The organism is Streptomyces blastmyceticus (assembly GCF_039521185.1).
Classification (GTDB): Bacteria; Actinomycetota; Actinomycetes; order Streptomycetales; family Streptomycetaceae; genus Streptomyces; species Streptomyces blastmyceticus.
The window spans coordinates 1-104609 of record NZ_BAAABW010000038.1; the positions used below are offsets into that span (position 1 = coordinate 1).

General features: G+C 71.9%; 90 protein-coding genes and 2 pseudogenes. 39 read left to right on the plus strand and 53 right to left on the minus strand.

Annotated elements, in window-relative coordinates; genetic code table 11:
- The first annotated feature begins 7 nt into the window (after positions 1 to 7).
- From ABD269_RS31615 to ABD269_RS31625, 3 genes are all read left to right on the plus strand, one after another.
- The gene (locus ABD269_RS31615) at positions 8 to 730 is read left to right on the plus strand and encodes a transglycosylase SLT domain-containing protein (protein ID WP_344123651.1); all 723 of its coding nucleotides are present in this window, start codon (positions 8 to 10) and stop codon (positions 728 to 730) included.
- A gap of 195 nt (positions 731 to 925) precedes the next feature.
- Positions 926 to 1978 (plus strand): chitinase, encoded by a 1053-nt coding sequence (locus ABD269_RS31620; protein WP_344123486.1) that lies wholly within the window; start codon positions 926 to 928, stop codon positions 1976 to 1978.
- 185 nt (positions 1979 to 2163) lie between these two features.
- A complete protein-coding gene (locus tag ABD269_RS31625) occupies positions 2164 to 3252 on the plus strand; it encodes an amidase domain-containing protein (RefSeq protein WP_344123488.1) in 1089 nt (362 codons plus the stop codon).
- Positions 3253 to 3300: 48 nt separating this feature from the next.
- On the opposite strand, the gene ABD269_RS31630 is transcribed toward ABD269_RS31625, so the two are convergent.
- The 3 genes from ABD269_RS31630 to ABD269_RS31640 form a co-directional block, all read right to left on the minus strand.
- Positions 3301 to 4302 (minus strand): aldo/keto reductase, encoded by a 1002-nt coding sequence (locus ABD269_RS31630; protein ID WP_344123490.1) that lies wholly within the window; start codon positions 4300 to 4302, stop codon positions 3301 to 3303.
- Positions 4303 to 4372: 70 nt separating this feature from the next.
- Entirely contained in the window at positions 4373 to 5368 is a 996-nt protein-coding gene (locus ABD269_RS31635) for an SDR family NAD(P)-dependent oxidoreductase (RefSeq protein WP_344123492.1), read from the minus strand.
- A gap of 47 nt (positions 5369 to 5415) precedes the next feature.
- Positions 5416 to 5994, minus strand: a complete 579-nt coding sequence (locus tag ABD269_RS31640) for a hypothetical protein (RefSeq protein WP_344123494.1) — start codon at positions 5992 to 5994, stop codon at positions 5416 to 5418.
- Between the two features lie 249 nt (positions 5995 to 6243).
- On the opposite strand from ABD269_RS31640, the gene ABD269_RS31645 reads away from it, so the two are divergent.
- On the plus strand, positions 6244 to 7617 hold the full coding sequence (locus ABD269_RS31645) for a cryptochrome/photolyase family protein (protein WP_344123496.1): 1374 nt from the start codon (positions 6244 to 6246) through the stop codon (positions 7615 to 7617).
- 94 nt (positions 7618 to 7711) lie between these two features.
- The gene (locus ABD269_RS31650) at positions 7712 to 9226 is read left to right on the plus strand and encodes an SDR family oxidoreductase (protein ID WP_344123498.1); all 1515 of its coding nucleotides are present in this window, start codon (positions 7712 to 7714) and stop codon (positions 9224 to 9226) included.
- A 139-nt stretch (positions 9227 to 9365) separates the two neighbouring features.
- On the opposite strand, the gene ABD269_RS31655 is transcribed toward ABD269_RS31650, so the two are convergent.
- The 5 genes and pseudogenes from ABD269_RS31655 to ABD269_RS31675 all read right to left on the minus strand — a co-directional run bounded on the left by ABD269_RS31655 (position 9366) and on the right by ABD269_RS31675 (position 11263).
- Positions 9366 to 9791 (minus strand): hypothetical protein, encoded by a 426-nt coding sequence (locus ABD269_RS31655; protein WP_344123500.1) that lies wholly within the window; start codon positions 9789 to 9791, stop codon positions 9366 to 9368.
- A 39-nt stretch (positions 9792 to 9830) separates the two neighbouring features.
- Positions 9831 to 10157: an SMI1/KNR4 family protein gene (locus tag ABD269_RS31660; RefSeq protein ID WP_344123502.1), complete on the minus strand. Its 327-nt coding sequence runs from the start codon at positions 10155 to 10157 to the stop codon at positions 9831 to 9833.
- Between the two features lie 35 nt (positions 10158 to 10192).
- A pseudogene (locus tag ABD269_RS31665) lies at positions 10193 to 10306 on the minus strand (DUF6191 domain-containing protein); the annotation flags it as partial.
- Positions 10307 to 10456: 150 nt separating this feature from the next.
- Positions 10457 to 10972 (minus strand): DUF6928 family protein, encoded by a 516-nt coding sequence (locus ABD269_RS31670; protein ID WP_425573024.1) that lies wholly within the window; start codon positions 10970 to 10972, stop codon positions 10457 to 10459.
- A 39-nt stretch (positions 10973 to 11011) separates the two neighbouring features.
- Positions 11012 to 11263 carry a DUF7660 family protein gene (locus ABD269_RS31675; protein WP_344123506.1) on the minus strand — a complete coding sequence of 84 codons (252 nt, stop codon included), beginning with the start codon at positions 11261 to 11263 and terminating at the stop codon, positions 11012 to 11014.
- Positions 11264 to 11367: 104 nt separating this feature from the next.
- Here ABD269_RS31675 and ABD269_RS31680 point away from each other — a divergent pair, with 104 nt between their 5' ends.
- Positions 11368 to 12216: an immunity 49 family protein gene (locus tag ABD269_RS31680; RefSeq protein WP_344123508.1), complete on the plus strand. Its 849-nt coding sequence runs from the start codon at positions 11368 to 11370 to the stop codon at positions 12214 to 12216.
- A gap of 31 nt (positions 12217 to 12247) precedes the next feature.
- Here ABD269_RS31680 and ABD269_RS31685 read toward each other — a convergent pair whose 3' ends face one another.
- Positions 12248 to 12967, minus strand: a complete 720-nt coding sequence (locus ABD269_RS31685; protein ID WP_344123510.1) for an MBL fold metallo-hydrolase — start codon at positions 12965 to 12967, stop codon at positions 12248 to 12250.
- Between the two features lie 193 nt (positions 12968 to 13160).
- Here ABD269_RS31685 and ABD269_RS31690 point away from each other — a divergent pair, with 193 nt between their 5' ends.
- Positions 13161 to 14684, plus strand: coding sequence for an alpha/beta hydrolase family protein (locus tag ABD269_RS31690; RefSeq protein ID WP_344123512.1), 1524 nt, complete (start codon positions 13161 to 13163; stop codon positions 14682 to 14684).
- 49 nt (positions 14685 to 14733) lie between these two features.
- On the opposite strand, the gene ABD269_RS31695 is transcribed toward ABD269_RS31690, so the two are convergent.
- A complete protein-coding gene (locus tag ABD269_RS31695; protein WP_344123514.1) occupies positions 14734 to 15333 on the minus strand; it encodes a TetR/AcrR family transcriptional regulator in 600 nt (199 codons plus the stop codon).
- A gap of 72 nt (positions 15334 to 15405) precedes the next feature.
- Here ABD269_RS31695 and ABD269_RS31700 point away from each other — a divergent pair, with 72 nt between their 5' ends.
- From ABD269_RS31700 to ABD269_RS31710, 3 genes are all read left to right on the plus strand, one after another.
- Complete coding sequence (locus tag ABD269_RS31700; protein ID WP_344123516.1) at positions 15406 to 16233, plus strand: class I SAM-dependent methyltransferase; 828 nt, start codon at positions 15406 to 15408, stop codon at positions 16231 to 16233.
- A gap of 41 nt (positions 16234 to 16274) precedes the next feature.
- Positions 16275 to 16934 (plus strand): hypothetical protein, encoded by a 660-nt coding sequence (locus tag ABD269_RS31705; RefSeq protein ID WP_344123518.1) that lies wholly within the window; start codon positions 16275 to 16277, stop codon positions 16932 to 16934.
- A gap of 174 nt (positions 16935 to 17108) precedes the next feature.
- Complete coding sequence (locus tag ABD269_RS31710; protein WP_344123520.1) at positions 17109 to 17582, plus strand: VOC family protein; 474 nt, start codon at positions 17109 to 17111, stop codon at positions 17580 to 17582.
- Positions 17583 to 17648: 66 nt separating this feature from the next.
- On the opposite strand, the gene ABD269_RS31715 is transcribed toward ABD269_RS31710, so the two are convergent.
- The 12 genes from ABD269_RS31715 to ABD269_RS31770 form a co-directional block, all read right to left on the minus strand.
- A complete protein-coding gene (locus ABD269_RS31715) occupies positions 17649 to 18821 on the minus strand; it encodes a methyltransferase domain-containing protein (protein ID WP_344123522.1) in 1173 nt (390 codons plus the stop codon).
- A gap of 6 nt (positions 18822 to 18827) precedes the next feature.
- Positions 18828 to 18974 carry a hypothetical protein gene (locus ABD269_RS31720; RefSeq protein ID WP_344123524.1) on the minus strand — a complete coding sequence of 49 codons (147 nt, stop codon included), beginning with the start codon at positions 18972 to 18974 and terminating at the stop codon, positions 18828 to 18830.
- A 91-nt stretch (positions 18975 to 19065) separates the two neighbouring features.
- Entirely contained in the window at positions 19066 to 19365 is a 300-nt protein-coding gene (locus ABD269_RS31725; RefSeq protein ID WP_344123526.1) for a DUF7848 domain-containing protein, read from the minus strand.
- Complete coding sequence (locus ABD269_RS31730; RefSeq protein WP_344123528.1) at positions 19362 to 19622, minus strand: hypothetical protein; 261 nt, start codon at positions 19620 to 19622, stop codon at positions 19362 to 19364. The genes ABD269_RS31725 and ABD269_RS31730 overlap by 4 nt, the downstream gene beginning before the upstream one ends.
- A complete protein-coding gene (locus ABD269_RS31735; RefSeq protein ID WP_344123530.1) occupies positions 19619 to 19897 on the minus strand; it encodes a hypothetical protein in 279 nt (92 codons plus the stop codon). The genes ABD269_RS31730 and ABD269_RS31735 overlap by 4 nt, the downstream gene beginning before the upstream one ends.
- Positions 19898 to 20104: 207 nt before the next feature.
- Positions 20105 to 21352: a helix-turn-helix domain-containing protein gene (locus ABD269_RS31740; RefSeq protein WP_344123532.1), complete on the minus strand. Its 1248-nt coding sequence runs from the start codon at positions 21350 to 21352 to the stop codon at positions 20105 to 20107.
- Between the two features lie 361 nt (positions 21353 to 21713).
- Positions 21714 to 21899, minus strand: a complete 186-nt coding sequence (locus ABD269_RS31745) for a hypothetical protein (protein WP_344123534.1) — start codon at positions 21897 to 21899, stop codon at positions 21714 to 21716.
- On the minus strand, positions 21892 to 22353 hold the full coding sequence (locus ABD269_RS31750; protein ID WP_344123536.1) for a hypothetical protein: 462 nt from the start codon (positions 22351 to 22353) through the stop codon (positions 21892 to 21894). Before ABD269_RS31750 ends, ABD269_RS31745 begins: the two co-directional genes overlap by 8 nt.
- A 9-nt stretch (positions 22354 to 22362) precedes the next feature.
- The gene (locus ABD269_RS31755; protein ID WP_344123538.1) at positions 22363 to 23463 is read right to left on the minus strand and encodes a major capsid protein; all 1101 of its coding nucleotides are present in this window, start codon (positions 23461 to 23463) and stop codon (positions 22363 to 22365) included.
- Positions 23464 to 24128: 665 nt separating this feature from the next.
- Positions 24129 to 25850 (minus strand): recombinase family protein, encoded by a 1722-nt coding sequence (locus tag ABD269_RS31760; protein ID WP_344123540.1) that lies wholly within the window; start codon positions 25848 to 25850, stop codon positions 24129 to 24131.
- Between the two features lie 89 nt (positions 25851 to 25939).
- Positions 25940 to 26227, minus strand: coding sequence for a hypothetical protein (locus ABD269_RS31765; RefSeq protein ID WP_344123542.1), 288 nt, complete (start codon positions 26225 to 26227; stop codon positions 25940 to 25942).
- A 126-nt stretch (positions 26228 to 26353) separates the two neighbouring features.
- Positions 26354 to 27172 (minus strand): NAD(P)H-binding protein, encoded by an 819-nt coding sequence (locus tag ABD269_RS31770; protein WP_344123544.1) that lies wholly within the window; start codon positions 27170 to 27172, stop codon positions 26354 to 26356.
- Between the two features lie 70 nt (positions 27173 to 27242).
- Here ABD269_RS31770 and ABD269_RS31775 point away from each other — a divergent pair, with 70 nt between their 5' ends.
- Positions 27243 to 27659 carry a winged helix-turn-helix transcriptional regulator gene (locus tag ABD269_RS31775; RefSeq protein WP_344123546.1) on the plus strand — a complete coding sequence of 139 codons (417 nt, stop codon included), beginning with the start codon at positions 27243 to 27245 and terminating at the stop codon, positions 27657 to 27659.
- Positions 27660 to 27712: 53 nt separating this feature from the next.
- On the plus strand, positions 27713 to 28441 hold the full coding sequence (locus ABD269_RS31780) for a tyrosine-protein phosphatase (protein ID WP_344123548.1): 729 nt from the start codon (positions 27713 to 27715) through the stop codon (positions 28439 to 28441).
- On the opposite strand, the gene ABD269_RS31785 is transcribed toward ABD269_RS31780, so the two are convergent.
- Complete coding sequence (locus tag ABD269_RS31785) at positions 28427 to 29725, minus strand: MFS transporter (protein WP_344123550.1); 1299 nt, start codon at positions 29723 to 29725, stop codon at positions 28427 to 28429. The two genes, ABD269_RS31780 and ABD269_RS31785, sit on opposite strands and share 15 nt — an antisense overlap.
- The gene (locus ABD269_RS31790) at positions 29725 to 30327 is read right to left on the minus strand and encodes a helix-turn-helix domain-containing protein (protein ID WP_301889825.1); all 603 of its coding nucleotides are present in this window, start codon (positions 30325 to 30327) and stop codon (positions 29725 to 29727) included. The genes ABD269_RS31785 and ABD269_RS31790 overlap by 1 nt, the downstream gene beginning before the upstream one ends.
- 84 nt (positions 30328 to 30411) lie before the next feature.
- Between ABD269_RS31790 and ABD269_RS31795 the strand changes: the two genes are divergently transcribed.
- Positions 30412 to 30729 carry a hypothetical protein gene (locus ABD269_RS31795; RefSeq protein WP_344123553.1) on the plus strand — a complete coding sequence of 106 codons (318 nt, stop codon included), beginning with the start codon at positions 30412 to 30414 and terminating at the stop codon, positions 30727 to 30729.
- A gap of 124 nt (positions 30730 to 30853) precedes the next feature.
- Positions 30854 to 31588 (plus strand): GbsR/MarR family transcriptional regulator, encoded by a 735-nt coding sequence (locus ABD269_RS35470; protein WP_425573026.1) that lies wholly within the window; start codon positions 30854 to 30856, stop codon positions 31586 to 31588.
- Positions 31589 to 31638: 50 nt separating this feature from the next.
- Here the strand turns inward: ABD269_RS35470 and ABD269_RS31810 are convergent, their stop codons facing one another.
- Positions 31639 to 31995 carry a zinc ribbon domain-containing protein YjdM gene (locus ABD269_RS31810; RefSeq protein ID WP_344123555.1) on the minus strand — a complete coding sequence of 119 codons (357 nt, stop codon included), beginning with the start codon at positions 31993 to 31995 and terminating at the stop codon, positions 31639 to 31641.
- A 116-nt stretch (positions 31996 to 32111) separates the two neighbouring features.
- Between ABD269_RS31810 and ABD269_RS31815 the strand changes: the two genes are divergently transcribed.
- From ABD269_RS31815 to ABD269_RS31825, 3 genes are all read left to right on the plus strand, one after another.
- The gene (locus ABD269_RS31815; protein WP_344123557.1) at positions 32112 to 32360 is read left to right on the plus strand and encodes a cupredoxin domain-containing protein; all 249 of its coding nucleotides are present in this window, start codon (positions 32112 to 32114) and stop codon (positions 32358 to 32360) included.
- Between the two features lie 36 nt (positions 32361 to 32396).
- Complete coding sequence (locus ABD269_RS31820; RefSeq protein WP_344123559.1) at positions 32397 to 33347, plus strand: NAD-dependent epimerase/dehydratase family protein; 951 nt, start codon at positions 32397 to 32399, stop codon at positions 33345 to 33347.
- Between the two features lie 132 nt (positions 33348 to 33479).
- Positions 33480 to 33983: an LURP-one-related/scramblase family protein gene (locus ABD269_RS31825; RefSeq protein ID WP_301889835.1), complete on the plus strand. Its 504-nt coding sequence runs from the start codon at positions 33480 to 33482 to the stop codon at positions 33981 to 33983.
- 22 nt (positions 33984 to 34005) lie between these two features.
- Here ABD269_RS31825 and ABD269_RS31830 read toward each other — a convergent pair whose 3' ends face one another.
- A complete protein-coding gene (locus ABD269_RS31830) occupies positions 34006 to 34674 on the minus strand; it encodes a TetR/AcrR family transcriptional regulator (RefSeq protein WP_344123563.1) in 669 nt (222 codons plus the stop codon).
- Between the two features lie 111 nt (positions 34675 to 34785).
- Between ABD269_RS31830 and ABD269_RS31835 the strand changes: the two genes are divergently transcribed.
- Together ABD269_RS31835 and ABD269_RS31840 are read left to right on the plus strand one after the other, a co-directional pair.
- On the plus strand, positions 34786 to 36006 hold the full coding sequence (locus ABD269_RS31835; RefSeq protein WP_344123565.1) for a cytochrome P450: 1221 nt from the start codon (positions 34786 to 34788) through the stop codon (positions 36004 to 36006).
- A gap of 20 nt (positions 36007 to 36026) precedes the next feature.
- On the plus strand, positions 36027 to 36218 hold the full coding sequence (locus tag ABD269_RS31840) for a ferredoxin (RefSeq protein WP_344123567.1): 192 nt from the start codon (positions 36027 to 36029) through the stop codon (positions 36216 to 36218).
- Positions 36219 to 36257: 39 nt separating this feature from the next.
- Here the strand turns inward: ABD269_RS31840 and ABD269_RS31845 are convergent, their stop codons facing one another.
- Positions 36258 to 36722 carry a DUF6314 family protein gene (locus ABD269_RS31845; protein WP_344123569.1) on the minus strand — a complete coding sequence of 155 codons (465 nt, stop codon included), beginning with the start codon at positions 36720 to 36722 and terminating at the stop codon, positions 36258 to 36260.
- 211 nt (positions 36723 to 36933) lie between these two features.
- On the opposite strand from ABD269_RS31845, the gene ABD269_RS31850 reads away from it, so the two are divergent.
- Complete coding sequence (locus ABD269_RS31850) at positions 36934 to 38628, plus strand: enoyl-CoA hydratase-related protein (RefSeq protein ID WP_344123571.1); 1695 nt, start codon at positions 36934 to 36936, stop codon at positions 38626 to 38628.
- Positions 38629 to 38644: 16 nt separating this feature from the next.
- Here ABD269_RS31850 and ABD269_RS31855 read toward each other — a convergent pair whose 3' ends face one another.
- The 7 genes from ABD269_RS31855 to ABD269_RS31885 form a co-directional block, all read right to left on the minus strand.
- Positions 38645 to 39289 carry a DUF4360 domain-containing protein gene (locus ABD269_RS31855; RefSeq protein ID WP_301894587.1) on the minus strand — a complete coding sequence of 215 codons (645 nt, stop codon included), beginning with the start codon at positions 39287 to 39289 and terminating at the stop codon, positions 38645 to 38647.
- A 155-nt stretch (positions 39290 to 39444) separates the two neighbouring features.
- A complete protein-coding gene (locus tag ABD269_RS31860) occupies positions 39445 to 40086 on the minus strand; it encodes a DUF4360 domain-containing protein (RefSeq protein WP_301894588.1) in 642 nt (213 codons plus the stop codon).
- A gap of 189 nt (positions 40087 to 40275) precedes the next feature.
- A complete protein-coding gene (locus tag ABD269_RS31865; RefSeq protein ID WP_344123573.1) occupies positions 40276 to 41895 on the minus strand; it encodes a dynamin family protein in 1620 nt (539 codons plus the stop codon).
- A gap of 2 nt (positions 41896 to 41897) precedes the next feature.
- Positions 41898 to 43499 (minus strand): hypothetical protein, encoded by a 1602-nt coding sequence (locus tag ABD269_RS31870; RefSeq protein WP_344123575.1) that lies wholly within the window; start codon positions 43497 to 43499, stop codon positions 41898 to 41900.
- Positions 43500 to 43688: 189 nt separating this feature from the next.
- Positions 43689 to 44144, minus strand: coding sequence for a 6TM ABC transporter family protein (locus tag ABD269_RS31875; protein WP_344123577.1), 456 nt, complete (start codon positions 44142 to 44144; stop codon positions 43689 to 43691).
- Positions 44144 to 44614: a hypothetical protein gene (locus ABD269_RS31880; RefSeq protein ID WP_344123579.1), complete on the minus strand. Its 471-nt coding sequence runs from the start codon at positions 44612 to 44614 to the stop codon at positions 44144 to 44146. Before ABD269_RS31880 ends, ABD269_RS31875 begins: the two co-directional genes overlap by 1 nt.
- A gap of 491 nt (positions 44615 to 45105) precedes the next feature.
- Entirely contained in the window at positions 45106 to 46389 is a 1284-nt protein-coding gene (locus tag ABD269_RS31885) for a CAP domain-containing protein (RefSeq protein ID WP_344123582.1), read from the minus strand.
- 140 nt (positions 46390 to 46529) lie between these two features.
- Between ABD269_RS31885 and ABD269_RS31890 the strand changes: the two genes are divergently transcribed.
- On the plus strand, positions 46530 to 47357 hold the full coding sequence (locus ABD269_RS31890; RefSeq protein ID WP_344123583.1) for a class I SAM-dependent methyltransferase: 828 nt from the start codon (positions 46530 to 46532) through the stop codon (positions 47355 to 47357).
- Between the two features lie 30 nt (positions 47358 to 47387).
- Here ABD269_RS31890 and ABD269_RS31895 read toward each other — a convergent pair whose 3' ends face one another.
- The 3 genes from ABD269_RS31895 to ABD269_RS31905 all read right to left on the minus strand — a co-directional run bounded on the left by ABD269_RS31895 (position 47388) and on the right by ABD269_RS31905 (position 55148).
- A complete protein-coding gene (locus ABD269_RS31895; RefSeq protein WP_344123585.1) occupies positions 47388 to 52235 on the minus strand; it encodes a DNA repair ATPase in 4848 nt (1615 codons plus the stop codon).
- Positions 52236 to 52386: 151 nt separating this feature from the next.
- On the minus strand, positions 52387 to 54417 hold the full coding sequence (locus ABD269_RS31900; protein ID WP_344123587.1) for a flotillin family protein: 2031 nt from the start codon (positions 54415 to 54417) through the stop codon (positions 52387 to 52389).
- Between the two features lie 59 nt (positions 54418 to 54476).
- Positions 54477 to 55148, minus strand: coding sequence for a hypothetical protein (locus tag ABD269_RS31905; RefSeq protein ID WP_344123589.1), 672 nt, complete (start codon positions 55146 to 55148; stop codon positions 54477 to 54479).
- Positions 55149 to 55407: 259 nt separating this feature from the next.
- On the opposite strand from ABD269_RS31905, the gene ABD269_RS31910 reads away from it, so the two are divergent.
- Positions 55408 to 56502 carry a PucR family transcriptional regulator gene (locus ABD269_RS31910; RefSeq protein ID WP_344123591.1) on the plus strand — a complete coding sequence of 365 codons (1095 nt, stop codon included), beginning with the start codon at positions 55408 to 55410 and terminating at the stop codon, positions 56500 to 56502.
- A gap of 87 nt (positions 56503 to 56589) precedes the next feature.
- Here ABD269_RS31910 and aceE read toward each other — a convergent pair whose 3' ends face one another.
- The 3 genes from aceE to ABD269_RS31925 form a co-directional block, all read right to left on the minus strand.
- Positions 56590 to 59253, minus strand: coding sequence for a pyruvate dehydrogenase (acetyl-transferring), homodimeric type (gene aceE, locus ABD269_RS31915; RefSeq protein WP_301889855.1), 2664 nt, complete (start codon positions 59251 to 59253; stop codon positions 56590 to 56592).
- Between the two features lie 282 nt (positions 59254 to 59535).
- On the minus strand, positions 59536 to 60237 hold the full coding sequence (locus tag ABD269_RS31920) for a DsbA family oxidoreductase (RefSeq protein WP_344123594.1): 702 nt from the start codon (positions 60235 to 60237) through the stop codon (positions 59536 to 59538).
- The gene (locus ABD269_RS31925; RefSeq protein WP_425573027.1) at positions 60234 to 60869 is read right to left on the minus strand and encodes a GntR family transcriptional regulator; all 636 of its coding nucleotides are present in this window, start codon (positions 60867 to 60869) and stop codon (positions 60234 to 60236) included. Before ABD269_RS31925 ends, ABD269_RS31920 begins: the two co-directional genes overlap by 4 nt.
- Before the next feature lie 374 nt (positions 60870 to 61243).
- Here ABD269_RS31925 and ABD269_RS31930 point away from each other — a divergent pair, with 374 nt between their 5' ends.
- From ABD269_RS31930 to ABD269_RS31950, 5 genes are all read left to right on the plus strand, one after another.
- Positions 61244 to 62398 carry an aminotransferase class I/II-fold pyridoxal phosphate-dependent enzyme gene (locus ABD269_RS31930; RefSeq protein ID WP_344123598.1) on the plus strand — a complete coding sequence of 385 codons (1155 nt, stop codon included), beginning with the start codon at positions 61244 to 61246 and terminating at the stop codon, positions 62396 to 62398.
- On the plus strand, positions 62388 to 62891 hold the full coding sequence (locus ABD269_RS31935) for a DUF6190 family protein (RefSeq protein WP_344123600.1): 504 nt from the start codon (positions 62388 to 62390) through the stop codon (positions 62889 to 62891). The genes ABD269_RS31930 and ABD269_RS31935 overlap by 11 nt, the downstream gene beginning before the upstream one ends.
- Positions 62878 to 63702 (plus strand): dihydrodipicolinate synthase family protein, encoded by an 825-nt coding sequence (locus ABD269_RS31940; protein ID WP_344123602.1) that lies wholly within the window; start codon positions 62878 to 62880, stop codon positions 63700 to 63702. The genes ABD269_RS31935 and ABD269_RS31940 overlap by 14 nt, the downstream gene beginning before the upstream one ends.
- Before the next feature lie 97 nt (positions 63703 to 63799).
- Complete coding sequence (locus ABD269_RS31945; protein ID WP_344123604.1) at positions 63800 to 64630, plus strand: iron-containing redox enzyme family protein; 831 nt, start codon at positions 63800 to 63802, stop codon at positions 64628 to 64630.
- The gene (locus ABD269_RS31950) at positions 64631 to 64906 is read left to right on the plus strand and encodes a Rieske (2Fe-2S) protein (RefSeq protein WP_344123606.1); all 276 of its coding nucleotides are present in this window, start codon (positions 64631 to 64633) and stop codon (positions 64904 to 64906) included.
- Between the two features lie 65 nt (positions 64907 to 64971).
- Here the strand turns inward: ABD269_RS31950 and ABD269_RS31955 are convergent, their stop codons facing one another.
- The 3 genes and pseudogenes from ABD269_RS31955 to ABD269_RS31965 form a co-directional block, all read right to left on the minus strand.
- Complete coding sequence (locus tag ABD269_RS31955) at positions 64972 to 65244, minus strand: DUF1876 domain-containing protein (protein ID WP_344123608.1); 273 nt, start codon at positions 65242 to 65244, stop codon at positions 64972 to 64974.
- Positions 65245 to 65274: 30 nt separating this feature from the next.
- Positions 65275 to 65928 (minus strand): annotated as a pseudogene (locus ABD269_RS31960) (phosphoribosyltransferase); the annotation flags it as partial.
- A 70-nt stretch (positions 65929 to 65998) separates the two neighbouring features.
- Positions 65999 to 66409 (minus strand): HIT family protein, encoded by a 411-nt coding sequence (locus tag ABD269_RS31965; protein WP_301889867.1) that lies wholly within the window; start codon positions 66407 to 66409, stop codon positions 65999 to 66001.
- 54 nt (positions 66410 to 66463) lie between these two features.
- Between ABD269_RS31965 and ABD269_RS31970 the strand changes: the two genes are divergently transcribed.
- From ABD269_RS31970 to ABD269_RS31985, 4 genes are all read left to right on the plus strand, one after another.
- Positions 66464 to 67228 (plus strand): DUF72 domain-containing protein, encoded by a 765-nt coding sequence (locus ABD269_RS31970; RefSeq protein WP_344123611.1) that lies wholly within the window; start codon positions 66464 to 66466, stop codon positions 67226 to 67228.
- A gap of 118 nt (positions 67229 to 67346) precedes the next feature.
- Positions 67347 to 68720, plus strand: coding sequence for a serine/threonine-protein kinase (locus ABD269_RS31975; protein ID WP_344123613.1), 1374 nt, complete (start codon positions 67347 to 67349; stop codon positions 68718 to 68720).
- Between the two features lie 73 nt (positions 68721 to 68793).
- Positions 68794 to 70266 (plus strand): DUF6777 domain-containing protein, encoded by a 1473-nt coding sequence (locus ABD269_RS31980; protein ID WP_344123615.1) that lies wholly within the window; start codon positions 68794 to 68796, stop codon positions 70264 to 70266.
- Positions 70267 to 70336: 70 nt separating this feature from the next.
- On the plus strand, positions 70337 to 71638 hold the full coding sequence (locus tag ABD269_RS31985) for a TerD family protein (RefSeq protein WP_344123617.1): 1302 nt from the start codon (positions 70337 to 70339) through the stop codon (positions 71636 to 71638).
- Positions 71639 to 71651: 13 nt separating this feature from the next.
- Here the strand turns inward: ABD269_RS31985 and ABD269_RS31990 are convergent, their stop codons facing one another.
- On the minus strand, positions 71652 to 72821 hold the full coding sequence (locus tag ABD269_RS31990; protein ID WP_344123619.1) for a glycosyltransferase: 1170 nt from the start codon (positions 72819 to 72821) through the stop codon (positions 71652 to 71654).
- Positions 72822 to 72970: 149 nt separating this feature from the next.
- On the opposite strand from ABD269_RS31990, the gene ABD269_RS31995 reads away from it, so the two are divergent.
- The 3 genes from ABD269_RS31995 to ABD269_RS32005 all read left to right on the plus strand — a co-directional run bounded on the left by ABD269_RS31995 (position 72971) and on the right by ABD269_RS32005 (position 75000).
- Positions 72971 to 73768, plus strand: a complete 798-nt coding sequence (locus ABD269_RS31995) for a glutamate racemase (protein ID WP_344123621.1) — start codon at positions 72971 to 72973, stop codon at positions 73766 to 73768.
- A gap of 79 nt (positions 73769 to 73847) precedes the next feature.
- Positions 73848 to 74453, plus strand: a complete 606-nt coding sequence (locus ABD269_RS32000; RefSeq protein WP_344123623.1) for a hypothetical protein — start codon at positions 73848 to 73850, stop codon at positions 74451 to 74453.
- 52 nt (positions 74454 to 74505) lie between these two features.
- Positions 74506 to 75000: an NUDIX hydrolase gene (locus tag ABD269_RS32005; protein WP_301889880.1), complete on the plus strand. Its 495-nt coding sequence runs from the start codon at positions 74506 to 74508 to the stop codon at positions 74998 to 75000.
- Positions 75001 to 75136: 136 nt separating this feature from the next.
- On the opposite strand, the gene ABD269_RS32010 is transcribed toward ABD269_RS32005, so the two are convergent.
- Positions 75137 to 77881 carry an AfsR/SARP family transcriptional regulator gene (locus ABD269_RS32010; protein ID WP_344123626.1) on the minus strand — a complete coding sequence of 915 codons (2745 nt, stop codon included), beginning with the start codon at positions 77879 to 77881 and terminating at the stop codon, positions 75137 to 75139.
- 85 nt (positions 77882 to 77966) lie between these two features.
- Complete coding sequence (locus ABD269_RS32015) at positions 77967 to 78533, minus strand: helix-turn-helix domain-containing protein (RefSeq protein ID WP_344123628.1); 567 nt, start codon at positions 78531 to 78533, stop codon at positions 77967 to 77969.
- A gap of 115 nt (positions 78534 to 78648) precedes the next feature.
- Between ABD269_RS32015 and ABD269_RS32020 the strand changes: the two genes are divergently transcribed.
- Positions 78649 to 79482: a class I SAM-dependent methyltransferase gene (locus ABD269_RS32020; protein ID WP_344123630.1), complete on the plus strand. Its 834-nt coding sequence runs from the start codon at positions 78649 to 78651 to the stop codon at positions 79480 to 79482.
- A gap of 26 nt (positions 79483 to 79508) precedes the next feature.
- Here ABD269_RS32020 and ABD269_RS32025 read toward each other — a convergent pair whose 3' ends face one another.
- Entirely contained in the window at positions 79509 to 80474 is a 966-nt protein-coding gene (locus ABD269_RS32025; RefSeq protein WP_344123632.1) for a TIGR03557 family F420-dependent LLM class oxidoreductase, read from the minus strand.
- Positions 80475 to 80502: 28 nt separating this feature from the next.
- Positions 80503 to 81537 carry an AI-2E family transporter gene (locus ABD269_RS32030; RefSeq protein WP_344123634.1) on the minus strand — a complete coding sequence of 345 codons (1035 nt, stop codon included), beginning with the start codon at positions 81535 to 81537 and terminating at the stop codon, positions 80503 to 80505.
- Between the two features lie 257 nt (positions 81538 to 81794).
- On the opposite strand from ABD269_RS32030, the gene ABD269_RS32035 reads away from it, so the two are divergent.
- Both ABD269_RS32035 and qcrB read left to right on the plus strand, forming a co-directional pair.
- Positions 81795 to 82877 carry a carboxylate-amine ligase gene (locus tag ABD269_RS32035; protein ID WP_344123636.1) on the plus strand — a complete coding sequence of 361 codons (1083 nt, stop codon included), beginning with the start codon at positions 81795 to 81797 and terminating at the stop codon, positions 82875 to 82877.
- 66 nt (positions 82878 to 82943) lie between these two features.
- Positions 82944 to 84572 carry a cytochrome bc1 complex cytochrome b subunit gene (gene qcrB / locus ABD269_RS32040; protein WP_344123638.1) on the plus strand — a complete coding sequence of 543 codons (1629 nt, stop codon included), beginning with the start codon at positions 82944 to 82946 and terminating at the stop codon, positions 84570 to 84572.
- Between the two features lie 16 nt (positions 84573 to 84588).
- Here qcrB and ABD269_RS32045 read toward each other — a convergent pair whose 3' ends face one another.
- The 3 genes from ABD269_RS32045 to ABD269_RS32055 form a co-directional block, all read right to left on the minus strand.
- Positions 84589 to 84978, minus strand: a complete 390-nt coding sequence (locus tag ABD269_RS32045) for a cytochrome c oxidase subunit 4 (RefSeq protein WP_301889892.1) — start codon at positions 84976 to 84978, stop codon at positions 84589 to 84591.
- Positions 84975 to 86720, minus strand: coding sequence for an aa3-type cytochrome oxidase subunit I (gene ctaD, locus ABD269_RS32050; protein WP_344123641.1), 1746 nt, complete (start codon positions 86718 to 86720; stop codon positions 84975 to 84977). The genes ABD269_RS32045 and ctaD overlap by 4 nt, the downstream gene beginning before the upstream one ends.
- A 130-nt stretch (positions 86721 to 86850) precedes the next feature.
- Positions 86851 to 89385, minus strand: a complete 2535-nt coding sequence (locus ABD269_RS32055; RefSeq protein ID WP_344123643.1) for an ATP-binding protein — start codon at positions 89383 to 89385, stop codon at positions 86851 to 86853.
- Positions 89386 to 89598: 213 nt separating this feature from the next.
- On the opposite strand from ABD269_RS32055, the gene ABD269_RS32060 reads away from it, so the two are divergent.
- Positions 89599 to 92349: a SpoIIE family protein phosphatase gene (locus tag ABD269_RS32060; RefSeq protein WP_425573025.1), complete on the plus strand. Its 2751-nt coding sequence runs from the start codon at positions 89599 to 89601 to the stop codon at positions 92347 to 92349.
- Positions 92350 to 92379: 30 nt separating this feature from the next.
- Here ABD269_RS32060 and ABD269_RS32065 read toward each other — a convergent pair whose 3' ends face one another.
- Together ABD269_RS32065 and ABD269_RS32070 are read right to left on the minus strand one after the other, a co-directional pair.
- Positions 92380 to 92832: a nuclear transport factor 2 family protein gene (locus ABD269_RS32065; protein ID WP_344123645.1), complete on the minus strand. Its 453-nt coding sequence runs from the start codon at positions 92830 to 92832 to the stop codon at positions 92380 to 92382.
- 55 nt (positions 92833 to 92887) lie between these two features.
- The gene (locus ABD269_RS32070; RefSeq protein ID WP_344123647.1) at positions 92888 to 94078 is read right to left on the minus strand and encodes a cytochrome P450; all 1191 of its coding nucleotides are present in this window, start codon (positions 94076 to 94078) and stop codon (positions 92888 to 92890) included.
- A 331-nt stretch (positions 94079 to 94409) separates the two neighbouring features.
- On the opposite strand from ABD269_RS32070, the gene ABD269_RS32075 reads away from it, so the two are divergent.
- Positions 94410 to 104609, plus strand: a 10200-nt coding sequence (locus ABD269_RS32075; RefSeq protein ID WP_344123649.1) for a type I polyketide synthase, incomplete at its 3' end; no start/stop codon positions are given.

The following is a 104609-nucleotide window of genomic DNA, read 5'->3' on the forward strand; positions in this document are numbered from 1 at the left end:
CCACCGCCTGACCGCCGCCCACAAGCTCTCCGCCGCCGGCCTGACCGCCGCGGGCCTCACCGCCCTCGCGCTTGCCGCGATCCCCGGCCAGGCCACCGCCGCGCAGTCCATCGACGTCAAGCCCGTCGCCTGGACCACCCACGACGCCGGCACCAGCGACCAGGAGCAGCAGGAGCGCCTCACCCAGGTCACCGGCCAGGCAGCCGGCCAGGCGAAGACCGAAGCCGCAGCGCAGCACAAGACCGCCACCGACGCCGCCGCCAAGACCGCCGCCCAGGCGAAGGCGAAGGCCGAGCAGGACCGCGCCGCCAAGGAAACCGCCAGCCGCTCCCAGGACCGCAAGCCGGTCGAGCAGACGGCCCCCGCCCAGGAGGCCCCCGCCCCGGCCCCGGCTCCTGCGAAGGTCTACGGCGACAACCTCGACGGCTGGATCAACCAGGCCCTGGACATCATGCACACCAAGGGCATCCCCGGCACCTACGACGGCCTCAAGCGCAACATCATGCGCGAGTCCACCGGCAACCCCCAGGCCATCAACAACTGGGACTCCAACGCCGTCGCCGGCATCCCCTCCAAGGGCCTGCTGCAGATCATCGACCCGACGTTCAAGGCGTTCCACGTCGAGGGCACGTCCTGGGACATCTACGACCCGGTCGCCAACATCGTCGCCTCCTGCAACTACGCCGCCAAGACCTACGGCTCCATGGACAACGTCAACTCCGCATACTGACGCACAGCAAGAACCCCACACGCCCCAAGGGCGGCAGTACCACACGGTGCCGCCGCCCTTCGGCGTATCCGGAGTCAATTCCATTCTGGTCCAGACTTATTGACGGTTCATCAGCTGCGCCCTACCTTCCCGGTGAGCCGAGCCGCGGGCGTGACGTGCGGTCGTCCGTGGCCGGTCCCGGGAAGGGAGTGCCGTATGAGCCGTCGAATGCCGCGCCTGCTGGGTGTCGCCCTGGCCGTCGCCTTCGTGGCGCAGGTTCCGGTCGCCGGTGCGGTGGGCGCGCCGCGCGACGACACCTGCGCCGTCAAGCCGAGACCGGCGGGCAAGGTCCTCCAGGGGTACTGGGAGAACTGGGACGGCGCGGCGAACGGCGTCCACCCGCCGCTCGGCTGGATCCCGGTCACCGACACCCGCATCGGCGACCACGGCTACAACGTCGTCAACGCGGCGTTCCCGGTCATCCGCTCCGACGGGACCGCGCTGTGGGAGGACGGGATGGACGCGACGGTGAAGGTCGCGACTCCTGCCGAGATGTGTCAGGCCAAGGCTGCGGGTGCCACGATCCTGATGTCCATCGGCGGTGCGGCCGCCGGGATCGACCTCGGCTCCAGCGCCGTCGCCGACCGGTTCGTCGAGACGGTGGTGCCGATCCTGAAGGCGTACAACTTCGACGGCATCGACATCGACATCGAGACCGGCCTCACGGGCGGCGGTGACATCACCAAGCCGTCTGTGTCCCAGGCCAATCTGATGCGCATCATCGACGGCGTCCTCGACCGGATGCCTGCGGGCTTCGGGCTGACGATGGCGCCCGAGACGGCCTATGTCACCGGGGGAAGCGTGACATACGGCTCGATCTGGGGCGCATACCTGCCGATCGTGAAGAAATACGCGGACAACGGCCGGCTCTGGTGGCTGAACATGCAGTACTACAACGGGAACATGTACGGCTGCTCCGGGGACTCCTACTCCGCCGGGACCGTCGAGGGATTCATGGCGCAGACGGACTGCCTGGACAAGGGGCTCGTCGTCCAGGGCACCACCATCAGAGTTCCCTATGACAAGCAGGTCCCCGGATTGCCCGCGCAACCGGGCGCCGGGGGCGGCTATATGGACCCGAATTCGGTCGCCCAGGTCTGGACCAATTACCGCGGTGGGCTGAAAGGTCTGATGACCTGGTCCCTCAATTGGGACGGTTCACGAGGGTGGACGTTCGGCGACAACGTGAAGGGTCTGGAAGGGCGCTGAAGCGGTCCGGAGCGAGCGTCGTACGGACAAGTTGTTGCGTTGTCCTATCCGTGATCCGATCATGCGTCCACGGCGGCGGAAATTTGTGCGAAGATCCCTTTTCCCCGGTCCGCCCGGACCGGGGAAACAAGGGGAAGCACGTGAAAGCAACGACGTTGAGAACCGCCGTCGGGGCGGTATTGGCAGTGACCGTGACGACCGTGCTGCTGCCCTCGGGCGCGAGCGCGTCGCAGACGAAGCAGCCGAAGCAGGCGGACGGCAAGACGGTCGAGTCCTTCGGCCGCGTCGCCGACGCCGTACTGAAAGACCGTACGGCCGCACTCCTGGACACCAAGCCCGCGCGGCGAATAGCCCCGCCGCTCCGCGACGGGAACGTGAGCGTCTCGTCGAGCCTGGCGCGGACGGAGGACGGCGCGCTGTCCTCGCTCCGCACCCGCAAGGCGCGCCTCGCCTCCCTGGGCGAGGCGTACACCGCCGCCGACACCCAGGTGTCCGTGGACAGGACCCAGGTCAAGAACGGGCGGGCCACGGTCGAGGTCACCGAGACCACGACGCTCGCCTACAAGAAGATCCGTGGCGACGAGCCCACGACGACGGGCTTCAAGGCCCACCACGAGCTCAGCTTCTCCAGCACGTCGAAGGGGAAGTGGGAGCTGACGGGCATCAGGCCCACGGACGCGGGCCCCCGGGCGGTCAACGAGCCCCGCACCGCGGTCGCGGCCACCCCCGAGGTGGCCCCCAACGGCACCCCCGCCGACATCTCGTGGCCCGCCCCGGCGAAGCCCAAGAAGTTCACCGGCACCGCCTACAACTACAAGGCCATGGCGGCCTATGCGGAGAAGTACTGGCGGAACTACAACCCGGACTACCGCCAGTTCAACGACGCGGGCGGCGACTGCACCAACTTCATCAGCCAGTCCCTCAAGGCGGGCGGCTGGAAGACGGTACCCGGCGCGTATTCCGACTACCACAATTGGTCGTACGGCTCCTCCGGGCAGACGGATTCCTGGGTGGGTGCCAACGAGTGGGCGTGGTTCACGCTGTCCTCGAAGCGTGCGACCAACCTGGCCAACGTCTATCAGCTGGACGTCGGCGACATCCTGCAGATGGACTTCGAGGGCGACGGGTCCAAGGACCACTCGATGATCGTCACTTACCGGAGCCGGATCGGCGTCCCGTATCTGACGTACCACTCCACAAACACTCACCGGAAGTCGGTGGCGAGCATCATCGCCTCCAACCCGGACGCGGTCTACTACGCCTACCGCACCTGACAGCCCGTGTTGGGCCCCGCCCGGCCGGGGCCCAACACCCCGGGGACTTCAGTGCCCCAGACGCGCCAGCGCCTGCTCCGGATAGCGCGTTCCCGACACGGAACCGTTGGGCACCGCTCGCCGCAGCGAATCGAGCTGCTCGGCGCTCAGGACGATATCGGCCGCCGACACGTTCTCGGCGAGATAGCGGCGCTTCTTCGTACCGGGAATCGGGACGATGCCGTCGCCCTGCGCGAGAATCCACGCCAGCGCCGCCTGGGCGGGGGAGCAGCCCGACTGCGCTGCCACATCCCGCACGGCGGCCACGAGCGTCAGATTGTGTCCGAGATTCTCCTCGGCGAAACGAGGCCAGCGCCTTCGGTTGTCCCCCTCGGCCAGGTCGTCGCGCGAAGTGACGGAGCCGGTCAGCATGGCGCGCCCCAGAGGCGAGTACGCCACGACGGCGATTCCCAGCTCCCGGCACACCTCGAGCATTTCCCCCTCCACGACGTCGCGTGTGAAGAGCGAATACTCCAACTGGACCGCGCTGATGGGATGTACGGCGTGAGCGCGGCGGAGCGTCCCGGGGCCGACCTCGCTGAGCCCGAGGAAGCGGACGTCCCCCGCTTCGACCAGGGCGGCCATCGCGCCGACGGTCTCCTCGATCGGGACGTCGGGGTTGCGGCGGTGGGCGTAGTACAGATCGATGTGGTCGGTACCGAGCCGGCGCAATGAGGCCTGACACGCGGGCCGGACGTACTCCGCCGAGGTGTCGACATCGCCCACCCGGCCCGTCGCCGCGTCGTGCCGCAGGCCGAACTTCGTGGCGAGCACCAGCCCTTCGCGACGGCTCGACCGCCGGCTGAGCCAGCTCCCCAGCAACTCCTCGTTCGCACCCCGTCCGTAGGCGTCCGCGGTGTCCAGCAGGGTGACTCCGAGGTCGGCCGCGAGATCGAGGGTGCGCAGTGACTCGGCGTCGTCCGGGACCCCGTAGGCGACCGACATCCCCATGCAGCCGAGACCGATGGACGATACCTCCGGACCGTGGCTTCCCAGGGTGCGACGTTCCATCTGCTGTTCTCCTCGGAACTCGGCTGCCGTTGCCGTCCGAAGCCTGACGCCTTGACGGCCGTGCCGCAACCTACCTCTGATCTTGCCGCTGGGGTGAGCGGGCCGGCTTCGCCGGGAACGCGTTCAAACCGGTGAGCTCGCCGGAGAGTTCCCACAGGCGGGCCGCCGCGGCGGGGTCGGTGGCCCAGGGTTTGACGCCGCCGACGAGCATGTCGTCGGTGGTGGCCGGGGCGGCGATGTCGCAGTCCTGGCAGTACGCGCCTCCGCGGTCGTCGAGCAGCGGCGACGTGGCCGCCCACACCGCCGTCGCCGCGCCTTGCTCCGGGGTCTTGAAGCCGGCCGCCGGAGTCTCGTCCTCGGTCACCCAGCCGAGCGCGTGCCACTCCTCGCGGGGGATGTGCCGTTGCAGCGGTGTGAGGATGCTGCCCGGGTGCACGGCGAAGGCGCGCAGCCCACTGTCCGCGCCGAGGGTGTCGAGGTGCACGGCGAAGAGCGAGTTGGCCGTCTTGGACTGGGCGTAGGCCGCCCAACGGTCGTAGCCGGTGCGGAAGTGGAGGTCGTCCCAGCGGATGTCCGACAGGAAGTGCCCGGACGAGGCCACGGACACCACCCGGGCCCCGCCGGGCGCGAAGGCCGGGCGGAGGCGGTTGACGAGCGCGAAGTGGCCGAGGTGGTTGATCGCGAAGTGCGCTTCCCAGCCGGGCCCGACACGGGTCTCCGGGCAGGCCATCACGCCGGCGCCGTTGATCAGGACGTCGATGGTGCGGCCCGTTTCGAGGAAGCGGTCGGCGAAGACCCGGACGCTCTCCAGGTCCGCCAGATCGAGCGCGTGCACCTCCGTCCCGGGCATGCCGCGCAGGGCGGCCTCGGCGGTGTCGGGCCGCCGGGCGGGGACCACGACCCGGGCCCCGGCCCGGGCGAGCGCGCGGGTGGTCTCCAGGCCGAGCCCGGAGTAGCCGCCGGTGACCAGCGCCGTGCCGCCCGACAGGTCGATCCCGGCGAGCACCTCGTCGGCCGTGCTGTGGGCACCGAATCCGGTGCCGATCCTCTGCTGCTTTGTGATCATGAATCCGACGCTAGGACCTGGAGTGCACGCGAGGTCAAGCGCGTGCGTCAACGCCCCGTGGGCGCGGGGAAGTCCCGGACCTTGAGCTTGGCCATCCGGCCGTCGGGGTGGTGCCAGACGACGCCCTCGTGGCCGGTCAGGGCGAGGGGCCCGGTGAAGAACTCCCGCAGCTCCTCCCATGTGAGCACCGGCGGAAGGCCGGTGACGACCGCGGCGCGGGCGTGCCGGACCAGCTCGTGGTGGCCGGTGCCCTCCGGATTCCTGTTGATCTTCGGGCCGATGAGCTCGTACGTCCCGGGCCCGGCCCCGCCCGGCGGCAAACAGTCGACGGCCTCGGCGTGGAACCTCACGAACCCGGACCCCTCGATCGGCTCCCACCCCGTGGTCCTGCCCGTGACCGGGTCGGAGTCCACCGGGACATAGCCGGCCGGCGGCACCTTGTCGCGCTTCACCTCGCGCCGCGCCCACCACGCACCGGACGCGTCGAGCATCACGCACGTCCCGTCGTACTTCCGCGTGGGCGTGCCCTCACCGGCGAGCACCCACTCGCAACCAGGGGTGAGCCCGGGGAGGACGTACCGGCGGTCGTCGGGGTCGCGGCGGAACAGGGTCGGGATCTTCTGCATCGGGTCAGCCTTCGGTGGGAGCGGATCGGCTGAGATCGTCGCAGGTCCCGCCGGGGCGGCGCCGCTCCTTTTCCGGTGCTGCTCAGGGGCGTGGGTGCGCCCCCGCTCCCTTCCTGAGGAGTGCCGCGGTGACCTGACGTGACCTGGCCTGACGTGACCGATCGGCCGCGCCGGGCCCGCGCGGGCACGCGGCGGACCGTACGGTGGCCGTACGCGCCAGCACACCCGGTTCACGAAGAAAGCGCTGTCATGACGGTTTCCGTCGTCCTGTTCACCTCGGACCTCCGGCTGCACGACCACCCACCACTGCGCGCGGCCTTGCGGAGCGCGGACGAAGTGGTGCCGCTGTTCGTCCACGACGACGCCCTCGCCGCGACCGGCTTCGCCGCACCCAACCGGCGGGCCTTTCTGGCCGATTGCCTGGCCGACCTCGACGCCGGGCTGCGGGCACGCGGCGGCCGCCTGGTGGTGCGCTCGGGCGACGTGGCCGACCGGGTTCGCGAGATCGCCGCCGAGGCGGGCGCCGGAGAAGTGCACATGGCTGCCGGAGTCAGCGGCTTCGCCCAGCGGAGGGAACGGCGCCTGCGCGACGCCCTGCGGGCGGACGGACGCCACCTGTGCGTCCACGACGCGGTGGTCACCGTGCTCGCGCCCGGCGCCGTGACACCGGCGGGCTCGGACCACTACGCGGTGTTCACCCCGTACTTCCGCCGCTGGTCGCGGGAGCGGCTGCGCGACGTGATGGGCGCCCCGCGCGCCGTACGCGTCCCGGACGGCATCGGCTCCGGACCGGTCCCCGCGCGCGAGCGCGTCGACGGGGTGTCGCAGGGCCTCGCCACCGGCGGGGAGAGCGAGGGCCGCAGACGCTGGACGGCCTGGCGGCGCCGGGGGCTCGCCGCCTACGAGGACCGCCATGACGACCTGCCGGGGGACGCCACATCACGGCTCTCCCCGCACCTGCACTTCGGCACGCTCTCCCCCGTCGAACTCGCCCACCGCGCACGGGCGTCGGACGGACCGGGCGCCGCGGCGTTCGTCCGGCAGCTGTGCTGGCGCGACTTCCACCACCAGGTCCTCGCCGCCCGCCCCGACGCGGCCGTCGCCGACTACCGCCCCCGGCACGACCGATGGCGCACCGGAACCACCGCCCGGGAAGAGATCACGGCGTGGAAGGAGGGACGCACCGGCTATCCCGTCGTCGACGCCGCGATGCGCCAGCTCCTCCACGAGGGCTGGATGCACAACCGCGGCCGCCTGCTGGCCGCGAGCTTCCTCACCAAGACGCTGTACGTCGACTGGCGTGTCGGCGCCCGCCACTTCCTGGACTGGCTGGTGGACGGCGACGTGGCCGACAACCAGCTCAACTGGCAGTGGGTGGCCGGCACCGGAACCGACACCCGCCCCAACCGGGTCCTCAACCCCGTCGTCCAGGGCAGACGCTTCGACCCGGACGGCGCGTACGTACGCCGCTGGGTGCCCGAACTCGCCGGGATCGACGGGCCCGCCGTGCACGAGCCGTGGAAGCTGCGCAAGGCGGAGCGGGCCCGCTACGCCTACCCCGAACCGCTCGTCGACCTGTCCGACGCCCTGACCCGCTTCCGACGGGCCCGCGGGCGGGAGTGAGGACGCCGCACGGCCGCACCCGCCGGATCTCTCCGTGCGGCACCCGGCAACCGGTGCGAGGGTGGGGGGAACGACGAGGAAAGGCGCCCGGCCCATGCCCCCACCATCGGCGGGATCAGGTCAGTCGTGCCTGGTCACAGGGGTGACCGGGTACATCGGCGGACGGCTGGTGCCGGAACTGCTGCGCGCCGGCCACCGCGTGCGGTGCCTGGTCCGCGATCCCCGGCGGGTCCGCGACCAGCCCTGGGCCGCCGACGTGGAAGTGGTCCCGGCGGATGTGACACGCCCCGACACCCTGCCGGCCGCCTTCGAGGGCGTCGAGGTCGCCTACTACCTGGTGCACGCGCTCGGCACCGGCCGGGACTTCGAGGCCACCGACCGGCACGCCGCACACGCCTTCGCCGACGCGGCCAGGGCCGCGGGCGCCCGCCGCATCGTCTACCTCGGCGGCCTGGCCCCGGCGGGAGTCCCCGAGGAGGAGCTCTCGCCGCACCTGCGCTCCCGCGCCGAGGTCGGTCGCATCCTGTTGTCCAGCGGCGTGCCGACCGCCCACCTGCGCGCCGCGATGATCATCGGCTCCGGCTCGGCCTCCTTCGAGATGCTGCGGTACCTCACCGAGCGCCTGCCCGTCATGGTCACCCCCCGCTGGGTGCGCACTCGCATCCAGCCGATCGCCGTCCGCGACGTCCTGCACTATCTCGTGGGCGCGGCCGCCCTGCCGCCGGACGTCAACCGCAGCTTCGGCATCGGCGGCCCCGACGTGCTGACCTACCGGCAGATGATGCGGCGCTACGCCGCCGTCGCGCGGCTGCCGCACCGGGCCGTCATCCCCGTACCCGTGCTCTCCCCGGCCCTGTCCAGCCTCTGGGTGGGGCTGGTCACCCCCGTGCCCCACACCATCGCCCGCCCGCTGGTGGAATCCCTGCGGTACGAAGTGGTCTGCGGCGAGCACGACATCGCCGCGTACGTCCCCGACCCACCCGAGGGTCCGACCGGCTTCGACGGAGCCGTACGCCTCGCCCTCCAGCGCATCAAGGACGCGGACGTGACCACCAGATGGTCCTCCGCGACCCTGCCGGGTGCGCCCAGCGACCCGCTGCCCTCCGATCCCGACTGGTCGGGCGGCAGCCTCTACGAGGACCGGCGCAGCGTGCGCGTCGCCGCGGACGCCGCCACGCTGTGGGACGTGGTCGAGGGCATCGGCGGGGACAACGGCTGGTACTCCTTCCCCCTCGCCTGGGCCGCTCGGGGCTGGGCGGACCGCCTCCTGGGCGGGGTCGGCCTCCGCCGGGGCCGCCGCGACCCACGGCGGCTGCGGGTCGGTGACGCACTGGATTTCTGGCGGGTCGAGGACATCGTTCCGGGGAGGCTGCTGAGACTACGGGCCGAGATGCTGCTGCCCGGCCGCGCCTGGCTGGAACTCACCGCCACCCCCGACGGCCCTCACCACACCCGCTACGAACAGCGCGCCCTCTTCCACCCCCACGGCCTGGCGGGTCACGCCTACTGGTACTCCATCGCACCCTTCCACGCCCTCGTCTTCGGAGGCATGGCCCGCAACATCGCCCACCACGCGGAGTCCAGGGCGAGCGGGCCCGAGGCCGGCTGACCTGCCGTGGACCGCCGGTGGCCGCGCGACGCTCGAAGAAACGGCACCCTGCTGGCGCTCCTCGTCGAGTGGTTGTCGCCTCTTGGCCCGCCGGGGCAGGAGTCCACCCCGACGCGATCGCAGAGTCTGTATCCGCGACTCAGAAGGGCAACACCATGTCGCACTCGTCCGTTGTACGGTCGGGCTGGGCGGGGTTCGCCGCGGGCCAGTCGCCGGGGACCGTCCTGACGACCTCCAGCAGGTCGGCCTTTTCGCGGCCGACGACGACCAGGTTCTGGCCGGTTCCGGCGGGCTCCAGGCACAGCAGCCTTCCTGGGGCGGAGAACCAGCGCACCGGCGCTCCCGTCGGCTGGTACCAGGTCGGATGGAGAGGCAGCGCGACCGGCTCGTACGCCGTTTCGACCCAGGCGATGAGCTCCGGGGTCGCCCGGCACTCACGGCCCTGCGGGCCGTACCGTCTGGCCATCACCGCTTCGCTGAGGACGGCCTCGACACAGGCCAGCGACAAGCGATCCAGGAACGGCCGCCAGCTGAACCGGGGCAGGTGGTCGGAGAACAGAGCCACGGACGGGTCGTCAGCGGACAGCTCGGTGAGGGGAACACCTCAGCCCGCACAGCCCTGGTTCTCGCTGCGGAACACCAACAGCCGCCCGGAAGGATCGAGCAGCAGTTCATCCGGGCCCAGCAGCGGGTTCTGCCCGGCGATGAGGTCGCTCCGGCGGCCGAACAGCAGGTAGGCCTCGCGCAACGCCGCCGGAAGGCCAAGACCGAGCCGCTCCTCCGCACTCCGGATCTCGGCCGGCGTGAAACCGTCGCCAGGCGACAGAGGCGTCTCCCACGAAGCCGAGAACGCCTTGACGAACCCCCACACTCCCGCCCGGTCCACCGCGCCGTCACCGAGCGCCTGGGCCACGTCGAATCTTTCAGCCATGCCCCGACCCTACGTGCCGCAGGGGATGGCGCCGGTCAGGGATGCCTGCGACGGGGCTCCGGACGAGTCACCGCTGTGCCGGACCGCAGATCCATGGAGCTACGCGGCGGCGCACCGGAATCCACGTCGTCACGTAGGACAAGCCGACGCTCCTTCTGCTCCCCTTGTGGGAACTGTAGGAGAGTCGGCCTCCGACAGAACTTTGGGCGGCCGGCGCACTGCTTTCGTCCGGCCTTCGCCGCCGGATCCGGCGCACGACTTCACATACCTGCTCGTCGGCCAACAGCCAGTACCGATGCTTACGAAATACGGATCATGCGCCGGGCCGCGGCCTGCAACTGCGCTGACCGAGCTGTGTGATCAGGCAGTCGGAGGGCCGCCAGCGTGACCACTTCCGGATCGAAGCAGCCCGCGTCGGTGGGCCCCTCGCGGACGAACCCGAAGAAGACGCGCAGCACCTCGTTGCCGAGATCTGCCGGGTGGAAGGGCAGTGGACAATCCGGCGCGTGCGCCAGTGGGTGCCGCCCCGCCCAGAAGTCCTTTTCCAGAGGGAGCGGCTCGCCGATGTTCTCGATGATTCCCGTGCCGGGGGAGAGGCTCAGGCTCCTTACCAGCGTGCCGTTTTCCCAGAGGGCGAAGCCGAGCCGGTCGACGCTGCTGTCCATGAATACCGCGTAGGCCCGCGGATGGGCCGAGCGCGCGATGTTTGCGGACAGCTCGCTGGGGCGTTCCCGGAGCAGGTCCCCGGAAGTGATGACGTCGACCCCGGGGAATCGGCCGACGCATCCCGTCGCGATGGGTGGCCAGACCGCCACGTCAGCGAATTGCTCCAGAGCTCCGATCGACCGGCGCGATCATTCGTAGACAGTGGCCGCTTGCAAGGCCCGTGCCAGGAAGGTCCAGTCGCCGCCTGCCGGGAGCTCTTTGCCGAAGTTCTGGTACCAGCCGTCGGAGTCCTTTGTCCATGCGGCGAGAGCCTCGAGGAATCGGTCGAGAGTCCCGTTCTCCCATTCGTGGCCGCGTCGCAGGTACTCCTGATGGAGGTCGCTGAGGAAGGCGGCGAGTTCCTCGCGGCTGCGGATTTCATCGTCGGGAGTAAGCGGCATGACAGGAACGTACCGTGCGGGCGGACGGTGAGACGCTGATATTTTCCCGGGGTTGAGCCGTGGCTGTCCACGGCAGTCGCAAGGATCATGGGAGGACGGAAGCCGTGCAGGAAGTGACGTGCCACAAGGTCGGTGAGCAGCGGATCGCGCAGGCGCTCGGTGATATTGAAGGGCGGGCGTTCAGCCGGTGGCACAGGTTGCGTTACGACACGCTGTCCCTGGCGGGGCTGCAGGAGATGTGCGACGAACTCCTCGACCACGTCGCCGCCCGCGCCCTGGAGGACCCCGCGCTCACCGACCCCGCGCGCATGGTCCTGCGGACCGCGGCGGAGTGCGCTTATGGAGTGCTGGACCTCGGCGTGTTCCCGCACGGCGACTTCGAGGTCGTCCTTCCTCTCGTCGACATGACGCTCAGCAGCGAGGATTTCGACTTCGGCGATGCCGTGGACCGGATACCCACCACGAGGACCTGGGTCGACGCGTTCGCGATGTGCTTGGTCGGCGGTCTGTTCCGGGAACCGTCGCGAGTCATCGCCGAGATGCTCAGGAAGGACCATGCACCCGAACTGCGCACCGCGGGAGCGGAGTCGGCCGGTCTCGCCGAGATGGACGCGTTGTGCGGCTATCTCGGCACCGATCCCCGGCCCCTGCGCAAGCCGGACGCCGAGGAGCGCGATCTCGCCGCGCGGCGGCTGGACGCGGCCGGTGCGCTGACCCCGGACCAGCGGTTGCTGCGCGTGCTGCTGGGCGACGACCAGCCGGCCTTCGAGCAGGCTCTGGCGGACCGGCTCGTCCAGCACCGCGAGAGCGTGGGAGCCGACCCGCAGCCCAGGAGCCTGCTGCCGGTCGGGGCCATCGCCCTGGCTTCCCTGGCGGTCTCGGCGCACGGCTGGCAGCTGGGCATCCGCTCCGGCTACATACCCTGCGGACTGCTGCGCGGCCCGCACCAGTAACTGATCCCGCGTCAGTACGACGATCCCCGTCTCACACCCAGTCATCCTCCGGAGCGGCCGACCGGAGCGCCGTGCCGCCGTCTTTCACCAGAGGCAGGCCGTGCGGCACGCACACGGTCTCCACTTCGAGCGCGGCCAGCCGTCGGAAGGAGGCGATGGCCTCCTTTCTGTCCACATTGAACGGACCGAGGATCGCCCGGCCCTCCGCGGTGGCGACGATGTCACCCGGGAACAGCACGCCGCTGGACGGGAGATGGAGCGCGATGCCTCCCGGAGTGTGGCCCGGCACGTGCAGGACGCGGACGGGCTCGGCCCAGCCGTCGAGACTGTCGCCGTCGTGCAGTTCGACGTCCACCGGCACATGTTTCACAGGGGGCATGTTCGCGTCGGCGAATCCAGCGCTGATCTGCTCATGGAGGGTGCGCTCCGGAGCAGTGAACACCGGCTCGGGTTCGGGAGCGGTGCCGCGGATGAACGGCGCGTCCAGCGCACCGGCCAGGACACGGGCGCCGGTGGCCGCGACGAGATCTGCGGCCGAGCCCATGTGGTCGAGGTGAGAGTGGGTCACAACGATCTGCCGCACGTCCCGAGGGCGGCCGCCGAGCCGGTCCAGGGCGTCCAGAATCGCCGGGGCGGACCCCGGCACACCGGTGTCGATCAGGGTGTATCCGTCCGGCAGGCGCACGAGGTGGACGTGCCCGACCGGGAACGGCAACTGCCAGACGGCGGGGGTGATCTGGATGAGTTCCATGGTGTGACGCTAACCGGCGGGCGAGGCACGGACGACTGCTTTGCGCTGCGGGCGAATGATGGCCGCACTGGTGCTGACCCCATGGCCGGCTTTGGTGCTGCCTCGATCGTCGGGCGCGAGAACAGTCCGTAGCGTTGCCGGCATGAAACCTTGCCGTCCGGCATCGAGCGGCGCCCTGGCAGACGGTCACCGTGTGATCGGTGCCAAGCGGCGTGTCCACGCAGTTCTTCTCCTCGCAGTTGTCGTTCTGGCAGGCGCGTTCACGGACGCGGCGACGGCGGCGCCATCGATACCGGCACCGGCAGCGGCGTCGATATCGGCCCGGGAAACGGAACCGGCAGGCGCGCCCGCGGCGGATCCGGTCCGCGAAGAGGTCTCCTTCCGCAGCCACGGCCTGACCCTGCACGCCACCGTGGTCGCGCCCGCCACCACCGCGGGGCGCGGAACCGCAACGGCGGGGCGTCACCCGGGAGTCGTGCTCGTGCACGGGTCGGGCCCCGGTCCTCGCGAGGAGTACATGCCGGAGGCCGAGGCCTTCGCCCGCGCGGGGATCGCAGCCCTCGTCTACGACAAGCGGACGGTCGGCTACTCCCAGCTCCACCGCGACTTCTCACTTCTCGCCGACGACGCCCGCGCGGGAATGGAGACCCTGCGCGCCCGCAGCGACATCGACCCGGCGAAGGTCGGGCTGTGGGGGTTCAGCGAGGGCGGCTGGGTGGCACCTCTGGCAGCAACGGAGGCCCCCGACACGGCCTTCCTGATCACGATCGGCGGACCGGGCGTCACGCCGCTGCGCGCACAGACCTGGAACCTCGGCAATCAGCTGCGCCACGGCCATGTCTCCGGATCGATACGCGACGCGGTCACCGTGCCCGCGGCCCATCTCCTGGACGGTGCGGGCCTGTTCCCCGCGGCCGACTACGACCCGGTGCCGGTCCTGGAGCACGTACGTCCTGCCGTGCTGGCCCTCTGGGGCGAGTACGACACCCAGGTGCCGCCCCGGGAGAGCGCCCAGATCTTCCGGCAGGCCCTCGCCCGTGCCGGGAACCGGCATGTGACGATCCGTTTCGTCCCCGGCGCCGGCCACAACGGACACCGCACGAAGGACGGATTCGACAAGCTCGGCGGCCCGGTCGTCGACGGCAAACGCCTCGGCGCCCTCGGCCCCGGCTACGCGGACGTCATGACCTCATGGGTCCGGGCCGTGGCCGCCGGGCAGCCCCCGGCCTCCAGTACCGCCTCGCCCCCGCGCCAGGAGTTCGACAGCCGCGCGGCGACAACCGGTGCCTGGTACGAGTCGATTGCCCTCCAATACGCGGTCCTCGCGCTCTTCCTCGTCGCGTTCGCCGGGTACCCGGTGATCGCGGGAGTGCGCCGGATCACCGGACACCGCGGGCGCCCCGCCGTCTCCCGTCCGGCGCGCTGGCTGGCCGCCACCGGCGCCGCGGCGGTGGCGGGCACGTTGACGTTCATGACGTCGATCTTCGCCCTCGGCGGCAAGGGCGTGACGCCCTTTCTCTTCGGCCGGCCCCTGCCCTGGATCGTGCTCCAGGCCCTCGCCCTCGCCGTCGTCGCAGCGACCGCGGCCACCGGCCTGTCCTGGTGGCGCGCCCGGCACGAGGTGAACGGAACGACCCGTATCCGCCTCACGTTCCTGCTCGCCGCCGGGACGGTGTTCGTCCCCTGGGCCCTTTACTGGCGTCTGCTCCTCCCGTAGGCCGCAGGCGGTACGGGCTGTCGTACGGGCGCGCTCGCCGTCGGGTCGTTCATCGCAGCGGTTCTCGCGCGACGCCGGCGATGACCGCGGTCACGGCCCTGCGGACGGCTCCGGTCTCCGGTGGGGTGCCCTTTCGGTCGGCGAAGAGCATATGGCCCGTCCCGACCAGTGTGGGAGCGAGCGTGTCGACGTCGGCGTGTGCCGCGATGCGGCCCAGTTCGCGCTCGACGGTGAGGTAGGAGGCGATCGCGGCCGTGGCCTCCGTCAGCACCGGGATGCCGGTCGGCGTGGTCCGGCGGAGCCGGGTGCGCAGGTCGTCCCGTGAGGTGACGAGGCCGACGATCGCCACGGCGACCGACGCAAACAGGTCCGTCAGCGCGTCGGCGAGGTTGTCGGCGACGGTGCCGGTCCCGGCGGAGTCGCGCAGGGCGGCGGCCCGGCCGTCGATCCGGGCGATGCGGTCCAGTACGAGCTCGGCGAGGAAGGCGTCGAAGTCGGCGAAGTGCCGGTGCAGGACGCCCTTCGCGCAGCCCGCCTCGGTGGTGACCGCCCGGCTGGTCAGCGCGCTCGGCCCGTCCCGGAGCAGGACGCGCTCGGCGGCGTCGAACAGCTGCTCGCGCGCGTCCCGGATGGCCACTCCCGTCGGCACCGTGCGTCTCCTTCTTCTCTCGTCCGGCCCGCACGATTGACGGGTGGGCGTACGCCCACTCATAGTGGGCAAGTGCCCACTGTACCGCCGGAGCAAGAGCGGCCTTCCGAGCGCGAGCCCCATCAACACCGGGAGGTGGCCGAGTCGTTCGGTACGGACGCCGAACGCTACGACCGGTCCCGGCCCCGCTACCCGCAAGCCTTGGTGGACCGAATCGTCGCCGCCTGCCCCGGTCTTGACGTTCTCGACGTCGGCTGCGGCACCGGCATCGCGGCCCGGCAGTTCGCGGCCGCCGGCTGCAAGGTGCTGGGGGTCGACGTCGATGCGCGGATGGCCGCCCTGGCGCGACAGCGTGGACTCGAGGTCGAGGTGGCCGCGTTCGAATCCTGGGACCCCGCCGGCCGGAAGTTCGACGCGGTCGTCTCCGGACAGGCCTGGCACTGGGTGGACCCGGACGCGGGAGCGGCCAAGGCGGCGCGGGCGCTACGGCCCGGTGGCCGGCTGGCCATGTTCTGGAACGCGGCCCAACTCCCGCCCGAACTGCTGGAATCATTCGCCGAGGTCTATCGCCGGGTGATTCCCGACTCCCTTGCCGCCCGCCAGTGGGCGGTGCCGGTCCTGGACGCGTACGCGACGCAGTGCGACAGGACGGCCGACGGGATACGGGAGACGGGCGCGTTCGGCGACCCGGAGCAGTGGCGATTCGACTGGGAGCAGCCCTACACCCGGGACGAGTTGCTGGACCAACTGCCCACCACCGGCGGCCACACCCGGCTCCCGGCGGCCGAGCTGCGGGAAGTGCTGGCGGGCGTCGGCGCCGCCATCGACGCGGTGGGAGGCGGCTTCATGATGCGCTATGCCACGGTGGTGGTCGCGGCGACGCGAGGCGATGCGGCCTGATCCTGCGGGTCGTCGTATTGGGCATGCGGTGAGGGACGGTCATGCCGCACACTCCGCAGGTGATCATCATGCAGCCCGTGCTGGAAACCTGTTCCTCCGATGGCTTCTCCCTGTGGCCGGTCGCCTCGACCGAGGCGTACGGGTTCATGCCGCTCAGCGGTGCGCTCAGCCCCGAAGAGGTCGGCGCCGCGGTGATGCGCATCGCCGTCTGCAACGACGTCGCCCCGGAGCCTGACGGCTGCCCGCCGGGGCCTGCCGACCCGCTCGGGAGCTTCCTGCACGGACTGTTCACCATGGATCCCCTCTTCGCGGCCGGTGGCCTGCAGGTCATGGACACCGCGACCGGCACCGAGCTGCTGCCGGGCTGCTGCAACGGACTTGATGAACGGAGCGACTGGCTCGAGGTCCTCGACGGCGACGGCCGGGCCTCCTTCGGCCATGGCCCCGCCCCGCTCGCCGAGCGCCTCGGCGACAGCGTCCGACTGACCGTCGATGCCGAGCAGGACGACAGCCCTGTGATCGAAATGTCGGCCGACGAGCTGCGCCGTCTGCTTGTCGGCGCGGAGAGCGACTTGGCCGACTTCCTCCAGCTCGCCGCCGTGTGGGCCGCCCGACACCTGTCCGGCCATGCCACCCCCGTCTCCGCCGCCCTCGCCCGTGCCCTGGCGCTGCCCACCCCCGTCGTGCCGCCGTTGCTGTGAGGCCACACCGGTGCCTTTCCGTGGTCGCCGGGTGCGCAATGGTTGCAGGCGCTCCCGGCTTCGGCGCTCCCAGCATGGACGTCGGTGTCGGCGGCAACCGGTCGGTCCGGGCGGCCAGGTCGGTGGGCTCGTGCTGTACCTCGTATCGATGGCAGGGCCGATATAACTAGTCACATGGCATTGCACTGGAAATTGGTCATCGACAGCACGAACGCATCCGCCCTCGCGGACTTCTGGGCTGCCGCCCTGGAATACGAGGTGGAGGATCCCAGCGCTCTCATCGAGCAGCTGCTGGCCGCCGGACACGTCGGCGAGGATGCGGTCGTCGAGCATCGTGGCCGCAAGAACTTCCGCGGCTACGCGGCGATCCGCCACCCCGAGGACCCGTTCGACGGGACCAGCGGCGTCGGCCGTGGGCGACGGCTGCTCTTCCAGGACGTGCCCGAGGGCAAGTCCGGCAAGAACCGCCTGCACCTCGACGTCCACAGCGAGCCCGGCGGTCTCGACGAGCTGGTGGCCCGGCTGGAGGGCCTGGGGGCGACCCGCGTCCGCGAGGTCGACAGGGGGCCTGCCGGGCACTGGTGGATCATGCAGGACCCGAACACGCCGGACTACCAATTCTACGGTGAGTCCGTGGTCAGTGTGTGAGAAAGGCCCCGGTCAGCGTCCGAGGGAGACGCCAACCGAGGCCATGTGCAGCTCCTCAGTGGGGAGTCAGGAAGCGACGGGCACCGGTTGCTCTGGCGAGTCGAGCCATACCCGTTCGCCGTCGCCATCCACGGTGAGCCCGAAGCGATCGAACCCGGGGCGGCCCTGCTCGCCCCACCACTGGTAGGCCGCTTCCGTCTCGTCCCACAGCTTGCGCGGGCCGGACTGGACCACCACGTACTCGCTGGCTTCTGGCTCGTAGTCGGCCGATGCCCACGAGCGGGTGTCGATGCTGTACGTCCACAGCGTGTAAGAGCCGTCGTCGTACCGCTCGGCACGCCAGAACGCTCCGGGCACTCGCAGCCCGATCACGAACTGTTCGAGCCACCCGCCGATGTCAGCGGGCGAAAGCGCGGTCGTGCTCCTGGCGCCGTCTGCGGGCCACTCCCGGCCCTTGAGGTAGGCGTCGAAGGGCGGGCGTTCCGTGCGCTGCTGCCGCAGGCGCATGAAGGCACTGGAGCGGGTGAAGGGACCGCTCGCCGTACCGTCGTCGCCGACGACCAGGCGCACGATGCACTCGCCTCCATAGTCCGTTCCCCACGGGGCGACGACGACCCCGCCGGGCCGGGTCTGCTCGATCCAGGTCCGGGGCACTTCCCCGACCGAGCACGTAGCAATGACCCGGTCAAACGGGGCACCGGCTGGATGACCCAAGCGTCCGTCTCCCACGATGACCAAGGGGGACAGGTCAGCGCGCCGGAGGTTCTCCCCCGCGCCCTTGGCTACGTCCTCGTCGTACTCGACACTGACCACGTTCACGCTGCCGAGTCGGTGCGCGAGAAGACCCGCGTTCCAGCCGGTGCCAGTGCCGATCTCAAGAACGTGTTGCCCTTCCTGAGCGTCCAGGTCAGCGAGCATCGAGAAGACCATGCGCGGCATGGAACTGGAGCTTGTCGGCGTGGCTCCGAGCCCGTCCCCAGTGTGCCGTCCGTCGTCCCACTGCGTGGTGAGGGGGATGTCGGAGTACACCGCCTTGAACCATGCGTCCGGGGCCTTGGCGTGGTCCACCAACGCCGTCTGCTCGGTGCCGTCCGCGATGCCCGGCCAGATGCGATCAGGCACGAACAGCTCACGGGGGACCGCCTTGAACGTCGGCAGCCAGTCAGAAGTCAGCGCGCCCGCTTCAACGAGCGCAGAGGCGAGCCCTGAAGGGCCCGCCCCCTCTGTGCGTGTGGTCACGTGCGCCTACTTACCCGTCGCGGGGCCGGAGCCGTCGGACGTGTTGCCGCCCTCGTCGGAGCCGCCGCCACCGTGCTTGGCGCCGCTGTTGCTGTCGTCCTGCTGGCTTCCGCCCTGGCCGCTTCCGGAACCGCCGCCGTGCTCTCCACCCATGGGATGCTCCTTCGTAGTCGGTTGATGATCTGTACTACCCGCCCGGCCGACTCCGCTTCACGGGAATGAGGGCGTGCGACCGGGCGGGAACCTAGGGGGCCGCGCGTTCGTGCTGCGGCTCCTCGGACGGAAGCGGCGGAATCTCCCGCTTCCCCTCGTTCAACTCCAAGCGGCGCACCAGAGCCACGTCCTCAAACGTTCGGGCGAACGTCGGGTGACCAGTGCGGCCGGTGTGGGCCATCATCGCCAGGTCCGCTGCCTTGAGATCCGCCGTCGCCGCCAGCGTCCACAGGCACCCGCCGTCCAGACAGCGCGCCGACACGGTGATTTCACCTCGCGGGTGCGTGCCAATCGTGTGCTTCACAGTACGGATCACGCTGCGCGTACTCATGCGCTCACCGATGGGGGCTTGATCGGCAGCGCCATGACGCGCGGCTGGTGCGGGTGGTTGCGGAGTTCCAGGTTGCAGTCAGTCACCTTGGACATGTCCGCGTACCCGTCGGGCGTACCGATGCCTGTCCGGTAGGCAGCACGCCAGAGCTTGACGTGATCGCAAATCTTGCAACTCTCGCGTCCGGTCGGCTCCAACTGGGGGAGATGCAAAGGGAGTTCCACGGGATTTTCCGAGTAGGTGCGCCCGTAGGTCATGAGCGGTCGCCTCCGCCGTCGCCAGCGTCCGCCTCGGACAACCGCCCGCCCCGACTGTCCGCGACCCGCAGAGCGTCGCTCAGCGCCTCGAACAGGCGAGCCGCCAGGTAGCGCAGCTCCACATCCGACAGCTTCGGAGCGTCCAGGCTTGCGCCGATCTGCCTCAACAGCTCTTTGCCTATGGCAAGTTGAGACGTCTCGATGTTGTCGGCCAGCGCGGACAGCCACCCTTCGCCGTTCGTGTCGAGGTAGCAGGGTCGGCCGTCATCGGTCACCCATGGCAGTAGTCGCACGACCCCCGACGCATCGTCGGCAAGGTCCCTCCTGCGCTGTTGATCAGCTTCGGTTCTGTGAACCATCTCGGCCCCTGGTCTGTTCGCCGTCGGGATACCGAGAAGCTATGGCCACGGGAAGGCTCAATCCACAGGCGTAGCGCGGCAGTTGGAGGCATGATCGCCCCTAACTACCGCGCTACGTGGTAGCTAGCCCAACACGCCCAGGTGGTTAGCCATGGCGCGCATCTCAGCGGTGAGCCTCCGCTTACGCTGCTGGACGATCGCCGCCATCACGTCCTGTGCCATCCGCTGATGCCGGAGCCACTGAGGATTCGCGTAGTCCACGGCCGTCAGTCGATCGAGCGCCTTGTCATGCTCGCCGACCTTGATGTACGCCGTCGCCACGGTGAGTCGGTGCCGGTTCCATTCCTTATCGGTCTCAGCGATGCGGGCGGCCTTCATGGCGCGGTCGGAGAACCGGGCCTTACCGGTGGATTCATCAATCACACGGAAGGGGTCGCCGTTCTCGGAGATCAACTCATCCTCCAGCCCCTTCATTCCGGCAACGGCGGTATCGAACCGTCCGAACCGATGCCGGGTATTGGGATGCCTTCCCAAGGCGGCAGCGGCAGACTCGGCAATCCGGCGGGCATCCGTGCTCTCGCCGGGGCGGTTATTGCGGACAGAGGCGGCAGCCGCTTGCAGAGCCAGCCAGCCCCATACGGCGAGCCTTTCCGGGGGCGCTTTCGAGATTCGCGGTTCCAGGTGGTCCGCCGTCTCGATAGCCGCTCGCTCCGCATCATCGAATCGGCCTTGCCTCAGCAGAAGCCACGACATGATGACCACGGCGTACCCGGCCGTGTTCATGTCTTGCACCGCTCGCGCGTCCTGAATCGCGCCGGACAGAGCGTGATAGGCGAGATCATATTGCCGAACCTGTGTCAGATATCGGCCGCCCAGCAAGTACGCTTCCGCGCGAGCAGACAGCGCCTGTGTGTACTCCTCGCCGTTATCAAAGTAGGCAACAGCGGAATTTGCGTCCCGGATGGTCTCAGGCATCTTGCCAGCCACAGAACCGAAGTTGTCCGAGTCGTACGCCGCCGACCCAGCGCGGATTACGTCCAAGAGCGCGGGAAGGTTCGGTTCCTCGTCGGGCCTTTCGCTGCCGCTGTCTGTGATCCCCAATGGCGGGGTGAGAGCGCTCCGCAATTCGGCGAGCCCTACGCGCGTCGGATCTTCGCCCCGGACAGGCTCCGGTGTGTCAGAAGCCATGAGTTGAGAGGTCTTCACATGGAGTGCGCGAGCCAGGATGTGAAGGGTTTCGATGCGGACGTTGCCACCTTGTTCGAGCTTGGCCACGGTGGAAGGAGCAAGCCCAGCATCGTAGGCCAACTGCTCCTGAGTCAGCCCAGCTAGCCGCCGGTGCTTCCTGACGTTCTCCCCTAGAGCGCTCATGGGTCCCCGCCTAGTGCGTGTGGTGTCGTGCTCCGTCCGTCCAGCGTACGCCCGGCGGTCGGTGCCGGACACGACGAAAGCCCCCGCAGCCAACCCCCAACGAGGAGGCAGGCCGCGAGGGCTGGGGATGGAATCGAAGGTGGCGAGATCCTGTGGCGTGGCTGGCTTGATGGGCCCCGGCACCCCCGAGCCGGCGAAAGGCTGACCTTTTGATCGAAGGTGGCCCCGGCTTCGGCGACGCCAAAACCCGTAGCCGGATCGACCTGCTATACGCATGCGGTCAAAAAGGGAGCCAAATCGGGGGCATCCCCCACCTCTCACCTTCAGATCGAAGGCGGATTATCAGCGGCAAAGTGCCTGGTCACCGGCGCGTGCGCTCGTCGCGTTGGCGTTCACGGCGGGGGTGCCGGTAGTCCTCGGGGCGACCGCCCAGCACGACGCGACGACAGCGCCCCGGAATCCCCCGCATGGGGCAGCCGTCGAACGATCCGACCGCACGGCAGTAGCGGCACTGGCCGGGCAGCGAGGCCGGGTCGTCGTCAGCCACCTAGCGCCCCCTTTCGCATCCGGGCCGCCATGGTCGCCGCGTCCCTCGTGCCATTCATCGTGGGGTCAAGCCCTCCGGTTCCTAGCCCCCCGGTCGGCGCAGAGGCGTACCGGGCCAGCACTCGCGCGTCCGCCTCTAGCTCCGCCTCGGAGTCGCCGCGTAGCCGATCGGTCAACTCGGCTGGTATGCCGACACGTTGGGCTACTCGACCACGCAGCGCCGACAGTTCGGCATCCTTGGCGCGAGCCTCCAACTCGGCGATCGATGCCCGCAGTTGCTCCACCTCGGCACGTGCGGTGTCCCGCTCCGCCATCAGCTCATCAAGCCGCCCGAGGCTCTGAGTGCCCGCCTTCGGTGCCGAATCATCCTCGGGGGCCGGTTCCGCCCCTGGGTCACCGTCAAGGCTGTCAGCGGGCTCCTGTGGCGCCTGAGGCACATTCTCGAACTCGGTCACAAGTCCCCCTTACTTGGCGGCGACGGAAACAACAGTATGTGCAGGCTCGGACGAATAGCCACCGGCAACCGAAGTGACCTCAACGAAATGGATCGAGCCAGCGGCCCATCCGGACGGAGCAGTAGCCGAGAAAGCGCCCTTGCTGTCTGTAAGAGCGCCGCCAACAACCGCACCGTTCTCGTGAATGAGGACATGCGAGCCAGCGTCGGCCCTACCGGCAACCGAGCCGCCCGTAGCAGGAATCTGAGTGGCTGTTACAACCGGCCGCGACGGCTGAGCACCCAGCTTGAGGCCGACCGCGCACTGATCATTGAGCACGGTAGCCCCGGCGAAAATCTCCACGATAGAGCGCTCCTGCCGAGTCTCCAGGTCAAAGCCCATGAACCAAGTGGATGCGTAACCTTGCCCATTTTCGTCAGTCTGGGAGGCGCCGACCACGGACTGAGGCTTTGCCGGAGCGCGGAAGGCGGCGGCGAAAGCATCCCGGGTCATCGCCACAGCGCCAGTGATATACGGCGACATGAAGACGTTGAATCCGTGCAGGCGGCCCACCAGAGCCTCACGTAGCGCGGAAGGATCGCCAGCGTCGGCAACGCTCGAAAGGTTCGGGTCGTTGAGAAGAACTTCCTTGACGCTCGGATCAACCACCAGTACGCGGGTCTTGGCGCCGACTTCCCGCCCGTCGAGAATTGAGCCCGCGCGGGTGATCGTCTTGCGCGGATTGCTCGGGTCGATCTCCAGAGTTCCGCCGTTAATAACGGTCTGCATCTGCGCGGCAATCGCCTTTTCGGCAAACTTGGCGATACCCGCAACCTGCGGAGCGAGAACCTGTGCGCCAAAATTCTCGACGTTCAGGTCCATGTCCTTGGCGGAGAGCTGAACGCCGTTCATTCCATGTGCCGACAGGGTGACAGGGACAACTCTCTCGGCAACCGACGTAGTCACAGCGGAAGTCGAGCCGGTGAAAGACTGAGCCTCCACCACCTTCGGGATGCGCACGCGAACTGTGTCACCCACGCCGCCCTCAAAATCGGATCCCGCGTCACGGAACACGAGACGGCCTAGGACAAGCTCAGCCTTAAGGAGTTCAGCAGCCGACTTGGCGACCATGGAATGTGTAGCAAAGCTGTTGCTCTCGACCGCCGCGCCGATCGAGCCAGTAGGGAAATTAGGCACTAGTGGTTTCCTCCGATATCCGGGTATAACAAAACCCCCTTACTCGCTAGGTCTCGGCATCGACCTATGCAGGTAAGGGGGCTGCCGGCGAGGAGCACGTCGCACATGCGCGCGTGACTTCAACCCGCCGAAGACTGGGGTAAGTGCGGATGCCGCCGCAGGGCGGAAGTTGGCTACCCTTGACCACTCAGGGGTAATCGACGGGCGGACCGGCCACAGGAGATTATGACCGGCCACGCACCGACGAGAAGGAACCCCGAACCGCAGAGGAGCAACCACCATCGCTCATTCATCACGAGGTGAGTTGGTTAAGCAGCGGCGACCCGATCGCGGGCATCAGAGAAATGCAAGAGAAACCCACCCGTCAACGTTGAAGGGTGTCCAGCAAGCCGCACGGCGAATGACTGATTCAGCACAGCGCGAGGGAATCGACACCGTATGGACCCCATCTGACCTGGGGTTATGTTGTGAGTGTTGATTCTGACATACAAAGTAGATCACCCCTAGGAAACCCATAGGGCAACCCAAAACAGTCCCCAGGAACAGCACTCGACACACAGCGGCGCACCCCCCCTCCGTCGCTGGCCGTCTGACGGGCCTTACGCAGCCTCTGCATAGGAAGCACTGAGGAAGTCGGCAGCGTCCGCGTGCTCGCCCTCCTGCATGGTGAATGCCACTCGCGACTCGTCCAGCCGTCGCCACCCGCCGCGCGTGCCTCGCTTCACGGTCAGGTGTGCCCCGGCGTCCGTGAGCATCCTGCGGCGCCCGGCCGTGTTGGCGTCGCGCCACTCGTCGGCGTACGTCCGCCCCGTGCTGACGGCTTCCCGGCGCGGCTCCACCTTCGGAGTCTCCTCCAGCTCAGCGAGCCGGGTGTCAAGGGCGTCCGCACGACGCTCCCATTCCTCGCGCGCCGCCTTGGAACGCTGCCGCCCCTGCTGCTCCTGGTGCTCCTTGAACTCGGCGAGGGTCGCCGCGATCTCCGGGGCCGGGTCGTAGCCGGGTATCTCGATCACGCGCGTCACGCTGAGTCCGCCGACCAGCGCCAGGAACTCACGTTCCACGTACTCGTCCGCCCAGTCGCCCCGGACGTTCGCGGGAGCCGCGCACAAGTCCCCGCGCGCATGACTGTTGCACTTGTATGTAGGGGCCTGATTCGCCCTGCTGGATTGCTTGTTGAGGTACATGCGTCCGTTACAGCTCACGCAGTGGATCACAGCGAGCAGTAGCGCATTCGTATCCTTGCGCTCCCTGCTGTTGTCCTTTGCGCGGGAGTCGAGCAGCGCACCCACCACGTCGTACTCGGCGCGGGTCAGGATCGGATCGGAGGTGAACAGGATCGGCGCACCCTCGCTGTCACGGACGGGCTTGCCGTTGTGGGTCTTCCAGCCGAGCAGCGCCGGGGAGCGGAGTAGCTTCGTGATCATGTTCGGGGCCCACTTGAACCGCTCGCGCGTGACCGCCTTCTGGCCCTTCGCGCCGCCCGTCTTTCCGCCCGTGGTGCGGCCCTTGCGCAGCGACCAATAGTCACGGGGCGACGGGATGCCCTCGGCGTTCAGATCAGCGGCAATGGCACTGACGGCCTTGCCGTCCACGCCGCGCGCCGGGTCGCCCATCAGGTCACGGATGATCCGTTCAATCACGCTCACCGGGGCCGGGCCGCACCCTTCGACGGCTTCCGTGTCGGGTACGAGGGTCCAGCCCCCACCTTCGAGCGGGGCAGGTATGTATCCGTACGTGGGGCGGGAGCCACGCCAGCGGAGCGGCATCATGCGCATGGCGGCCTGTGCGCCGAGGACACGTTCAGCGATCGACTGGGCTTCCATCTGAGCCGCGAACGCCAGCAGCGTTGCAATCAGCTCGCCAACGACGTTGGACATGTCGAGTTCGAGCCGGGAGCCGCCCGGCCCCTCGGCAAAGACCAGCCGCTTGCCGTGCTTGCGCGCCCAGCCGACCAGCGCGGACATGTCGGCCATCGATCGAACGGCCCGGTCCAGCCGCCAAAACAGGATCACGTCGAACTCGTCCGGCCGGGTCAGCCACGCGCCCAGTTCGGGCCGCTCGAACGGCGTCGTCTTGGACGCACTGACTCCGAGGTCTACGGCCTCCCCGATGACGCGGGCACCGATGGATGCGGCGGCCGTGTCGTTGGCGTCGCGCTGACGGCCGGGGCTCGTGGTCTCGTCCGTCTCGACCGACAAGCGGATAGCGGACAGCGCACGCGGCTGATCAGCGCTCGCAAAGGTGGCGGGATAGGACGGCTTCATACCGTCCACGAGCGAGTTGGTTACGTCACCCGCGCTGACCTGCGTAAACGTCGCCATCGGAGCGCATCTCCAGAACCGCTAGACACGCGTGTCCGGAGACCCGGAAGGCAACGAGTTCTGCGCGGCGTAGGCCGGGCGTCGGGAGCTCAGCTGATCCGAACGCTGTGGCCTCCCGCGGAGGACGCGGACTGACGTGCCGGGACGGTCTGGGCCGGGCCCGTGCAGTCCCGGCTCGCGAAGACGTACGCGACGGTGCCGGTGCGGTTCTGGACCGACAACGGGGCGTTGAGCTCGCGGTAACAGCCGGACGGGTTGGCGAAGATGCGGCCGTTGAGTACGAGGTCTCCGGACGCGGAGTGGGCCGGGCCCGGGAGGGCCAGGGAGAGCATCCACGCAGCAGCAAGGGCACCGAGTGCCGTGACGACGCGTCGCATTGACGCCCCCTGTCCATCAGCCGGTAGGTCGCTCCGAACGCTTCCCCGGTTCCGCCGCCGGTAAGTGTCCAAACTGCCGTACGAGCACGTCCGGGCCCCCGATGTCGGCCTCGTGCCGCACCTTCCTCAGCGCGCCGCGGCGACCGCGGCCTCGTACACCTCCAGCGCCGGCCGGGGCTCGCGGCCGAGGAGCGTGCGCAGGGCGTTGTCCTCGATCCCGCTGCCGTCCAGGAAACCGCCGGCGATCGCCGAGTACGTGCTCAGCAGCATCGGCACCTGGTAGGGCAGCGCCTCGCCGGCGGCGATGATCGCCTCGCGGGCCGCGCCGAGCGAGCCGGGTTCGTACGAGCCGCCGATCGCGTCCGCCAGGTCGGCGCCGCTCAGGGGCCGCTCGCCGACGAGCTCGTACACCCGCCCGGCGTGCGGCTCCGGCGCGCTCGCCACCCGGGCCGCCACTGCCGCGAGGTCGGCGCGGGCCACCGCGGCCAGGCGGCCCGCGCCCAGCGGCGCCGCGATCGTCCCGTCGGGGCCCGGGGCCGCGATCCCGGCGAGGAACTCGGCATAGAGCCCGTTGCGCAGGATCGTCCACGCCACGGGGCCGCGCCGGAGACGGCGTTCGGTCCAGCGGTGGGCCAGCGCGTACGTCAGGTGGTCGCCGTCGCCGCTGAGGCTGGTGTAGACGATGTGCCGTACGCCCGCTCTCTCGGCCGCCGATATCGCCGCGTCGTGGCGGGCGATGACGACATCGTCCTCGCCGTACCCCGCGGAGATGAGCAGCAGGGTGTCCACGCCGGTGAAGTCGAGCGAGGACGGATCGTCGAAGTCGACGTGCCGCTCGGTGGTGGAGCGGGGGGTGCGGGTACCGAGGACGACGTCGTCCCGCCCCGCCGTCTCGGCGGCGACGAGCTGTCCGAGCGCGCCGTTGGCACCGGTGAGCAGAATCATGGGATATCCCTCCTGAGCTGTGTGTTTCCATTTTCGGGAGCGAATCTTGATCGCGTAAGGAGGCACATTGATGTCAGCAGGGCACACCGCGGTAACCGCCCCGGTGCCGGACGGACCCGTGATCGTCTGTGAGACGCCGCAGGACGAGTGCGGGGTGAGGGACGTGCTGGACCGGCTGGGCGACAAGTGGTCCGTGTACGTGGTGGTCGAACTCGCCTCCGGCATACGGCGCTTCAAGGAGCTTCAGCGCGCCATCCCCGGCGACATCTCGCAGCGCATGCTCACCCTCACCGTCCGGCGCCTGGAGCGCGACGGGCTGGTGAAGCGGACCGTGTACCCCACGGTCCCGCCGCAGGTCGAATACGAGCTGACGGAGATGGGCCACAGCCTCACCCACCTCGTCAAAGCCCTGGCGGACTGGTCGATCGCCCACCGCCCGGCCATCGCCGCCTCCCATGCGGCCTGGGACGCCGCCCACACGGAGTGATGTCACTCCCAGCCGCTGTCGGGAGCGGAGCGGGCGGCCATAGGGTGGCCCGCGTGGGGAGACATATCGCGTTCGAGCGCCTGCACAACTTCCGCGATCTGGGCGGCTACCGGGCCGTCGACGGCCGTACGGTGCGCTGGGGGCGGCTGTTCCGCTCCGACTCGCTGGGCAAGTTGCGGGGCCAGGACCAGGACCGCTTCCTCGCCCTGGGCGTCCGCACCGTGATCGACCTCCGGTATCCCTGGGAGATCGAACGCAGCGGACGCGTCCCGCCCCAGCAGGGGCTCGCCTATCACAATCTGAGCATCGAGCACCGGCCGTACGACCAGGCGGGCCTGGACCCGGACGTCGAGCCCGCGCGCTTCCTGGCCGACAAATACACCGAGGTCGCCCACGACGGCGTCGAGGAGCTCCGGCGCGCGCTGGAGATCATCGCCGAGGACACGGCTCCGCTGGTGTTCCACTGCCACTCCGGCAAGGACCGCACCGGCCTGCTGGCCATGCTGGTCCTCGCCCTGATCGGGGTGCACGAGGACGACATTGCCGCCGACTTCGCCCTCACCGGGCTGGCCACCGAACGCCTGGTCGCCGACTGGCACGCCAATTACCCGGACCTGACCCTGAGATGGCCCGCCTACGGCCGCGCCCCCGCCGGGATCATGCGGCTCTTCATGGCCGACCTGACCACGCGGTACGGATCGGTGCACGGCTACGCATCCGAGCGACTCGGTGTCGATGACGACCTGGTGACGGCCCTGCGCGGACGGCTACTGGACACCTGAGACGGTGGTCACGTGCGGCGGTGCGCTTCGTGGTGGGCGCGACGTCGGCAGGTCCCGGGAACGCCCGATGGGGGAGAAGAGCAGGATCAGCGCGGCGAGCGGCACTCCCGCCGTGGTGATCCACATCGCTGTGCGGATGCCGAGTGCGGTGCCGAGCGTGCCGCCGAGCAGTGCTCCGAGGGGGATCGTCCCGTAGTTGAGGAAAGCGGTGGTCGCGGTGAGGCGACCGAGGAGCCCGGGTGGGCAGTAACGCTGCTGGAAGCTCGCCTTGACGACGTTGCCGGCGACGACACCGGCGGAGACGCAGAAGCCCCCTGCCACGAACAGCACAACCCCCGCTCCGCCGGTGGTCAGCGGGATGAGCAGGGCGAACACGGGCAGTCCCAGCTCGAAGAGCAGCGTCGCGCGGGCCGTGCCGACCCTGCCGGCGACCCGGCGCGCGACGAAGGCCCCGGCGACGCCTCCGGTACCGGCGGCCGCGATGAGCGCGCCGACCGGCCCCGGGCCCAGCCCGACACCCCGTACCAGAAAGACCACCAGGATCGACTGGTATCCCATGAGGGCCAGGTTGGAGGCGGCGCCGAAGAGCGTCAGTGTACGGAGCCAGGGGTCGCCCGCGACCAGCCGCAGCCCCTCTCCGACCTCGCCGACCAGTGACTTGGGGCGGTGTGCGGTTCCGGTGATGCGTGGCTCGCGGTGCCGGATGCCCGACAGGCACAGGAGGGACACCAGGAACGTGGCGGCATTCGCGAACATCCCGTTCACCGCACCCGCCAACTGCGCGATCAGGCCACCGGAGCCGAGCCCGGCGATCTGTGCCGCGGACGCGCTGCCGTGCAGTTTGGCATTGCCCTCGGGCTGGTCCTCCGGTTCCAGAATGCCGGGGAGATAGGCGCTGTAGGCGGTCTGGAAGAACACCGCGGCCGTCCCCGTCAGCAGCGCGACGGTCAGCAGCAGACCGATGCTCAGCCGACCGGCCCACGCGGCGACCGGGACACCGGCGAACAGCAGGCAGGAGACCGCCGCCGCGGCCAGCATGATCGGCCTGCGCCGCATCCGGTCCACCCAGACCCCGACCGGCAGACCGATGACCAGCCAGGGGACCCAGGCGGCGGCGGTCAGCAACCCGACCTCGAACGTGCCGGCATGAAGGGTGGAGACGGCGACCAGCGGCATCGCCACCCCGGTGACCGACGCACCGAACTTCCCGGCGGTCTCCCCGCACCACAGCAGCCGGAAATCGCGGTGACGGCCCAGAAGGCCACCGCGTATGCCCCGGCTCATCAGGCGCCACGTCTCTTGCGGGGAAAGGACTGGAGCTGCACGACGACGGGGAGCGCGTCCGGGTCCGGTTCCGCGCCGGGGGCAGGGGTATGGCGGGCGATGACGGCCATCAACTCCGCGTTGAGCACGGCCAGCTGATCCGGTGTCATTCGCAGATCGGACCAGTCCGAGATGGTCCCCGCGCTGCGCCAGCTGTCGTCCCAGTCCTCGCTGAGGTAGTTCGTGACCCGGCCGGTGTACTGCCGCACCAGCTCGTGCAGGTAGACCGACAGCGCGCCCCGGGTGTCGGGATCGTCCCGGAAGTCGGTGGTGTTCAGCTCGTTGGCGACTCCGGCCGTTCTCCACCAGCGCTCGCGCCTGGTGCCCCGCCCGGTCTCCTCCTCGATGAAGCCGTGCTCGGCGAGGTGGCGCAGATGCCAGCTGACGGTGCCGGTGTTCTCCCCGAGCCGCCCGGAGAGCCCGGTCGCGGTGGCGGGGCCGTCAAGACGCAGCAGTTCGAAGATGCGCATCCGCAGTGGATGGGCCAGGCCGCGAAGGCTGCGCGCATCGATGCGACGGGTGGGCCTGGCGGGCGGTGACGTGCTTTCGGCTTCGTCGGGCATGCCGACACCGTATGTTGCAGAGACTTCTCTGCATAGGGTTCTCTGCGAAGAAGGCTTTGCAAGAATCGTTGAAACGGAGTGCTGATGTCAGCGAATGAGGCCCCGGTGGCGCGGCTGCGGGTCCACAACCGGGGCGAGGAGTTGGTGGAGCTGGTTCTGGAGCCGTACGGGAGTGATCACTGGCTGGTCCCTGGTGAGACTTTCGTGGTCTGGACGGTCGGTTCGTCGGATGGCGATCGCCTCTGGTCCGGGACGACGCGCGGTAACGAGCCCTTCGAGGTGGACTACCGGCCGGGGTCGGTGACAGTGCACTTCAACGGCATCCACGGCTATGTCTCCGACGCCGAGGGCAACGAGATCGACTGCGGTCACCAACGACCGGCCAGGCCCGGGAGCGCGTGATTCAGGGGCTTCGGTATTCGTTGCGCGTGGTCGCCATCACCGCAGGTCAAAGTGGCAAATTCGTTGCAATGGATCGAGGGTGAACGCTACCCTGGAGACACCACGGACCACGAAGGAGGCCGCGATGCCGGGAGGCAGGCTCACCCAGCAGGAACGCCAGCAGATCGCGCTGGGGCTGGCCGACAGCCTCCCTTACGCGGAGATCGGTAGGCGGCTCGACCGTCCGACCTCTACCATCACGCGCGAGGTCATGCGCAACGGCGGCCCCACCGCGTACCGTGCCGACCTCGCGCACCGTGCCACCGAACACCGCGCGCACCGCCGCAGAAAGGCCGCCCCCCGGGATGCCAACAGGCCTCCACAGGAGTACGGGCGCGATGCCGAAGCCGTTCGCGAGTACGAGGAGACGTTCACCACCGTCTTCATGCAGTCGGGCCTGCCCAAGATGACGGCCCGGGTGCTGGCCGGCCTCTACACCACCGACGCCGGCAGCCTCACCGCCTCGGAACTCGCCGGACGCCTCCAGGTCAGTCCGGCGTCCGTCTCCAAAGCCGTCGCGTTCCTCGAAGGCCAGGGCCTGGTCCGCCGGGAACGCGACGAACGCCGCCGCGAACGCTATGTCGTCGACGACGACGTCATGTACCAGTCCATGATGGCCAGCGCCCGCGCCACCGCCCACCTCAGCGAGGTCGCGCGGCAGGGTGTCGGCGTCCTCGGCCCCGACACCCCGGCCGCCGCCCGCCTGGAGAACATCGCCCGCTTCGTCGACTTCGTCTCCGAGAGCATCGCCCGCGCTGCGGACCAGGCCCGCGAGATCCTCCACACGAAACCCGGAGGAACCTCTGACAGCGTTACCTGAGGTGACGGCCCGGCATGCGGGCAACCCGGCGGACATCGCCGGTCACGGCACTATGCCTTCCGGACCACGCTGGACTTCAGCTGCATCGCGCCGAATCCGTCGATCTTGCAGTCGATGTCGTGGCCGTCCACGCCGCCGCCCTCGATGAGCCGGATGTTGCGGACCTTGGTGCCCGCCTTGATCCCGCTCGGGCTGCCCTTGACCTTCAGGGTCTTGACCACGGTCACCGTGTCGCCGTCGGTGAGTACGTTGCCGACCGAATCCCTGATCACCGCTTCCTCGCCGCTCACGGGTTCCGCGGCCGCGGGCGACCATTCGTGCCCGCACTCCGGGCAGATCAGGAGCGTGCCCATTTCATAGGCGTAGGCGCTGGAGCATTCGGGGCACGGGGGCAGAGTCTCGTTCACCGGAAGAGTGTATTGCAGGCGCCGCCGTTGTCCTCCGGAGGCGATTCACCCATCCTTGAGGTGGGAATTCGCCACATGGGGGCTCGTACTCCGCAATGCCGGGGGAGGTAGCAGTCATGCCCGACGTATCGATCGCCAACCATGCCTTCAACCCCGCCGAGCTGCCCGTAGGGGCCGGCGAAACGGTCACCTGGACCAATGCCGAGAACGGCGTGCCGCACACGGTGACGTCCGACACCGGTCTGTGGGATTCGGGAGTGATCGCCCCGGGCGGCACCTTCTCCAGGGTGTTTCCGGCCCCCGGCACTTTCCGTTATCACTGTGACATCCATCCGGATATGAAGGGCGCGGTCCTCGTCACCTAGTGCCGGAGGCGCGCGGCGCCGTTATCGTCGGGCGTCATGCGGATTCTGATACTGGGCGGGACCTCGTTCGTCGGCCGCGCGATCGTCGAGGACGCGCTGCGCGACGGCGCCGAGGTGACCTTGTTCGGCCGGGGCAGGACCGGCGCGAGCCTGTTCCCCGGCGTGCCGCGGCGCATCGGCGACCGGGACACCGGCGACTACACCGCGCTCGGCGAGGGCACCTGGGACGCGGTCGTCGACGTCAGCGGGTACGTACCGCGCCACGTCGGGCAGGCCATGGAGGCGCTCGGCGGCAGGGTCGGCCGGTACCTCTTCATCTCCAGCCACGCGGTGTACGCGCGGACCGGCGTCGGGCCCGGCTCCGACGAGGACACCCCGCGCCGGGCGCCGGTCCGCGACACCGAGGAGCTGACCGAGGCCACCTACGGGCCCCTCAAGGTGGCGTGCGAGGACGACGTGCTGGCCCGGTACGGCGCGCGGGCCACGGTCGTGCGCCCGGGGAAGGTCGTCGGGCCGTACGACGGGGCGGACACGTTCCTGTACTGGCTGCGCCGGGCGGCGCGCGGTGGGCGGGTGGCGTTGCCGGGCCGTCCCGAGCAGCCCGTGCAGGTCGTCGACTCCCGTGATGTGGCCCGGCTGGTGGTGCGGCTGCTGCTCGACGACCGGCCCGGCGCGTTCCATGCCGTGGGTCCGGCCGAGCCGGTCACGCTCGGGGGACTGATCGAGACCTGTGCGCGGGTGGCGGGCAGCGAGGTCGAGATCGTGCCGGTGGACCCCGCGTCGGCGCCGCCGGGGTTTCCGCTGGTGCGGCCGGACTGGCCCACGCAGCAGCGCAGCGCGGCGCGCGCGAGGGCCGCGGGCCTGCCCGCGACGCCGCTGGCGGTGACGGCGGCCGACGTGCTGGCCTGGGACCGTGAGCGCGGCGAACCCCCGCTGGAATGCGGCCTGTCCGCCGGGGACGAGGAGAGGCTGCTCGCCGGAAGGTGATCCCCGCCGGTACATGTTTGTCTCATCCCTGTCTCGGCGCGAAGGTCGGCTGGCAGACCGGCGGCGCCGATCACTACGCTCGGGCGGCACAGCGCCACTGGCCTGGCGGACATGACGTGGACGGGGTTTTCCATGCGCTACCTGGTACGCGATCGCGTGCTGGCCTTTCACGAAGAAGCCTGGATCGAGACCGAGCACCGCGAGAAGATCTACAAGGTCAACAGGAAACTGCTGCGGTTGCGTACGACGTTCACCATCGTGGACACCCACGGCCATCAAGTGGCCAGCATCGTCAAGAAGGCGTTCACCCTCCATCACACCATCCTGGTCAAGCGGGACGGCTGGCCGGAGGCCCGGATCAGCAAGCGGGCGTTCACGCTCTTCGGGGACCGGTTCAAGGTGACGCTGAACGACGGGCGGCGGCTGCGGATCACCGGCAACCTCTGGGACCGCGAGTTCGACATCCAGCACGAGGGCACCACTCTCGCGCATGTCTCCCGGCGCTGGTTCACCATGCGGGACGCCTACGCGGTCGACGTGCTGGACCCGGAGGACGAGACGCTGATGATCATCCTCGCGGTGTGCGTGGACCACACGCTCCAGGACCGCAAGCGGGAACAGCTCGCCAATCGCTGAACCGGCAGGGCGCGAGCGCCCGTCAGCGCCCGGCGGGGCCGGCGGGACCGGTGTCGCCCGGCGGCCTCGGGGCCGGGCGCAGGACCAGCGGCAGGTACACACTGTCGACGATGTCGGTGATGATCCCGTCGTCGACGGGCGCGCCGAACAGCAGGAACTCGTTGCGCAGCAGGTCGGTTGCGACCGTGACCCGCCGGGAACCCAGGATCCAGGGTTCGACCTCGCCGCGCTCGACGGCCCGTTCCAGGAGGGCGCGGATGGTCACGGGCCCGGCGGTGTACACCCGGTCCCGGATCAGCCGGGCGAATTCGGGGTCGCTCGTCATCTCGGCGAGCAGGCCGCGCAGGATGCTCCCGAAGGGGCTGGCCATGTGCGCGGACATCCGCCGCAACAGGGTGATCACATCGGTGCGGAGGGCGCCGGTGTCGGGGAGTTCGCCTTCGGGGAAGGCGCGGAGCTTGCAGGCGTCCAGGACGAGTTCGGCCCGGCCGGACCAACGGCGGTAGAGGGCGGCCTTGCTGGTGCGGGCGCGGGAGGCCACCCGGTCCATGGTCAGCGCGGCGTAGCCCACCTCGGTGAGTTCCTCCAGGGTCGCCGTCAGGATGGCGTTCTCCAGCTCCTCGCCCCGCCGGCGAGGGCCTTTGCGGTGGTCGACGGCCGATTCGACGGCCCGGCCGACGTTCGGTGACACCGGGACTCCTGAGAGGTTGTCGAGAGGGCGTTGCGTTCCTTGTGGGGACACCTTAGCCTCGTAATTAGAGAACTGACCGTTCTTTAAGTGTCAGAGAGCTCGAGGGGATCGATGACCGAGACCGTTGCGACGCCCCAGACCGAAGACGCCCCCGCATTCCCCGACGACCGCACCTGTCCCTATCAACTGCCGGAGCAGTACGTCAGTTGGCGGGACGAACCCCGTTCCCTGAGCAGGGTGACCCTCTACGACGGCAGCCACGCATGGGTGGTGACCAAGCACGAGGCCGCGCGCAAGCTGCTGGCCGACCCCCGGCTGTCCTCCGACCGCACCCGCGCGGGCTTCCCCGCCACCTCGGCGCGCGTGGCGAGCTTCCGCGACAGCCGCAGGCCGTTCATCGGCCTGGACCCGCCCGAGCACGGCCCCCTGCGCCGGATGACGATCAGCGAGTTCACCGTGAAGCGCATGAAGGGCATGCGCGAGGACATCGAGCGGATCGTGCACGGCTTCATCGACGACATGCTCGCCGCGGGCCCACCCGCGGACCTGGTCGGCAGCTTCGCGCTGCCGGTGCCCTCCATGGTGATCTGCCAACTGCTCGGTGTCCCCTACGCCGACCACGACTTCTTCCAGGACGCCAGCAGGCGGCTGGTGCAGTCGGCGGACGCGGCGACCGCGGTCGCCGCGCGCCAGGACCTCGAACGCTACATGGACGGGCTGATCACCGAACTGCAGACCCGGCCCGGCCCGGGGCTGCTCGGCAGCCTCGTCGCCGAGCAGCTGGCCAACGGGGAGATCGACCGCGAGGGACTGATCGCGAACGCCCTGCTGCTGCTCGTCGCCGGCCACGAGACCACCGCCTCGATGACCTCGTTCGGCGTGATCACCCTGCTGGAGCACCCCGACCAGCTCGCCGCCCTGCGCGCCGACCCCGGCCTCGCCCCCGGAGCGGTCGAGGAACTGCTGCGCTACCTCGCCATCGCCGACCTCGCGGGCAGCCGTGTCGCGACGGCCGACATCGAGATCGACGGGCAGCTCATCCGGGCCGGCGACGGCGTGATCGTCACCAACTCCATCGCCAACCGCGACGGTTCGGTCTTCGCGGAACCGGACACCTTCGATGTACGCCGCTCGGCCCGCCACCACATCGCCTTCGGCTACGGAGTGCACCAGTGCCTCGGCCAGAACCTGGCCCGCCTGGAGCTCGAAGTGATCATCACCGCGCTGTTCGACCGCATCCCCACGCTGCGCCTGGCCGTCCCGGTCGACCGGCTCACGCTCCGCCCCGGCACCACGATCCAGGGCGTCAACGAACTCCCGGTCACCTGGTGACCGCGGCGGAAGGAGTGGCCATGCGCGTGACCGCCGACCGCAGCGTCTGCGTCGGCGCCGGACTGTGCGCGCTGACCGCGCCCGGCGTCTTCGAGCAGGACGACGACGGCGTCGTGACCGTACTCGCGTCCGACCCCGGGGCCGACCAGCGGCCCGATGCGCGCGAGGCCGCCGACCTCTGCCCGTCCGGCGCCGTCCGGATCATCGAATAGCCCCTGGGCCGGGGCGCGGCCACGGTCGGGTCCCGGCCCTCAGCGTTCCTGCCGCCGACGGTAGACCGAGCGCAGCAGCTGGTCCTTCTCCGGTCCTGTGGTGCGCCAGCGCACATGCCATTCGCACGGTGAGACGACGGTGAAAGTGCCGTCGTAGAGGTCCGGTGCACACGGGTGGCGGGTGGTCCAGGAATCGCCGCGCAGGTCCAGGTCGTGGAAGAACCGGCCGTCGGCGAACGTCACCTCGGCGGTGCCGTCCGCCCGGGGGAACAGCTTGAGCGTCCGGCCCGCACGGTTGACCGTGCCGTTCCAGCTCAGCTCGCCGTCCTCGACGTGCAGCACGCACGCGCCGTCGTCGGACCACCGGAATTCGGCCGTGCCGCGGAACGTCCCGCGGGAGTCCGTCCGTAGATCGACAAGGGTCCGGTCGACCGTCCACCAGCCGGTCAGGAAGGCCGCGGTGTCGCGGACGGGCGGCGGGGGAACGGGGGCGGCGGAGCTCACATGCCCAGTATGACGAGTGCCGCCGTGCACGTGCCGGGCCCCTCCTGGCGGGACCGCCGGCGGGCTCGGACGTGTGGGTGACATACCGGGGTGTTCCAGACATGCCTCGATCGTGGCGGGGCGGGCGGGCGTCAGGATCGCCGTGGGCGTCCCGCCGACGCGGGCCACCCCGCCGCTGTCGCTCGACGCGAGATCCGTCCGGAGGTCGCCCATGAACATCCTGCTGCTCGCCGACGCGTTCGACAGCCTCACCCAGCGCGTCTACGCCGAGCTGGGTGACCACGGGCACTCGGTGGTGGTGGAACAGGTGCCGCACCGGGCGGACGTGGCCGGGATCGTGGGGCGCCACCGCCCGGATCTGATCCTCGCGCCCGTCCTCACCGCGGTCGTCCCGCGCGAGGTGTGCTCCGCGTACCCCTGCCTGGTGGTGCACCCCGGACCGCCCGGCGACCGGGGCCCGTCCTCGGTGGACCGGGCGGTCCACGAAGGCGTGAGGGAGTGGGGCGTCACGGTCTTCCAGGCCGCCGAGGAGACGGGCGCCGGAGACGTCTGGGCGACTGTCGCCTGCCAGGTCCCGGCGGTGGCCAAGAGCGATCTGTACCGCAACGAGATCGCCGATGCCGCCCTCGAAGCGGTGCGGCTGGCCGTGGAGCGCGTCGCGTCCGGAACGTACGTCCCCGTCCCGCAGGAACCCATGGCGCAGACGCACCCGTACTTCCGGCAGGAGCTGCGCCGCATCGACTGGGAGAGCGACCCCACCGAGACCGTCCTGCGCAAGCTGCGCGCCGCGGACTCGCGGCCCGGCGTGCTGGACACCCTGCTCGGTGAGGAGTGGTATCTGTACGGCGGGCACTTCGAGGACCGGCTGACGGGCGCTCCGGGCGAACTGCTCGCCACCCGGGCGGGCGCCCTCTGCCGGGCGACCGCCGACGGCGCGGTGTGGATCCCGCAGCTGCGCCGGCGCGGCGGACCGGAGGAGCCCCCGGGGCTCAAGCTGCCGGCGACGCTCGCGCTGGGCGCCCGGCTGCCACGCCTCCCCGAGGCGACGGCCCCGCTCGACCTGGCGGACGACCGCTGCACCTGGACCGACATCCGCTACCGCGAGGACGGGCGGACCGGCTTCCTGCGGTTCTCCTTCCCCGGCGGCGCGATGAGCACGACCCACTGCCGGCGGCTGCTCGCCGCCTACCGCTACGCCCGCTCCCGGCCGGTCTCCGTGCTCGTCCTCGGCGGCGGCCGGGACTTCTTCTCCAACGGGATCCACCTGAACGTCATCGAGGCGGCCGCGGACCCGGCCGAGGAGTCCTGGGCCAACATCAACGCCATGGACGACCTGGTCCACGCCGTGCTGACGACCACCGACCGGCTCGTGGTCTCGGCGCTGGGCGGCAACGCCGCGGCGGGCGGGGTGATGCTGGCGCTCGCCGCGGACGAGGTGTGGTGCAGAGCCGGGGTCGTGCTCAACCCGCACTACCGGCTGATGGGGCTGTACGGCTCCGAGTACTGGACGTACTCCCTGCCGCGCCGCGTCGGCGCCGGAACGGCCGAGCGGCTCATGGACGACGCCCTGCCCGTCAGCGCGGTGGCCGCGGAGGGCATCGGGCTGGTGGACCGCGTCGTCGACTCCGCTCCCGGCGAGTTCGGCGCGCAAGTGGCCGCGCTGGCCGTCCACTTGGCGGACACGCCCGCGGCCCGGGCCCGGATCGCGGCGAAGAAGGCCGAGCGGGAGCAGGACGAGGCCCGCAAGCCGCTGGCCGCCCACCGGGAGGAGGAGCTGGCCCGGATGCGCGCGGTCCTCTTCGACCGCGCCGCGCCCTACCACGCCAGACGCCGGGCCTTCGTGCGCAAGGAGCCCGCCGGGAGGGGCCGGCGGGCCGTCGGTGCACCGGGGATTGGCGGAAAATGAACCTTCGCGCGGGTCCCTACTGCTCCGGGTGCTCGGGGCACTTCTTCCAGGCGAAGTGGTAGAGCGTGTTGATGTTTCCGTCGGTCGAGTCCATCGCCAGGAGGCTGGTCGTCCTGGTGGGATCGGAGGTTCCGGCGTCCACGCGCAGCTCGGTGTTGATGTTGAAGTACCGGATGGCCCCGCAGGGGGCGTAGATCAGGGCGTCGAGGTCCGTGGTGTCGGAGGTCTGCCAGTCGTCGCCGGCCGGGCCGGTGAAGTGGTGATTCATATAGGCCGTCTGCGACATGCCCTGGAAGTAGTAGTTGGCCCTCTCCAGGCCGGTGGCGCCCGGCTCCAGGTGGGCGTAGCCGCGGTAGTCTGCCTGGGCGACCGCGTAGGTGAAGCCCTGCGGGACATGGACGTTGAGGCCGAGCTGGCAGTTCTTGCGGGCGTCGGTCGGCTTGGATCCCACGCCGACCTGGGCGATGTAGTTGCTGTAGGAGACGGTGAAGGCGGTGTTGTCCGGCGAGACCGCCACGTTCGCCGTGCCGGTGGGACAGCCCGATCCGTTGACGGACACCACATCGATCACGATCTTGTCCGGCGGAGGCACCCCGTCCAGAGCCGCTGCGCGCGGCGAGAACGACGTGGCGAGCAGTGCCGCGGCCGCACCACACATCATCACCGATCTGAACACGAAGACCCCTTCCCCTGCATTTCGTTCCCCTGCTTTTCGGGAGCCGATCGGACACGTGCGGGACATCTGACGCCGGGCCGGCGGACCGCAATGTCTCCGCCGGCCCGGCGCGGGATCACCTCATGAGCCCTGGCACCTGATCAGGGGCAGGCCTTCCAGGAGAAGTGGTAGAGGGTGTTGACGCTGCCGTCGGTCGAGTCCATCGCCATGTAGCTGGTGGTCGTCGCCGGATCGGAGGTACCGGCGCCCGCCCGCAGCTCGGTGTTCACGTTGAGGATCCGTGAGGCGCCGCACGGGGCGTAGACGAGGGAGCTCGCGTCCGTGGTGTCGGTCGTCTGCCAGTCGTCGTCGGCGGGACCGGTGAAGCGGTGGCTCACGGCCGTCGTCTGCGACGTGCCCTGGAAGTAGTAACTCGCCTTCTCCAGGCCGGTGGCGCCCGGTTCGAGGTGGGCGAAGCCGCGGTAGTCGGCCTGGGCGATCGCGTAGGTGAAGCCCTGCGGGACGTGGACGTTGAGGCCGAGCTGGCAGTTCTTGCGGTTGTCGGTCGGCTTCGAGCCGACGCCGACCTGGGCGAGGTAGTTGCTGTAGGAGACGGTGAAGGCCGTGTTGTCGGACGCGACCGCCACCGCGGCCGTCCCGGCGGGGCAGCCCGATCCGTTGACCGTCACCACGTCGATCACGACCCTGTCCGGCGGAGGCACCCGCTCGGCCGCCGACGACGGTGTGAACGACGCGGCCACGAGCGCCACCGCCGCACCACCGATCATCACGGGTCTGATCATCGCCGATGTGGACATCGCCGGTTTGAACATGGGACCTCCTGCTGCTGTGCGGACCCGCTGGGGACGCCCATGCCACCACCGGAGGAGGGGCGTGTACAGGTCAAGTTGAGCCGTCCCTGGAAGCGGCCCGCACGCGCACGCCCCGCAGGAACTCGTCGGAGCAGGGGAGGCCGAGGCCGAGGACGCTGCTCATGGCGCGCCGCCCGTGACGCGGTCGTGCGCGCCGGTCGCGCCGCAGGACTCCAGGCAGTGGGCCAAGTGCCCTTGCAGGGCTTCGAGAACGCTGAGCGGGCCGGTGTCGGGGGCGACGGGCACGGGCGCCAGGGGACGGCAGACCCCGTGGAGGAGCTCCAGGATCCGGCGCCGCCGCCGTACGCCGTCCTGACCGGCTGCCGCGGCCGCGGCCAGGACGACGGCCCGGGTACGCGCCGCCCCCGCGGGTACCCGGGCCCCGAACCGCCCGCCGGAGCGGTCGTACGACAGCCCGCCGCCGAGCCCGTCGGCCACCTCGACGACTGCCTGCTCCGGGCGCGTCAGCGCCACCAGACGCTCGACCGCCCCGGCCGTGAACACGGCGTGCCCCGTGCGCCCCGCGTGCGCGGAGACCGCCGTCGCCAGCTCGTGGGCCAGGCTCGTGGCCGCCCGCCCGAGCAGGTCCGTGAGCAGGCTTCCGTACGCGCCGTCGCGCAGCACCGGCCGGCCCGCGGCGAGCAGCGCGGCGACCCGGTCCCCGCACTCCTGGGCCCGCGCGGTCCACTGGCGGAGGGTGTGGTCGACGGCGCGTTCGGCGTGGGCGCGGAACAGCTCGGAGCGGGCGGCGAGTTCGGCCTCGGCCAGGGCGGTACGGGCGCGCTCCTGGGCCAGGACGGAGTGCTGCTCGCGTATCCGGAACGCGGTCTCCTCGGCGTGCGGGCGCAGCAGGGACGCGGCCCGCGCGCGCCTGGCCGCGGCCGCGCCGTCGTCGCGGGGGCCGGTGAGCCGGGCCGGCAGGGCGCGGGCCTCCGGTCCGCCGAAGCCGGTGGGGTCGGCGGTCGCGGCGCGGACGCTGACGAACGCCAGCCCCGCGGGCCGTGCCCCGTCCAGGGCGGCGGCGAGGCGCCGCCGGTGCCACTCGGCGCGGGTGCCCAGGAAGCGGTCCCAGAGCCCGGGGGTGTCCTCGGTGAGGAAGACGTTGACCAGGACGGCCAACGAGGCGGGCCCCCGGCGCCGGAGGTGCTCGCGCAGGAAGTCCTCCTCCGTCATGGAGAGCGGCTGCCGGGAGTCGGCCACCCACACCAGGAGGTCCGCCTGCCGGGCGGCCGCGGCGGCGCGGCGGGCCGTGGCACCGGTGTCGCCGATGCCCGGCGAGTCGATCCACCGCACCCCGGGCGGCACGGCGGAGTCGGCCAGTTCGATGTCCACCCGGCCGGGCCCGTCCAGCACCTCACCGCGGTACGAGCCGCCGGCCGCGATCAGCGAGACGGCCCCCGCGATCGCGGCGGGGGTGCAGGGGAGGATGTCCCGCAGCCCGTCCGGGCGGGGGGTGGTGACCCGGTCGGCGGGGCCGCCGCGGATCACACAGGCCACCCCCGTCTGCGGGAAGTCGCCGACCGGCAGCAGCTGACGGCATGTCAGCAGGTTGAGGAGGCTGGACTTCCCGGCGCCGAAGTGACCGCCGAAGACCACCGTCGTGACCGGCCCGGCCAGGGCCTCCCGCGCCCGCTCCAGCCCGGCGCACAGCCGGTCCCGGTAGCCGGTGCCGTGGTGGCGGGCCAACTGCTCGGCGAGGGGCGGCGGGAGGACCACCGTCGGGGTCCCTGTCGGAGGCATCGTCAGTGGTCCGCCGCTGTCGCCTCCAGCGCGGCCAGCTGACGCCGCAGCCCGCCGAGCGCTCCGGCGGCCTCCGCGTCGGTGCCGCGGGCGGGTCGCGGACCGGGCTCCCGCGGCGGGCGCGCCGCCTCCAGGTCCCTGCCGATCCGGTCCAACGCCCGCTCCATAGAGCGCCGTAGCGCCTCGGCCTCCCGGCGCACGGCGGCCGGGACGCCGACCATGAGGGCGCCGACGCGCTCCCGTACGGCGGACCGGCCGTACGCGGCGGCGCGGCCGATCTGCAGCTCGGTCTGGCGGTGGTGGAGCACCCCACCGGCCGCGGCGCCCATCCCGGCGCCGAGCAGGGTGCCCAGCCCACTGGTGAGCACGGCTCCGGCGGCGGCCCCGATCGCACCGCCCACCACCATCTCGGTCGGCACCCCGGACGGCTTCCCGCCCGTCGGCCTGCCGCCCGGGGCGGCGGCCGGGCCGCGCGCGGCGCCGTCTAGCGACACCGGCGGCGGGGCGCCGACCGTGACCCCGTCCACGCCCCGCGCGGCGACGGCCTGTTCCAGCTCCCGGAACACCTCCGTGGCCACGAGGTCGATCCGGGCGGCCCGGGCCCGCAGCCCGGACACGGCGGCGGTGGCCCAGCTGCCGGTGCCCCGGTCGACGTAGCCGGATACCAGGCGCCGCGCCCGGCCCGGCTCGGACACCTCCTGGCGGTGCCGTTCGAGGAACCCGTCCAGCCCGCGCAGCAGGTCCTGCTCCGCCACCCGCAAGGTGGCCACGATCTCCCGCTCCGCCGCCGCCGTCTCGGCGTCCACGGCGCGGAGCACCTTCCGGCGCCCGCTCTTCAGCACCGCACGCGCCTCGGTGATGCCGTCGGTGGCGGGCCGCCGCACCTCCCCGGCGCCGGCCGGCTCGGCGGGCAACCCGGCAGCGAGGCCGAGCAGATGGACGGCGCGGTCGTGGAGCAGCCCGGGCGGCGCGGCCACGGCCGACCGCAACCGCTCCTCCAGCGCCGCCGCGTCGTGGGCGAGCAGCCCGTGCAGCGGCTCGGTGATGTCCGCCGGGTCCTCGGCGCTCCACAGCAGACAGCCGAGCTCCGCCAGGCCCCGGCCGGTCCACTGCTCGTCGGTGCCGGCGTACAGGACACGCCGGATCCGCCGAGCCACCAGGGCGAGATCGTCGTCCCCGGACAGCGCGTCGGCTCCGGTGAGGACGACGAGGACGGTGCCCGGCGGCCGGCCCGCGAGGGCGCTGCCCGCCGCGGCCGCCGCGGGGCTGAGCAGCTCGGCGCAGCCCAGGGCGAGGACGACGCGGTTGGCGCGCAGCGCCTCGTAAGGGTCCGCGTGCAGCGGCTCCAACGGGGCCGTGCGCAGCTCCAGTTCCGGCAGGCGGGTACGCAGATGCGCGGCGAGGGCGGTGCCGTCGGCCTTGGGCGAGGCGCACAGCAGGACGCTCCGGTCGTCGCGCTCCGGCAGCGCGGCGGCCGCCTCGGCGACGGCGGCCCAGCCGTGGCGCGCGGCGGCGCGGGCGGTGTCCTCGATGAGCGCCTCCAGGTCGGTGACGAGCGCGTCGCCCGTACGGTCCGCCGGACCGGGGGTGTCGGGATCTGCCATCACTGCTCCTTCCAGGAGTAGAAGTCGGGTGTCGGGCCCGGCCCCGGGCATGGCACTCCCCGTCCGGGGCCCAAGGCGCGGACGGCCGGGGCGCATCGGACCCGGCTCGCGGCATGGCGGCGGTGCGCGCTCGATGTGCCGGGTGAGGCCGTACGCTCCCGTGTGGTCCGGCCCGTGCGGGCTTGCGGGTCAGGGAGTGGCGGGGTCGTCGCCGCCCTGCCCGGTGGGCGGGTTGCCGTCCTGGGTGCCCGTGGCGGGGGCGGGGACGCGGCGCAGCAGTCTGGTGATCTGCCGCGAGAGCGTGCCCATGGCCTGCGTGGCCGGCACCTTCTTCAGGGCGAAGATGGAGGCGACGGAAGTGACGGGCATTCCGCACAGCAGCACGCAGTAACCCGCGTCGCCTCTCTGCACCATCTGATATCCGACCCAGAGATAGGCGAGGACGAGCGTGCCGGAAAGGCATTGCCCGAGAGCCGTCGTGGCATTTCCCAGGATGACGTCGAGCCGTTGATTACGGGCCTCCATGTTGATGGATCGCATGGCGCGCCGTAAATTTCTTGATTTCACGTTCTCGAGATTTTTCACCAACTCCATCAACTGGTCGAAATCGACCGTCGATCCATTGGTGCCCCCGTTGTCCGTCATTAACGCGCCTCGCTCACATCCGCGTCCACGTCCGAGGCCAGCCGCCGAAGTGTACGGGCGATCAGATGGTCCTGGTTGGCCGGGTTCGTCACCTTGTCCACCAGAACGGAGAATGTGTGATGCCGGCCCAATTCCGTGTGCTGTTCGGCCGACTGCTCGGCGTCGGTGTACTCGCGGACGATGCCCGCGAGGATGGCGTTCGCCAGCTCCGGGTCGTCCTGGCTGCGCCGCAGCAGCTGCTTCGCCTCCAGGTCGAGCACCTGTTCCTCGGCCATGCCCCGCAGCGTGGCGCAGAGCATCGACCGTGAGATACGGAGCTGGTGCGCCCGCTGTTTGGCCAGCGCCCGGCGCAGCGCGGTGAAGAAGGCCAGGATGGCCAGGGTGGCGCCCGCCGAGACCGTCCAGACGCCTATCAGCGGCCACTCCGCGTGGCTCGCGAAGGCGAGCGTGCAGAAGGCCAGGGTCGACACCGCGGAAAGAAAGCTCCCCGTCACCGCCGCGATGCGCAGCCTTGTCAATTCCGGGTGTCTGCCCAACTCCTCCTGGCGCCCCGCCCGCACCGCCCCCGTGATCTGTCGGGCCTCTTCTTTCCGCAGCGCGGATATGAGTGCCCCTGCGCCTTCGTCGAAGGGCCGCGGCCGTGTCACGCGAGGGGCTGAGCGTGCGGGAAAGGATTGGCCTTCCGGATCGATCAGGCTGCGCACGCCCACAGCGAATTCTTTTCTCCGCACGGCGCCCCCCTGAGGTATCTCGAGCGTACCCAACGTAGCAGATCGTCAACCGTTGGTGAAGCTGTGTCGAAAGATTTGGAAGACCCGAAAAGGTGCGCTCGGGCGCCCCTCGCGAGATGTCCCGGATTACTCGGTGGTAGAACGATCAAGTAGCTGTGAAAGAACGATTCTGTAGCGGAAATTCAGGCATCGTCGGACTCCTGTGCCGCCGGCGGAACGCGAGAGCCGATTCACCGGGACAGGCCGAACAGCTGGGTCCAGTAGGTACCCGCCCGGCCGCCGCCGACAAACCCGATGCCGATGTGGGTGAAGCCCGGATCGAGGATATTGGCGCGGTGCCCGGGGCTGTTCATCCAGCCCCGGACGACCTCGGCGGGGGACCGCTGGCCGCACGCGATGTTCTCGCCGATGCCCCGGTGCCCGCATCCCGCCGCCGCGGCCCGGTCCCAGGGCTGCCGCCCCTCGGGCGAGGTGTGCGCGTAGAAGTCGCGCGCGACCATGTCCGCGGAGTGGGCCTGTGCGGCCACGCCCAGGAGCCGGTCGTCGGCCAGCGGCGGCAGACCCGCCGAAGCGCGCTCGGCGTTGGTGAGCGCGACGACCTCGGCCGCGGTGCGCGTCAGCCCTGACTCACTGAACGGGCTTGCCCACAGGGCCGTCCAATAGGTGGTGCCGGAGCGGGCGTCCACGGACTGCGCGATGCCCACGGCGGTCAGCGCGGGGTCGCGGAACGGCTGCCGTGCCTCCGCATCGCCCAGGCAGTAGTCCACGAACTCCGCCGGGGTGCGGGGGCCGGAGACCAGCTGTTCGGCTATCCGCAGATAGGCATAGCCGTTGCCGGTGACGCGCTGGAAGACGGAGACGCCGTCTGCCCCTTCGGCGGCGAGACGCCCCTGGGCCGCCATCGACGCCGCGTGGCTCCGCGCGGCGGCCGTGAGCCGCGGGTCCACCGCCACCGGCGGGGCGCCCCCGCGCGAGCGCGCCGAATTCACCGTCTCCGCAAGGGGGTCGGAGACATCCACCCCGGCGCCGGTGCCCTCGTCCAGCACGTCGACACCGAAGTCGCGGGCGATGCCGGCCAGCCCGTCCGCGTACCCCTGGCCGAGCGCGCGCAGCTTCCACCCGCCGTCGCGCCGGTAGATCTCCGCGAGCAGCAGCACGGTCTCGTGGGTGGGGCGCGGCGGGGCGAACCGGGCGAGCACGCCCTGTCCGTCGCCCGTCACCGACAGGGCGGGCGCGGGCAGCCGGCCGAGCGGTGTGCCGGGGTCGGCGGGGCTGACGGCGAGCGTGACCCGGCTCGCCCCGGCCCGCAGCCGCGCCGGGTCCACGGTGAGGACACCGTCGTGCAGCCGGACGCCGGGAGCGGCCGGCTGGTTGTAGAAGACGAAGTCGCCGTCGCCGGTGACCTTGCCGGTGTCGTCGGTGACGAGGGCGGAGAGATCGAAGGGCCCGGGCACACGGAGGGACACCGGGCCGTGGGGGAGAGGGGTGTTGCCGCCGGGTACCAATGGGGTCATCGCCGCACCTGTGTCTTCGTCGTCCGTGGGGGTATCGCCCGGAGAACGGCTTGCCGTGCGGCGCGGGTTCCCGCTCGCCCTTCCCGGCCGCATCCGGGTCTCCTCCCCGGGCCCTGCGGACGCGCGCCTAGGGTGGGGGCATGGCTGATGATCCGATCGTGAATGACGCGCAGTCCTGGCGCCGGGAGCGGCGTCACGTCTTCGGCGAGGCCGCCGAGATCTACGACGCGTCCCGCCCCGGCTATCCCGAGGCCCTCGTCGCCGACGTCGTCGAGTTCGCGGCCCTGGACGGCGCCCCGGTCGTGGAGGTCGGCGCGGGGACCGGGAAGGCCACGCTCGCCTTCGCCGCGCGGGGCCTGTCGCTCACCTGCGTCGAGCCCGATCCCCGGATGGCCGACGTGCTCGCCCGCAAGTGCGCGGGGTCGGCCGATGTCACCGTCGAGGTGGGCAACTTCGAGACCTGGCGCCCGGCGGTCCCCTACGGGCTCCTCTATTCCGCCCAGGCGTGGCACTGGCTGGACCCCGAGGTGCGGTGGGCGCGGGCGCGTGCCGCGCTGCGCCCGGGCGGGGCCCTCGCGCTGTTCTGGAACGACTGGACCGTCGCCGGGGACGGCATCGAGGAGGAGCTGGCCGCGGCGCACGAGCCGCACCTCGCGGGCGTGGCGTCGGGTGCCTTCAACGAACTGCGCCCCAGGTCGACCGTCGAGGGCACCGAGTCGTGGGTCCACGAGGAGCTGACGGCCGACGGCGGCTTCACGGACGTGACGTACCGGCGGTACGAATCCGTGCACGAGCGCTCCGCGCAAGGGCTCGTCGACCTGCTCGCCTCGCACTCCGCGTACCGCGTGATGCCAAAGGACGCGCGGCAGGCGCTGTTCGCCGACGTGCGGCGGGTGGTGCAGGCGCGCGGAGGGACCGCGCGCCTGGAGACGACAACGGGTCTCTTCCTGGCGAGGACGGTGCGCTGAGGGTGTCCTTCCCGCGCGGCGCGCCTGCCCTCAACCCCCGTGCGGCATCCGGCGCGGCGCGCCCGCTATCGCCGCCTCCACCGCGGCCAGGCGGTCCGCCAGGACGCCCAGCGCCGCGACCGCCCGCGTGACCGGGTCGCCCTCGGGCCCGCCCAGCCGCACACCCCGTACGTAGGCCGCCTTGACCTCCTCCCACCGCTCGGCCTGACTCACCGTCAACGTGCCACGCAGCTCGGCGAGTTTGAGGAGATTGGCCTCGGCGCCGTCCGTCAGCGTCTGGGCCTCGCCCTTGTAGTGGTCGTCGACGACCGAGGCGAGCTCGGCCTCGTTCATGACGGGGTCGACACGAGAGATGATCTTGTTCATGTCGCGGTACGAGCCCTGGAGCCGGAACGGCGGCTCGGTGCGCGTCGCCTCCGACCGGGCCGCGGAGGCGATGTAGGCCGCGTTGACGGCGAGCACGGTGCGCCGCACGGTCAGCGCGTGGCGCAGGACGGCGAGCACGCGGTCGAGTTCGGCCGGCGCGTACGGGTGGGCGAGCCGGTCGGCCCCTACCGCCGTGTCGCCCGCGGCCAGGCGGAGCAGCAGTTCCAGGTCGGCCTGTTCGCGTGCGGCGAGCGGGGCGAGGACCGGGTGGGAGGTCAGGGCGTTCTCCACGAAGCTGAGCGCGAAGACCTCCTCCTTGCCGCTCAGGACGTCGCCGAGATTCCACACGTCGGCACGGTTCGCGAGCATGTCGGGCACGCGGAAGACCCCGCCCGACTCGGTGTACGGATTGCCGGCCATGCACACCGCGAACCGCTTGCCGCGCAGGTCGTACGTGCGCGACCGGCCGTCCCACACCCCCTCCATCCGCCGCTGCCCGTCGCACAGGGAGATGAACTTCTGGAGCAGCTCGGGCGAGGTGTGCTGGATGTCGTCGAGGTAGAGGAGGACGTTGTTGCCCGCCTCCAGCGCGAAGTTGATCTTTTCGACCTCCTGGCGCGCGGTGGCGTCGGGCGCCTGCGCCGGGTCGAGCGAGGTCACGGAGCGGCCAAGCGCGGGCCCGTCGACCTTCACGAGGACCAGACCCAGGCGGTCGGCCACGTATTCCATCAGGGTCGTCTTGCCGTAACCGGGCGGCGAGACGAGCAGCAGCAGACCGCTGTTGTCGGTGCGCCGCTCGTCGCCCGCCGCGCCCAGCTGCCGGGCGAGGTTGTCACCGATCAGCGGGAGGTAGACCTCGTCGATGAGCCGGTTGCGCACGAAGGCACTCATCACCCGCGGCCGGAACTCCTCGATCCGCAGCCGGGAGCGCTCGGCCGCGACGAGCGCGTTGCGCTGCCGCTGGAACGCGCGGAAGCCGGGGACGGCCTCCTCCCGGAACCGGCGGGTGCGGGTCAGGACCTCGTCGAGGCGCAGCACGAGCCGGCGGCCGCCGATCCGGGGATGGTCGCCCAGCAGCCCCTCGACGGCTTCCGAGAGCGGCGCCGCCGAGTCGTACCGCGCGATGTCACCGCACAGCTCCACGGCGACCGCCTCCGCCAGGTCGCCTGCGTCGACTGCCGCACCGCGCCCGGCGGCGTACGAGCCGAGCCAGCCCTCGACGAGCTGACGGCGCGCCGTGAGGAGGCCGTCCCGCGCGCCGAGCGCCCGCAGTTCGTCGTCGTACGCCGGGCCACCCGCCGCCCGGCGGAAACCACCGATGAGCTCCCGCGCCGCAGCACCGGTCACGAAGCCCTCGCGCTCGTGGGCCAGCTCCTCGAAGAGGTACTCGGCCGCGAGCGCGGCATCGGCCGCCGGGTCACCGCCCTCGAACGCGGCCATGGCGGCCGCCAGTTCGGCCGTGAGGTCACCGATCGCGGGCGCGAGCCCGAACGTCCCGCGCGCCCGTGACAGCGACCGGGCCCGCAGCGTCCACACCTCGCGCGCTGCCGTGTCGGTGCCGTACGTCCAGAACAGCTGGGCGGCCGCGCGGGCGGCGGGCGGATAGCGCAGCAGACCCGCGCCCGAGTGCAGGCGCAGCAGGGCGGCGAGGATCGCGGTCGCGTCGTGGTCGTGGACGCCGCGCTCGTAGCCCTCGTCGTACGCCGCGTCCGCGGCCGCCCGGACGAGAGCGGCCAGACCGTCGGGACCGGCGTCCCGCAGGGCGGCGGGGCCCCGCTCCGCGAGCAGGCCCGCGGCCAAGTGCTCGGCGCGGTAGACCTCCTGGCTCTCCGAGGGCAGCAGCTGCTCCCAGTAGGGGCGGGTGGCCGCGAAGCCGGGGTCGGTGACGGGGGAGCGGTAGTCGGTGCCGGTCAGGGCGAACGCGAGGCCGTCCCCGTGCGGGACGAGGGTGAGGTCGAGGGCCTGCGCGTTGACGGTGAAGCGGTGGCGGCCGAGCCGGACGGCCGCACCGCCGTCGGCGTACAGCTCGGCGCGGTCGCGCACCGCCCGCCCGGCCTCCTGACGCGCCGCTTCGATCCGCCCGTCGAGTTCGTCGGCCCGCACGCGGTCCCCGAGCCCGCGCAGCTCGTCGGCGGTGCGGCGGACCTTGGCGACCATGGGATCGGAGGCGAAGTAGGTGTTGACCGCGTCGGCGTCGGCGAGGGCGGTGGCCCGGCGCCGGACGGTGCCGAGGATGCGGGCCGCGGAGCCGGCCAGCCGCTCGGCACGCCGGGCGAGCCCGTCCTCCAGGGTCTGCTTCCGGGAGGCGAAGGCCTCGTGGACCTCGGCGCGCTTGGCGGACAGCTCCTCCAGGAAGCCGTCCGACTCGGCGTGGCGCGATTCGAGGTTCTCCAGCTGGAGCAGGACGCGCGCGAGCTGCTCCTCGCACGCCCGCGGGGTGTCGGCGGCGGCGAGCGCCCCGGTGACGGCCTGCCCCAGCAGCGCGAACTCGGCGGCGAATCCGGCCCGGCCCTCCCGCTCCCGCAGTTCGCGGCGGCGGGCGGAGAGCGTTGCGCGGGCGCGGTTGACCCCGCCGAGCACCTCGGCGATCCGCTCCAGGATCCAGGTGCGCACGGTCGCGTCACCGATGTCCAGGCCCGCGACCACCTCGGTGAGCACCCGCAGGCCCTCGGCCCGCTCGTCGAGCCGCTCGGCGACCGGCGCGGCGGCCGCGGTCGACTCGACGGCCGCGGCGTCGGCGGTCAGCTGCTCGACGTCGGCGTGGTAGCCGGTGAAGGCGTCGTCCTGCTGGAGGAAGGCGATGGCCCGCTGCGCGGCGGCGGCGATGTCGCCCTCGACGCCGGAGACCAGGGAGTCGATGCGCTCGACATCGGCGTACCGCAGCTCCCGCAGGGTGGCCAGCCTGCCCTGCGCCCGCCGCAGTTCGGTGAGCTGCCCGACCCACGCGTCGGCGGTACGGGGCGCCTCGCCGCGGACGCGGCGCACCAGCGAGGTGATGTGGACCGCCGCCTCGCCCAGCGCGTCGGCGGCCTGCCGGGTGAGCGCCCGCACGGTCTCGAACTCCGCCAGCACCTGCCCGGCCGTGGCCCGTATCGCCGTGAGCGGGGTGAGCAGGTCGCCCAGTTCGGGGTCCGCGAGCCAGGGGAAGCGGTCCGCGATCCGTACGCACGCGGCGTCGATCTCCTCGAAGACGGCACCCGTCGGAGAGGTCCCGGCCGCCATCCGGGCCACGGTCAGACACGCGGAGACCCCGCGCACCAGATCCGCGTTGCCGACCCGCCCCAGCGGCCCGGTGCCGGTGGGCTGCGAGGCGGCGTGGGTGTCGGAGGCGTACGGGCTCCGCCAGACCTGCACCGTGTGCACCCGCGCCGCTTCGCCGGTCCCCGGGCGCAGCGTGACGAGCGTGCCGTCGTCGAAGAGCGCGTGCCCCTGGCAGAGCACCGGGGCGGCGACCTCCTTGCGGATGAGGTTGTAGGAGAGCAGCAGCGTCCGGCCGTCGGCGGGGGAGCGGAAGACATAGAGGATGTCCTCGCCGTTCGGGGACCGCACGGACCGCTCGAAGGAGAGTTCCTCCCCCTCGGCGCCGGTGTCGAAGGTCTTGGTGTCGCCGGTCGCCAGGCAGTAGCCGCCGGGGAAGATGATCCCCTGGTCGTCGGGGAGCAGCAGACAGGCCCGCCCGATGCCGTCGAGGCGCGCCACGGTCCCGGTGACGGTGTGGAAGACGAGGTGGCGCCAGGCGTCCTCCTTGTACGGGCGGACGCGCACCAGGATCAGCGGGCCGGTGCGGGCGTGCTCGACGACGGCGTCGGCGAGCGACTGGAGCGGCTCGTCGACGGGTTCGCTGTGGATGCCCTCGGGCGTCTCGGTGGAGTTCTCGGTCTTGACGGTCAGGGCGCCGCCCACGGTCGAGACGAACAGCTCGCCGCCGATGGCGATGTGCGGGTGGCGGCCGAGGACGTGGTCGTCGCGGGTCGTCGGCGTCCACGTGAGTTCCCCGCCGGGCGGCGGCACGTCGTCGCGGTCACCGCGCGCGTCCAGATAGCCCGGTGTGCCGTCGGCGTCGAGCCGCCAGCGCAGGACGCGCCGGTCGCCGGGCAGCGGACCGGTCCGGAAGACGGCGAGCAGCTTGCCGTCGAGCGGCCGCAGCCGGGTCAGCTCGGCGTCGCGGTAGTAGCGGTGCAGCTCGCCGAACTCCTTGCCGAAGGCGGGGTCGTGGAGCAGGCCGGGCAGCGTGCCGTCGGGGGCGCGGTCGAGCCCCGGGACGGTGTGGAGCGCGAACACGTGGTCCGCGGCGGTGTCCGCGTAGCCGACGAGCAGGTGCCCGCCGACCGCCGCGACATCGCGCGGGGTGCAGGCGCGGTCGGTACGGAGCCCGCCGGTGCGCAGGAGCTGCATTTCGGAGGTGCCGAATGTCTCCGTGCGGCGGGTGTTGAGCGCCTCGGCCGCCCTGGTGAGCGTGGTCGCCTGCGCGGCGAGGCGGTCGCGCAGTACGTCGTAGGTGCCGGTGTCCATCGTGCGATTTCCTTTGTGCGGGCCCTCAATCGCCGGACGGGCTGATTTCAGCCCGTCCGGCGATTGAGGACAGCGCGCGAAGCGTGCTTCGGGGTCCGGGGCGAAGCCCCGGTTTCGGGAAGGGGCGGGGCTGGGGAACAAGAACCTCTGGTTACTTGTGGGCGCCGTTGACTTGGGTCGCCCGACCGGCCAGGTCACCCAGCTTCACTTCGCTCAGCCCACCGGCCTGCGCGGACTCCAGCAGGCCCTTCAGCGCGCCCGCCTGCGGACCGCCCCGCTCGATGAGCCCGGACAGCGCGCCCGCGATCGTCACGTCGCGCAGGCCACCCGTGCCCAGCCCCGCCGCCAGCGCACCCAGGTCCTTCGTGAAGGAGGAGTCCTCGCCGAGCCACGGCCCGGCCAGCGTCCGCACCGTCTCCGAGCGGTCGACGAAGGCGTCCACGCCCTTGCCCAGCGCGATGGAGTTCACGAGCCGGTCGAAGAAGACGCTCTCCCCGCCGACGATGTCGATCTTCGCGTTCTCCAGCCCGGTGGCCAGCACCGTCGCCTGTGCCTCGGCGACCTGGCGGTGGACGTCGATGCCGGCCAGCCGTACGTCCTTCTCGGCCTCCAGCCGCAGCCGGAACTCCTCGTGGTCGCGGCTCGCCGCGTCCAGCGCCGCCATCGCCGCGGCCTTCTCCGTCAGGCCCTCGGCCTCGCACTTGAGCTTCTGCTTGAGGCCCTCCGCGCTCGCCAGGGCCTTCTCCCGGGCGACCTCCGCCTCGGCGTGGCCGACCTTCGCGATGGCCTCGGCCTCGCGCATCCGCACCTCGGCCTCCGCGAGTCCGACGGCCGCGGCGTCCGCGCGCTTGCCCTCGGCCAGCCGGACGGCGGCCTCCGCGTCCAGCTCGGCGGCCTTGCGCCGGGCCTCGGCAGCCGTCAGCGTCTCCGCGGCCCGGTGGGTCGCGGCCGCCTCCGCGGCCTCGGCCGCCTTGATGTCCTTCACCAGCCGCTCCTGCGCCTCGGCCTCGGCGCGGATGACCAGCGCCTGCCGGTCCCGCTCGGCCTCCTCGACCTTGCGGAGCTTCTTGATCTCTTCCTCCTGCGCGGCCACCGTCCGCTCGACCGCGATGCGCTCCCGCACGACGTCGGCGATCTCGCGCTTCTCCGCCTCGACCTCCTTGTCGGCGGCGATGCGCCGCAGCTGCGTCTCCCGCTCCCGGGCGATGACCTCCAGCAGCCGGTCCTTCTCGATGCGCTCGTTCTCCACGGCGATGACCCGCTCGCGGTTCTTCTGCGCGACGGCGACCTCGCGCTCGCGGTTCTCGTTCTGGACGCCGAGCTGTTCCTCGGTCCGGATCTGCGCGGTGTGGGCGCGCAGCCGCTCCTCGGCCTGGACGCGCGCCGTCTCGGCCTCCTCCCGGGCCCGGGAGGTCTCGATCTCCCGCGTCTGCTTGATCTCGGCGTCGGCCTGCCGCCGCTCCAGCTCCAGGACCGCCTCGCGGGCCTCGACGTTCTGCCGGGTGATCTCCTTCTCCTCGGTGCGCCGGAACTCGTTGGTGCGCACGTGCTCGATCGCCGTCAGCTCGGTGATCTTGCGGATGCCCTGGGCGTCGAGGATGTTGGCGGAGTCGAGCTGGGTCATCGGGGTCTGCTCGAGGAAGTCGATGGCCGCGTCCTCGAGGTGGTAGCCGTTGAGGTCGGTGCCGATGACGGCGATGATCCGGTCCCGGAACTCCTCGCGCTTGGTGTAGAGGTCCACGAAGTCCAGCTGCTTGCCCACCGTCTTGAGCGCCTCGGAGAACTTCGCGGCGAAGAAGTCCTGCAGGGTGGCCGCGTCGCTGGCCCGGTGCGTGCCGATGGCCTGGGCGACCTTGACGACGTCCTCGACGGTCTTGTTGACCCGGACGAAGAAGTTGATGTGGATGTCGGCGCGGATGTTGTCCTGGCAGATCAGCCCCTCGCGGCCGGTGCGCCGGATCTCGATGGTCTTCACCGAGATGTCCATGTACTCGGCCTGGTGCAGCACCGGCAGCACGACGGCACCGGTGAAGGTGACGTCGACCCGCTTCGTCTTGGAGATGATCAGCGCCTTGCCCTGCTCGACCTTGCGGAAGAGGCGGCTGACGGTGAACAGCACGCCGAGGGCGATCAGCAGCAGGACGGCGACGAGCACGCCGATCCCGATGGCGGTGGCATCCATGGTGGAACCTCTGTCGGTGAGTTGGTGAAGGGGCGGACCGGTGGTGGCCGCCGGGCCGCTCAGACGGCCGGGAGCCCGGGGTCCAGGGCGGCGTCGAAGGGCGTGACCCGGAAGAACTCGCCCTCGGCGTCGTAGTCGAAGATGAGGGCCGTCGCGCCCGAGGAGAGACCGGGGTCGTCCGTGCGGACCTGGACGATCGCCGTCGAGCCGTCCTCCGCGGCCACCTCGGCCTGCCCGAACCCGCTGTCCACGCGGCCGGTGCGGATGACGCAGACGCGGCCGACGAAGTCGAGGCGGGAAGGCGGGCGTTCCTCGGGGAAGAGCCTGCGCAGCGGCCGTACGAGCTGCCGGGTGATCACCCACGACCCGCCGAGCGCGCCCGCGAGCACCCCCGCGGCGGGCAGGAGCCGTACGGGACCTGACCAGTCCGCGGTGTGCAGCAGGGACGTGCCCGCCAGCGACAGGAACCAGGCGACGGTGATCAGCAGCGACACGGCGACGGACACCGGCACCCCGCCCAGCCCGGCCGCGGCCAGCAGCCCGGCGGGCCCGCCCGGAGCGGAACCGTCCGCGTCGTCGTGGGCATGGCCGTGCGCGTGGCCCCCGCCGTGGTGACCGCCGTCGACGCCGCCACCGGGCAGCATCAGCAGCCAGTAGGCGATGACGACCAGCAGCGCGAAGCTGAACAGGGCGGTCGGGAAGCCGAGGGCGGCCGTGAGGAAGTCACTCATCCGCCCGCTCCCCCGTTCCGTGTGCACGATCCGGACCGGCAGGAACTCGATGCCGGGCTTCCGCTTCCGGAATCCGGCATCGAGTTCATCCCCCGTGTCCGCGGACCCATGGTGACAGTTGTGGACGCCTGTGCGCATTGCCGGACACCGGCAATCTTTACGCGTTCCTGATGCAGGGTGCTGTCACTTTTCGGCGTCTGGCACCCTTGAGCCGCGCGCTAGGAATTCATCAGGGGCGCATCAAGGATCGGGAGAGCGCGTGACGGACCGGGAGATACCCGCCGACTATCTGAAGGGCTATGCGGACCTGCTGACCGACGCATCGGCCACCGGCAGGCGCCTGCGCCGCGACGAAGTGGAGTCGCGCCGTCTGCTCGGGGAGCGCGCCGCCGAGAACGGACAGGGGCTGCGCGCTCTCGTCGTCGGCCACCTCTCCGCGACCCGCGCCCTGTGGACCCGGCTGCCGTCGGCCCCCGGCGCCGACGGCGCCTCCGGGGTCCGGGCCACCGCCGCGACCGTGCTCGCCGCCGCCGAGCAGGCCATCGACGCGTTCGCGGAAGGGTACGAGCGGGCCCAGCGGCTGGCCGTCCGCAAGGAGGAAGCCGCCCGCCGGGAGTTCATCGACGACCTCCTCTACGGCCGCAGCGACCTGGGCCGGCTCTCCGAGCGCGCCGAGCGCTTCGGACTGCGGCTCGCCCACGCCCACGCGGTGGCCGTCGCCGCGGGACCCGAACCGTACGACGACGCCCACCCGGTCATGCGCCGCGTGGAGAGCGTGCTCAACGTCCGCTTCGGCGAGCGGCAGATCCTGCTGACCACCAAGGACGGCCGGCTCATCTGCGTCGCGCCGGGCGACCAGGACGACGTCCTGCGCTTCTTCACCAAGCAGGCGTACGCGGCGACCGACGGCGGCCGGGTGGCGATAGGCCGCCCGCACCCCGGCGCCGGGGGCGTCGTCCACTCCTACGAGGAGGCCCTCGGCGCCCTGGACCTCGCCGAGCGCATGGCCCTCGACAGCCCCGTGCTGCACGCCGCCGACCTGCTGGTCTTCCCCGTCCTGACCCGGGACCGGCAGGCGATGGCCGACCTCGTACGCTCGACGCTCGGCCCGCTCCGCGAGGCCCGCGGCGGGGCGGTGCCCCTGCTGGAGACACTGACCGCGTATTTCGACTCGGGATGCGTGGCCGCCGAGGCGGCCCGCCGACTCTCCCTGAGCGTACGGGCCCTGACGTACCGTCTGGAACGCATCCAGCGCCTGACGGGCTCGGACCCGGCGGACCCGATGCACCGCTATACGCTCCAGACAGCGGTCATCGGCGCCCGGCTCCTGGACTGGCCGTCGAAGGAGCTGTGATTCTTCCCGGCCCCGCCCCGGACCTCACCCAGGTTCGCGGGCGGGGCCACGAAGGGGCGGGGCTGAGGGAAAGCCCGCCGCAGGCGCTCAGCTCTCCAGGCCGTACCGCCGCGCAGCGTCCCGTACGAGCTCCGGCTTGACCTCGCCCCGTCGCGCCAGCGCGGCGAGCGCCGCCACCGTCACCGACTGCGGGTCCACGCCGAAGTGGCGCCGTGCCGCCTCGCGCGTGTCGGAGAGGCCGAAGCCGTCCGTGCCGATGGAGGTCCAGTCCTGCTCGACCCAGGGGGCGATCTGGTCGGGGACCGCCCGCATCCAGTCGCTGACGGCGAGGACCGGGCCCGGCGCACCGTGCAGTGCCTGGGTCACGTACGGGACCCGGTCCTCGCCCTTGAGCTGCGCCGCGTCACAGGACAGGGCGTCGCGGCGCAGCTCGGTCCAGGAGGGCGCGGACCACACGTCGGCGGCCACGCCCCAGTCGTCGGCCAGCAGCCGCTGGGCGTCCAGGGCCCAGTGGACGGCCGTGCCGGAGGAGAGCAGTTGGAGGCGCGGGGCCTCGGCCGGGGCGTCGGCGGCCTCCTTGAAGCGGTAGAGACCCTTGAGGATGCCCTCCTCCACGCCCTCGGGCATGGGCGGCTGGATCTTGGTCTCGTTGTAGACGGTGAGGTAGTAGAAGACGTTCTCGGCGTCGGGGCCGTACATCCGCCGCAGGCCCTCGCGGACGATGACCGCGATCTCGTACGCGAACGCCGGGTCGTAGGAGACCGCCGCCGGGTTGGTGGAGGCGATCAGGTGCGAGTGGCCGTCGGCGTGCTGGAGGCCCTCGCCCGTCATGGTGGTGCGGCCCGCCGTGGCGCCGATGACGAAGCCGCGCCCCAACTGGTCGGCCAGCGCCCAGAACTGATCAGCCGTCCGCTGCCAGCCGAACATCGAGTAGAAGATGTAGAACGGGATCATCGGCTCGCCGTGCGTCGCGTACGACGTGGCGGCCGCCGTGAAGTCGGCCAGCGAACCCGCCTCGGTGATGCCCTCGTTGAGGATCTGACCGTCCTTGGCCTCCTTGTAATAAAGGAGCTGGTCGCGGTCGACGGGGTCGTAGGTCTGGCCGACGGGGGAGTACAGACCGGCCGAGGGGAAGAGGGACTCCATGCCGAAGGTGCGGGCCTCGTCGGGGACGACGGGCACCCAGCGCCGGCCGGTCTCCTTCTCCCGCATCAGGTCCTTGACCAGCCGGACGAACGCCATGGTCGTGGCGATCTCCTGGCGGCCCGAGCCCTTGTGCAGGGCCTCGAAGGGCTTGGCGGACGGCTCGGGCAGCGGCTTGGCGACGACCTTGCGGGCCGGGGCCGGGCCGCCGAGCGCCGCGCGGCGCTCGCGCAGATACCGCGCCTCGGGGGAGTTCTCGCCGGGGTGGGCGTACGGCACCAGCTCGCCGTCCAGCGCGCTGTCGGGGATCGGGAGATCGAGCAGATCCCGCATCGCCCGGAACTCCTTCCCCGTGAGCTTCTTCATCTGGTGGTTGGCGTTGCGCGACTCGAAACCGGGGCCGAGCGTATAGCCCTTGACGGTCTGCACGAGGACGACGGTCGGCGCGCCCCGGTGCTCGACGGCGGCCCGGTAGGCGGCGTGGACCTTGCGCGGCTCGTGGCCGGCGCGGGAGGTCCGGAAGAGCTCCAGGAGCCGGTCGTCGCCGAGGCCCGCGCCGATGGTGTGCAGCGGCGAGCCGGGGCCCTCGGCGCCGAAGAAGTGCTCGCGAAGATAGGCAGGTTCCACGGTGGCGTACGTCTGGAACTGCGCGTCCGGCACCTCGCGCAGCCGGCGCACGAGCGCGCCCTCGGTGTCCTGGGCGAAGAGCTCGTCCCAGGCCGTGCCCCACAGCGACTTGACGACGTTCCACCCGGCGGCGCGGAACTGGGCCTCCAGCTCCTGCACGATCTTGAAGTTGGGGCGGACCGGGCCGTCCAGGCGCTGGAGGTTGCAGTTGATGACGAAGGTCAGGTTGTCCAGCCGCTCCCGGCCGGCGAGGGCGAGGGCGGCGGTCGACTCCGGCTCGTCCATCTCGCCGTCGCCGAGGAAGGCCCAGACGCGCGACCGCGAGGTGTCCTTGATGCCGCGGTGCTCCAGATAGCGGTTGAACCGCGCCTGGTAGATCGCGGAGAGCGGGCCCAGGCCCATGGAGACGGTCGGGAACTCCCACAGCCAGGGCAGCCGGCGCGGGTGCGGATAGGAGGGCAGCCCGTCGCCCGCGGCCTCCTGCCGGAAGCGGTCCAGCTGACCCTCCGTCAAGCGGCCTTCCAGGAAGGCACGCGCGTAGATCCCGGGGGAGGCGTGGCCCTGGATGTAGAGCTGGTCGCCGGAACCGTCGGCCTCCTTGCCGCGGAAGAAGTGCTGGAATCCTGTCTCGTAGAGCCAGGCCGCCGAGGCGTAGGTCGCCATGTGGCCGCCCAGGCCCGCGCGCTGGTTGCCGCGGGTGACCATGGCGGCCGCGTTCCAGCGGTTCCAGGCGGTGATCCGGGCCTCCAGCTCCTCGTCGCCCGGATAGGCGGGCTCGGCGGAGGTCGGAATGGTGTTGAGGTAAGGGGTCTCCAGGAGCGGAGGGAGGTCCAGCCCGGACCGCTCGGCGTGTTCGGCCATACGGCGCAGCAGATACGCCGTCCGGTTGGCTCCCCCGAACCGGACGGCGGAGTCCAGGGACTCGCACCATTCGGCGACCTCTGACGGGTCCTTGTCGGGCAGTTGGTCGAGCTGGGACACGGCTGATCCTCTTTCACAATCCCGGGTGGGGGCCGGGGGCGCCGCGGGTGCTGCCGCGGTGCCCCCGGCTGTGGTGACGCGCGACCGGGTATGCGGGTGGACCGGCCGCCGGGGCCGTCAGGAGCGCCCCGATAGAACCTCTGATTCCGTGTGGCGGAACCGTGTTTCCGTCCGACAACGCTAGGAGCGTCAAGTTGCTGTAGTCAACATCTACCCGCCGGTAATGAACGATGATCGATCATTTTTCCCCGCGGGCCCGCCCGGGCCGTTCTGACCTGTGAGTCAGCTGGCCGCGCGCTCCAGGATGGTCTCGTAAACGCCCCGGTCATTGGCCGTTACCTCGGGAAAGCCCGTTCCGTACGCGCCGTGCCAGCGCGCCGCGACCCCGGGATTGGCGTGATCTGATCCATCGGGGAGGTAGAAGTGCGGGCTGCATATGACGCCGTGCTCCTTCGCGCAGAGGAAGTCGCGCGCGATCAGCGCGCGGGCCCGGCCCTCGGCCAGCCCCTCGGCGATGGGCCGCGGATCGATCCCTTCCGTCTCCTTGGCGACGGCCAGCACGACCGCGTACGCGCCGATGGACCGGCTCTGTGCCCAGAAGGCGCGGCGCAGCGCGAGGTCCAGCCGCTCGGATGCCTCCAGGTCCTGTTCCTTCGCGAGCTGCACCGCCTCCAGCGCCGGCAGCGAGGTGGAGGGGAACTTCCAGTCGGGTGCGCGCCAGAGCTGCCAGCCTGCCTCCGGCTCGATGTGGGCCACGCCGCCCACCTCGGAGTCCGTGCCGGGGCGCGGGCTCGGGCCGTTGTTGAACATCTCCAGCGGGAACGCGCGGTGGTCCAGCCTGACGCGGCCCTCCAGCCCCAGCCGCTTGCGGGTGGTGTGCAGCCGGTGCATGGCCACGTGCGCGAACGAGCACCAGATGTCGGAGAAGACGGTGATGACTCCGGGACGGACCTCGTCCCGGGGCGCGGGTGTGGTGGTGGTCATGACGCTCCGATCGGTTCGTGGGCATAGCCCAGGATGTGCAGTTGCAGCAGCCGTCCGGCTTCCGGGTCCCGGCGCCGGAACGCCTCGATCAGGGGCTCGTGGTCCGAGGCGTTCTCGTGCAGCTCGGTGCGCAGCCGGGTGAGGGAGAGCCGGGTCCACAACTCGATGGTCAGCGACTCCCAGTTGGGCAACAGTACGGAATTCCCGGCCGATTGGACGATCTCCCGGTGAAAGGCCACCCCGTGGCGGACCTGTCCGTCGACGTCACCGGCCTCCGCCGCGGCGTGCATCCGGGCCGTGTGCTCCTCCAGGACGCCGACGCGGTCCGCCAGCCGGGCGAGCGCGAGCTCCGCGGCCAGCCGCTCCAGGGCGCCGCGGACCGGATAGACCTGACCGAGCCGCTGGGGCGTCAGCTCGCGCACCCATGTTCCTCTGTTTGGCGACAATTCGACCAACTGCAGCGCCTGGAGATCCCTCAGGGCCTCCCGTACGGGCGTCTGGCTCACCCCCAGTTCCCGTGCGACCCGGCGCTCGACGATCCGCTCGCCGGGCAGCCATCGCCCCCGCGCGAGGTGGTCGAGCAGGATGCGCCTGACCTGGTCGCTGAGCGGGGCGCGGGTCGGCCCGGTCACGGGGCCTGGGCGGTGGAGCGACTCTCCGGTCATGGACGTGGGTCTCCCAACAACCTTGAGCGATGATCGATCATCGGTTAACGTACGTTATACGGGGGTCAATTCGCGGGTGCTTCACGCCACTTCGCCGTCGATCCCCGGCCAGGCCGGATGCGGGTCCGGCGTCATCACGCGGCCCACGCGTTTCCGTCCAGCGCGCTCTCGTTCCACGCACGTCACCGTGCGGAACCTCCGGTTCGTATTCCCACCGCCGTCACGCGGGTCCGTGCGCCATCCGCCCGGACCCCGTCGGCGCGCCTTTTCACCGTGGTGGCCCACCGGCACCCGCGGCGTCTGACTGTCGCTCATCTGCCACAGCATGCGAAGGAGAACCCGTGACCGAGCAGCTTCTCGACCTCACCCAGCACGAGATCGAGGCACTCAAGACCCGTTTCAACCTCGCCGATGCCCACACGCACCAGCAGCAGTCCCCGGGCCAGCAGGAGATCGTGGCCGCCCTGCCCGCTCTCTGGTACGAGGCCGAGGCCACCAGACAGGCCGATCTCGAAGACCGCTTCAAGGAGGTCTTCTTCCGGTTGCACGGTCAGCACAGCGTCCGCGCCGAATCGACCATGCTCTCCTACGCGGCCTCCATATCGACGCTGGTCGCCGGCATGTACCTCAAGCGCCACGACATCAGCGTCAGCCTCGTCGAGCCGTGTTTCGACAACCTCCCCGACGTGCTGCACAACGTCGGTGTGCAGCCGGTGCCCGTCCCCGAGGACGTCCTGCACGACGCCGACCGCATCTACGAGCGGCTCGCCGCGTCCGTCACCACCGACGCGCTCTTCCTCGTCGACCCCAACAACCCCACCGGGTTCAGCCTTCTCTCCCACGGCCGCAAGGGCTTCGAGGAGGTCGTCCGCTACTGCGTCGACCACGACAAGCTCTTCATCGTCGACCTCTGCTTCGCCGCCTTCGCCCTCGCCGACCCCCGCTTCGGCCGCTTCGACCTCTACGAGCTGCTCGACACCTCCGGGGTCCGCTACATCGCGCTGGAGGACACCGGCAAGACCTGGCCGCTCCAGGACGCCAAGTGTGCCCTGCTCACCTGCAGCCGCGACCTCCACGAGGACGTCTACAACATCCACACCAGCGTGCTGCTCGACGTCTCGCCCTTCATCCTCAACTTCCTCTCCCGCTATGTGGAGGACTCCATCGAGGACGGCATGGCATCGGTCCGTGATGTGATCACCCGTAACCGGGAGGCCGCGCAGAAGGCCCTCGCCGGCAGCCTCCTCGAGCACATCGAACCGGCCGTCAACGTCAGCGTGGCCTGGTTCCGCATCCAGGACGCCAACGTCAAGGCGACAGACCTCCAGCGGCACTTGGCGCAGCACGAGGTCTATGTGCTGCCCGGCACCTTCTTCTTCTGGAACGAGCCCGAGCGCGGCGAGTCCTACGTCCGCCTGGCACTGGCCCGCGACCCCGGCGAGTTCCTCGCCTCCGTCACCCGCCTGCGAGAGGCGGTGGACGGCTATGGCGCCTGAGATCCATCTGGACGCGTCCCTGTTCATGGGGATGCACAGCACCGACAAGGCCGTACGGGCCGCCTGCACGGCCTTCTTCGCGTCCCACCTGGACCATCCCGTCGTGATGACCTACGAGGAAGTGGGCCGCTGCGACGACTTCGTATGGCATCTGCCGCGTGACGTGCAGGACGCCTACTACCCCTTCATGGATGTGCTGCACTCCCTGATGCCGATCGACCGGCGCGCCTACACGGACGCCGACCTGGCCGCCGCCGCGGCCCTCCCCGCGGGGACCTCCGGGCTGCGGGTGCGCGACCGGCTGCTGCTCGCCTCGGTCGTCGCCACCGGCGGCCGGCTGGTCACCGTCAACCCGCGGCTCACCGCCCTGGCCGGATTCGGACCCTCCGTGCGGGAGCCCGAACCGGCCACGGAGCGCGGGGTCTTCCCCGACGAGCTCGACGTGCTCTACGAACGGTCCCTGGTCCTGGAGGCCGACCATGGCGAGCTCTGACCGCGCGGCGGCCGTCCGGCGGCTGAAGGGCCTGCGCGGCACGCTCGTGCCGCTGGTCACCCCGGTCGACGAGCACCGCAGGGTGTGCGCGTCGAGCGTCGGGCGCCTGGTGCGGTCGCTGCGGGGCGAGGTCACCGGCTTTGTGCCGGCCCTCAGCACGGGCGAGGGCTGGACCCTCACGCCCGGGCAGTGGGCCGACATGGTGCGGCTGACCGTCGAGCACGCGGACGGCGCCCCCGTCCTCGCCGGAGCGGCGCTCGGCGACACGGCGGGCATCCTGGCCCGCGCCCGGCTGGCGGCCGATCTCGGGGCCGACGCCGTCGTCGTGCCCCCGCCGTTCCCCGGCGCCGACGGCCGGCGCCGCGGGCTCGTCGACCACTTCGCCGAGATCCTCGACGGCAGCCCGCTGCCGGTGTTCGTCTACCACGAGCACGTGGTCTCCGAGGCGCCCCTCGACATCGACGCGCTGCGCGAGGTCTGCGACCTGCCCGGCATCGTCGGCGTCAAGGACTCCGGCGGATCGGCGGAGTTCACCCGGGACCTGCTGGGGAACGCCGCCGCAGTGCCCGTCTTCCAGGGCTGGGAGCAGCTGCTCACCCGGGCGCCCGGTGTGTCGGGCTTCGTCGGGCCGCTGGCCAACCTCGAACCCTCGGTCTGCGCCGCGGCGCTCGCCCGGCCGGGCGAGGAGGCGCAGGCCCGCGTCGACGAACTCTCCGAGCGCCACCGGCTGCTGACGGACGACTGGTACCTGCACGTCAAGGCGGAGCTGGTCCGCCGGGGCGTCATCGGCACCGCGCTGGCCGTCGACTGACCGGACGCGCAGGCCCGGACGCGCCGCCCCGCCGGCCGCGCGTCCGGGCCGGCGCCCCATCCGTATCCGTGAATCCGTCTTCCGCCGGGAGTCTTCCGTGACCACCACGACCCGTACGGCCGGCAGCCGCCTCTTCGTACTCAACCGTTCCCTGCCCACCCCCGACGAACTGCGGGAACTGCTCGACCTGGAGGAGCGGCTGATCGTCGGCCGCGCCCGTGAGATCGAGGCGGCCGCGCCCGCGATGGCCGACCGGGCGGCCCTGACCCGCCAGATGAAGGCCCTGCTCGAAGCGGAGAAGGCCGACGCGCCCGAATTCGAGCGGGTCCTGGCCGAGGACCTGGACCGCGAGCAGTTCAAGGAGGTCGTCGCGCAGTTCGCCGTGGACGGCCTGACCGAATCGGAGTCCTTCCTGCCCATCGTGTGGCGGCTCCCGAAGAAGGCCAAGATGGCAGTCTTCCGGGTGCTCGTCGACGAATTCGGCTGCGGGAACCTCGACCAGGCGCACTTCAACATCTACCGCGACCTGATGACGGAACTGGGCATGTCCCTGGAGGTCGGCGACTACCTCGACCGCACCAACGAGGAGACGTTTGCCTACGTCAACACCTTCTTCTGGGCCGCCGCCCGCGCACCGCGCCCGGAATACTTCCTCGGCGCGCTGTGCTATCTGGAATCCAGCATCCTCTACGCCTTCCAGTGCTTCGCCGACGCCGCCACCAGGCTCGGCCTGACCGGCGCCCGCTACTACACCGAGCACCTGCACATCGACAACTTCCACGCCAAGGAACTCCAGGTCGCCATCAGGGAGTTCGACGCCGAGGCCGACCTCCACCCGGCCAAGGTGTGGACGGGATTCAAGCTCGCCAGCGATGTCATCGGCGGTGCCACCGAGGCAGCCGTCGCCTCAGCGCTGAAAGTGGGCTGAATGCCGGACACGACAGAGCCGGTATCGGTCGAGCAGATCGCCGAGGACCGCATCCGCATCCGCGTCGGCGAGCGGGAATTCGAAGCCGATGCCCTCTGCCCGCACCGCAAGGGGTTCCTCGCCCACGGCTATGTCAACGCCGCCCGGCTGCGGATCACCTGCCCGCTGCACCACTCCGGCTTCTCCCTGGAGACCGGTGAGGCCGTCACCGGCCCCACCCGCACCCCGCTGTGCGTACGGGAGACCACGGAGGCGTCGCCCGAGCCCGTGAACTGAAAGAACCCGACCGGCCGTGCGGAAGCGCCTGCGTGTCGCTTCCGTACGACCGGTCGCCGATCCTGTCAGTGCGTCAGATGAGCGCGCTCGTGGGTGAGTTCCTCGATGTCCACGCCCGCCTTCTCCAGCAGCTGTTCGGCGAGCCCGTACAGCGCGCGGGCCGCCGCGACCTCCTCGCCGACCCGCTGCTGGCCCGGGTCGTCCGGGTGACGGTTGGTGACACCGTGCGCCGTGAATTCCGAGCCGTCGCGCATGCGCAGCCGCGCGGCCGCCTGGGTCAGCGGCCCGGCCTCACGGAATTCGAGATCGATGGTGCACTCGACAATCGTCTCCATCATGGCAATCACACCTCCAGCGATTCACGGTCCGGCACCGGGGCCGGACCGCGCCGTACTGCTCCGCCGCAGCAGATCGACGACCTCCTCGTCCGTCGTCTGGGAAAAGTCCTGATACCACTCGCCGACCGCGAAGAAGACGCTCGGCACGCTGAGACAGACCAGCTCGTCCACCTCCGCGCGCAGCTCCTCGGCCGCGTCCGGCGGGGCCACCGGCACCGCCAGCACCACCCGGGCGGCGTCCTGCGCCCGCGCCACCCGGCACGCGGCCGCCGCGGTCGCGCCCGTCGCGACGCCGTCGTCCACCACGACCGCCGTACGGCCCGCCAGCGGGATCCGCTCCCGCCCGCCGCGGAACCGCCGCGCCTGCCGGGCGAGTTCGGCCTCCTCACGGCGCTGCACGTCCGCGAGGTCGTCCTCGTCCACCCGGCTCATCCGCACGATGTCGTCGTGGACGACCCGTACGCCGTCCTCGCCGATGGCGCCGAACCCCAGCTCCGAGTGGCTGGGCACGCCGAGCTTGCGGACGAGGATCACATCCAGCGGGGCCGCCAGGGCCCGGGCCACCTCGAAGGCGACCGGAACACCGCCGCGGGGCAGGCCGAGCACGACCGTGTCCTCGGCGCGCAGGTGCCCCAGCCGCTCGGCGAGCCGACGGCCGGCGTCCACGCGATCGCGGAACCTCAAGCTGGCCATATATCCAATATGGACAGCTTCGAGCGGATAGTCCATGGCGGGCCCCGGCCCCGCCCGCCGCTCAGACGAAGGCCTCCCGGACCCTCGCCGCCACCTCCGCCGCCTCCTCCTGCGACGCATAGCGCGTCCGCGGCCAGAAGAACCCCCGCAGCCCGTCCTTGCGATTGCGCGGCACGACATGCACATGGAAATGCGGCACGGACTGGCTGACCCGGTTGTTGGCCGCCACGAACGACCCGGCGGCGCCCATGCCCCGCTCCACCGCCCCCACGACGCGCTGCACCCGGGTGAAGAACGGCCCGACCTCCGCCACGGGCAGATCGGTGAGCGTTTCTGCATGCCGCCTCGGCACGACCAGCACATGCCCGGGGAAGAGCGGCCGGGCGTCCAGGAAGGCCACCGCGGCCGCGTCCTCGAAGACCAGGTGAGCCTCCGACTCGCCCGCCACGATGGCACAGAAAGCACAGTTCACGTCATCGCACCCTTGCTGGTGGCGGATCCGGTGCCCCCGGGCAAGGATCATTCCATGCCCCTGTTCGTCGGCACCTCGGGATGGCAGTACAAGGACTGGCGCGGCGACCTCTACCCCGCCGACCGGCCGCAGCGCCTGTGGCTGGAGGAGTACGCCCGCCACTTCGCCACCGTCGAGAACAACAACGCCTTCTACCGCCTGCCCGAGACCGCCACCTTCGCCGACTGGCGCGACCGCACGCCCGACGGCTTCGTGATGGCGGTCAAGGCCAGCCGCTACCTGACCCACATCAAGCGGCTCCACGACCCCGAGGAGCCGGTGGACCGGCTGCTGCGGCGCGCCGCCGGCCTGGGGGACCGGCTCGGCCCCGTACTCCTCCAGCTGCCGCCCACCCTCCGCGCCGACCCCGCGCTCCTCGACACCGCCCTCGCCTGCTTCCCCGCCGGCATCCGGGTGGCCGTCGAACCCCGCCACCCCTCGTGGTGGACGGACGAGGTGCGGGCCGTGCTGGAGGAGCGCGGAGCGGCGCTGTGCTGGGCGGACCACGACTCCCGGCCCGTGACGCCGCTGTGGCGGACGGCCGACTGGGGCTACGCGCGCTTCCACTGCGGCAGGGCCCGGCCCTGGCCCCGCTACGGGCACCAGGCGCTCACGAGCTGGGCCCGGCGGATCGCCGGGCAGTGGCCCGACCGGGCCGATGTGTACGCCTACTTCAACAACGACCCCGGCGGCGCGGCCGTCCACGACGCCGCCGCCTTCGCCCGCGCCGCCACCGCGCTCGGCCGCACCGCGACCCGCACGCCGGACGTGCGCGACTGAGCTCCACAGGAAGCCGTACCACCGGGAACGGTAACGCGGGCCGCGCCGTCAGAGCGGGTGTGGCCCGAACGCGCACGGCCCGGGAGCGCGCCGTCCGTACGGGGAGGGGGCGTACGGCATGGACGCGGAGCACCGACCTCCACTGCTCGCCGGGCGGTACCGGCTGCTGGACCAGCTGGGCAGCGGCGGCATGGGAGTGGTCTGGCGCGCCTTCGACGAACTGCTCGACCGGGAGGTCGCCGCGAAGGAGGTCCGGGCCCCCGAACACCTGCGGGAGCAGGACGTACGGATCCTCTACGCGCGCCTCGAACAGGAGGCCCGCGCCGCCGCCCGCGTCAGCCACCCGAACGTGATCACCGTGCACGACGTCGTGGAGCACGACGGCCGCCCCTGGATCGTCATGGAGCTGGTGCGTGGCCGCTCCCTCGCCGACGTCCTCCAGCACGAAGGCGTGCTCCTGCCCAAGGAGGCCGCCAAGGTCGGCTCGATGGTGCTCCAGGCGCTGCGCAGCGCGCACTCCTCCGGGGTGCTGCACCGCGACGTCAAACCGGCGAACGTACTGCTGGAGCCCGGCGGCAGGGTGGTGCTCACCGACTTCGGCATCGCCCTGGTCGAGGGCTCGGGCACCCTCACCCGCACCGGTGACCTGGTCGGTTCCCCCGACTTCCTCGCCCCCGAGCGCGCGCTGGGGCAGCGCCCCGGGGCCCCGTCCGACCTCTGGTCGCTCGGGGCGACCCTGTACGCGGCGATCGAGGGCGTCTCGCCCTTCCGGCGCGGCTCGCCGCTGAGCACACTCCAGGCCGTGGTCCAGGACGACCCGCCACCGCCCCGGCGCGCCGGGCCGCTCACCCCGCTGCTCGAAGGTCTGCTCCGCAAGGACCCGCGGACCCGGATGGGCTCGGCGGAGGCACAGCGGATGCTCGACGCCGTCGCCGCCGGACACATGACCACACAGCCCGGCTGGAGCGGCGGGGGATACGTGCCCACCGAGCGCGCGGCACCCGCCCCACAGCCGCCGCCCCCTCCGGTCGCACCGCCCGCCCAGGGCAACGCGTCGCCCGCCGCCGCGGGCTCCGGCCCCGTCATGCCGCTGTACAGCAGCCCGGCGTACTCCCCGGGCCCGCCGCCACGCATGCCTGACGCTCCGTCATCTATGGCGTATGCGCCTGCCGTTGGCCATCCAGTGGTCGTCCCGCCCCCGGACGGGCGGCGGCTGACCGCGCTGCTCCTCGGTTCGGTGCTGGCCCTGCTGCTCATCGGCGGCGGCACCGCCGCCGTACTGGCCGCGCGGGGTTCGGGGGACTCCGGCGGGACCCCCTCGGGGGTGTCGAGCGCGAGCACCGGGTCCGCGGGCGGCGGGGGGTACGAGAGTCCCACCCCCGCCGCCGGCTCGTCGGCCTATCCCTCGCCCGGTGCCACCACGGCCCCGACGGGCGGGAGCTCGGCCGGACCCTGCAACGGGGGGTGGCTGCAGACATGCGGACCGGGGTGAGGCCTCCCTCTGCGCAGGACCACATACGCAGGACCACTTCATGCCGGCTATCGGGGGTGCATTTATGCGGCTGGTGTCTGATTCATTCGCGAGTCTTCCGCTCATAGAAACTAGGCGCACGTCCTCCGCGCGCCGCGCCGCACTGCGGCGCAGGAGGCTGCGCGTCGTCTCACTGCTCACCGTGCCCGCGCTGCTCGGCGGCGTCGCGGTGGCGGGGTGCACGTCGGAACAGAAGAAGAAGGCCGCCGAACTCACCCTGGAGGCTGTGGGGGTGACCGGTGACCACCCGTTCCTGCGGAACCCCGGCACCGACCTCAAGGGCGTCAACTCCCCGACCGGGGGCGGCGGCGAGAAGCCGGTGGACGCCCGCGGCGCCTTCGGCGGCACCCCCGGCAGCGTGCACTGCGACAAGGCGCTGCTGATCAAACAGATCACCCAGGACCCGGCCGAGGCCGAGGCATGGGCCAAGGCGCGCGGCATCGACCGGAACCGCATCGCCGCGCACATCGACAGCCTCACCGAAGTGGTCCTGCTCGACGACACCCTCGTCAAGAACCACGACTACCAGGGCGACGGGAGGACCAGGGAGTATCTGTCCGTGCTGCAGAAGGGAGTGGCGGTCCTCAACGACCCCTACACGGGGCCCGCGGTCAAGTGCAACTGCGGAAACCCGCTCGGCGAACCGGACCGCGACGTGGACCTCAATGCCTCGACCTACACGGGGGTCCGCTGGGAGACCTTCAGCGAAACGGAGGTCACCGTCATCACGCCCCGGGCCGAGGACAAGGGCCCGGTCAAGAACGTCCAGCTGGTCGACCCCTTCGAGAGCGACAAGGCCTTCGACAGGGGAGTGGGCACGGACGGCAACCAGGACTCCGCGACCTTCCACTGGAACCCGCCGCCCCGCCGCACGCAGCAGCCCTCGCAGGGGCGCCCGTCCGGCGCGGCATCCGGTTCGTCCAAGGGCCCGTCCGGTGCGCGTACGCCCACGGGGTCCGGTACGCCGGGCGCCTCCGCCGGGACGCCCACGCCCGGCGGGGAGCGGTCGCCCTCGCAGGCGACGCAGTCACCGTCGGGCGGCACCGGGCCGGCGACGGCACCGCCGACGGGCGCGTCCCGGTCCCCGGCGACGGCGGCGCCGCCCACCGCTTCCCGTACGGACACCTCACGGCCGCCGGACACAGGAGGGGAGGCGGTCCCGACGAAGGCCGCACCGACGAAGGGCCGGCCGACGAAGAGCGACCGGCCGCCGACGGAGGCCGAGCAGCCGTCGGCGCACGCCAAGTCCCCGTCGGCGGCGGCCGAGGAGCCGTCCGCGGACGTCAACCCTCCACCGGTGCACACCAAGTCCCCGCCCACGAAGGAGAATCCGCCGTCCGCGCCCGCCAAGCAGGACCGGCCGTCCTCCGTTCCGGAGCCGGAGGTACCCACGTACCACCCGACAGCGCGGGCACCCGCCCCCGCCGAGCCTCCTGCGGCCCCCGGGCAGACAGCCGAACCGCACGGCGCCCCCACCCCGTACGGGTCACATCAGGGGAACCGGTGAATCCGGTGAAAATCCGCCGTCAGGGTACGTTGGGTGCCGGAAACGACGGGACTGTTCAGAGGGGTGGAGCATGGGGATGCTCAAGGGCACCAACATCCGGATTCCGGCATCGGCCGTGCGGATCGAGCTGGGCTGGCGCGCGGGCCCCGGCATACCGGACGTCGATGCCTCCGCGCTGCTGCTGACCACCGGCAAGGTCCGTTCGGACGCGGACTTCGTCTTCTACAACCAGGCCGTCCACCCCTCCGGCGCCGTCCGCCACGAGGGCAAGCGCCCCGCGGGTGACAGCGTCACCGACACCCTCACCGTCGACCTCGCCTCCGTCGAGCCCGCGATCGAGACCGTCGTGCTCGCCGCGTCCGCCGACGGAGGCACCTTCGGCCAGGTGCCCGGACTGCACATCCGCGTGCTCGACCAGGCGAGCGGCGCGGAACTGGCCCGGTTCGACAGCTCGGACGCCACGGTCGAGACCGCCTTCGTCCTCGGCGAGCTCTACCGCCGCCAGGGCGAGTGGAAGTTCCGGGCCGTCGGCCAGGGCTACGACAGCGGCCTCGCCGGACTCGCCACCGACTTCGGCATCTCCGTCGACGAGCCCCGGCCGGCGCCCCCGGCCCCGCCCGTGGCGTATGCACAGCCCATCCCGCCCGCGCAGGCACCCGTACCGCCGCCGGCGCAGCCCGTCGCCCCGCCGCCAGTCGCTCCGCCGGCCCCGGCCCCCGCGCCCGTGCGCCTGACCAAGGTCACACTCACCAAGGACACCCCGACCGTCTCCCTCACCAAGCAGGGCGGCACCTCGGGAGCGCTGCGCGTCAACCTCAACTGGCAGGTGCGCAAGCAGGCCAAGGGAGGCTGGCAGCAGAAGCTCGGCCAGGCCATGGCGATGGCCACGCAGGGCGGGCTGGACCTCGACCTCGGCGCCCTCTTCGAGCTCAGCGACGGACGCAAGGGCGTGGTCCAGGCCCTCGGCAACTCCTTCGGCTCGCTGCACCAGCCGCCGTACATCCACCTCGACGGCGACGACCGGACCGGCGCGTCCGAGGCCGGCGAGAACCTGACCGTCAACCTCGACCACATCGCCGACTTCCGGCGCATCCTCATCTTCGTGACGATCTACGAGGGCGCCCGCAGCTTCGCCGGCCTGCACGCCACCGTCACGCTCCAGCCGCAGCACGGCGCGCCCGTCGACTTCTCGCTCGACGAGTGCACCGTGCCCTCCAACGTCTGCGCCCTGGCCCTCATCACCAACAACGGCGGTGACCTCGTCGTCCAGCGCGAGGCCCGCTACCTCGTGCCGGACCGCGGCGTCAGCCCGCAGCGCACGCTCGACCGCGCCTACGGCTGGGGCATGAACTGGACGCCCGGCCGCAAGTGACCCCGCGGCCCGCTCAGGGCGCGGCCTCCGGGCGGGCGTACGTCCGCCCCTTCCAGGCCGCGCCCCGGCCCCGGTAGTGCTGCACCGCCGAATCCACCGTCATCAGCAGATACAGCAGCCCCGTGAACGGCAGCAGCGGCGCCAGCGCGGGGGACTGCCGGTAGTAGCGCAGCATCGGGACGTACGTACCGGTCATCACCGCCCACGCGGCCGCGCCCGCCGCGAGCGTCACGGCGTCGCCGGTCAGCGCGCCCGCGAGCACGGCGACCGGCGGCGCGAGATACAGCACCGCCATCCCCGCGACCGTCCCGGCCAGCAGCAGCGGATTGTGCCGCAGCTGCGCGTAGGCGCTGCGCGAGACCATCCGCCACAGCGGAGCGAGCCCCGGATACGGCCGGACGCTGTCCACCCGCTCCGCGAGCCCCAGCCAGATCCGGCCACCGCTGCGCTTGACCGCCCGCGCCAGCGACACGTCGTCGATCACCGCCTGCCGGATGCTGTCCGGGACCCCGGCCCGCTCCGCCGCCTCCCGGCGCAGCAGCACACAGCCGCCCGCGGCCGCCGCGGTCCGCGCACCAGGCCGGTTGACCCACCGGAACGGGTACAGCTGCGAGAAGAAATACACGAACGCCGGGACGACGAGCCGCTCCCAGAAGCTCGCCACCCGCAGCCGCGCCATCTGCGACACCAGGTCGAGACCGCCCGAGCGCGCCGCCGCCACCAACTCCCGCAGGCTGTCCGGCGCGTGCGCGATGTCCGCGTCCGTCAGCAGCAGGAACTCGGCGTCCGTACGGGCACGGGCGAGCGCCATGCCGTGCCGCACCGCCCACAGCTTGCCGGTCCAGCCCGGCGGCGGCTCCCCGGGCGAGTCCACGGTCAGCGGCAGGCCGCCGCGCCCGTCCGCCAGGGAGCGGGCCAGCGCGCCCGTGCCGTCCGTGCTGCCGTCGTCGACGAGGAAGATCTCCGCCCGCCCCGGATAGTCCTGCGCGAGCAGCGACGGCAGGCTTGACGGCAGCACCTGCGCCTCGTCCCGGGCGGGGACGACGATCGCCACGGACGGCCACTCCCCGGGCGGCGTACGCGACGGGAGCCGTACGTCCGTGCGCCAGAAGAAACCCTGCCCCAGCAGCAGCCAGACCCACGCGGCCAGGGAACCGACAGTGATCCACATCAGCGTGCTCATCCGTCGCAGTCTGCCGCACGGCATGCCCGGCCGGAGGGCTTTCCCTCCCTCCGGTCGCCGGGCCGCGCGGCCCGGCCCGCCAGGCGCCGGGGAACGGGGGTACGAAGGGGGCCGAGGGGTCCGGAGGCCCCATCCATTAAAGTGACCGGGTGAAGATCGCGCTCATTGACTCCGGCAACGGCCTCCTGGCGGCGGCCGCCGCTGTGCACCGCCTGCGGCCCGACGCCGATCTCGTCCTCTCCTCCGACCCCGAGACCATGCCCTGGGGCCCCCGGACCCCCGAGGACGTCATCGAGCAGGCCCTCAACTGCGCCCGCGCCGCCGCCGCGCACCGGCCCGACGCGCTGATCGTCGCCTGCAACACCGCCTCCGTGCACGCCCTTGCCGCCATCCGCGCCGAGCTGGAGCCCGGTCTCCCGGTGATCGGCACCGTGCCGGCGATCAAGCCCGCCGCGGTCGGCGGCGGCCCGTTCGCCATCTGGGCGACCCCGGCCACCACCGGCAGCCCGTACCAGCGCGGCCTGATCCGTGACTTCGCCTCCGGCGTCCGGGTCACCGAGGTGCCCTGCCCCGGCCTCGCCGACGCCGTCCAGCACGCCGATGCGGCCGGCATCGACGCCGCCGTGGCCGCCGCCGCTGCCCTCACCCCCCGCGATGTAAGGGCCGTCGTCCTGGGCTGCACCCATTACGAGCTCGTCGCGGAGCGTATCCGTGCGGCCGTTCAGCCGCTCCTGCGTCCCTCGGACGAGCCCCTCGCGCTCCACGGGTCCGCCGAGGCCGTCGCCGCCCAGGCGCTGCGCCGGATCGGATCCGCGCCGGCCCCCGACGCCGAGCCGTCGGGCACCCTCACCGTGCTGCTCAGCGGCCGTGAGGCGGCCCTGGAGCCGTCCTCCCTCACCTATGCGGAAGGCCGCTCGCTGAGCGCGGTCGGCGCCGTACGCCCCTGACGGCGCTCCGGCCGCCCGATCCGGTTCCGTCCGCGCATCACCCCTGCCATGGTGGCGGAAGGTGAGTAGGCTGCGTCATATGAGGGACCACTCCAAGGGCCCGCAGGGCCACGAAGGCGACGAGAAGCCGGACGCGGTCGGAACCCCTTCCCCAGCCGACGGCGGCACCGAACTCGGCGTCTGGACCGGCCGTGCGACCAACCGGATCCAGTGGCTGCTGGCCGCTGCGGGCGCAGCCTGCTTGGCGCTCGGCGTCGAGCTGGCCGTCGACAGCGCGTGGACCTCGGGGCTGGCCCCTCTCGTCATGTCGGTCGTCGGCTGCGTCGCCGCGGGCCTGCTGATGCTCTACGGCACCCTCGCGTTCGTCCATGTGGCGGTACGGGTGGACACCGAAGCGCTGGAAGTGCGCTGCGGCCACATCGGGGTGCCCCGCACCCGCATTCCGCTCGCCCACGTGGTCGGCGCCGACTTCGACCCCCGGGTCACCCCCCGCCAGTGGGGTGGCTGGGGCTACCGCTGGCGCCCGGAGAAGGGCACGGCGGTCGTCGTGCGCCGCGGCGAGGGCTTCGTGCTGCGGCTGGGCGACGGGCGGTCCTTCACCGTCACGGTGGACGACGCGGAGGCCGCGGTGCGGGTGATCCGTGACGGGCTCCGCCGGGCCGCCGGGCGCAGGGCCGCCGCCTGACCGGCGGGCCGACCGGCAAGGGCACCCCCGGACACCCCCTAGGCTCGGACCCATGCCGACCCCCGACTTCATCACAGACATCCGCGCCGTCGCGGGCCACCAGCTCCTCTGGATCCCCGGTGTGAGCGTCATCGTCCTCGACGACGCCGGACGGGTCCTCCTCGGCCGCCGCGCGGACAGCGGGGAGTGGTCGATCATCGGCGGCATCCCCGACCCCGGCGAGCAGCCCGCCGCCGCGGTGGTGCGCGAGGTGTACGAGGAGACCGCCGTCCACTGCGTACCGGAACGCGTCCTCCTCGTCCAGGCCCTGGCCCCCGTCACCTACCCCAACGGCGATCACTGCCAGTTCATGGACATCTGCTTCCTCGCCCGCGCGGTCGGCGGCGAGGCGCGCGTCAACGACGACGAGTCGCTGGAGGTCGGCTGGTTCGAGCCGGACGCCCTGCCGCCGATGGAGGAGTTCGCGGTGTCCCGGATCAAGCAGGCCACGGCGGGCGGACCGACATGGTTCGAGGGGATCGGGGAGGGCCGCGACGGGGGCTGGTGAGCCGTGCCGGGGCCTTACGGCCCGGGGCGTGTGTGCCGGCGCCCAGCACCCATGTGGAGCATGGCGAGGGCATCCCGTAGGCAAGCATGGCCGCGGTCGTGCTGCCCCAGGTCGCGAAAGGCCTGGCCGGAGGCCCTCACGCCCCGGCCGTGAGCCGGTGCCGTGCCGCGTCGTGCCGCGCCTTGAACCCCTCGTCCGGCGACACCCGCAGCAGCGCGCCGAGGGCCCGCACGGCGCCGTCGTCGAAGCCGGACGCCTCCGCCTCGCGCGCCGCCCGGTCGAGCTGCCCGATGCCCTCGTCCACGTCGCCGAGCCCCAGCAGGGCCTCCCCGATCGCGGAGGACAGCAGCACCCGGGACGCGGCCTGTGCCTCCGAGTGGCCGTCGAGGGCGAGGGCCGCCGTCGCCGTGTCGAGAGCCGACCGCCATTCCTGGGTCTCCAGCCGGTGCCGCGCGAGGTGGTAGAGGGCCAGGCGCTCGGTGTGCCGGTCACGGGCCTCCCGGGCCAGTGCCGCCGCCCGCACACAGCCCTCCGCCGCCTCCTCCGGGGCGCCCAGCGACGCCTGCGCCAGCGACAGGTTGACCAGCGCGGTCGCCTCGCCGCTCAGGTCACCGGCGCGGGCGGCGAGCGCGGGGGCGGACTCCAGGCAGGGCAGCGCCTCGCCGGTGCGGCCCTCTTCCGTCAGCACCCAGCCGAGCAGGGACAGTACCCGTGACTCGGCGTACGGGTCGGCGTCGGCCCGTGCCGCGGCCAAGGCCTTCTCCAGCAAGGGGGTCCAGCCGTCGAGCACCCGCCACACCATCGGCGGCCACAGCGCCAGGACGATCCGCCAGGTCCTGCCGTGCAGTCCCGCGGAGTGCGCCGCGGCGGCCGCCGAAGTGAGGTCGTCGCGCTCGGTCGCGTACCAGGCCATGGCCCCGGCCCGGTCCCCGAACACCCTTGCCGCGACGGGGGCATGGAAATCGGAGGGCAGCGCGAAGCACGCCTCGTCGCCCGGCTCGGCTGCGGCGACCGCGGCGAGGGCGGTGGCGATGTAGTGGTCGAGTACCCGCGTGAGGGCGTCGGGCCCGGCGTCCATGCCACGCGCGTAGAGCCGGACGAGATCGTGCAGCACCCAGCGTCCCGGAGCGGTCTCCATGACGAGGTGCGCGGCGGCCAGCCGGTCCAGCGCGGCCTCGGCCGCGTCCGGGTGCGTGCCCGCCAGGGCCGCCGCCGCGTACCGGTCGACGTGCGCGCCGGGGTGGCGGCCGAGATGGGCGAAGTGACGGACGGCGAACTCCGGGAGCTGCCGCACGGTCAGCCGCAGCGCCGCCCGTACGCCGGTGTCCTCCACGTCCAGAAGGCCCAACCGGCGGGTCTCGTCGGAGAGTTCGGTGCTCAGCGAGTCCAGCGGCAGGTGCGGTCGGCCCGCGAGTCTGGCGGCCGCCACCCGCAGTGCGAGCGGCAGCCCGCCGCACAGCTCGGCCACCCGCCGTGCGGCCGCCGGCTCCGCGAGCACCCGGTCCTCGCCGAGCACCCCGGCGAGCAGCGCCGTGCCGTCCTCCGGCCCGAGCACGTCCAGGGGGACGGGGCTGGCGGCGTCGGAGGCGATCAGCCCGGGCAGCCGGTGCCGGCTGGTGACGACGGTGACGCAGTGGGCTCCGCCCGGCAGGAGCGGCCGGACCTGCTCGGAGTCGCGCGCGTTGTCCAGGACGACCAGGAGGCGGCGATCGGCGGCGAGCGACCGGAAGAGCGCGGCCGAGCCGTTCGCCGTCTCCGGTATCCGGCGCGGCGCGACACCCAGCGCCAGCAGGAACTCGCGCAGTATCTCGCCGAGCGCGGGCTCTCCGGTGTCGCTGAAGCCGCGCAGGTCGGCGTAGAGGCGGCCGCCGGGGAACGCGGTGTGGTTGCGGTGCGCCCACTGCACCGCGAGCGCCGTCTTGCCGACGCCGGCGGGACCCGTGACCAGGCAGACGGGCGCCTCGCCCGTGGCGGCCCGCGACAGGGCGGTCATTTCGGCCACCCGCCCGTGGAAGCCGCGCGGTGCGCGGGGCAGCAGATCGGCCACGTCGGAGTGCGGGGCCGACGGCGGTACGGGTGCGGGCCGCGACGGTGCCGGGGCGGCCGCGGGCGGGGTCGGCGCCGCCTCCTTCATGGCCTCGCACTCCCCGCGCAGGGCCAGTGCGTAGGCGTCCGCCAGTTCCCGGCCCGGGTCGACCCCCAGCTCGTCGGCGAGCAGCCGCCGGGTGCGGTGGAACCAGTCGAGGGCCTCCGAGCGGCGGCCCGCCCGCTGGAGCACCTGCATGAGGGCGACGGACAGGGACTCGCGCAGCGGATGGGCCATCGCCGCCGGGCGCAGGGCCGCGGCGGCCCTGGCATGCTCGCCCAACTGCGAGTAGCAGGAGGCCAGTTGCTCCGTCGAGGTCAGCCGGAGCTCCTCCAGCGCGTGTGCGGCGGCCTGGAGCGGCGGGCTCGGGGAGGTGTTGGCCAGCGCGGGCCCCCGCCACAGCGACAGGGCCTCCTGGTACATCGCCACCGCGTCGGCCGGGGCGCGCCGGCCGCGGGCCAGCGTCACCAGCTCCTCGAAGCGATGGGCGTCCAGCAGGCTCTCCGGCATCCGCAGGACGTACGCCGCGCCCTGGGTGACCAGCTCGACGCCGTACATCTCGGCGTCGGCCGAGGTCAGCAGCGTCCGCAGGCGTGACACATGGCCCTGGATCACACCGCGGGCGCGCGGCGGCGGTTCGTGGTCCCACATGGCGGCCGTCAGCTGGGCGACCGTCACGGGGTAGTTGGGACGCAGCAGCAGGGCGGCGAGCAGGCTGCACCGCTTGGCGGGCCCCAGCGGGAGATCACCGGTCCCGGTGGCGACCGACACCGCTCCGAGCAGCCGGAATTCCATCGGCGCGCAACCTCCTGCGGGAAAGACCTCAGAATACCGGGGCGCGCGGTGCCCGCAGACCGGCGGATCGAGGCGAACGCCCTGGTCAGGTGGTACGGGGCTGGGCACGGACGTGCATGCGCTCGCCCTGCGGCCCGAACAGGCTGAGAACCTCCACCGGCGCCTCGCCGGTGCTGCCGAACCAGTGCGGCAGCCGGGTGTCGAACTCGGCGGCCTCGCCCACCTTGAGCACGATGTCGTGTTCGGCGAGCACCAGCCGCAGCGCGCCGCTGAGCACGTAGAGCCACTCGTAGCCGTCGTGCGTCCGCAGCTCGGGAGTGCTGCGGGTGGTGCCGATGACCATCTTGAACGCCTGCAGGCCACCGGGCTGCCGGGTCAGCGGCACCACCGTCGCGCCCCCGCGCTCGACCGGCTTCATCCGCACCCGCGGATCACCCACCGGGGGCGCTCCGACCAGTTCGTCCAGCGGCACCTGGTGGGCGTGCGCGATGGGCAGCAGGAGCTCCAGGCTCGGCTTGCGCCGCCCGGACTCCAGCCGCGACAGCGTGCTCACCGAGATCCCGGTGGTCTCCGACAGGGCCGCCAGGGTGCATTTGCGCTGCTGACGGATGCTTCTGAGCCTCGGTCCGACGGCGGCGAGTACGTCTTCCATTCCTCTATTGCAGAAACGGCAACAAGGTTTGTCAATCCGCCCGGGCCGGGCGCATGGTCGGCGTCAGAAGGTCTTCAACGACGGATGACGTCGACGAGCCGAAGGAGCGGGTGGGATGAACGACTTCGACTGGGCCGCGATGGCCGACATGCTGGAGCACGAGGGCGAGGCGCACAGCCCTTATGTGCGACAGGCCCTCGACGAGCTGAAGGACCTGGCCCCGCGGCGGGTCCTGGACATCGGCAGCGGGCCGGGTGTCGCGGCCTGCCGGATGGCGGCGCTCTTCCCGGGGGCGGAGGTCACGGCGGTGGACGGCTCGCCCGAGCTGCTGGCCCGTGCCGAGGAGCGGGCCCGGCGGCTCGGCGTCCGGCTGCGGACGCAAGCGGCGGAGTTCCCCGCGGGGCTGGCCGGGCTCGGGCCCGCGGACCTGGTGTGGTCGGGGCAGGTCGTGCACCACGTCGGCGACCAGCAGGACGCGCTGAACCGGCTCGCCGGGCTGCTCGCCCCCGGCGGGGTCCTGGCCATCGTCGAGGGCGGGCTGCCCGCCCGCCGGCTGCCGAGGGACCTGGGCTTCGGGCGCCCCGGACTCGAGACCCGGCTGGACGCCATGATGGCCGACCGGTTCGACCGGATGCGGGCCGAGCTGCCCGGCTCGGTGGCGCTGGTCGAGGACTGGCCCGCCATGCTCCGCGCCGCCGGACTCACCGAGGTGCGGGCCAGGACCTTCCTCGTGGACCACCCGGCGCCGGTGCCCGACGGGGTACGGCAGTCGGTGCGCGGCTCGCTGGAGCGGTGCCGCACGGGGCTCGCCGAGGTCCTCGACGCCGAGGACGCGGCGACGCTCGACCGGCTGCTGGACCCGGCCGACCCGGCGGGTGTCGACCGGCGCCCCGACCTGTTCCTGCTCACCGCGAAGACCGTGCACTTCGGCCGGCGCCCCGGGAGCTGAACCGGCCTGCCGCCGGGTGCGCTTGTTCAGAGCTCGCGCAGCGCCGGGAGGAGCTCTTCCCTGGCCCAGGCCAGGAAGGGGCCCTGCTGGTCCCCGCCGATCTGGATCAGGGCCACCTCCGAGAACCCCGCGTCCGTGTAGGCCCGTACCGCGTCGACGAAGTCGTCGACCTTGGCGCCGCAGGGGATCCACTGTGCGACGTCGTCCTTGGTGACGGTGCGGGTCGCGGACGCGAAGGCGCCGTCGTGCGGCAGCTCGGAGTTGACCGGCCAGCCCAGCCCGGACCAGCGGAACTGCTCGTGCGCCCGGTCGATCGCCGCGTCGCGGTCCAGGTCGTAGGCCACGGGCAGCTGGCCCACCCGCGGCTTGCCGGACCCGCCGTGCCGGTCGAAGAGCTCCAGGAGCTCCTTCCTCGGCTCGGTGGCTATCACCAGGTCGGCCAGGTGCCCGGCGAGCCGGCAGGAGACCTCGCCCGAGACGGCGATGCCGATGGGCGGGGGCCGGTCGGGGACGTCCCACAGCTTGGCGTGCTCGACCTGGAAGTACGTGCCGCGGTGGCTGACGACCCGGCCCTCGAAGAGGCGGCGGATGATCCCGACCGCCTCCGCGAGCTTCTCCAGGCGCACGTCGGCGCAGGGCCAGCCGCCGCCGACGACGTGCTCGTTGAGGTTCTCGCCCGAGCCGAGGCCGAGCCGGAAGCGGCCCCCGGACAGCAGCTGGAGCGTGGCGGCCTGCTGGGCGACCACGGCCGGGTGGTAGCGGGTGGTCGGGCAGGTCACGTACGTCATCAGCGGGATCCGGGACGTGGCCCGCGCGGCGGCGCCCAGGACGGTCCACGCGTGCGGCGCGTGGCCCTGGGAGGCCAGCCACGGGAAGTAGTGGTCGGAGGTCACGGAGAAGTCGAACCCGGCCTCCTCGGCGCCCACCACATGATCGACGAGCTCCCGGGGGCCCGCCTGCTCGGTCATCATCGTGTATCCGATCTGCACCATGCGCCCCGGGTTCCCCCGTCTGCGTCGGCTATGCGGCGTCGATCCGTGGAAACGCGGATTCCTCCAGCACGATCCCGATCCCGACGGCGACCGGAATGGCGATCAGCGCCCCGACGATCCCCAGCAGGGCACCGCCGACCACGACCGCGACGACGGTCACGAGCGGGTGCACGTCCACGGCGTACCGCATCGCCTTCGGCATGATCAGATAGTCCTCGGCCAGCCGGAACGCGATGTAGAAGCCCGCGGTGCCCAGCGCGACGGGGAAGGACACCGCCAGGGCCACCAGGCTCACCACCACCCCGCCGACGGTCGACCCCACGACGGGGACCATGTCCAGCAGCGCCACGAGCACGCCGAGCGCCGCCGCGTACGGGACGTCCAGCACCGCGCACCAGGCGAACGTGGCCAGGCCCGCGACGGCCGACGTGGCGGCGTTGCCCAGCATGTAGCGCCCGACCCGCACGAGCGTCGCCTCGGTCAGCGTCACCACCCCGGCCCGGCGGCTGAGCGGGACGAACCGGTAGACGAACCGCTTCAGCTGCTCCATCCCCACCATGAAGTACACCGTCAGGATCACGACCAGCGCGGTCCCGGTGACCGCGCTGACGACCAGGTGGCCCGCGCCCAGCAGCCCGCCGACCACGGCCGGGCCCAGACCGGAACCGAGCTGCTGGCGAGCCTTGGAGACCAGGTGATAGCGGTCCTCCAGACGGCCCAGCGCCGAGTGGTGGTCGTGCAGCTGCCCCAGCCACTTCGGCACCGCGTCGACCAGGGCGGAGACCTCGGTGGAGACGGGCGGGATCACCAGCGCCAGGAAGCCCGCCAGGAGGGCCAGCGACGCGACGATCACGACGGTCACCGCCCAGCCCCGCCCGAGCCGCCTGCGGGCGAGCCAGGCCACCACCGGCTCCAGGCTGATCGCCACGAAGAGGGCCAGCAGCAGGAGAGTGAGCACACCACTGATCCGCAGGACGGTCTGCACGGCCAGATAGGCCAGCGTCAGCCCCAGCCCGGCGCTGAACCCCGCCGCGAACCAGGACGCCGTCGGCCGCACCAGCACCCGCCGGCCACGCTCCGCACGAGGCCCGCCCGGCGCGCCACCGGTCGGCTCACCCCCCTTCCGCGGGCCGTTCTCCGACTGCATCGCACCCTCTCCGGTCCGGGACCCTGGACCTCTCCGTACCCCGCGGCGCCACCGCGGCACCGGGCGCCGCCCGAAGACCACCTGCTGAGCCGAGCGTGCCCCGTGAGGGCGGCAGTCGGCTGACACCGGACACCGGACCGCGCATTCCGCGCCCCGGCGGGTACACGTCCCCCGTGATCACCATGGGAGTCGAGGAGGAATACCTCCTGCTGGACCCGGCCACGGCCACGCTCGTGCCGTTGGCGGACGAGGTGCGCGCGGTGGCGGGCCTCCAGCCGGCCGTGGACGCGTGCGAGGTGCAATCGGAACTGCTCCAGGCCCAGCTGGAGGTCGCCACCCCCGTCTGCACAGAGCTGGCCGACGTGGGCGCGCACCTGCTGCGGCTGCGCCGCGCGGTCGCCGTCGCCGCCGACAAGGCCGGCTGCCTGCCCGCCGCGACCGGCACCGCGCCCCTCGCCTGCGCCGCGCCGCCCGCCGTCACCGAGCAGCCCCGGTACGCCGCCGTCGCCGCGCAGGTGGCGCGCCTCGCGGACGAACAGCTGGTCAACGGCATGCACGTGCACGTCGCCGTCCCCGACCGGCGCGTGGGCGTGGCCGTACTCAACCGCGTCCGCCTCTGGCTGCCCGTGCTCGTCGCCATGGGCGGCAACTCCCCGCTGTGGTGGGGGCGGGACACCGGCTTCGCGAGCTGGCGCACCGTCGTCTTCGGCCGCTGGCCCGTCAGCGGCCCCCCGCCCGGCTTCGACGGCCCGGCCGACTACGAGCGACGCGTCGACGCGCTGCTCAGGGCCGGAGCGATCATGGACTCCGGGCAGGTGTACTGGCAGGCCCGGCTGTCCGAGCGCTACCCCACGATCGAGGTGCGCTGCCTGGACGTCCAGCTCACCGCCGACGACGCGATGATGTTCGCGGGCATCGTCCGGGGCCTGGTGGCCACGGCCGTGCACGAGGACCGGCAGGGCCTGCCCGTGACGCCGTGCCCGCCGGAGATGCTCTACGCCGCCAACTGGCATGCGGCGCGCCACGGTCTGCGCGGCGACCTCCTCGACAGCCGGGGGAGGCGGCACCGGGCCGACGACGCGGTGCGGGCGCTCGTCGGCCACATCACGCCCGCGCTCGACGAGGCGGGGGACACGGCCGAGGTGACGCGGCTGCTCCGCCGCTTCCTGCGGCACGGCGCACCGGCCGACCGGCAGCGCCGCGCGCTCGCCTCCGGCGGTCTGGAGGCGCTGACCGATCTGGTCACGGCCATGTAGCGGGCGCCTGCTCTGTTCTGGCTAATCGCCGGTTGAGCGCCCGGCACCCGGGTTACCCATCACCCCATGCTGTTCCGGAGACGGGGAGAGACGGGCGCGCCGCGGGCCCGGGCGGCCGCCGCGGGCGGATTCGTCGCGATGGACCGGAGGCTCCCCCTCGCGGAAGCGGGCCGGGCGCTGCTGCGCAAGGCGTTCCCGGACCACTGGTCGTATCTGCTCGGCGAGCTCGCCCTGTACAGCTTCGTGGTGCTGGTGCTCACGGGCTCCTACCTCGCGCTGTTCTTCGACCCGGGCATGACGCGGAGCGTCTACCACGGCCCGTACGCGCCGCTGCGCGGACTGCCGATGTCGCAGGCGTACCTCTCCACGCTCGACCTGAGCTTCCAGGTCCGCGGGGGGCTGCTCATCCGGCAGATCCACCACTGGGCGGCGCTGGTGTTCGTCGCCGCGGCCGCGGTCCACATGCTGCGGGTCTTCCTCACCGGCGCCTTCCGCAGGCCGCGCGAGGCCAACTGGCTGGTGGGGATGACCCTGTTCGTCCTCGCGATGCTCGAGGGCTTCTGCGGCTACTCCCTGCCCGACGACCTGCTGTCCGGCACGGGGATGCGCACGGCCAACACGATCGTGCTCTCGATCCCCGTCGTGGGCACGTACCTGAGCTCGTTCCTGTGGCGCGGCCCGTTCCCCGGCCATGTGATCCTCCCGCGGCTGTACATCGTGCACGTGCTGTTCGTCCCCGGGGTGCTGATCGCGCTGCTCACCGCTCACCTGCTGCTGGTCGTCTACCTCAAGCACACCCACTGGGCGGAGCGGGGCCGGACCAACCGCAACGCCGTCGGGCAGCCGATGTTCCCGCAGTTCCTCACCAAGTCCACCGGCCTGTTCCTGATGCTCTTCGGCCTGCTGGCCGCGCTCGGGGCGCTCGCCCAGGTCAACCCCGTCTGGAATTACGGGCCCTACCGCCCCGACCAGGTGGCGACGGACGCCCAGCCCGACTGGTACGTCGGCTTCCTGGAGGGCGCGCTGCGCGTCATGCCGCCGTGGGAGACCGTGCTGTGGGGCCACACCTGGATGTGGAACGTGCTGATCCCCGCGGTCGTCCTTCCGGGCGTGCTGTTCACGGCCCTGTACCTCTACCCCTTCCTGGAGAAGTGGGTGACGGCCGACGGCGCCGAGCACCACCTGAGCGACCGGCCCCGCAACCGGCCCACCCGCACCGCGCTCGGGGTCGCCGGCATCGTGTTCTACGCCGTGCTGCTCGCGGCCGGCGGCAACGACGTGGTCGCGTACTCCTTCCGGGTCTCGATCGACACCCTGACGTGGATCTTCCGGGCCGGGGTCGTGCTCGGGCCGGTCGTGGCCTTCCTGGTCACCAAGCGGATGTGCCTCGCCCTCCAGGACCACGACCGGCTGACGCTGGCCGAGGGCGAGGAGAGCGGCGAGGTGGAACAGAGCGTCCACGGCGGGCTCGCCGAGGGCCACCGGCCGCTGTCCGCCCGGCGCGGCTACCGGCTGATGGTCCGTGAGATCCCGCTGCCCCTGCCCGCGGGCGAGGGCCCGGTGCCCCGCAGGCAACGGCTCCGTACGGCCCTGAGCAGCTGGTACTACCGTGACCGCGTGGAGCTGCCCGTGACGCCCGAGCAGCGGCGGGAGATCGAGGAGCGGACGGCCGCGCCGGTCGAGCCGGGGGAGTGAGGCGAGGGGCCGCCGGTCAGTCGCGGTGGACGTACTGGAAGGCCATGCCGAAGACGCCCGCGGCCAGCAGGCCGAAGCCGATGATGAACAGCCACAGGCCGTAGACGACGCCCAGCGCGGTGAGCGCGGCGCCCAGGCCGGTCAGCGGCGGGTGGGCGCTGCGCGGCGGGAAGAAGTCGAGCGGCCCGGCGCGTTCGGCGATCTCGCCGCTCTTGCGGTCCTCCGGCCGGGGACCGCGGCGCCGGTGGTTCATGGCGCAGAAGAAGGAGACCAGCGACGCCATGACGAAGGAGACGGTCAGGGCGGCGGTGCCCGCGGGCTCGCGGCCGGACAGCCAGGTGTAGAAGGCGTCGGTGGCGAGGAAGAAGCCGGCCACCCCGGCGAAGAGCCATGCCTCGGTCTTCATGCGTTCGCGTCTCCGTGCGGAAGGGCCCGGTCCCCGGGCGGCAGGGCTGCCGCTTCCGCGGCCTCGGGGTGGTGCAGGTCGAATGCCGGGGAGTCGGACCGTACGCGCGGCAGGGACGCGAAGTTGTGCCGGGGCGGCGGGCAGCTGGTGGCCCACTCCAGCGAGCGCCCGAAGCCCCAGGGGTCGTCCACCGTCACCAGGGGCGCGTGCCGGGCGGTGTGCCACACGTTGTACAGGAACGGGAGGGTGGAGATGCCCAGCAGGAACGCGCCGATGGACGAGACGGTGTTCAAGGTGGTGAAGCCGTCCGCGGCGAGGTAGTCGGCGTAGCGCCGGGGCATCCCCGACTCGCCCAGCCAGTGCTGCACCAGGAACGTGATCTGGAATCCGGTGAACAGCGTGAAGAAGTGGATCCTCCCCAGCCGTTCGTCGAGCATGCGGCCGGTCCATTTGGGCCACCAGAAATAGAAGCCGCCGAACATCGCGAAGACCACGGTGCCGAAGAGCACGTAGTGCAGGTGCGCCACGATGAAGTAGCTGTCGGTGACGTGGAGGTCGAGCGGTGGCGAGGCGATGAGGACGCCGCTGAGCCCGCCCAGGAGAAAGGTCACCAGGAAGCCGACAGCCCACAGCATGGGCGTCTCGAAGGAGAGGCTGCCGCGCCACATGGTGCCGATCCAGTTGAAGAACTTCACGCCCGTCGGCACGGCGATCAGGAACGACATGAAGGAGAAGAACGGCAGCAGCACGGCCCCCGTCGCGAACATGTGGTGTGCCCACACCGAGGCCGACAGCATGGTGATGGCGATCGTCGCCCCCACCATGCCCGTGTAGCCGAAGAGCGGCTTGCGGCTGAAGACCGGGATGATCTCGGTGATCACCCCGAAGAACGGCAGGGCGACGATGTAGACCTCCGGGTGCCCGAAGAACCAGAAGAGGTGCTGCCACAGGATCGCCCCGCCGTTTGCCGCGTCGAAGACCCGCGCCCCGAACTTCCGGTCCGCCTCCAGCACCAGCAGCGCCGCGGTGAGCACCGGGAAGGCGAGCAGCGCCAGGATCGAGGTGAAGAGGATGTTCCAGGTGAAGACCGGCATGCGGAACATCGTCAGGCCGGGCGCCCGCAGACACAGGATCGTGGCGATGAAGTTCACCGAACCCAGCGTGGTGCCGACCCCGGCGACGACCAGCCCCATGGCCCACAGGTCACCGCCCGCCCCCGGGGAGTAGACCGCGCTGTTCAGCGGCGCGTAGGCGAACCAGCCGAACGGGGCGGCCCCGCCCGGCACGACGAGACCGGAGACCACGATCAGCCCGCCGAAGAGGAACAGCCAGTACGACAGGGCGTTCAGCCGCGGGAAGGCCACGTCGGGCGCCCCGATCTGCAGGGGCATGACGGCGTTGGCGAACCCGGCGAACATCGGCGTCGCGAACAGCAGCATCATCAGCGTGCCGTGCATCGTCACCAGCTGGTTGTACTGTCCCGTGGAGACGAACTGGAGGCCGGGCCGGGCGAGTTCGGCCCGCATCAGCATCGCCATCAGACCGGCGGCGAGGAAGAACGCGAACGCCGTCACCAGGTACATGTTCCCGATCACCTTGTGATCGGTGGTGGTGGCGTACGTCAGGAGCCTGCCGCCAAGCCGCACCCGGGGATTGCCGGCCGCCCGCCGTGTCCCCTCTGCCGTCCCCTGTGCCGTCTCCTCGTCCGCGTCCTCGGAATTCTCGTGCTCCAGCTGCGGCATTCGCCCCTCCGTGGGACCCGGCCCGGCGCGGGCTGCGACGGGACCGGCGTCCCTGTGCGGGCGCCTCGTGTGTAGCCGTGGCCGCCGCCGGGCAAACCCGGGCGTACGCCAACCGGCGCACGCCCGGTGTTCAGGCCAGGACGTCCTCCGCGGGTGTGCGGGCGGCGGGCAGGGAGACCACCATCGTCAGGCCCCCGCCCGGGGTGTCCTCCGGGGTGAGCGTGCCGCCCATGGCCTCCGTGAGCCCCCGGGAGATGGCGAGCCCCAGACCGAGCCCGGTGGTGTTGTCGGTGTCGCCCAGCCGCTGGAAGGGCGCGAAGGCCCGCTCCAGGTCGGCGGGGCTGATCCCCGGCCCCCGGTCGATGACACGCAGCTCGACCCGGGCGGCGAGGACGCTGGCCGCGACGGTGACCGGGCGGTCCGGGGGCGAGTGCCGGGTCGCGTTGGCCACGAGGTTGGCGACCACCCGCTCCAGCAGCGGCGGGTCGGCGAGCACGTCCGGCACCCCCTCCAGCTCGTGGGAGACGACCGGCACCGCCGGGGACTCCGGCAGGGTGTCCAGGGCCAGTGCCAGGACCCCGGCGAGCCCGGTGGGCTGGAGGTGCAGCGTGAGCGCCCCGGCGTGGATGCGGCTCATGTCCAGGAGGTTGTCGACCAGCCGGTTGAGCTTGACGAGGGACTCCTCCGCGGTGGCGAGCAGCTCCTCCCGGTCGGCCTCGGAGAACTCGACCTCCCGGCTGCGCAGGGAGCTGATGGCGGCCCAGCTGCCGGCGAGCGGGGTCCGCAGGTCGTGGCTGACGGCGGCGAGCAGGGCGGTCCGCATCCGGTCGGCCGCCTTGACCGGCTCGACCTCGGCGACGGCCTCGGCGAGGCGGGCGTGTTCGACGGCCGCCGTCAGATGGGCGGCGAAGGCGGTGAGCACCCGGCGTTCGGTGGCGGGCAGCGCCCGGCCGCGGAGCACCAGTTCGCCGTCGGCGCCGATGGGCACCGTCAGTTCCGCCCGTACGCCCTCCGGGTCCGCCGCCCGCCCCGCGTCGGTGCCACGGGCGCGCAGCTCGGCGGACTCCATCCCGAACGTCTCCCGGGTGCGCTCCAGCAGGACGGGCACGTCGTGCTCGCCCCGCAGGATGCCGCCCGCCAGCGACGACAGCGTCTCGGCCTCCGCGGTCGCGCTCGCGGCCCGGCGGCTCAGCCGCAGCGAACGGTCCACGACGGCCGCGACGGTGGCGGCGACCACGGCGAACACCACCACGGCCAGGACGTTGTTGGCCTCGTCGATGGTGAAGCGGTCGACCGGCGGCACGAAGGCGTAGTTGAGCAGCAGCGAGGCCGCGACGGAGGCGAGCAGCGCCGACAGCACCCCGCCGATGCAGGCGACGCCGACGACGGCCAGCAGGAAGAGCAGCGTCTCACTGGTCAGGTTCAGGTCCAGCGGCGTGGAGACGTTCCGCAGCAGCAGGGTGAGCAGCACCGGCACGAGCAGTCCCGTCACCGGACCGCCGATCCGCCGCGCGGACGACAGGTCCCGCCGGGACGCGGGCAGGGCCCTGCCCTGCCCGGCCCGCTCGTGTGTGACCATATGGACGTCGATGTCCCCCGACAGCGCGACCGTCGTCTCGCCCACACCGCGCGAGAACCGCGGCAGCAGGCCGCGGCGGCTGACGCCGACCACGAGCTGGGTGGCGTTCTCCGCGCGGGCGAAGTCCAGGAGCGCGGACGGGACATGGTCGCCGACCACCGTGTGGTATGTACCGCCGAGGCTCTCCACGAGCCGCCGCTGCCTGGCCAGGGCGGCGGGCGAGGCCCCCGCGAGGCCGTCGCTGCGGGTGACGTGGACGGCGAGCAGCTCACCGGAGGAACGGGCGGTGATCCGGGCGGCCCGCCGGATGAGGGTCTCGCCCTCGGGCCCGCCGGTGAGGGCGACGACGATGCGTTCGCGGGTCTCCCAGACGCCCCCTATGCCGTGCTCGGCGCGGTAGCGCTGGAGGGTCTCGTCGACGCGCTCGGCCACCCACAGCAGGGCCAGCTCCCGCAGCGCGGTGAGATTGCCGATCCGGAAGTAGTGCGACAGCGCCGCGTCTATCTTCTCGGGTGCGTAGATGTTGCCGTGCGCCATCCGGCGGCGCAGCGCCTCGGGGGGCATGTCGACGAGCTCTATCTGGTGGGCGCGGCGCACCACTTCGTCCGGGACGGTCTCGCGCTGCGGCACATCGGTGATCTTCTGCACCACGTCGTTGAGGGACTCCAGGTGCTGGATGTTGACGGTCGTCACCACATCGATGCCGGCGGCGAGCAGCTCCTCGATGTCCTGCCAGCGCTTGACGTTGCGGACCCCCGGCACATTGGTGTGGGCCAGCTCGTCCACCAGCGCCACGTCCGGGCGCCGGGCCAGCACGGCGTCCAGGTCGAGCTCGGTGTGCGCCGTGCCCCGGTAGGAGCGGCGCGCCCGCGGGACGGCCTCCAGCCCGTCGAGCATCGCCTCGGTGTGCGGCCGCCGGTGGCACTCCGCGAAGGCCACCACCACATCGGTGCCCCGCTGGGCCCGGCGCCGCCCCTCGTCCAGCATGCGATAGGTCTTGCCGACCCCGGGGGCCGCCCCGAGGAAGACCTTGAGCCTGCCGGGACGCGGGCCCGGCGCGTCGGTCGGAAGGCTGCCCTGCACCATCGATTGCTCCTCTGCGGAAAGGGGGGCCACGCCGGGAGAGCGGCACGGCGCCCGGTACGGGTGGTTTCGCATATGCACTGTTCATCGTCGGGTCGCGGCACCGGATCGGGACCGGGGGCGTCCCGACGTTGACACGTTCCTGACCCCGGTGGCCCGGTCCGGCGGGGGCGCCATCGTTCGCGCCGCGCAAGAGGGCAGGGTAGACATGGGGGTATGGCCCGAATCCGGGGCCGCTCCTGGGGCCTCTCGGGCCGCTGGTTCGCCCGGCGCCCGGGGCGCCGTCATGAGCGGCGAGAGAGGCGCCAAGGCTCGCGGGCGGCGTCGGCACGGCGACTGCGACTGGTGGCGACCCGCAGCGTCGCCGGTCAGATGTTCCTGCTGCAGGTGCTGATCGTGCTGCTGCTCGTCGTCGCCGCCGTGATCACCCTGCTGGTCCAGGCGCGGAGCGACCGCTTCCAGGCGGCGCGCGACCGCTCGCTCGCGGCCGCCGAGGCCTTCGCCCACGCGCCCGGCCTGGTCGCCACGCTCGCCGGTCCCGACCCCAGCGCCGTCCTCCAGCCGCTGACCGAGGCCGCCCGCAAGGAGGGCGGGGTCGACTTCATCGTGGTGACCAACCGCAACGGCCTGCGCTACACGCACCCCAAACCCGAGCTCATCGGCAAGCACTTCATCGGCAACATCGGCCCCTCGCAGGCCGGCCGCATCACCATCGAGAGCGTCCACGGCCCGCTGGGCGAAGAGGTGCAGGCCGTCGTTCCCGTGACCGACTCCCACGGCAACGTCGTCGGCCTGGTGTCGTCCGGGATCAAGGTCAGCGCCGTGAGCAGCGCCTTCGACCGCCAGCTGCCCGTCGTCCTCGGCGCGGGCGCCATCGCGCTCGCCCTGGCGACGGGCGGGACGGCCCTGGTGACCAGGCGGCTGCGCCGCCAGACCCACGGCCTCGGCCCGACCGAGATGACCCGGATGTACGAACACCACGACGCGGTCCTGCACGCGGTCCGCGAGGGCGTGGTCATCGTCAGCGGCGACGGCCGGGTTCTGCTCGCCAACGACGAGGCGCGCCGCCTCCTCGACCTGGCCCCGGACGTGGAGGGGCGCGACGTCGCCGAACTCGGCCTCGACCCCCGGATGGCCCAGCTCCTCGGCTCCCGCCGGGTGGCCACCGACGAGGTGATCCCCTTCGGGGACCGGCTGCTGGCCGTGAACAACCGGCCCACGGACCGCGGCGGCGGCCCGCCCGGCAGCGTCGCCACGCTCCGTGACTCCACCGACCTCCAGGCCCTCGCGGGGAAGGCCGAGGTCGCCCGCGGCAGGCTGCGGCTGCTGTACGACGCGAGCGTGGCCATCGGCACCAGCCTCGACGTCCGGCGCACCGCCGAGGAGCTCACCCAGGTGGCCGCCCCCCGCTTCACGGATTACGCCACCGTCGACCTTGCCGAGCCCGTCCTGCGCGGCGAGGAGCCGCAGGCCGTGGGCACCGAGGCGCCGGAGCTGCGCCGGGTGGCGCTCACCGGCGTCACGGACGACCACCCCCTCTACCGCGCGGGCGAGCTGCACCGGTTCGCCGCGCCCACCCCGCAGGCCACCGGTTTCGTCAGCGGGCAGCCCGTGCTCGTACCCGACCTGGGGGCCAACGCGGGCTGGCGCACCCAGGACCCGGAGCGCACCCAGGAGATACTCGACTACGGCTTCCACTCGCTCATCACCGTGCCGCTGAAGGCGCGCGGCGTCCTCATGGGCATCGCCAACTTCTGGCGCACCCGGCAGAGCGGCCCCTTCGAGGAGGACGACCTGTCCCTGGCCGAGGAGCTCGCGGCCCGCGCCGCCGTGTGCATCGACAACGCCCGCCGCTACACCCGCGAGCACGCCATGGCCGTGACGCTCCAGCACAGCCTGCTGCCGCGCGGGCTGCCCGAGCAGTCCGCCCTCGACATGGCCTACCGCTACCTGCCCGCCCAGGCCGGGGTGGGCGGCGACTGGTTCGACGTCATCCCGCTGCCCGGCACCCGCGTCGCGCTGGTCGTGGGCGACGTCGTCGGCCACGGCCTGCACGCCGCCGCCACCATGGGCCGGCTGCGCACCGCCGTGCAGAACTTCTCCTCCCTCGACCTGCCGCCCGAGGAGGTGCTCGGACACCTCGACGAACTGGTCGGCCGCATCGACCAGGAGGCCGCCGAGGCGGGCGGCGAGACCGGGATCGCGGGCGCCACCTGCCTCTACGCCATCTACGACCCGGTGTCCGGGACGTGCAGCCTGGCCCGCGCCGGGCACCCCCTGCCCGCGCTCGTCCGCCCCGACGGCACCGTGGAGTTCCCCGAGCTGCCCGCCGGGCCGCCGCTCGGCCTGGGCGGCCTGCCCTTCGAGACCGTGGAGCTCTCCCTCCTCGAAGGCAGCAGGCTGGTGCTCTACACCGACGGCCTCATCGAGGACCGCACCCGGGACATCGACGTCGGCCTGGACATCCTCAGCCGCACCCTGGCCGGACCCGGCAGAACCCCGCAGGAGACCTGTGACGCGGTGCTCGGCGCGCTGCTGCCCGCCCGCCAGAGCGACGACATCGCCCTCCTCGTGGCCCGCACCCGGATCCTGGAAGCCGACCGGATCGCGGAGTGGGAGCTGCCCTCCGACCCCGCGGTCGTGGCCGGGGCGCGCGCCGACGTCACCCGTCAGCTGACGGAATGGGGCCTGGTCGAGGCCGTGTTCACCTCCGAACTGATCCTCAGCGAGCTGATCACCAACGCCATCCGGCACGCCGCCGGGCCGATCCGCGTACGCCTGCTCCGCGACCGCAGCCTGATCTGCGAGGTCTCCGACACCAGCAGCACCTCCCCTCACCTGCGCTACGCCGCCGCGGAGGACGAGGGCGGCCGCGGCCTCTTCCTGGTGGCCCAGCTCGCCGACCGCTGGGGCACCCGCTACACCCCCGACGGCAAGGTCATCTGGGCGGAGCAGCCGCTGGCCTGACGTCTTGTCAGGCGCATGCGGTGCGGAATGTCACTTCTTGTCGACGATGCTGGCGTCCGAACTCCCGTACAGCGCCTGCATCCGGTCGACGAGGCCGTCGTCGTCGACATGGATGACCATGACGATGTTGACGCTGATCATCTTGTTCCCGGGGTCCTCCGGTGGTTCCGGCGGCAGCAGTCCCGTCTGCGCCATGGCCGGACCGGCCAGCGGCAGGTAGTTGAAGGTCGACACCATGGGAACCGCCGCCCAGTGCCCGTCCTTGGACGCGACCGGGGTCGCGGCGTCCTCGTAGGCGCCGGAGAAGACGGCCGCCGCCGCGCGCCGGGCCAGCGCTTCGAGACCGTGCTGCGCTCCGTTGCCCACCGGGTCCTCGAAGGTGCAGTCCTGCGCGTACAGCTTCAGGAGGCCGTCCACATCACCCGTATTGATCTTCCGGCAGTGCTCGAGGATCAGCCACTTGGCTCGTGCTTCGTCGGTCACGTGGGCTCCGATAGGGGTTGTAGGGGGGATCGACGGCCGCGCCCGATTCCGGTGTTCAGGAGCGCTTCACGGAGACCGGCAGGGCTTTCACGCCGAAGAAATTGTGCTCGTAGAATTCGAGCGTGGCATCACGGTCGAGCCGCACATCCGCGTAGCGGTCGAAAAGGAGATTGAGGGCGACCTTGCCCTCCAGCCGGGCGAGCGGCGCCCCGATGCAGAAATGAATTCCCTTGCCGAACGCCACGTGCGCATTGGGGGAGCGGTGGATGTCGAAGACATCCGGATCCGTGAACTGCCGTTCGTCCCGATTGGCCGACGCCAGCCAGGGAATGACGATCGAGCGCTCGGGAATCGTCACCCCGGAGATCTCGATGTCGCGCGTGGTGTAGCGGCCGGTGATGGTGAACGGGGGCCGGTAGCGCATCACTTCCTCGATGGCCGCGGGGATCAGCGAGCGGTCCGCGCGCAGCCGCGCCGCCGCCTCCGGGTGCTCGTCGAAGCACAGGACCGAGCTGCTGAGCATCATCGTGGTGGTGATGTGTCCCGCGATCAGCAGCAGCCGGGCGAAGTTGACCGCCTCCGCGCCCGAGACCGGCTCGCCGTCGGCCTCGCCGGCCACCATCCTGCCGAGCAGATCGTCACCCGGCGCGGCCCGGCGCTCCTCCAGCTGCCCCTCCAGGTAGTAGTCCATCTCCTCGATCGCCGACCGCAGGCGCTCGTACGTCTCGGGGTCGTCGATCCCCGCGATCTTCGCGGCGATGATGCGGTCCGCCCAGTGCCGGAACACCGGACGGTCCTCGGCCGGCACCCCGAGCAGCTCCGCGATCACGATGACCGGCAGCGGGTGCGTCAGGTGCCGTACGAGGTCCAGCTCGTCCGCGTCACCCGCCCCGGCCAGCAGCCGGCTGCCGATCTCCGCGATGCGCGGCTCCAGTTCCGCGACCGTGCGCGGGGTGAAGACCCGGCTGATCCGCCGCCGCAGGTGGTGGTGGACGGGTGGGTCGATCTGCGCCAGGTCGCCCTTCGCGACCTCGGCCGCCTTCGGCGAGACCGGGGTGGGGTCGGAGGAGAAGTCGGCGTGTTCGGACAGCACCCGCTGCACGTCGTCGTAGCGGAAGACGTACCAACTGCCGTTGTTCCCCCGCACCACCGGGCTCTCGTCCCGCATCCGGCGCAGCCACGTGAAGAGGGCCGCCCCGCCGTCGGCGGCCGAAGGCGGGTTCAGAGAATTCGCTGGCTCGGGCATGAACAGCTCCTGGACGCCTGGACAATGAATTCCACGGAAGCCGCCCGCGCGGCGGGAGCCATGGAAATAGGGGCAGTTGCCTGACGGCCGATGGACCGTAGCACCGGAAGGCGCCGCCGGACATCCCCAGAAGAACCGTAGGGGGCGGGCCGACAGGGCTAGGGGTGGGGACACCGGGGATTAGGGGGCTTCCGTTGACACCGTCCCGACGGGCCTGTTGGGATCGATGCCGGTATCAAAGAGCTTCGATTCCTTTCTCGATCCACCCGATCCATTCGTGGCCTTGGCGTTTACGGCCGCTACGTTTTCGCGGGGAGTGCTGAGGAAAGTGTTGACGGACAAGAAGGCTCGCGGGATTCCGGTGCACGCGATTCTCGACGGGCCCGTCGACCAGGACGAGCCGATCGCGGTCGTGGGCGTCTCCTGCCGGCTGCCCGGAGCGGCGGACCCCGCCGCCTTCTGGGAACTGCTGCGCGACGGCCGCGACGCCATCGGCGAACTCGCCGCGGCACGCTGGGGCGCGGACCCGGAGGAGCCCGCACGGCCCGTGCGCGGCGGCTTCCTCGACACCCGGCAGATCGAGGACTTCGACGCCGGATTCTTCGGAATCGCCCCGCGCGAAGCCGCCCTGATGGACCCTCAGCAGCGCCTCGCGCTCGAACTCGGCTGGGAGGCCCTGGAGGACGCCGGGCTGCCGCCGGACACGCTCGCCGGAGCCCGCTCCGGGGTCTTCCTCGGCGTCATCGCCGACGACTACGCGGCCCTGTCCGCGCAGTACGGGCCCGCCGCCGTCAGGCCGCACTCCCTGACCGGCCTGCACCGCAGCATCATCGCCAACCGCATCTCCTATTTCCTGGGCCTGCGCGGCCCGAGCCTGACCGTCGACGCCGGGCAGTCCTCGTCCCTGGTCGCCGTGCACCTCGCCTGCGAGAGCCTCCGCTCCGGGGAGTCCACCGTCGCGCTCACCGGCGGCGTCAACCTCAACCTGATCCCCGGGACCACCGACCGCATCGCGGCGTTCGGCGCGCTCTCCCCCGACGGCCGCTGCCACACCTTCGACGCCCGCGCCAACGGCTACGTACGCGGCGAGGGCGGCGCCGTCATCGTCCTCAAGCGGCTGTCCCGGGCGATCGCCGACGGCGACACCGTCCGCTGCGTGCTGCGCGGCAGTGCCGTCAACAACGACGGCGGGGGCGACACCCTCACCTCGCCCAACCGGCCCGCCCAGGAGGAACTCCTGCGGCTCGCCCACGAACGGGCCGGAGTCGCCCCCGCCGACGTGCAGTACGTCGAGCTCCACGGCACCGGCACCAAGGTCGGCGACCCGGTCGAAGCGGCGGCCCTGGGCGCCGTCTTCGGCCCGTCCCGGCAGCACGGGCGGCCGCTGGCGGTCGGTTCCGTGAAGACCAACGTGGGCCACCTCGAAGGCGCGGCCGGCATCACCGGACTGCTCAAGGTCGTCCTGAGCGTGCAGCACCGGACCCTCCCCGCCGGCCTCAACTTCCGCACCCCCCACCCGGACATCCCCCTCGACGCCCTCGGCCTCCGGGTCCAGGACACCACCGGCCGCTGGCCGCACGACGACCGCCCGCTGCTCGCCGGGGTCTCGTCCTTCGGCGTGGGCGGCACCAACTGCCATGTGGTGGTGGAGGAATGGACCGGCGCGGACACCGGCACCGGCGCCGCGAAGCCGCCCGCCACCGACGGCGCCGTGCTCCCGCGACCGCCGTGGGTGCCCTGGATCGTCTCGGGCCGCAGCGCCGCCGCGCTGCGCGGCCAGTCCGGCCGACTGGCGGCGTACGCGGCGCAGCGGCCCGACGCCGCGCCCGCCGACGTGGGCTGGTCCCTGGCGTCCACGCGCGCGGCACTGGAGCACCGGGGCGTCGTGCCGGCGGCCGACCGCGAGAGCGCGCTCGCGGGCCTCGAGGCCCTGGCCGACGGCCTGCCGGCCGCCCGCACGGTCTCGGGCGCGGTCGGCGGGCCGGGCCCGGTCGCCTTCGTCTTCCCCGGCCAGGGCTCGCAGTGGCTCGGCATGGCCGGGGAACTGCTGGAGTCCGCCCCCGCCTTCGCGGACCGGCTCGCCGCGTGCGACGCGGCCCTGCGGCCGTACGTCGACGTGCCGGTGACCGACGTCGTCCGCGGCACCGCGGACGCGACGGCACTGGACGACGTCGTGACCGTCCAGTCCGCACTGTGGGCCGTCATGGTCTCCCTCGCAGCCCTCTGGCGCGCGGCCGGTGTGGAACCGGCGGCCGTGATCGGCCACAGCCAGGGCGAGATCGCGGCCGCCACGGTGTCCGGCGCCCTCTCGCTGGACGACGCGGCCAAGGTGGTCGCCCTGCGCGCCCGCGCCATAGCCGAGGGCCTCTCGGGACGCGGCGGCATGATCTCCGTGGCCCTCCCCGCCGCCGAGGTCCGCACCCGAGTCGAGCCCTGGGCCGGGCGCGTGGCGGTGGCCTCCGTGAACGGGCCCTCGTCCACCGTGGTGTCCGGTGAGCCCGAGGCACTGGACGCCCTCCTCGCCGCCTGGGAGACGGACGGCGTACGGGCCCGTCGCATCCCCGTCGACTACGCCTCGCACTCACCCCAGGTGGAGGCCGTCCGCGAGCGGGTGGTCGGTGAACTGGAGGGCATCGCACCACGCCCGGCCGAGATCCCCTTCTACTCGACGGTGACCGGCGGCCTGATCGACACCACCGGCCTCGACGCCACGTACTGGTACACCAACCTCCGGCAGACCGTCCGCTTCGACGAGACCGTGCACGCCCTCCTCGACGACGGCTTCGGCCACTTCGTCGAGACCAGCGCCCACCCCGTCCTGACCGTCGGCCTCCAGGAGATCTTCGAGGAGACCACCTCCGGCGCCGTGGCCACGGCCACCCTGCGCCGCGACGAAGGCGGACCCGAACGCTTCCTCACCGCCCTCGCCGAAGGCTGGGTACGCGGCCTGCCCGTCGACTGGAGCACCGTCTTCGCGGGCACGGGCGCCCAGCGCGTCGACCTGCCCACGTACGCCTTCCAACGGCGGCGCCACTGGATCGACACCGTCGCCGGACCCCGGCAGCCGCAGCCCACCGGCACCGGTCCGGCCCACGACACCACCGCCACCGACGACGCCCCCGCCACCACTGAGCTGCGCCACGACCTGGCGGCACAGCGCCCCGCCGAGCAGGAGGACACCCTGCTGCGCCTGGTGCTGGCCCACGCCGCGGCCGCGCTGGGCCACCCGTCACCGGACGCCGTCGACGCGGAACGCACCTTCAAGGACCTCGGCTTCGACTCCCACCTCTCCGTGCAGCTGCGGAACACGCTGAGCGCGCGCACGGAACTGCCCCTGCCCACCACCCTCCTCTTCGCCTGCCCCACACCCCTGGCCCTGGCCCGGCACCTGCGCGAGGCCCTGCTCGGCGGACGGCCCACCACCGCGGGCCCCGGCCCGCGACCCGCCGCCACCGACGACGAGCCCGTCGCGATCGTGGCGATGGCCTGCCGCTTCCCCGGCGGCGTGGACTCGCCCGAGGCGCTGTGGGACGTGGTCGCCGCGGAACGGGACGTCATCGGGGACTTCCCGGCCGACCGCGGCTGGGACCTGGAGAGCCTCTACGACCCGGCCCTCGAACGGCGCGGCACCACTTACGTCCGCACCGGCGGCTTCCTCGACGCCACCGGCTTCGACCCCGAACTCTTCGGCATCTCACCCCGCGAGGCCCTGGCCATGGACCCCCAGCAGCGACTTCTGCTGGAGACCTCCTGGGAGGCGCTCGAACGCGCCGGCATCGCCCCCCTGTCGCTGAAGGGCACCCGGACCGGCGTGTTCTTCGGCGCGATGTTCCAGGAATACGGCCCGCAGCTCCAGGACGGCGCGGAGGGCGTCGACGGCCACCGCCTCACCGGCGGCACCACCGGCGTGGCGTCCGGCCGCGTCGCGTACACCCTCGGCCTCGAAGGCCCCGCCGTCACCGTGGACACCGCCTGCTCCTCCTCGCTCGTGGCCCTCCACTGGGCCGTACGTTCGCTGCGCTCCGGCGAGTGCTCCATGGCGCTCGCCGGCGGCGTCACGGTCATGTCGACCCCCGGCATGTTCGTGGAGCTGAGCCGCCAGGGCGCACTGTCCCCGGACGGCCGCTGCAAGGCGTTCTCCGCCGCCGCGGACGGCACCGGCTGGTCCGAGGGCGTGGGCGTCCTGCTGGTGGAGCGCCTCTCCGACGCCCGCCGCAACGGCCACCGGGTCCTGGCCGTCGTGCGCGGCTCGGCCACCAACCAGGACGGCGCCAGCAACGGACTGACCGCACCGCACGGCCCCTCGCAGGAACGCGTGATCCGCGACGCCCTGGCCGGCGCCGGACTGACCGCCGCCGACATCGACGTGGTCGAGGCACACGGCACCGGCACCACCCTGGGCGACCCCATCGAGGCCCAGGCGCTGCTTGCCGCCTACGGCACCGACCGCCCCGCCGGCCGACCCCTCCTGCTGGGCTCCGTGAAGTCGAACATCGGCCACACCCAGGCCGCCGCGGGCGTCGCCGGCGTCATAAAAACCGTGCTGGCCATGCGGCACGAGCTGCTGCCCACCACCCTGCACGTGGACGAACCGTCACCCCACGTCGACTGGTCGAGCGGCGCCGTCAGGCTGCTCACCGAACCGGTCGCCTGGACGGCGGGCGACCGCCCCCGACGAGCGGGCGTCTCGTCGTTCGGCATCAGCGGCACCAACGCCCACCTGATCCTCGAGGACGCCCCCCTGGACACCGGGACGGCCGAGGCCCCCGCCGACACGGCCGGCACCTCAATGCCCTGGGTGCTCTCGGCGAAGACCGAGGAGGCGCTGCGGGCCCAGGCCGCAAGGCTCGCCGCCTTCACCGCCGAGCGGCCCGAGCTCTCACCGCTCGACGTGGGCTGGTCCCTGGTGACGACCCGCTCCCTCCTGGAACACCGCGGCGTCGTCCTCGCCCCGGACCGCGCGACCGCACTGGCGGCCCTGGCCGAAGGCACACCCGCGGCCGGCGCTGTCGTCGGCACGGCGGACGTACGCGGCCCCGTCGTCCTCGTCTTCCCGGGCCAGGGCTCCCAGTGGCAGGGCATGGCCACCGAACTGCTCGATGCCCCAGGGGCCTTCGCCGACACGTTCGCCGAGTGCGACGCCGTCCTGCGCGACCTCGTCGGCTGGTCCGCCGCCGACGTCCTGCGCGGCACCGAAGGCGCCCCCTCGCTCGACCGCATCGAGATCCTCCAGCCCGCGCTCTTCGCCGTGCACGTCTCCCTCGCCGCCCTCTGGCGCTCGGCCGGCGTCGAACCCGCCGCCGTCGTGGGCCACAGCCAGGGCGAGATCGCGGCCGCCCACGTCGCGGGCGCCCTCTCCCTCGCCGACGCCACCCGCATCGTGGTGCTGCGCAGCGCCCTGTTCGCCGAGGAACTCGTCGGCCGGGGCGCGGTGGCCTCGGTCGCCCTGCCTGCCGACGCCACCGAGCGGCGACTGGCCCGCTGGGACGGGCGCCTGACGATCGCGGGCCGCAACGGCCCCGCCGCGGTCACCGTGGCGGGCGAGGTGGACGCGCTGGAGGAGTTCGTCGCCGCATGCGCGCACGACGGCATCCGCGCCCGGATCGTCGGCTCCACCGTCGCCTCCCACTGCGCACAGGTCGACCGGCTCCGGGAACGCATCCTGGAGCTGTTCGCCGACATCACCCCCCGCTCCGGCGGCGTGCCGTTCTACTCCACGGTCACCGGACAGCGCATGGACACCTCCCGGCTGGACGCCGACTACTGGTTCCACAACGCCCGGCAGCCCGTCGACTTCGAAGGCACCGTGCGCGCCCTCCTCGACGACGGCCACCGCTTCTTCGTCGAGTCCAGCGCCCACCCCGTGCTGACCATGGGCATGCAGGCCACCTTCGAGGACGCCGGAGCCGACGCCGTGGCACTCGGCACCCTCCGCCGCGACGAGGGCGGCCCGGCCCGCTTCCTCGCCTCACTCGCCGAGGGGTACGTACGCGGACTGCCCGGCGTGGACTGGACAGCCCTCTGCGCGGACACGGGCGCCCGGCGCGTCGACCTGCCCACGTACGCCTTCCGACGGCGGCGCTTCTGGCTGGAGTCCGGTGGTGCCGAGGCCACCGACGCCACCGCGCTCGGCCTCGGCACCACCGGCCACCCGCTGCTCGGCGCCGCCGTCCGGCTCGCGGGCGAGGACCACCTGCTCCTCACCGGACGGATCTCGCTCCGCAGCCACCCCTGGCTCGCCGACCACACCGCCCTCGGCACCCCCCTGCTCCCCGGCGCCGCGTTCGTCGAACTCGCCCTCCAGGCAGGGCACACGACCGGCTGCGACCGACTCGACGAACTCACCCTCGAAGCACCACTGGTCCTCCCGGAACACGGCGGCGTCCGGCTCCAGGTGTCCGTGGCGGCCCCCGACGCGACCGGGCGGCGCCCCGTCCACGTGCACTCCCGCCCCGACGAACCGGACGACACCGGCACACCGTGGACCCGCCACGCGAGCGGCACACTCGTCACCGGCACCACGGGCACGGCCCCGGACCTCACCACCTGGCCGCCCGCCCGGGCCACACCCGTCGAAGTCGACACCTTCTACGACCGGATCGCCGACGCCGGCTACGGCTACGGCCCCGCCTTCCAAGGACTGCGCGCCGCATGGCGCTCCGGTGACGACCTCCTCGCCGAGATCACCCTCGCCGAGGAACAGGCACGGGAAGCGGGCCACTACGGCATCCACCCCGCCCTCCTCGACGCCGCGCTCCACCCCGCACTGCTCGCCCGGCTGGAGACCGAAGGACCCACGGCCCCCGTCCAACTTCCTTTCGCCTGGCGGGGGATCGCCCTGCACGCCACGGGCGCCACGACCGTACGCGTCCGCGTCACCCCGTCCGGCACCGGCACCGTCACCGTGACCCTCGCCGACACCGCGGGCGCCCCGGTGGCCTCCATCGACGCGCTGACGCTGCGCCCGGTCCCGGAGCGGCAGCTCGCGGGCGGCACCGAACCGCCACGGCAGGCCCTGTTCCGCACGGACTGGACACCGCTGCCCACGGACGCGCCCGCCGGCACCGGCGGCTGGATGACGCTCGGCCCCGCCGGGCTGCCCGCGCAGGTCGCCGGGCTCAAGGACCTGATCACCGAGCTCGACGCCGGGACGGCCGTGGCACCGCGAGTGGCCGTGGCCACCTGCTTCGGTTCCACCGGCGACGGCGACCTCACCCGGGACGCCCACGCGGCGACGAACCGGGCACTGGCGCTCGTACAGACGTGGCTGTCCGACGAACGCCTCGGCGGCGCCCGCCTGGTGGTCGTCACCCGTCGTGCGGTGGCGACGCGGCCGGGCGAGGATGTCGCCGACCTGGCCCACGCACCGCTCTGGGGGTTGTTCCGTTCCGCCCAGTCGGAGAATCCTGGCCGCTTCGTCCTGGTGGACATCGACGGTGATCCTGCCGACGCGCGGGACGCCGTGACGATCGCCTTGGCGGCGGAGGAGCCTCAACTGGCCGTACGCGACGGTGTGTTCCTCGCGCCGCGTCTTGCGCGCGTGTCGTGCACGCCGGGTGGTGCCGGGTCGTTCGCGGGTGACGGGACTGTGTTGATCACGGGTGGTACGGGCGCGCTCGGTGGTCTGCTGGCGCGTCATCTGGTGGTCGAGCGTGGTGTGCGTCATCTGTTGTTGATCAGTCGTCGTGGGGTGGAGGCTGCTGGGGCGGCGGAGCTGACGGCGGAACTCGCGGCGGCCGGGGCCACTGTGGAGGTGGTGGCGTGTGATGCCGCGGACCGGGATGCCCTGGCGGCCGTACTCGCGGGCATTCCCGCCGAGCGTCCGCTGACCGCCGTGATCCACGCGGCCGGCGTCCTCGACGACGGGCTCGTCGGGACGCTCACCCCCGAACAGCTGGCACGCGTACTGCGGCCCAAGGTCGACGCCGCCGTCAACCTGCATGAACTGACGCGGGACCTCGACCTGTCGGCGTTCGTCCTCTTCTCCTCCATCGCCGGCACCTTCGGCAACCCGGGGCAAGGCAACTACGCCGCGGCCAACGCCTTCCTGGACACCCTCGCCCAGCACCGCCGCGCGAACGGCCTGCGTGCGCACTCCCTCGCCTGGGGTCTGTGGGCCGAAGCCGGTGACATGCTCGGCCACCTCGAACAGCGGGACCTCACCTGGATGCGGCGCGCGGGCATCCGGCCCCTGACCGCCGACCTCGGCCTGGCGCTGTTCGACACGGCCGTCGCCCAGGACGACGCCCACCTCGTGCCCGTACACCTCGACATGGCCGTCCTGCGCAAGGAGGCGACGGCAGGGATGCTGCGTGCCCTGTTCCGCGGCCTGGTGCGCACCACCACCCGCAGGACGGCGGCCACCGACAGCGCCGGCACCTCGTCGCTCGCCCACCGCCTGACCGGCCTCACCGAGGAGGACCAGAACCGCGCCCTGCTGGACGTCGTCCGCGCCCAGGTGGCGACCGTACTGGGCCACGCCACACCACAGACGATCGCGGCGGGTCGCCCGTTCAAGGAGCTCGGCTTCGACTCCCTGACGGCCGTCGAGCTGCGCAACCGCCTCAACGCTGCCACCGGCCGGCCCCTGCCCGCCACCCTCGTCTTCGACTACCCCACACCCGAATTGCTCGCGGGTTTCCTCCGGTCGGAGGTGCTGGGTCTCGGGGTGGGCGCCGGGCCGGTGGCTTTGGCTGCCGGTGTGGCGGATGACCCGATCGCGATCGTCGGCATGGCCTGCCGCTACCCCGGCGGGGTGGGCTCGCCGGAGGACCTGTGGAAGCTGGTCGCGTCGGGCGGGGACGCGGTGTCGCACTTCCCGGCCGACCGCGGCTGGGACGAGGGGCTCTACGACCCCGACCCGGACGCGACCGGCAAGAGTTATGCGCGCGAGGGCGGCTTCCTGCACGACGCGGGGGAGTTCGACCCGGAGTTCTTCGGGATCTCGCCGCGCGAGGCACTGGCCATGGACCCGCAGCAGCGGCTGCTGCTGGAGACGTCCTGGGAGGTGTTCGAGCGGGCGGGGATCGACCCGAGGACGCTGAAGGGCAGCCCGACGGGCGTGTTCACCGGCGTGATGCACCACGACTACGGCACGACCTCCGACACCCCGGAAGGGCTGGAGGGCTACGCGGTCACGAGCACCCAGGGCAGCGTCGCCTCCGGCCGCATCTCCTACACCTTCGGCCTGGAAGGGCCCGCGGTCACCGTCGACACCGCCTGCTCCTCCTCCCTGGTCGCCCTGCACCTCGCGGTGCAGGCGCTGCGCTCGGGCGAGTGCTCGCTGGCGCTGGCGGGCGGCGTGACGGTGATGGCCACCCCGTGGGTGTTCGTGGAGTTCAGCCGGCAGCGGGGCATGGCGCCCGACGGCCGGTGCAAGGCGTTCTCCGCCTCGGCGGATGGTGCAGGCTGGTCCGAGGGTGCGGGCGTCCTGCTGGTCGAGCGCCTCTCGGACGCCCGCCGCAACGGACACCGGGTGCTCGCGGTCGTCCGCGGCAGCGCGGTCAACCAGGACGGCGCCAGCAACGGTCTCACCGCCCCCAACGGCCCGTCGCAGCAGCGGGTGATCCGCGCGGCCCTGGCCGGTGCCGGGCTGTCGGCGGCCGACGTGGGCGCGGTGGAGGCACACGGTACGGGCACCACGCTCGGCGACCCGATCGAGGCGCAGGCGTTGCTGGCCACCTACGGCCAGGACCGCCCCGCCGACCGGCCGCTGCGGCTGGGGTCCGTCAAGTCCAACATCGGGCACGCACAGGCCGCCGCGGGCGTGGCCGGTGTGATCAAGATGGTGGAGGCGATGCGGCGTGGTGTGCTGCCGGGGACGTTGCATGTGGATGAGCCGACACCGCATGTCGATTGGTCCTCGGGTGCGGTCGAGCTGCTGACCGAGCCCGTCGACTGGACCGACCAGGGCCGCCCACGAAGGGCCGGTGTCTCCTCCTTCGGCATCAGCGGCACCAACGTCCACGTGATCCTTGAGGAGGCCCCGGCCGAGGCCGTCGACCCCGAGGGCGGGTCGGAGATGCCGATGGTCCCCTGGACCGTATCGGCGAAGTCCGAGGCCGCGCTGCGGGCACAGGCCGGGCGACTGGCCGCGTACGTCGAGGCGGACACCACGCTCGATGTCACGGACCTGGGCTGGTCGTTGGCTTCGTCACGAGCGGCGTTGGAACACCGGGCTGTGGTGCTGGCAGCGGACCGTGGGAGCGCGCTGTCCGGTCTGTCGGTGCTCGCCGAGGGCCTGCCCGCGGGGAATGTGGTGACGGGTGTGGCAGCGGTGGAGCCGGGGCGGGTGGTGTTCGTGTTCCCGGGGCAGGGGTCGCAGTGGGTGGGGATGGCGGCGGGGTTGTTGGAGTCCTCGTCGGTGTTCGCGGAGCGGTTGGCGGAGTGTGATGCGGCGTTGCGCTCCTATGTCGGCTGGTCGGTGGTCGATGTGGTGCGCGGTGGTGAGGCGGTGTCGCTGGACGATGTGGTGGTGGTGCAGGCGTCGTTGTGGGCGGTGATGGTGTCGCTGGCGGCGGTGTGGCGTTCG

Bases quoted from the DNA above. Each gene is read 5' to 3' on its own strand.
- ABD269_RS31620 (WP_344123486.1), top strand. From the start codon at position 926: ATGAGCCGTCGAATGCCGCGCCTGCTGGGTGTCGCCCTGGCCGTCGCC.
- ABD269_RS31630 (WP_344123490.1), bottom strand. From the start codon at position 4,302: ATGGAACGTCGCACCCTGGGAAGCCACGGTCCGGAGGTATCGTCCATC.
- ABD269_RS31635 (WP_344123492.1), bottom strand. From the start codon at position 5,368: ATGATCACAAAGCAGCAGAGGATCGGCACCGGATTCGGTGCCCACAGC.
- ABD269_RS31640 (WP_344123494.1), bottom strand. From the start codon at position 5,994: ATGCAGAAGATCCCGACCCTGTTCCGCCGCGACCCCGACGACCGCCGG.
- ABD269_RS31645 (WP_344123496.1), top strand. From the start codon at position 6,244: ATGACGGTTTCCGTCGTCCTGTTCACCTCGGACCTCCGGCTGCACGAC.
- ABD269_RS31650 (WP_344123498.1), top strand. From the start codon at position 7,712: ATGCCCCCACCATCGGCGGGATCAGGTCAGTCGTGCCTGGTCACAGGG.
- ABD269_RS31660 (WP_344123502.1), bottom strand. From the start codon at position 10,157: ATGGCTGAAAGATTCGACGTGGCCCAGGCGCTCGGTGACGGCGCGGTG.
- ABD269_RS31675 (WP_344123506.1), bottom strand. From the start codon at position 11,263: ATGCCGCTTACTCCCGACGATGAAATCCGCAGCCGCGAGGAACTCGCC.
- ABD269_RS31685 (WP_344123510.1), bottom strand. From the start codon at position 12,967: ATGGAACTCATCCAGATCACCCCCGCCGTCTGGCAGTTGCCGTTCCCG.
- ABD269_RS31705 (WP_344123518.1), top strand. From the start codon at position 16,275: ATGCCGCACACTCCGCAGGTGATCATCATGCAGCCCGTGCTGGAAACC.
- ABD269_RS31710 (WP_344123520.1), top strand. From the start codon at position 17,109: ATGGCATTGCACTGGAAATTGGTCATCGACAGCACGAACGCATCCGCC.
- ABD269_RS31720 (WP_344123524.1), bottom strand. From the start codon at position 18,974: ATGGGTGGAGAGCACGGCGGCGGTTCCGGAAGCGGCCAGGGCGGAAGC.
- ABD269_RS31725 (WP_344123526.1), bottom strand. From the start codon at position 19,365: ATGAGTACGCGCAGCGTGATCCGTACTGTGAAGCACACGATTGGCACG.
- ABD269_RS31730 (WP_344123528.1), bottom strand. From the start codon at position 19,622: ATGACCTACGGGCGCACCTACTCGGAAAATCCCGTGGAACTCCCTTTG.
- ABD269_RS31740 (WP_344123532.1), bottom strand. From the start codon at position 21,352: ATGAGCGCTCTAGGGGAGAACGTCAGGAAGCACCGGCGGCTAGCTGGG.
- ABD269_RS31755 (WP_344123538.1), bottom strand. From the start codon at position 23,463: ATGGTCGCCAAGTCGGCTGCTGAACTCCTTAAGGCTGAGCTTGTCCTA.
- ABD269_RS31760 (WP_344123540.1), bottom strand. From the start codon at position 25,850: ATGGCGACGTTTACGCAGGTCAGCGCGGGTGACGTAACCAACTCGCTC.
- ABD269_RS31765 (WP_344123542.1), bottom strand. From the start codon at position 26,227: ATGCGACGCGTCGTCACGGCACTCGGTGCCCTTGCTGCTGCGTGGATG.
- ABD269_RS31770 (WP_344123544.1), bottom strand. From the start codon at position 27,172: ATGATTCTGCTCACCGGTGCCAACGGCGCGCTCGGACAGCTCGTCGCC.
- ABD269_RS31775 (WP_344123546.1), top strand. From the start codon at position 27,243: ATGTCAGCAGGGCACACCGCGGTAACCGCCCCGGTGCCGGACGGACCC.
- ABD269_RS31785 (WP_344123550.1), bottom strand. From the start codon at position 29,725: ATGAGCCGGGGCATACGCGGTGGCCTTCTGGGCCGTCACCGCGATTTC.
- ABD269_RS31790 (WP_301889825.1), bottom strand. From the start codon at position 30,327: ATGCCCGACGAAGCCGAAAGCACGTCACCGCCCGCCAGGCCCACCCGT.
- ABD269_RS31795 (WP_344123553.1), top strand. From the start codon at position 30,412: ATGTCAGCGAATGAGGCCCCGGTGGCGCGGCTGCGGGTCCACAACCGG.
- ABD269_RS35470 (WP_425573026.1), top strand. From the start codon at position 30,854: ATGCCGGGAGGCAGGCTCACCCAGCAGGAACGCCAGCAGATCGCGCTG.
- ABD269_RS31815 (WP_344123557.1), top strand. From the start codon at position 32,112: ATGCCCGACGTATCGATCGCCAACCATGCCTTCAACCCCGCCGAGCTG.
- ABD269_RS31820 (WP_344123559.1), top strand. From the start codon at position 32,397: ATGCGGATTCTGATACTGGGCGGGACCTCGTTCGTCGGCCGCGCGATC.
- ABD269_RS31825 (WP_301889835.1), top strand. From the start codon at position 33,480: ATGCGCTACCTGGTACGCGATCGCGTGCTGGCCTTTCACGAAGAAGCC.
- ABD269_RS31835 (WP_344123565.1), top strand. From the start codon at position 34,786: ATGACCGAGACCGTTGCGACGCCCCAGACCGAAGACGCCCCCGCATTC.
- ABD269_RS31840 (WP_344123567.1), top strand. From the start codon at position 36,027: ATGCGCGTGACCGCCGACCGCAGCGTCTGCGTCGGCGCCGGACTGTGC.
- ABD269_RS31850 (WP_344123571.1), top strand. From the start codon at position 36,934: ATGAACATCCTGCTGCTCGCCGACGCGTTCGACAGCCTCACCCAGCGC.
- ABD269_RS31855 (WP_301894587.1), bottom strand. From the start codon at position 39,289: ATGATGTGTGGTGCGGCCGCGGCACTGCTCGCCACGTCGTTCTCGCCG.
- ABD269_RS31860 (WP_301894588.1), bottom strand. From the start codon at position 40,086: ATGATCAGACCCGTGATGATCGGTGGTGCGGCGGTGGCGCTCGTGGCC.
- ABD269_RS31865 (WP_344123573.1), bottom strand. From the start codon at position 41,895: ATGCCTCCGACAGGGACCCCGACGGTGGTCCTCCCGCCGCCCCTCGCC.
- ABD269_RS31870 (WP_344123575.1), bottom strand. From the start codon at position 43,499: ATGGCAGATCCCGACACCCCCGGTCCGGCGGACCGTACGGGCGACGCG.
- ABD269_RS31875 (WP_344123577.1), bottom strand. From the start codon at position 44,144: ATGACGGACAACGGGGGCACCAATGGATCGACGGTCGATTTCGACCAG.
- ABD269_RS31885 (WP_344123582.1), bottom strand. From the start codon at position 46,389: ATGACCCCATTGGTACCCGGCGGCAACACCCCTCTCCCCCACGGCCCG.
- ABD269_RS31890 (WP_344123583.1), top strand. From the start codon at position 46,530: ATGGCTGATGATCCGATCGTGAATGACGCGCAGTCCTGGCGCCGGGAG.
- ABD269_RS31895 (WP_344123585.1), bottom strand. From the start codon at position 52,235: ATGGACACCGGCACCTACGACGTACTGCGCGACCGCCTCGCCGCGCAG.
- ABD269_RS31900 (WP_344123587.1), bottom strand. From the start codon at position 54,417: ATGGATGCCACCGCCATCGGGATCGGCGTGCTCGTCGCCGTCCTGCTG.
- ABD269_RS31905 (WP_344123589.1), bottom strand. From the start codon at position 55,148: ATGAGTGACTTCCTCACGGCCGCCCTCGGCTTCCCGACCGCCCTGTTC.
- ABD269_RS31920 (WP_344123594.1), bottom strand. From the start codon at position 60,237: ATGACCACCACCACACCCGCGCCCCGGGACGAGGTCCGTCCCGGAGTC.
- ABD269_RS31935 (WP_344123600.1), top strand. From the start codon at position 62,388: ATGGCGCCTGAGATCCATCTGGACGCGTCCCTGTTCATGGGGATGCAC.
- ABD269_RS31940 (WP_344123602.1), top strand. From the start codon at position 62,878: ATGGCGAGCTCTGACCGCGCGGCGGCCGTCCGGCGGCTGAAGGGCCTG.
- ABD269_RS31950 (WP_344123606.1), top strand. From the start codon at position 64,631: ATGCCGGACACGACAGAGCCGGTATCGGTCGAGCAGATCGCCGAGGAC.
- ABD269_RS31955 (WP_344123608.1), bottom strand. From the start codon at position 65,244: ATGATGGAGACGATTGTCGAGTGCACCATCGATCTCGAATTCCGTGAG.
- ABD269_RS31970 (WP_344123611.1), top strand. From the start codon at position 66,464: ATGCCCCTGTTCGTCGGCACCTCGGGATGGCAGTACAAGGACTGGCGC.
- ABD269_RS31975 (WP_344123613.1), top strand. From the start codon at position 67,347: ATGGACGCGGAGCACCGACCTCCACTGCTCGCCGGGCGGTACCGGCTG.
- ABD269_RS31985 (WP_344123617.1), top strand. From the start codon at position 70,337: ATGGGGATGCTCAAGGGCACCAACATCCGGATTCCGGCATCGGCCGTG.
- ABD269_RS31990 (WP_344123619.1), bottom strand. From the start codon at position 72,821: ATGAGCACGCTGATGTGGATCACTGTCGGTTCCCTGGCCGCGTGGGTC.
- ABD269_RS32000 (WP_344123623.1), top strand. From the start codon at position 73,848: ATGAGGGACCACTCCAAGGGCCCGCAGGGCCACGAAGGCGACGAGAAG.
- ABD269_RS32005 (WP_301889880.1), top strand. From the start codon at position 74,506: ATGCCGACCCCCGACTTCATCACAGACATCCGCGCCGTCGCGGGCCAC.
- ABD269_RS32010 (WP_344123626.1), bottom strand. From the start codon at position 77,881: ATGGAATTCCGGCTGCTCGGAGCGGTGTCGGTCGCCACCGGGACCGGT.
- ABD269_RS32015 (WP_344123628.1), bottom strand. From the start codon at position 78,533: ATGGAAGACGTACTCGCCGCCGTCGGACCGAGGCTCAGAAGCATCCGT.
- ABD269_RS32020 (WP_344123630.1), top strand. From the start codon at position 78,649: ATGAACGACTTCGACTGGGCCGCGATGGCCGACATGCTGGAGCACGAG.
- ABD269_RS32025 (WP_344123632.1), bottom strand. From the start codon at position 80,474: ATGGTGCAGATCGGATACACGATGATGACCGAGCAGGCGGGCCCCCGG.
- qcrB (WP_344123638.1), top strand. From the start codon at position 82,944: ATGCTGTTCCGGAGACGGGGAGAGACGGGCGCGCCGCGGGCCCGGGCG.
- ABD269_RS32045 (WP_301889892.1), bottom strand. From the start codon at position 84,978: ATGAAGACCGAGGCATGGCTCTTCGCCGGGGTGGCCGGCTTCTTCCTC.
- ctaD (WP_344123641.1), bottom strand. From the start codon at position 86,720: ATGCCGCAGCTGGAGCACGAGAATTCCGAGGACGCGGACGAGGAGACG.
- ABD269_RS32055 (WP_344123643.1), bottom strand. From the start codon at position 89,385: ATGGTGCAGGGCAGCCTTCCGACCGACGCGCCGGGCCCGCGTCCCGGC.
- ABD269_RS32060 (WP_425573025.1), top strand. From the start codon at position 89,599: ATGGCCCGAATCCGGGGCCGCTCCTGGGGCCTCTCGGGCCGCTGGTTC.
- ABD269_RS32070 (WP_344123647.1), bottom strand. From the start codon at position 94,078: ATGCCCGAGCCAGCGAATTCTCTGAACCCGCCTTCGGCCGCCGACGGC.